Below are 115,343 nucleotides of genomic sequence, written 5' to 3' on the forward strand. Positions count from 1 at the left end.
GGCGCGGCCGGACCGTCGTTGCCGACCGCTGCCACCAGCAGATGTCCGCGCTTGATCATGCCGCTCACCGCCCGCTCAAGCAGCTGATTGGGCGGCCCGACCAGGCTCAGATTGATCACGCCGACCTGCTCGCGCGCCAGCCAGGCCAGCGCGCCGGCGATCAGGGACGCTGCGCCGCCTGTCGGCTGGTCGCAGTAGATGTCGGCTGCGTACAGCCCACCACCCGGCGCCACCCCGCTGAAGCGGTCGGAGCGCCCGACCATCAGCGCCGCAACCGCCGTGCCGTGCGCGGCCGCGACTTCCTTGCCGTCGCACCCCCAGCGCCGGATCGTGGCGTCGGCGAAAACGGCGTGGCCGGACTCCACGCCGCTGTCGACCAGACCGACCCGCACCGGGCCCGCCGGACTGCCCGCGCCGCCGCCGCGGTCCGCGCGCCCGGCATCCGCGCCGGCGCCAGCCGCTCCGCTGCCTGTATATATATGATCGAAGTCATAAACGCCGTCGGGATCGGCTGCCCGCAGTGCCGTCAGCGCATCGGCGGTGGAAACGCTTTCCGGTACATGAAAAGTCACGACCGCCTGATCCAGTTCCGCCAGGCGCTGCTCGGAAACCAGCGTCAGGCCGGCGGCGCGGGCGGCGGCGAGGCCGGCAGGGGAGGGCGACCACGCGATAATGCTGCGCCGCACCGCAGGAAATCCGTGCGGATCGGCTTCCAGCGCCGCCGGGTAGCGGCGCAGCAGTTCGGCTGCCTGCGTCAGGCGCAACTGGTCGAGGCGGATGCGATCGGCCAGTTCGGAGGTATTCAGCAGGCGCTCGCGCAGCTGGCCGGCGTCGGGCAGGCCGATCCGGCCCGGCAGACCCAGGCCGCCGCCGCCCGGCAAACCGGGCAATTGCAACTGCGCGAAGGCCGGAGAAGCCGCCAGCAGCATGCCGAGGCAGCAGGAACGCAACACGATATGAAAGGGACGCAAGCAGAGCATGGGCGAATGATAATATAAGGAATCGAGATCTTATCTGTAACAACGATCGGAACAGGGAAGAAAATCCCTCGCTGCATCGTTATAGAAGCATGGACGACACGACCGCACTGCACGAGGCGATCGCGGCATTGCTGCCGCGCCTGCGGCGCTTTGCCCGCACCGTCACCTGGAACCGCGAGGATGCGGACGACCTGGTCCAACTGGCCGTGGAGCGGGCTATCCTGCACAGCCGCCAGTGGCAGGCGGGCACCCGCCTGGACAGCTGGCTGTTCCGCATCATCAAGAACGCGTGGATCGACGAAGTGCGTGCCCGCTCACGCCGCGAGCAATTGTTCGCGCCGGAGGAGGAGGGCGAGCACGTGGGCGACGATCACGCCGAAGCGCACCAGCAGCGCCTGGCGGTGCAGAAGGCCGTCAGCCTGCTGAGCGACGAGCACCGGCTGGTGGTCGGCCTGGTGCTGGTCGATGGTCTACCCTATAAAGAAGCAGCCGAAGTTCTGGAAATCCCGATCGGCACCCTGACCAGCCGGCTTGCGCGCGCACGGGCGGCTCTGCAGGAGTTATTATCGGATCAAGCGAGGACCGTAACATGAGTTTTTCCGACGAAATCCTGATGGCCTATGCCGACGGCGAGCTGGATGAAGCGACCCGCCGCGCGGTGGAGGAAGCCATGCGCAAGGACGCCAGCCTGGCGCGCCGCGTGGCGCAGCACAAGGCGATGCGCAGCGACGTGTTTGCGGCCTACGCGCCGGTGGCGGAAGAGGCGGTGCCGCCGCGCCTGGTGCGTCCGCTGCGCCAGGCCACGGTGGTCAGCCTCGATTCGGTGCGCGCCAAGCGCGAGGCCGAGGCGCAGGCGGCGCGCAAGGCGCAGCAAAAACGCCGCTGGTCGTGGCCGGAGTGGGGTGCGCTCGCCGCCATGCTGGTGGTTGGCGTGCTGGCAGGTAAATTCGGCCTGTCGGCCTGGCAAATGGAAAATACGCGCGCCGGCGACACCATCGCCAGCCGCGATGGCAGCCTGACTGCGCAGGGCCGCCTGCTCGCCGCGCTGGACCAGCAACTGACCAGCGCCGGCGCCACGGGGCCGGTCAAGATCGGCCTGAGCTTTGTCGCCCAGGACGGCGGCTATTGCCGCAGTTTCATCACGGGGAATGGCGGCCAGGAACTGGCCGGACTGGCCTGCAAGGCCGGAGCCGAGTGGCGCATTCCCATGCTGGTGCAAAACAACCGCGCACCCGCGCAGGGACCTTACCGCCTCGCCGCCGCCGAAATGCCGACGCCGATCCTGGAAGCGATCGACCAGCGCATCAGCGGGCCGGCCCTCGATGGCAAGGGCGAAACGGAAGCCATCCAGAAAGGATGGCAACGGTAATCAATGGGACACGCCGCAGGCCAGCGTTCAGGGCCGCGTGTCCGCATTCGGCGGATCAATGATCCGCCCTACAGCCCCTGCGGGGCCATTCGGTCAGCCAAGGCGCGTAGGGCGGATCATTGATCCGCCGTGTATGATCCCGCCCGAGGCGTATTAAACGCCCAGCAACTCCACATCAAAAATCAGCGTCGCATTCGGCGGAATCACGCCGCCCGCGCCGCGCGCGCCATAGCCCAGGTCAGCCGGAATGATCAGCTGGCGGGTACCGCCAACCTTCATGCCCTGCACGCCTTCGTCCCAGCCGCGGATCACCATGCCCGCGCCCAGCGCGAACTCGAACGGATCGTTGCGGTCCTTGCTCGAATCGAATTTCGCACCCTTGCTGCCGTCATCATTGCGCAGCCAGCCGGTGTAGTGAACGGTCACGTTCTGGCCGGCCTTGGCCTCGGCGCCGTCGCCGACCTTGATGTCGTCGTACTGCAGGCCGGATGGAGTAGTAACAATCGCCATGATTTTTCCTTTTCCTTATCAAATATGGTGAAGCTGGGCGGAGATTGTAGCTTAAATGTCCCTTAAAACTGGTCGGTATTAACTATGGGAACCATGTTTCACCTTAAAATAGGGGCATTTGCTTCTCCTAGCGAGCCTTACATGTTCCGCAGTATCCGTCGCGCCGCCCTTTCCCTCGCCGCTGCAATCCCTTTACTGGCAAGCTTCCAGGCTGCACAAGCCAACGTCGTCGTAGTGCTTAACTCGCGCGATGCAACCGTCCAGCTGCTGGACCAGGCTACCTATAAGAGCCTCCAGACTTTCCCTGTCGGCAAAGAGCCGCACCACCTGATGCCCACGCCGGACAACAAGTCCCTGATCGTCGCCAGTTCGGTCGGCAATGAGCTCGTGTTCCTGGATCCGAAATCGGGCCAGGTACAAAAGCATATCAAGGATATCCTCGATCCCTACCAGATCGGTTTCTCGCCGGATCAGAAATGGTTCGTCGTGACCTCGCTGCGCCTCGACCGCGTCGACATCTACAGCTACGACGGCAAGGACTTCAAGCTGTCCAAGCGCCTGCCGATGCCCAAGCTGCCCAGCCATATCGCTTTTGACGCCAAGAGCACCACCGCTTTCATCACCCGCCAGGGCAGCGACCAGGTCAGCGCCATCGACTTGAAAACCCAGACGGAAAAGTGGACCATCCCGGTCGGCAAGCTGCCGGCCGGCATTACCATGACCCCGGACGACAAATATCTGCTGATCGGCATCATGGGCAGCGACTACGTGGAAGTGGTCGACTGGCGTACCGCCAAGTCGGTCAAGCAGATCAAGGCCGGCGCCGGCACCCACAATTTCCGCGCCCAGGGCGACAACCGCCTGACTTATGTGTCGAACCGCGTATCGAACACGATAAACATCATCGACCAGAAAACGCTGGAAAATGTCGGCACCATCAACGTGCCGGGCGGCCCGGATTGCATGGAAATCACCGACGACGGCAAGACCATGTGGGTGACCCTGCGCTGGATCAAGAAAGTGGCCGTGATCGACCTGCCGAGCCGCAAAGTGATCAAGATGATCCCGGTCGGCCGCTCGCCGCACGGCGTCTTCTTCGCCAACTCTTCGGCGCGCATGTAAAGAAATGAAGCAGCTCGCCTTCTGCCTCGCCGCGTCGGCCGCGCTGGCCGGCGTGGGCACCGCGCCCCTGGCTGCGGCGGCCGGCGGCACGTCCGTCGCGCAGGCCTGCCAGGGCACGATTTACCTCACTTTCGACACCGGCAGCCAGTCCCAGGCGGAGCTGATTGGCGACGTTCTCAAGCGCCAGAACGTCCGCGCCACTTTCTTCCTGGCGAACGAGAAAACCGTACGCGGCGATTATTCGCTGGACCGCTCCTGGTCCGATTTCTGGAAAGCGCGCGTGGCAGAGGGCCACGCCTTCGGTTCCCACACCTTCGACCACGTGTATTACCTACGTGATGCCGCGGCCGGCAAGATCGCCGTCAAGCCGCAGTTCGGCGCCCACGCCGGCAGGACGGAGGAATGGACGACTCAGCAGTATTGCGAGGAAATCCGCCGCAGCGACAAGCGCTTCCAGGAACTGACGGGCCATCATCTCGACCCGATCTGGCGCGCCCCCGGTGGCAAGGTTTCGCCGCGCACGCTGGCCGCCGGCAAGAGCTGTGGCTACGCCCACGTGGCCTGGGCCAAGGCCGGCTTCTCGGGCGACGAGCTGTCCAGCGAAGCGTTCCCGAATGCGGTATTGTTAAAGCGGGCGCTGGACGGTCTGCGCGATGGCGACATCTTCATGGCCCACATGGGCATCTGGTCGCGCAAAGACCCCTGGGCCCCGGCCAACCTGGAGCCGCTGATCATGGGCCTGAAGCAGAAAGGTTTCTGCTTCGCGACGATGCGCGAACATCCTGACTATTTAATCAAGCAATGATTCAACTTTTGGCAGACTGGCTGGGCCAGGCGCAAGGCTGGCTGTTCGAAACGGTGATCCAGCCTTTCATCTACTACGCCGGCATCGGCGACATCACCGAGGAAGCGTTCGAGGGCACGGAATGGCTGCTGATCGGCCTGTGCGAACTGCTGCTGATCTTCCTTGTGCTGCGTCCCCTGGAATCGATGATCCCGGTGCACCAGTTCACCGACAAGCGCGCGCGCTGGAACGATTTCGTCTACACCATCCTGCAGCGCATCGGCGTATTCCCGGTGCTGATCTTCTTCACCCTTGATCCGCTGCTGGACCTGGTGGTGGCCCACCTGCGCATGGATGGGCTACGCCCGTTCAACCTGGAAAACCTGGTGCCGGACATGAACCCGCTCACCAGCTTCGTCATCTACCTGGTCGTCATCGATTTCGTCGATTACTGGTTCCATCGTGCCCAGCATCATTTCAACTGGTGGTGGGGCTTGCACAGCCTGCACCACAGCCAGGAAAACATGAACCTGTGGAGCGACGACCGCAACCACGTGCTGGACGACCTGCTGCGCGACACCGTCATGGGCCTGGTCGCCATCGCGATCGGCGTGCAGCCTGCGCAATATGTGCTGCTGGTTTCGCTGTCGCGCATTCTGCAAAGCCTGCAGCACGCCAATGTGCGCATCCATTTCGGCGCCATCGGCGAGCGCCTGCTCGTTTCGCCGCGCTTCCACCGCATGCACCATGCGATCGGCGTCGGCCATGAATCGCAAGGGCAGGGCACCCTGGGCGGCTGCAATTTCGGCGTGCTGCTGCCGGTCTGGGACATCCTCTTCGGCACCGCCAACTTCACGCCGCGCTTCCAGCGCACCGGCGTGCGCGACCAGTTGCCGCAGACCGCGCCGGACGGCAGCACCATCCCCGGCCGCAATTACGGCCGCGGTTTCTGGGCCCAGCAGTGGCTGGGACTGAAACGCATGGTGGAATTCGCCGGAAGGAAGTCGGTCTGATGGGCGCGGTCCTGAACGCCTACGGGCGCGCGCTGCTGTCGCAGTTCCACGGCAAGATGCTATTGCTGAGTATTGCGCCCTTCCTGCTTTCGACGGCGCTGTGGGCGCTGCTGCTGTATGTAGGCCTGCAGCCGCTGGTGGACTGGCTGCATGCCCAGTTCGTCGACTACGAAATCTTCCGCGTCACCGGCGAATGGTTGCAGGGCCTCGGACTCGATGGCCTGCGCACCGTGGTGGTGCCGCTGTTCGCGCTGCTCCTGCTGCTGCCCCTGATGATCATCACCGCCGTGCTGTTCGTTGGCGTGGCCGCCATGCCTTTCGTGGTGCGCCACGTGGGCGGGCGCCATTTCCCGCAGCTGGAGAAAAAACGCGGCGGCTCGCTGCTCGGCAGCGCCTTCAAGGCGCTGGGCGCCTTTGCCGTCTTCCTGGTGTGCTGGCTGTGCATCCTGCCGCTGTATATCTTCCCGCCGCTCGCCGGCGCCGCCACCGTGGTGCTGTGGGGCTGGCTCACCAGCCGCGTGATCAGCTATGACGCGCTGGCCGATTATGCCAGCGCCGAAGAGCTGGCAACGCTGCAGCACGAACGGCGCTGGTCGCTGCTGGCGATCGGCGTGGTGTCCGGCATGGCCGGTTCGCTGCCCGCGCTGGCCTGGGTTGGCGGTGCGGCGGCGGCCATCGCCTTCTTCCCCTTCATGCTGGCCGCGTCCATCTGGATCTACGTCCTGATATTTATCTTCACCGGCCTGTGGTTTGAGTATTATTGTCTCGAGGCGCTGGCGCAGCTGCGCCATGCAAAATTCGAGGCGAACATACCAACCCAATAAGGTGCAATCATGGCCATCGGACTGATCATCATCGGCGACGAAATCCTGTCCGGCAAGCGTGTAGACCAGCATTTCCCCAAAGTCGTGCAGCTGCTGGCCGCGCGCGGCCTGCAGCTGGGCTGGGCCGAATTCCTCGGTGACGACCGCGAACGCATCACGGCCACGCTGAAACGCACCTTTGCCGGCGGCGATATCGTGTTTTGCTGCGGCGGCATCGGCGCCACGCCGGGACGACCACACGCGCCAGGCCGCTGCTGCCGCGCTGGGACTGCCGCTGATGCTGCATGAAGGCGGCAAGGCCGCCATCCAGCAGCGCATCCGCCAGGTGGCGCAGGAAGCGGGCCACGAGGCCGACCTGGATGCGCCGGAAAACCTGCAGCGCCTGCAGATGGCCGAGTTCCCGCAAGGCGCCGCGCTGATCCCCAACCCCTACAACAATGTGCCCGGCTTCAACGTGGGCAGGCATTACTTCGTGCCCGGCTTCCCGGTAATGGCCTGGCCGATGATCGAATGGGTGCTGGACAAGCACTACGCCGAGTTGTTCAATCGCGAACCGCGCGCCGAACATGCGGTGCTTGCCTACGAAGCTGCCGAAGCCTCGCTGACGCCGCTGATGCTGGCGCTGGAAGCGGCCTGGCCGGGCATCAAGGTCTTCAGCCTGCCCAGCGTTGGCGACGCCAGCACGCGTCGCCATATCGAGCTTGGCGTGAAGGGCGAACCGACACAGTGTGCGTCAGCTTTTTCTGCGATGTGCGCAGAATTGGATAAGCTGAAAGTGGAATACACACGCCTGTAATGACACGATGTGACAATGGTGTTAACAGGCATTGTTAACCTCGCTCACATAAGAGTGGAAGTGACGTTGTTTTTTTGCGAAAAAATTGCGTATAGATCAAAATAAGTGTGCAACGGTCCGTGCAGTTGCTGCCGTTGTGGTGCAATGGTAATCATGCAGGACCAGCAGTTTGATTGACCGGTTTAAACACTATGCAAAGCAATCGACGTTTTCGCCGGCCCCGCGTTGTAGTGCGTACTGTGCGCAAATTGCGTGCAGGCGCCGCAGCGCTCGGATATGGTGGCAAACGTCGCAAGCGCCCCGTACCTATGCCTTCCCACCACGATCAGGAAACCGTCCACCTCGCACACGCCCAGCCGGCGCCACCGCCGCCGTCGGAGCCCAAGAAGCGCTCGCGCTCGCGCGATGCCTTAATCATCCTCATGCTGGTGCTGCTATCGCTGCTAGGCTACTGGACCGTCAACGAGGTGCGCACCTCGAACATGCAGGCGCGCTACTTCACGCAATTGGTGGACAAGATGACCTGGCGTGTCGAACCCGGCCCCAGCCAGGCGATCCGCTACCCGCATGACAGCCCTTACGACGAGCGCCTCGGCTACGCCAATATGCCGGACTACCTGGCCAAGCTGAAGACCCGCGATTACGAGATCACGTCGCAATCGCGCTTCTCGCCCAAGATGGTGCAACTGACCGACATGGGTGTGTTCACCACCTACCGCGAAAAGACCCGCACCGGCCTGACTATCTACGATTGCCGCGCGCGCAGCCGTTGTTTACTGCCAGCTATCCGGAACGCGTCTACGGCGGTTTCGACAAGACCCCGTTGGCGCTGGTGCAAAGCCTGCTGTTCATCGAGAACCGTGAGCTGCTGGACACCACCTATCCGAAGCGTAACCCGGCCGTGGAATGGGACCGCCTGAGCAAGGCCGTCTTCGAGAAATCGCTGAGCGCCGTGGGCGCCGGCGGCCACCGCGCGGCAGGCGGATCCACGCTGGCGACGCAGATCGAGAAATACCGCCACTCGCCGGAAGGCCGAACCAGCTCGATGAAGGACAAGCTGAAGCAGATGGTATCCGCCACGCTGCGCGCCTACCAGGGCGGCGAGGACACCACCAAGGTGCGCCGCCAGATCGTGGTCGATTACCTCAATACCGTGCCGCTGTCGGCCAAGCTGGGTTACGGCGAAGTGAATGGCATCGGCGACGGCATGTGGGTCTGGTATGGCCGCGACTTTGATGAAGTCAACCTGCTGCTGGGCGGGAATATGGACAAGCCGGGCAGCGCGCTGGCTTTCAAGGAAGCACTGAGCCTGCTGATCGCGCAGCGCCGCCCCAGCTACTACCTGGGCGAGGGCGACGAAGACCTGGAAGTGCTGGCCAACAGCCACCTGCGCCTGCTGGCCTCGGCCGGCATCATCACGCCCCAGCTGCGCGACGCGGCGCTGAAGGAAAAGCTGCATCCGGCGCGCGGCAATGGCCTGCAGTCGGCGCCGCCGATGTCCTATGTGACCAAAAAGGCTTCGAACGCGGTGCGCGTGCACCTGGCCAACCTGCTGGGCGATAACCGCATGTACAACCTGGACCGCCTGGACCTGACCGTCAACAGCACCCTGGATGCGGATGCGCAGCGCGCCGTGACCGCCGTGCTGCGCGACCTGCGCGATGCGGAAACCGCGGAGAAGGCTGGCCTGACCGGCAAAGGCATGCTGGGCAATGGCGACCCGGCCAATGTGGTGTACAGCTTCACCCTGCTGGAAAAAGGCAAGGACACCAACTTCCTGCGCGTGCAGACCGATAACTTCGACCAGCCGCTGGACATCAACGAAGGCGCCAAGCTGGACCTGGGCTCGACCGCCAAGCTGCGCACACTGGTGAGCTATCTGGACATCGTGGACCAGATGTACAAGAAATACGGCCAGATGGACAACGCCGAGCTGAAAAAGCAGCAGGTGGACCAGCGCGACCGCCTTACCTCCTGGGCCATCGAATACCTGCTGGCGACGCCGCTCGACAAGCGCAGCCTGAACGCCATGCTGCTGGCAGCCATGGACCGCAAGTATTCGGGCAATCCGGGCGAGGGCTTCTTCACCGGTGGCGGGCTGCATTACTTCGGCAACTTCAGCAAGGAAGACAACTTCCGTATCATGCCGGTGCGCGAAGCGCTGCGCCGCTCCACCAACCTGGTGTTCGTGCGCCTGATGCGCGACGTGGTGAAGTGGTATTCCTTCCAGATGCCGGGCTCCTCGCAGACCCTGCTCACCGATGCCGACGATCCGCGCCGTGCCGCCTACCTGTCGCGCTTTGCAGACAAGGAAGGCAAGGAATTCCTGTACCGCTTCTATTCGAAATATAAAGGCAAGGCGGCCTCCGAACTGGATAAGACGCTGCTGGATTCCGTGCGCCCGACGCCGGTGCGCCTGGCCACCATTCACCGTACGATTCACCCGGAAGCGGACCTGGCCAGGTTTAGTAAATTCGTCAACGACAACCTGGTCGTGCAGAACGACGTGCCGGATGAGCGCCTGGCGAAAATGTACGACCAGTACGCGATCGACAAGTGGAACCTGGCCGACCGCGGCTACCTGGCCGCCGTGCACCCGCTGGAACTGTGGCTGGTGGCTTACCTGCACACTCATCAGGATGCGACGCTGACGCAGATCGTGGCGGCCAGCGAGAAGGAGCGCCAGGAGGTCTACCAGTGGCTGTTCAAGACCCACCGCAAGCATGCTCAGGACAAGCGCATCGCCGGCCTGCTGGAAATGGAATCCTTCATGGGCATCCACCGCCAGTGGAAGAAGATGGGTTATCCCTTCGATTCGCTGGTGCCGTCCTATGCGACCACGCTGGGCGCCTCGGCGGACCGTCCTGCGGCGCTGGCCGAGATGATGGGCATTATCGTCAACGGGGGCGTGCGCAAGACCACGCAGCGCATCGAATCGCTGCACTTCGCGGCCAATACACCTTATGACACGGTGGTCGCGCGCGGCAAGCCGACCACCAATGAGCAGGTGCTGTCGCCTGAGGTGGCGCGTGTGGTGGCCGATGCGATCCGCGAAGTGGTGTCCGACGGCACGGCCAAGCGCGCGAAACAGGCCTTCGTCAGCGCCGACGGCAGCATCATTCCTGTGGGCGGCAAGACCGGTACCGGCGACCAGCGCTTCGATGTCTACGCAGCGGGCGGCCGCCTGATCGAGTCGCGCTATGTGAACCGTTCGGCGACCTTCGTCTTCAATATCGGCGAGCGCTTCTTCGGCAGCATGACGGCTTATGTGCACGGCCCGGATTCGAAGAACTATGACTTCACTTCGGCGTTGCCTGTGCAGCTGCTGACGGTGCTGGCGCCTTCGCTGATGCCGCTGATCGAGCCGGGGGCGCCGCCGAAGACGCCGCCGGTGCAGCCGGTGCTGACCGCTGCTGTTGCTGGCGCTATCCCAGCTGCGGCGCCCGCCGCGCCGTTGCGCGCCTGCGGCGCTCCTTAAACCCACATCAAACCCTGGTGGCAGGCACTAAAGTGCCAGCCACCTGCTTGGGGCCACGGACTTCGAACAGGTGGCTGGCACTTTAGTGCCTGCCACCAGCTTTTAACGGTTTGGGATGGTAGCTACCGTCCCATGAAACCCGTCCGTCAAACCATGTCCCGCATTCTTGCGTTCACGCGCTTCTCGCTGCGCGATCTGTTCGCGACCGCCACGCCAACCGTCATCGGCATTGCCGTCGCCCTGGTCGCCGCCTACCTGATCATCGACCCCTATCCGCCGCGCCATGTCACGCTGGGCACGGGCCAGGAAAACAGCGCCTACGAAAACATCGGCAAGCGCTACCAGGCCGCCCTGGGCAAGGACGGCATTGCCGTCGAGCTGAAACGCTCGCAAGGGTCGGCTGACAACCTGCAGCGCCTGAACCAGGGCGCGATCGACATCGCCTTCGTCCAGAGCGGTTCCACCAACGAAGTGGAAGCGGAACGGCGCGGCCTGATGTCGCTGGGCAGCCTGTTCACCGAGCCGGTCTGGCTGTTCACGCGCGACGTGAAGAAGATCTCCCACCTGACGCAACTGAAAGGCCTGAAGATCAACCTGGGCCCCGAAGGCAGCGGCGTGCCGCGCCTGTTCCGCCAGGTGCTGGACGTGAACGGCATCGCCGTCGGCGACCTGCAGGCCGGCACCCTGGAAAACACGCCCGCCACGGTGGAATTGCTGGAAGGCCGTATCGACGGCCTGGTATTCGCCGCCGCGCCGGACGATCCCCTGATCCAGATGCTGCTGCAAACGCCGGGCATCAGGCTGTTCGACTTCACGCAGGCCGAGGCCTATACGCGCCGCCTGCCATTCCTGACCCACGTCATCCTCCCGCGCGGCATCGTGGACCTGGGCCGCGACCTGCCGTCGCGCGATTACCAACTGATCGCGCCGACTGCGACGCTGGTGGCGCGGGAAGACCTGCATCCGGCCCTGGTCGACCTGTACGTGCAGGCGGCGGCGCAAATCCACGGCGGGGCAGGGTGGTTTCAGCAGCAGGGCATGTTCCCTTCTCCGCGCTATACGGAAATCCCGGTGGCGCGCGAAGCGATGAAGTTCTACAAGGACGGTCCGCCCTTCCTGCAGCGCTATATGAACTTCTGGATGGCGACCTTCTTCGACCGCATGTGGGTGCTGGTATTGACGCTGGGTGCGCTGATCCTGCCGCTGTCGAAAATCGTGCCGCCGCTGTACGTATGGCGCATCCGGTCGCGCGTCTACCGCTGGTACGGCCAGTTGCGCACGGTGGAGCAGGCGCTGGATGATGCGCCGGAAGACCGGCGCAAGGAAGTCAGCGAGGTACAGTTGCAGCGCCTGAACGAGATCGAGGAGCGGGTCAATCATCTGTCCGTGCCGCTGTCGTTTGCGGATGAGTTTTATGGCTTGCGCAGCCACATCAATTTCGTGCGCCAGCGCATCAAGAACGTACGTGAAACTACTTAAAGTGTTGTTTCGAGTGTTGTTTCTAAAGGAAGATTAACCAAACCATACGCAATTTTGTTGACTATGAATATTGTTTAGCCCAATGATATTTGGACGCCTTCAATAGAAAGGCTGCAAGGGATAGAAAACAGCAATCGTCCTTTCAGAACCAAATCATCAAAGGGTTAATCATGAGTATTGCCGCACCAAGAAAAGTTCTTGCAGTAAGCATTGCCTCGCTGTTCGCTACCGGCATGGCCGTAGCGCAAACCCAGCCCGCGCCGGCTGAAGAGAGCGTCGGCACCGTGGTCGTGACCGGTACCCGCGTTTCCAACCGCACCGTGCTGGACACGGCTGCGCCGGTGGACGTGATCAGCGCCGAATCGCTGAAAAATTCCGGCGTGCCGGAAATCACCCAGGCGCTGTCCGTCGCGCTGCCATCGCTGAACTTCCCGCGTCCTGGCCTGGCTGACGGCACGGACACCATCCGTCCGGCGACCCTGCGCGGCCTCGCGCCTGACCAGACCCTGGTGCTGGTGAACTCCAAGCGCCGCCACACTTCTTCGCTGGTCAATCTGAACGGCACCATCGGCCGCGGTTCCGCCGCCGTCGACATGAACACTATCCCCACCGCGATGGTGAAGTCGATTGAAGTGCTGCGCGACGGCGCTTCCGCTCAATACGGCTCGGACGCTATCGCCGGCGTGGTCAACGTGCGCCTGCGCGACGACCGCAAGGGCGGCGAAGGCACCATCAGCTACGGCAAGCGCGATACCGAATACGAATTCTCGCCAGTGCCGGGCCCGGCCGGCGCCACCTGGGATACCTCTCGTCAACTCGCGCAAGCGCACCGACGGCGGCATCTTCACCGCCAGCGTCTGGAAAGGCCTGGAGCTGGGCGAAGACGGCTTCCTGACCTTCGCGCTGGAGCACAAGAACCAGAAGCACACCGAGCGCAGTGGCTGGGACACCCGTGCCCAGTACCCACTGGTGAGCGGCGCGTTCGATCCGCGCGAAAAGACCATCGACCGCTTCAATGCCTGGTATGGCGAGCCTGAGATGAGGCAGAACACCGTGTTTGCCAACGCCGGCTACGGCCTGGGTGGCGGCGCCAAGCTGTATGGCTGGGCGAGCTACCAGGACCGCGACGCGCGTTCGGCCGGCTTCTTCGCCGTGCGGTGCAGGACCAGAACATCATCAGCATCTACCCGAACGGCTACCTGCCGATCATCGCGCCGACCGTCAAGGATTACAGCGCCGCGCTGGGCGTGACCTGGACGCAGGGCGAGTGGGACTTCGACGCGTCCCTGGTGTATGGCAAGAACAAGATGGACTTCAGCATCGAGAACACGCTGAATCGCTCCCTCGGCCCGACCAGCAAGACCGTGTTCAACGCCGGCGGCTTCGCCTATGACCAGGTCACCGCCAACCTGTCGGCCGTGCGCCAGTTCGAAGTGGGCCTGGCTTCGCCGCTGAACCTGGCGGTAGGCGCCGAAGCGCGGAACGAAAGCTATCAGCTGAATGCCGGCGAGCCGGATTCCTACCGCAATGGCGGCGTGCTGCTGGCCAATGGCACGCCGGCGCCGTCCGGCGCGCAGGTGTTCCCGGGCTTCCGTCCAGCGGACGAATCCGATACCAGCCGGCGCGCCTACTCGGTGTATGCCGACCTGGAAGCGAACGTGACCAAGCAGTTCCTGGCTTCCTTCGCCGTGCGCGGCGAGCACTATACGGACTTCGGCAACAACTGGTCCGGCAAGCTGGCAGGCCGCTACAACTTCGCGCCGGAATTCGCGCTGCGCGGCTCGGTGCAGAACGGTTTCCGTGCACCGTCGCCGCAGCAGCAGAACTTCACCTCGACCGCGACCAACTTCATCAACGGCGTACCGTTCGACATCACCACCTTCAAGCCGACCGCAGCGGCTGCGGTGGCGCTGGGCGCGAAGCCGCTGGATGCGGAAAAGTCCACCAACTTCTCGCTGGGCGCAGTGAGCAAGCTGGGCAAGGCGAGCCTGACGATCGACGCCTTCCAGATCAAGATCCGCGACCGCATCGTGCTGTCCGAGAACCTGACCCAGGCCAATGTGCGTAATTACCTGACCAGCCTGGGCTTCATCGGCGTGGGCGGCGGCCGCTTCTTCATCAACGGCGTGAACACCACGACCCGCGGTGTGGACGTTGTCGGCAACTATCCGTGGAATGCAGGCGAGGCGGGCAAGTTCGATCTGACCCTGGCAGGCAACTACACCAAGACGGAAGTGACGAAGACTCCGGTTACCGCCCAGCTGGCGGCACTGAATCCGGCGCCGGTGCTGTTTGACCGCGTCAACGTGCTGACCTTCGAACGCGGCACGCCGAAGACCAAGTTCACCGCCAGCGGCCAATGGTCCCTGGGCCCATGGGGCGCCACCCTGCGCGCCACCCGCTACGGCTCCGTGCTGCAGCCTGGCACCACGGCCAACCTGGACTTCGTGCTGAGCGCGAAAACGCTGGTGGATCTGGAAGGGCGTTACAAGATCACGTCCAACCTGACTGCGGCGGTCGGCGCGGAGAACCTGTTCGATCAGTATCCGGATGCCTATCCGGCTAACCTGAACACGACGGGTAATGCACCGTTCGGTAACTACTCGCCGTTTGGACGTTCGGGGCGCTCTATTTATGCCCGTCTGAGCTACTCGCTGTAAAACCGTGAAGAGCTAGTGTCCGGCACTAAAGTGCCAGACACTTGTCCAACGCCGCGGACGCCGACCAGGTGGCTGGCACATCGTGCCAGCCACCAGCTTCTGCCTTGGGTTTAAGCCCCCACCCAAGGCAACCCCTGCCTGCACCACCCGCCCACCTGCTTGCGGTGCCCCTCCGCATCCTTATCCCCCTCAAACCCCTCCAGGATGTCATAGCACTGCGCATAGCCATTTTCCGTCGCCAGCTTGGCCGAGTGCCTCGACCGCACCCCTGAGCGGCACAGGAACAACAGCACATCATCCTTGTCTGCCTGCGCCGTCAGCTGCGCCACGAAATCCGGATTCGGCGTCCCGCCCGGATACAGGCTCCACTGCACAGCCACATGCTGGTCCTGCGGGATATTCACGCGGCCGACCCAGTCGCGCTCGGCGTTGGTGCGCACATCGACCAGCTTCACGCGCGGGTCGCCCTGGATCAGCGCAAACGCTTCCTGCGGCGTGACCGCGCCCGCATAAGCGCCGGGCGAGCGCTGCTGTGCTCGCTCCAGAATTTCGGAGGTGGAACTCATGGTTGGTTTTCCTTTATCATGGCATGCACCGCAATGATGCATTTTCAGTTAATCGCGCAATTTCGCACCACTCAGGTGCAAAATGAAAGGTATGCACCACGGCGGTGCGCACATCTTTGGCTCAGCCGTAGGGATTTACTTGGCACGATTTCTGCTTAATGTACCACCAGCTTTTGCCGCAGCCTAGCGCGCGGCAGTTTTTTCACTTAGGAGATATGCAATGGCAATGACCGCCGCAGACGTTCTGAAGATGGTAGCAGATCACGAAGTCAAGTTTGTTGACTTCCGTTTCGCCGATACCCGTGGCAAGGAGCAGCACGTAACCGTGCCCGTTTCCCACTTCGACATCGACAAGTTTGAGTCGGGTCACGCTTTCGACGGCTCTTCGATCGCTGGCTGGAAAGGTATTGAAGCTTCGGACATGATCCTGCTGCCGGACCCGAACACTGCGAACATCGATCCGTTCATGGAAGAGACCACTCTGTTCATGCAGTGCGACGTGATCGAACCGTCGGACGGCAAGGGCTACGACCGTGACCCGCGCTCCATCGCCAAGCGCGCTGAAGCCTACCTGAAGTCCTCCGGCCTGGGCGACACCGCCTACTTCGGCCCTGAGCCAGAATTCTTCATCTTCGACTCCGTGAAGTGGAAGATCGACATGTCCGGCGCGATGGTCAAGATCGACTCCGACGAAGCTTCCTGGTCCACCGACAAGGATATCGAAGGCGGCAACAGCGGCCACCGTCCGACCGTCAAGGGCGGCTACTTCCCGGTTCCTCCGGTCGACTCCTTCCAGGACATGCGTTCCGAAATGTGCCTGATCCTGGAATCGATGGGCATCCCGGTTGAAGTGCACCACCACGAAGTGGCCGGCGCAGGCCAGAACGAAATCGGCACCAAGTTCTCCACCCTGGTGGAACGCGCCGACTGGACCCAGAACCTGAAGTACGTGGTATGGAACGTGGCCCACAGCTACGGCAAGACCGCTACCTTCATGCCTAAGCCTATCGTTGGCGACAACGGTTCCGGCATGCACGTGCACCAGTCGATCTGGAAAGACGGCAAGAACCTGTTCGCAGGCGACGGCTATGCCGGCCTGTCCGACTTCGCGCTGTACTACATCGGCGGCATCATCAAGCACGCCAAGGCGCTGAACGCGATCACCAACCCGGGCACCAACTCCTACAAGCGTCTGGTTCCTGGCTTCGAAGCTCCGGTCAAGCTGGCATACTCGGCTCGTAACCGTTCCGCATCGATCCGTATTCCGCACGTGGCAAATCCGAAGGGCCGCCGTATCGAAACCCGCTTCCCGGACCCGCTGGCCAACCCGTACCTGTGCTTCGCCGCCCTGATGATGGCCGGCCTGGACGGCGTGCAGAACAAGATCCACCCGGGTGAAGCAGCGTCGAAAGACCTGTACCACCTGCCGCCGGAAGAAGATGCACTGATCCCGACCGTCTGCGCTTCCCTGGAAGAAGCCCTGGATCACCTGAACAAGGACCGCGAGTTCCTGACCCGCGGCGGCGTCTTCACCGACACCATGATCGATGCTTACATCGAGCTGAAGATGCAGGAAGTGACCCGCATGCGCATGACCACCCATCCGGTGGAATTCGACATGTACTACTCCCTGTAATAGGCGGAACCCGGCGGATCAATGATCCGCGCTACGCTTCCCGGCGTGCGAACGTCGCAGGGCGTATTCCGCGGCGTATCAATGGCCGCAATAATTCCGCGGCGCGTCGAAATGTGGAACCGTCCCGCGGCGCGTCGAAACACGGAATATTCCTGCGGCGCGTAGGGCGGATCATTGATCCGCCGTGCTTGATACGCCAATAACAAAAAACGCGAGGCAGCATTGCTTTCCTCGCGTTTTTTTTCGGATGTTGTATAGTCGGGGCATGAACACTCGCACTCTCGTACTACAGGGCCTGGCCCTGATTGCCCTGAGTGGCGCGGCACAGGCGCAGCAAATTTATCTGTGCGTTGATGCCAGCGGACACAAGGAGCTGACCGACACCCGCAAGGGCGCCAACTGCAAGCCGCTGGACCTGCCGAACCCGTCGATTCCGGCGCCGCCCCGCGAGGGCAATCGCCTGCGTCCGCCGCCGGCAGCGCCATCCGCGTCGTCGGGCAATTTCCCGCGCGTGGACAGCGCCGAGCAGAAAGCGCGCGATGCGGACCGCCGTGCCATCCTGAACGACGAGCTCAACACCGAAACCAAGAAGCTGGCCGAGCTGCGCAAGGAATTCAATAACGGCGAACCGGAACGCCGGGGCGACGAGCGCAACTATGCCAAGTACCTGGACCGCGTGGCCACGCTGAAAGACAGCATCGCCCGCTCCGAACAGAATGTGGAAGCGTTGAAGCGAGAACTCGCCACCATCAAATGAGCATCGTGAGCAATATCGCCGCGCGCGCGGCCGCCGCCATGTCGCGGCCGCCGGCGTTCGCCGGCCTCGACCTGTTGGCCTCGGCTGTCGTCATGGTCGACGGGCAGGGCCATATCAGCTTTGCCAATGCGGCAGCGGAAAACCTGCTGGAAAGTTCGGCGAAGGCGCTGGCGCGCCTGCAGCTGGGCAGCCAGTTCACCAATCCCGCCGAACTCGAACACATCGTGGCCCAGGCGCGCGAGCACAAGTTCTCGGACGTGCGCCAGGAGCTGGTGCTGGAGCGGGCAGGGCGCGAACCCCTGCACGTGCACGTGATCGCCAGCGCGCTCGATGAGCCGGCGGACACCGTGCTGATCGAGTTCCGCGAAATTGTGCAGCAAATGAAGCAGGACCGCGAAGAGCGCCTGCTGGACCAGAGCCAGGTCAACAAGGAGCTGATACGCAACCTGGCCCATGAAATCAAGAACCCGCTGGGCGGCATCCGTGGCGCGGCCCAGCTGCTGGAAATGGAGCTGCCACCGCTGCACCTGACCCAGCTGCGCGAATACACCCAGGTCATCATCAAGGAAGCGGACCGCTTGCAGACCCTGGTCGACCGCCTGCTGGCGCCGCACCGCCGCCCGCATATCGTGGGCGACGTCAACATCCATGAAGTACTGGAGCGCGTGCGCAGCCTGATGCTGGCCGAGTTCCCCAGCGGCCTGGTGATCCACCGCGATTACGACGCGTCCTTGCCCGAGTTCCGCGGCGACAAGGAACAGCTGATCCAGACCGTACTCAACATCGCCCACAATGCGGCCCAGGCCCTGGCCAGCGGCATCGAAAAAGGCGATGCCGAGATTGTTTTCAAGACCCGCGTAGCACGCCAGGTAACAATGGCAAAAGTACGTTACAACCTGGCATTAGATTTGCATATCATCGACAACGGACCGGGCATTCCGCCGGCCATCCGTGACCGCATCTTCTACCCCCTGGTCTCGGGGCGCGATGGCGGCAGCGGACTGGGCCTGACCCTGGCCCAGACTTTCGTACAGCAGCACCTCGGTGTGATCGAGTGCGAAAGCCGGCCCGGAATGACGGACTTCAGGATTTTGTTGCCCCTGCCATAAGCCGGGGCGTGATATGCGGAGAATCACAGCTACATGAAACCAATCTGGATAGTTGACGACGACGAATCGATCCGCTGGGTACTGGAAAAAGCATTGGCGCGGGAGAACCTCGCCACCAGGAGTTTTGCCAATGCGCGCGATGCGATCGCCGCACTCGACAGCGAGACACCGCAAGTGCTGGTGTCCGACATCCGCATGCCGGGCGATTCCGGCCTGGATCTGCTTTCGATCGTCAAGGAACGCCACCCGGGCTTGCCGGTCATTATCATCACCGCCTTTTCCGACCTTGATTCGGCCGTTGCGGCCTTCCAGGGCGGCGCTTTCGAATACCTGGCCAAGCCCTTCGATATCGACAAGGCTGTCGAGCTGATCCGCCGCGCGCTGGATGAAAGCCTGCGCGAAGCCAGCGTGGAATCGGGCCCGGCCGACACGCCGGAAATCCTGGGCCAGGCGCCCGCGATGCAGGAAGTGTTCCGCGCCATCGGCCGCCTGTCGCAATCGAACGTGACCGTGCTGATCACGGGCGAATCCGGCACCGGCAAGGAGCTGGTCGCGCGCGCATTGCACAAGCACAGCCCGCGCGCTTCACAGCCTTTCATCGCGATCAATACGGCGGCGATACCCAAGGATCTGCTGGAATCGGAGCTCTTCGGTCACGAACGGGGCGCATTCACCGGCGCCCAGACCACGCGCCGCGGCCGTTTCGAGCAGGCCGAGGGCGGTACGCTCTTCCTCGATGAAATCGGCGACATGCCCTTCGATCTGCAGACGCGCCTGCTGCGTGTGCTGTCCGACGGCCACTTTTATCGCGTGGGCGGGCACCAGCCGCTGAAGGCGAATGTGCGCGTTATTACCGCCACCCACCAGAACCTGGAACAGCGCGTACGCGACGGCCTGTTCCGCGAAGACTTGTATCACCGCCTGAACGTGATTCGCCTGCGCCTGCCCAGTTTGAGGGAGCGCCGCGAAGACATCCCCATTCTGGTGCGCCACTTTTTGGTGCAGAGCGCCAAGCAGCTGGGTGTGGAAGCCAAGCGCATGAGCGACGCCACACTGGCCTTCCTGCAGGGCCTGGAATTGCCGGGCAATGTGCGCCAGCTGGAAAACCTGTGCAACTGGATCACCGTGATGGCGCCCGGCCAGACGGTGGAAGTGAAGGACTTGCCGCTGGAGCTGACCCAAGGCCAGGAAACACCGTCGCTCGCGAGCACTGCGAGCGTGGCCGTCGCCGCCGCCGAGCACGTGATGCCCCAGCATCACGGCACGGTCGTGCTTGCACCGGAACAGCGCATGCCCGCTTCACCGGACGGTTGGCTCAGCCTGCTCGAACTGCAGGCGGCTGGAATGTTGTCCAGCGGACAGCAGGAAGTCATGGCCGTGCTCGGACGGCAATTTGAGTCTGCCTTGATTCGAACTGCGCTTAAATACACGCATGGGCGCAAGAACGATGCCGCAATTCGCCTCGGCATCGGCCGCAACACCATCACACGCAAGATTGCCGAACTAGGCATCGACGGCGCGAAAGACGACTGAGACTTTCCTTACGTTTCAGGACGAATCGAGAACCGGATCGCATCAAATGCGATCCGTTCGTCATCGTTTTGTCACATTGCGACAACAGCGTGATGGTTTTTCCACTTATTGCCAACTCCTAATATTTCCTTATCTCCACAGTTAAGTTAAGTTACCTCACGTTACAAAAGAAAACAAAAGATACATTTGTAAACAGTTGACTTTTTTTGTTGTTCACACTGGGAGAAGGCAGGAATGATTCAAGAGAAGACTTTGTCACGCGCCGTAAGGCTCGTCGTATCCGGCGGGTTGCTGATGGGCGCGAGTACGCTCGCTTTCGCACAAGAAGGAGAGAAGATCCAGGCGGTACAGGTTACCGGTACCCGCATTACCAGCCCCGGCGCTACTTCGAATAACCCGATTTCGTCCATTTCGGCGGAAGAAATCAAAGCTTCCCAGCCAGTGGCTGTGGAAGAATTCTTCAAGGACCTGCCAGCTTCCGTGCCAGCCGTCGGCCCGGGCACCAACAACGGCACCGCCGGCGCGGCAACCATCGACCTGCGCGGCCTGGGTACCAACCGCACCCTGGTGCTGGTGAATGGCCGCCGCGTTGTTCCGTTTAACCTGGACGGCGTGGTGGACACCAACTCCATCCCTATCGCGCTGCTGAGCCGCGTTGACCTGGTAACGGGCGGCGCCTCCGTGGTGTATGGCGCTGACGCTGTGTCCGGTGTGGCCAACTTCAACCTGAACCGCAAGTTCACCGGCGTTGACCTGACCACTTCCTACGGTGTCTCGGAAGAGGGTGACGCCAAGCGCCGCCGCACCGACCTGACCCTCGGCGCCAAGCTGGACGAAGGCCGCGGCAATGTGGTGATGTCCATCGGCAAGACCAAGGCCGACCCGCTGACCCAGGGCTCCCGTCCTTTCGGTGTGACCAATCTGAACTCCGTGACCGGCGCCGGCACCGGCTCCGCCACCACGATCCCGGCGGCGTTCTCCACCAGCCAGGGCACGGGCGGCACCACCACCCTGTCCGGCGCATGGCAGCTGGATCCGGCCACCGGCAAGCTGGTGCAGCCGGTCGTGCCATACAACACCAATCCGCTGAACTACTACGTCACCGGGCTGGAGCGCACCCAGGCGACGGCGCTGGGCAACTACAAGATCAACGAATACGCCGAAGTGTATTCCGACGTGTTCTACACCACCTCCAAGGTCGCTTCGACCCTGGCGGAATCGGGCACCTTCGGCAACACCTTCCAGGTACCGATCGGCAACCCGTTCATCCCTGATGCGATGCGCCAGCAGCTGTGCGAACGCCGCGGTATTTCGGCTGCCAACTGCGTGCCCGGCAATGCCACCATGGTGCCGCTGCTGGTCAACCGCCGCTTCGTCGAACTGGGCCCGCGCTTCAACAACTTCGACACCAAGACCCTGCAGTACACCGTGGGCGTGAAGGGCGAACTGCCGTACGAATGGAACTACGACGCCTACTGGAGCCGCGGCACGTCCGACCAGTCGCAGACCCGCCAGAACTGGGGCTCGCTGTCCAAGGTGGGCCAGGCGCTGAACGCCCTGTCCAAGACCGCTTGCGTGAACGCGGCTAACGGCTGCGTACCGCTGAACGTGTTCGGCGCCGCCGGCTCGATCACCCCGGAAATGCTGAAGTTCATCAACCTGTCCGCCATCCTGAACCAGTCGGTGCAGCAGGATGTGGGCGCGATCACCTTCTCCGGCGACCTGGGCGAAAAAGTGAAGTCCCCATGGGCCAATAGCCCGGTCGCACTGGCGCTGTCGCTGGAACACCGCAAGGTTTCCGCCAGCACCCAGTCCGACAGCGCTTCCAGATCCAGGGCGAAGTGCTGGGCACCGGCGCGCCGACCCCGGACCGCGCAGGTACCTTCAAGATGAAGGAAGCCGCGATCGAAGGCTCCATCCCTCTGATCGCCGACATGCCGTTCATCAAGGCCCTGAACTTCGAGACCGGCTATCGCCGCACCGAGTTTGAAACCACCAGCAAGCAAAGCTACGGCAGCTGGAAGGGCGGCGGCGAATGGCAGCCGATCCAGACCCTGCGCTTCCGCGGCATGGTGCAGAAAGCGACCCGCGCGCCGAACGTGAACGAACTGTTCGCACCGGTGGTGACCGGCCTGTCCAACCTGGCGGTCGACCCTTGCCAGGGCAACCGCATCAATAAGGCTGACGCCAATACTGCGGGCACCCTGTCGAACCTGTGCCGCCTGACCGGCGTGCCGCTGTCCGAAATCGGCAGCCTGCCGGTTCCGTCCTCGGGCCAGATCAACAACGCCAGCGGCGGCAACACGAACCTGGGCCCTGAAGAAGCCAAGACCAAGACCCTGGGCTTCGTCTGGGAACCGGCGCCGCGCCTGATGGTGTCGCTCGACTACTACAAGATCGACATCGAGAAGGCCGTGTCCTCGCCGTCCACCACCGATATCCTGGATGGCTGCTACAGCGCCGCCCAGAATCCGGGCCTGACGCTGAATGCGGCCTGCGGCATGATCGGCCGTAACACCATCAACGGTACCTTCAATGGTGTTGAATCGAGCGGCGTGCTGACGCCGAAGTCCAACCTGGGCACCCAGAGCACTTCCGGCTGGGACCTGAATGCGGCTTACCGCTTCAACGCCAACCAGGTTGGCCTGGACAGCAAGTGGGGCAGCTTCGACGTCTCCTTCAACTATAACCAGGTGCAGGACTACAAGTTCCGCGCGACCCCGACTTCGATCGAGCGTGACTGCCTGGGCTACTACTCGGTGGCCTGCAACAATGTGGTGAACGCCCCTGTGTTCAAGCGCAAGTTCAACCAGCGCACCAACTGGAGCATCGGCTCCTTCGTGGTGGGCTACAACTGGCGTTACATGAGCGCAGTCAATGAGGAACCAGGCGGCCAGGACTTCCTGCCGGCCTTCGCCCACATCAAGGCGTTCAACTACCTGGACCTGAGCGGCGTGTACAACTTCAACAAGAACGTCCGCATCAACCTGTCCATCAAGAACGCAACCGACAAGAAACCGCCTATCGTCGGCGGCACCATTGGCGGCACCGGTCCGAACAGCGGCAATACCTTCCCGCAGACTTACGACGCGGTGGGCCGTTACTTCACCCTCGGCGCCACCGTGAAGTTCTGATCGCTGCAGGATAAGCCTGTTTTCAGGTAAGCTCCGGGTTGCAAGACCCGGAGCTTTTTTATTTTGTGAGAATCCCATGCTGATCAACTGTGTCGCCTACCAGAACGGCCGCAAGCTGGCCGACATCCCGGTGGAGGACATCAGCGACTATGTCGCCCGCGAAGACTGCTTCGTCTGGGTCGCCCTGCGCGACGCCACCTTCGACGAATTGCAGGTCATGCGCGTCGAATTCGGCCTGCACGAACTGGCGGTGGAAGACGCCCAGCGCGGCCACCAGCGTCCCAAGATCGAGGAATACGGCGATTCGATCTTTGCCGTGCTGAAGATGCTGGAAATGCGCGAGGACGATGAACTGGCCGTAGGCGAGGTCGATATCTTTGCCGGCCCGAATTTTGTGCTCTCCAACCGCCAGGGCAGCACCCAGGACTTCCTCGGCGTGCGCGCCCGCGCCGAGCGTGAGCCGTACCTGCTGAAGCAGGGCGCCGGCTTCGTGCTGTATGCGCTGATGGACGCCGTGGTCGACCGCTACTTCCCCATTGTCGATTCGCTGGAATCGGAACTGGAACAGATCGAGGAACGCATCTTCATCCGCGGTTCCCAGCGCGACAGTATCCAGCGCCTGTATGCCCTGAAGCGCAAGGTCATGGTCATGCGCCATTGCGTGGCGCCCCTGCTCGACGCCATCGGCAAGCTGCACGGCGGGCGCGTGCCGGCCGTATGCGCGAACAGCCAGGAATACTTCCGCGACGTGCACGACCACCTGTACCGCATCAACGGCATCCTCGACACCATCCGCGACACCATCGGCACCGCCATCCAGGTCAACCTGTCGATGGTGGCGCTGGAGGAAGGGGAGGTCAACAAGCGCCTGGCCGCCTGGGCCGCTATCTTCGCCGTACTCACTGCCTTCGCCGGCATCTGGGGCATGAACTTCAAGAACATGCCGGAGCTGGACTGGCGCTGGGGCTATCCCGTTGCGCTGGGCCTGATGTTCTCCGTCAGCTTCTACCTGTACCGCCGATTCCGCCGCGCCGGCTGGTTATAGCTATATAATCAATACCAGAAGCGCAACCCAGGTGTCAGCCACGATGTGGCTGACACCAGCTTTACGCCTTGGGTTTTAACCGGGAGGGGCGGCATGGTCGATGACGAAATGCTGTTCGACGAAGACGGTGCGGCGCCCGCCGCACAGGCCCTCCTGCAGCCCTGGGAAATCCTGGTGGTGGACGACGAGGAAGCGGTGCACCAGGTCACCCGCCTGGTCATGGGCGACTTCACCTTCGACGGGCGTCCCGTGCATTTCACCCACTGCTATTCGGCCGCCGAAGCGCGCAATGTGCTGCAACGCCCCGGCCAGTTCGCCCTGGTCCTGCTGGACGTGGTGATGGAAACCGAGCACGCCGGCCTGGACCTGGTGCGCTATATCCGAGAAGAGCTGGGCGACAGCATGGTGCGCCTGGTGCTGCGCACCGGCCAGCCGGGCCAGGCGCCGCAAGCCGTCGTGCTGCACGGCTATGACATCAACGATTACCGCGAAAAGACCGAGCTGACCCATGCCAAGCTCAGTGCCGTGTTCTACGCCGGCCTGCGTGCATGGCGCGACCTGATGCGCCTGGAACGGGCGCGCGCCGGTCTGCGCCGCTCGATCGACGCCATCACCCAGGTGTGCGACGCGGATAACCTGCGCCAGTTCGGCTCCGCCGTGCTGGAACAGGCGGCGGCCGTGCTGGGCGCGCAAGGGGAGGGGGTGTGCGCCAGCCGCCTGAACGCCTATGCCGCCTCGCAGCAGATGGGACGGCTGCAGGTGTTGGCGGCCACCTCCGCCTATGCCGGCCTGGCGCCGCAGGAAAGCCTGGACCATTTGCCGCCGGCGGTGCGCGAAGCCTTCACGCGCTGCATGATCGAACAGCGCGACCACTATGGCGACACCTGGTACGCCTGCTACTACCGCACGCGCGAAGGCAATGAGTGCTTCCTTTACATGGACTTCGCCGAACCGGTGGCCGAAGAACGGCGCGAGCTGCTGGCGCTGTTTGCCGCCAACGTCGCCATCACCTATGAAAAGCTGCTGCAGCGCGAAGAACTGAGCGCCACGCAATCCGCACTGGTCGCCATCATGGGCGAAGCGATCGAGACGCGCTCGCCGGCTGCCGGAGGCCACGTGGACCGCGTCGGCCGGATTGCCGCCATGCTGGGCGAGGAGCTGGACATGCCGCCGGCCGCGGTGCGCCAACTGCGCCAGGCCGCGCCGCTGCACGATATCGGCCACGCCGGCGTCCCTGACGCCATCCTGCACCATCCCGGTGCGCTCGATGCGGCGCAATGGGAGCGCATGCGCATGCACTGCGATATCGGCGCGGACATGCTGTCGCGCTCCAACCAGCCCGTGCTGCAGCTGGCCGCGCGCATCGCGCGCGAGCACCATGAACGCTGGGACGGCAAGGGTTATCCGCGCCGCCTGGGCGGCGCCCAGATTTGCCTGCCCGCGCGCATCACGGCGCTGGCCGACTTTGTCGACGCGATGGCCAGTCCGCGCCCGTGGCGCGGTCCGCACACGCTGGACGAAGCCCTGCAGGCCGTGGCCGAAGATCATGGCCAGCGCTTCGATCCGGCGCTGGCCAGCCTGCTGCTGTCGCGCAGCGACTGGCTGCACGCCCTGTACCGCATGCAGCCGGCCCGCGCAGGAGGTCCATGATGAGCACTCCGCTGTACTCGCAAGGCGATGCGCGCATCCTCGCCGAAGCGGCGCTGCGTTCCATCACGGCCGCCACGGCGCGCGCTCGCGGCGAGGAATTCTTCCGCGTGCTGGTGCACGACCTGGCCCAGGCGCTGGACGTGATGTACGTGATCTGCGGCCGGGTCATCACCATGCCCGATGGCCAGGAAGGCATACGCACGCTGGCTGTCTGGGCCGGCCAGGATTTTCAGCCGAATATCGAATACAGCCTGCAGCACACGCCCTGCAGCAATGTGAAAGACCAGACCATGTGCTTCCACGGCAGCGGCATCCAGCAGGATTACCCGCTCGATACGCTGCTGGTGCAAATGTGCGCGGAAAGCTATGTCGGCATGCCGATGGTCGATACCGAGGGCAAGTCGCTGGGCATCCTGTCGGCCATCGACGTCAAGCCTATCGACGAGAACAAGCGGCTGCTGGCGCTGTCCCTGCTGTCCATCTTTGCCGCGCGCGCGGCGGCCGAGCTGCAGCACCAGGAGCGCGAGGCCCTGCTGGAGGAGCGGGTCGAGCGGCGCACGGAAGCGCTGCGCGCCGCCCAGGCCAGCCTGGTGGAGCAGGAAAAGCTTGCCGCGCTGGGCGCCCTGGTGGCGGGCGTGGCGCATGAAGTGAATACGCCGGTGGGCGTGGCGCTGACGGCGGCGTCCGCAATGAGCAGCTATACCGGGCAACTGGTGGAAACCCTGAACGCACCCAAGGTGAGCCGCTCGGACCTGGTCAACCTGGCCGGGCGCCTGAACGATGCGGCGGCCCTGATCGAATCGAACCTGCACCGCGCGGCGGAATTGATCGGCAATTTCAAGCAGCTGGCGGTGGACCAGGGCACCGAGCATGTGAGCACCCTGGTGCTGCATGATTATGTGCATGGCGTGGTGTCGGCGCACAGCCCGGAACTGCGCAAGGCGGGTATCAAGGTGGTGCTGGATATTGACAGCATGCTCCGTCCGCGCCTGCCGCCGGGGAAATTTTCCCAGGTGCTGTCCAACCTGCTGATGAATGCGGCCCGCCACGCCTATCCGAAAGGGCAGGGCGGCGAGGTGCGCGTGAGTGCGCGGCGCGATGGCGACTGGTTGCTGATGGAATTTGCCGACGACGGCGCCGGCATGGAGGATGGTGTGCGCGAGCGCATTTTCGAGCCCTTCTTCACCACCAAGCGCGGGCAGGGCGGCTCAGGCCTGGGCATGCACATCGTCTACACCATCATGCACCAGATGGGTGGGCAGGTGGAGGTGCGCAGCGGCGCAGGCGCGGGCAGCACCTTCAGCCTGCGCATGCCGATGGAAGTTAAGGCTTGCCAGCCGCTCCAAACCGACTGATTCCAATACTCCGGAATTTATCGCACCACTGGAAGGTGGTGTTGAACATTGCTTTGTTGAAAATAAATCAATGCTGGCGTAGCATGGGAGTTGCTGTTCGGTATTTCTATTAAATGAATAGGAGGTGGGGATGAAAAAGACTGGTCTGCTTGCTTGCCTGGGATTGATGTTAGGAACCGCGTGCGCGGACGAACTGGGCGATGCGCAAATGCTATGGGAAAAAAAGAATTTCGCAGCGGCTTTTCAAGCGTTCAACAGACTCGCTCAGGCCGGTAACTCCGCGGCGCAGCAGCAGCTGGGTGAAATGTACGGTTTTGGCGAGGGCACGAACGAGGACCTCGGTCTGGCCACACAGTGGCTGGAGAGAGCAGTGCGGGGAGGAAGCAAGGAAGCGCCCGCATCACTGGAACTGGTGCGCCGGCGTGCTGCACACAAGGCGGATATCCAGTGGTATACGGACAAATTCGATGGTGGCGATGCGCGCTATGAAAAGTTCGCTTGCTTAGCACCGAGTGTGCCGGCCCTGTCCAAGACCGTTCCAGAAATCAAGGCAGTCGACGCCGCAGTCGGGGCGTGGCGGGAGTGCTATGGCCGCTTCGCCGCCAATCTGAACGCCAAGGCTGCGCCGACGAATACTATTCCGGCGAACGTGCTCGAACTGATGAACCAGGAAGAATTCGAACGCGCGAGCACTCATATAGGTAGGGTGTACACCGGCATTGCAAAGCAGGCGCAAGCTAGTGCGGACGAGATCACCAAGAAGATGGCGTCCTGGCGCAAGGCGACAGAAGACTACGTGACAACCTACGACAAGCAGAACAAAGCCGAAATGACACGCCTGCAATTGCAGAATGATATCGATGCAAAGGCGTTCCAGAACATGCAGCAGACCAGCGTGCTGCCAAAGAAGTAGCTGCCAGGGCACCTTGCTGTTGTAAAGTTACGTCATAATTCGATCATATTTCGCGTCAGCACAGTTTGCTGAACTGTTCAGCTACGAACTATGGCATTATTGCCGTTGCAGTTTTTTGGACAGCTGAAGATGGATCACTAACGGCCAGATAATGGCCGGGTTTCTTGTGCTGTCGGATTTAAATATACGGCATGCACAGATAATCATTTATTGCGGCGCAATAAATGATTATCTGTGCATGCCGTATTTTTTTTCGGGGGGGATGAAATCGCTGGCTCCTTCTAATCGAGTCCTCCGCCTCCTCACTTTGCCATTATTAAGGCCAAATTGATGCCTTTGGGAAATTATTTCTATGGAATAATATTCTGTAAAAATCGCATAAGCTAAATTTAAAATTGAATATCAGAATATTTTTAAATAAAAATTTGACACGATACAGATAAATTTAAATTTTACATTGCACCAAAATGGTGCGATGAGCGCAGATTTTGTGCAACTCCGTTGTTTCTTTGCATAAAATTAGTTGCGCTGTTGACAGCTTTGGCGTCGATATGATTTTATAGAATGATAAGCTTCCTGAATGAAGGTTTATTTCAGGCTTGTTTATTGATTTTGCTTTATGAAGTCCTTAGGTTGAAGGCTAACTGTGCGATATAAAATCTGCTCGCACAGCTTTTTTGGTTTATTAGATTGGGACAAACACATGATTAGAAAGAAAATCCTGGTTCGCGCATTGCAAGTTGCCTTCGGTGCGGCGGCCATGTCGGCAGCGATGGTTCCGCCAGCAATGGCGCAATCGAACGCGGCCGGTAACATCTTTGGCCGTGTTGACGGCGGCGCGGCTACCGTCGTGTTGCACAACATCGACACGGGTGCTAAGCGTACGGTAACGACCGATGGAAGTGGCCGCTACAATGCGACCGCAATGACGCCAGGCCACTACAAAGTCGAACTGGTGCGCAACGGCCAAACCGAGAAAACTGTTGAAGTCGACGTGATTGTGGGCCAGGGTGTCGAAGCATCGTTTGCAGCAGTGCAGTCCGTGCAAGTGACTGGCCGCCGCAGCCGTATCGACGTGTCGAACACCAACAATGGTGCAACCTTCACTGCCAAGGAACTGACCAAACTGCCAATCCAGCAGTCTGTTGACGCAATCATCCAGCTGGCACCGAACACCACGCGCGCCGACTCCCGTTACGCCGGCGGTGCTTCCTTCGGTGGCGGTGGCGCTTCCGAAAACGCTTATTACATCAATGGCTTCCCTGTCACCAACCCGCTGACCCAGCTGGGCGCCTCCGAACTGCCGTTCGGCGCGATCTCGCAGGCACAGATCCTGACCGGTGGCTTCGGTGCTGAATTCGGCCGTTCGGTAGGTGGCGTGGTCAACGTCACCACCAAGGCCGGTACCAATAACTGGGAAGTGGGTGGCAGCGTAAGCTGGGAGCCAAGCTCGCTGCGCGCAAAGTACAAGAATTCTTACTATGAGAAGACTGGTGGCTCGTTGAACGGTGCAACCGACGGCACCCTGTATATCCGTAACGACCAGCGCGAACGTACCGAGAAGATGTTTGGCGCTTACGTTGGCGGCCCTATCATCCAGGATAAGCTGTTTATGTTCGTGGCCGCTGAGGGCCGCAAGTATGATCAGGAACGCGTGAACCCGCTGGGCTCCGCCGGTATTCGTACTTCGGCCAATGTAGGCCGTTCGGGCTGGGAGGAAACCAACGACAAGATCGAACGCTATACCGCCAAGTTCGATTGGAACATCACCGACAACCATCGCCTGGAAGCGACCCTGATCGGCGACAATTCGAAGACCGATCGTAAGCTGTACGGCTATGATTACACCACCGGCACTCATGGCTCGACCGTGAATGCTTCCCAGCACTACAAGAATAGCGCTGACTTCACTCCAAACGTCGGTGGTGACGTGCAGATCTTCCGCTACGTGGGCAATATTACCGATGACTTCACGATTTCCGCGCTGACCGGTAAGAGCAAGCAGAAGAGCTACAACAAGTACGACTCCGTCAACGGTGTGGACGTGTCCACCCTGTTCCAGGTGTCGGCTGCAAGTAACGCTCGTGTGCCTGGCCTGAACTACTCGAGCCCGCAGCTGCTGGTCAATGCAGTGGACAACGCCAACTCGGAAAGCGAAGTGCGTGCTTCCCGTCTGGACCTGGAATACAAACTCCAGAACCACACCCTGCGCGGCGGCTTTGACAACGTGAAACTGGATTCCTCGCAAGTCGGGCAGAACTACGGCGGCGGCGGTATCTGGGTATACACCCGTGTTGCCAACCCGAACGCACTGCAAACCTTCGGCCCGACCAAGGCAACCACAGCCAGCGGCGGTGGCTACGGCACCCAGGGTTACATCGTGTCCAAGCGCCTGTTCGCCAGTGTGACTGACGCGGGCTCCCACCAGGATGCACGCTACCTGGAAGACCGCTGGCAGATCAATAAGGACATTCTGCTGACCGTGGGCGTACGTGATGAAGGCTTCAAGAACATCAACGGCGACGGCGAAACCTTCCTGGAAGTTAAGCACAAAGTCCAGCCGCGCGTAGCCGCAGCCTGGGACGTGAACGGTGATGCTTCCTTCAAGGTGTTCGGTAGCGCAGGCCGTTATGCTCTGCAGATCCCGACCCACCTGGCAGTGCGCGGCGCTTCCCGTTCGACCCTGACCCGCCAGGCATTCACCTACACCGGTACCGACGCAAACGGCCTGCCGCTGGGCCTGAATCCGATCTCGGGCGTGTACTCGGTCAACAACGAACTCGGCCAGTCCAAGGACGCGAAGACTGTCTCGGCACAGGACATCGAAGCAACCTTCCAGGATGAATTGACCCTGGGCTTCGAAAAAGCTGTTTCCGCAGACCTGAACGTGGGCGCGAAAGCCACCTATCGTAAGCTGAAAGCCACGATCGACGACTACTGCGATACTCGTCTGATCGACAAGTACGCCGAAGATCACAATATCAAAGTGACCAATCCGGCTTACTTCAGCTGCGCATCGTTCAATCCGGGCCAGGACACCACCTTCCTGGTGGACTACACCGGCAACAAGACCTACTCGACGGTTCACCTGACCGCCGCCGAAATGGGCTTCGAGAAGGCCAAGCGTACTTACGCCGCACTGGATTTGTTCGCTGAACATCCGCTGCGCAATGGCTGGTACGGCCGCGTGAACTACACTTGGTCCCGCAGCAAGGGCAACACCGAAGGCCAGACTCGTTCGGACAATGCACAGACCGACGTCGCAGCAACCTCCACCTGGGATAACCCAGAACTGATGGTTGGCGCTAACGGCTTGCTGCCTAACGATCGTAAGCACCAGGTTAAGGCATTCGGCTTCTACGAAGTGACCCCTGAATGGAACGTTGGCGGTAACTTCCTGGCTGCCGCCGGCCGCCCACGCAGCTGCTTTGGCTGGAATCCTGCTACCCCGGGTGAAGTGGACTACGGTTCGGTGTACTTCTACTGCGACAAGCCAGTTCAGCGTGGCACCGTGGGCAACCTGCCATGGGATATCCGTCTGGACCTGAATGTGGCCTACCGTCCGAACTTCATCAAGGGCCTGGCGTTCAAGATGGACGTGTTCAACGTGGCTAACAAGCAGACCGCGCAGACCATCGACGAGACCTACAATGTGGGCAGCTCGACCGATATCAGCCCGACCTATGGTCGTGTGATCAGCTACACCGCGCCGCGCGCTGTGAAATTCACCGTGGAATACAACCACCGCTTCTGATTCTTGAAGTAGGCGTTGCAAATGAAAACCGCTGGCCTCGGCCAGCGGTTTTTTTATAAGCTGCAGCAATGTGCCGGCAGTGCCGGTCACGCCATTGCGATCGCTCAGTCCCTGCCCGCCATCGAGAGTGCCACCGCCTCGGCCACCTTGATGCCGTCTACACCGGCCGACAGGATGCCTCCGGCATAGCCTGCGCCTTCGCCGGCGGGGAACAGGCCTCGCGTATTCAGGCTTTGGAAATCCTCGTCGCGGCGCTTGATGCGGATGGGGGAGGAGGTGCGCGTTTCGAGGCCAGTGAGCACGGCGTCTTCCTTGAAGTAGCCGCGGATCTGCTTGTCGAATGCCGGGAAGGCCTCGCGCAGGGCGGTGACTGCATATTCTGGCAGGATGGTAGCCAGGTCGGTCAGGTGTACTTGCGGTTTATAAGATGGAACCACGGTGCCGAAGTCCGTTGAAGGGCGGCCTGCCACAAAATCCCCCATCAATTGTCCTGGCGCGCTGTAATTGCTGCCACCCAGTACAAACGCTTTCTCTTCCAGGCGCCGCTGGAATTCGATGCCGGCCAGTGGGTGGCCCGGATAGTCTTCCGGCGAAATGCTGACCACGATGGCGCTATTGGCGTTGCGCTCGGCGCGCGAATACTGGCTCATGCCATTGGTCACCACGCGGCCAGGTTCGGAGGCGGCCGCCACGACGGTGCCGCCAGGACACATGCAGAAGCTGTACACAGCCCGGCCATTGGACGCATGGTGCACCAACTTGTAATCGGCCGCGCCCAGGATCGGGTGGCCTGCGTTGGGGCCGAAGCGGCACTTGTCGATCAGCGATTGCGGGTGCTCGACGCGGAAGCCGATCGAGAATGGCTTGGCCTCGATGAAGACGCCGCGGTCGTACAGCATCTGAAAGGTATCGCGCGCGCTGTGGCCGACTGCCAGCACCACGTGGTCGGCGGCCAGCCGTTCGCCATTGTTCAGGATCAGGCCGCGTACCTGGCGTTGTCCCTCGCGCTCTTCAATCTCGATGTCGCTGACCTTGGCTTCGAAGCGGATTTCACCACCCAGTGCCGTGATTTCCTCGCGCATCGCTTCCACCATCTTTACCAGGCGGAAGGTGCCGATGTGCGGCTTGCTGACATAGATGATTTCCTCCGGCGCGCCGGCTTTGACGAACTCCGTCAGCACCTTGCGGCCGTAATGCTTCGGGTCCTTGATCTGGCTGTACAGCTTGCCGTCGGAGAAGGTGCCTGCGCCGCCTTCTCCGAACTGCACGTTCGACTCTGGATTGAGTTCGCGTTTGCGCCAGAAGCCAAAGGTGTCCTTGGTTCGCTCGCGCACTGTCTTACCGCGTTCAAGAATAATGGGTTTCAGTCCCATCTGCGCCAGGATCAATCCAGCAAACAGCCCACAAGGTCCCATGCCGATTACCACGGGCCGCAACTGGCTGCCAGTTGCGTTGACATTCTCCGCCACGAACTTGTAGCTGGTGTCAGGTGAAGACATCAGGTGACGGTCGTGCGTAAGGCGCTGGAGAATGCCTTTATCATCGGTGGTCGAGACATCCAGCGAATAAATCAGCACGATGGCGGACTTCTTGCGTGCATCATAGCTGCGCTTATAAATCGTGTAGCCGGTCATCTGCGCAGGCTCAATCTGCAAGCGCGCGACAATGGCGGCGGTCAGTTCTTCTTCGCTGTGGTCGAGCGGGAGTCTAACTTCGTTCAGTCTTAGCATAGGTGTAATCTGGTAGAGCGACCGTGGCAGTGATGGCCTGTCAAAAGCGCTATTTTACCCGGCGACGCTGAGGCTGTTGGGACGTTCAGCGGGCTGCCCGCGCTGCGCACTGCATAGGGTGGACTGACAACGACGCCCCCGGCGCGGATTTCACCCCGGTCGACGAAGCTGATGTGAATGGGTAAAAAAAGCGCCCGAAGGCGCTTTGTAAGAAGGAGGGGAACTACTGACGTATCGCTTTCAAAGCATCGTCAATGGCCTCTGGCCGAAATCCGGTAATTAGGCGATCGCCGATCAGGATAACAGGAACTGACTTGACATTCAGCGACGCATATTGCTTATGCGCAGTATCGGATTCATCGACATTAAAGTCCGAATAGACCACCTTCTTTTCGGAGAGGTATTTACGCGCCTTGGCACAGAAGGGACAGGTTGTCGTGCCATACAGTACTATCTTGTTGTTCGCATTAGCGAAATGGTTGGCGTAATTTCCCTCTTGATATGGGCGCTCAAGCAGTTTTGGCAGTTTTGCGGCAGCTAAGCCCACCGCCAGTCCTGCCACAAGGACTAGGGTATATACCCCAATGACTTTTAATTTTTTAGCGACCATATCTCGCATGTCCACCTGACGCTCAAGGCACCATGCAATCGTGCATGCAGATGTCGTAAGCCCGCGAACAGGCGCCCGGACCTTGAACCTTCAGGCATTCAATATTCTCAGCTTGGCAGAACGCCTGGCATTCGCCAAGATCTGCCGCATAGGCAAACGACATCGCTGCACCAAATGCAAAAATAAAAGTCATCAGCTTCTTCATCCGATTCTCCTCAAAGTTCATATGGGGTGGAACGGCAAACACATAACGTTATTCGTTTTGTGAAGCAAGGCGACTATATTTCCAATCTAAAATATTGTCAATTAATTAAAGTTACTTCTGAGTTAATAGTGACTGAGAACACTGGCCGGCGGCCCCAAACTTGGGAACATAGACTTGTTACATGCCGCCCCAGGCGGCATTCAGCACCGCAACGGCCGCGAGAGCGGCCGTTTCCGTTCGCAGCACGCGCGGGCCGATGGAGAGGGGCAGGGCGCCCTGGCGCAGGGCTTCGGCTTCCTCCTCGTCGGAGAAGCCGCCTTCGGGGCCGACCATGATGGTGAGCGCCTGCGGTGGCTGGTGGCGGGCCCAGTCGGCCAGCGATTCGGTGGCGCGCGGCGACAGCAGTACGCGCTTGTGCAGGTCGTGCTGGCCGATCCAGTCGCGGAATTCCATCGGTTCGGCCAGCTGGGCCAGGCGGTTGCGTCCGCTCTGTTCGGAGGCGGAGACGATCACGCCTTGCCAGTGCGCCAGCTTTTTCCCGGCGCGCTCGGCGGACAGGCGCACCACGCAGCGCCGTGCGGCCAGCGGCTGCACGGTCGCCACGCCCAGCTCCACGGCCTTCTCGATGATCCAGTCCATTTTGCTGGCTTCGGGCAGGGCCTGGGCCAGGGTGATGGCGTAGGGCAGTTCGGCCTCGCGCGGGGTGAAGACCTTGATTTCTGCGCTGGCGCGCTTCTTCTGCACATCGGTCAGCACCGCCGTGTACTCGCCGCCTTCGCCGTTGAACAGGGTCAGCGTGTCTCCGGGCCCCATGCGCACCACGTGGATATGGTGGGCGACTTCCTGCGGCAGATCGAGGATCAGGCCGATGGCGAGGGGCTGGGCGACATGAAAACGGGGCATCTGGATGGGTTAAATTCTTGAAAATGCACTAATTTTAAGCGTTCGTGTCACGCTCTGGTAAAATATTGGGCTCAGTGGCGGGCCGCCGCCGCAGCGCAACAGAATTCCAACCTTCTTCGAATCACCACGATGAAACCTACGCTCCCCTTCACCAAAATGGCCAATGCGATCCGCGCGCTGGCAATGGACGCTGTTCAGAAGGCCAATTCCGGCCACCCCGGCATGCCAATGGGCATGGCTGAAATCGCTGTGGCCCTGTGGAGCGGCCACCACCGCCACAACCCGGCCAACCCGGCCTGGCCTAACCGCGACCGCTTCCTGCTGTCCAACGGCCACGGCTCGATGCTGCACTATGCGCTGCTGCACCTGAGCGGCTACGAGCTGTCGATGGAAGACATCAAGAACTTCCGCCAGCTGCACTCCAAGACCCCGGGTCACCCGGAAGTCGACATCACCCCGGGTGTGGAAACCACCACCGGCCCACTGGGCCAGGGCATCGCCAACGCGGTCGGCATGGCGCTGGCTGAATGGCTGCTGGCAAACGAATTCAACAAGCCTGGCTTCGACGTGGTCGACCACTACACCTACGCCTTCATCGGCGACGGCTGCCTGATGGAAGGCATCTCGCACGAGGTGTGCTCGCTGGCCGGCACCCTGGGCCTGAAGAAGCTGATCGCCCTGTACGACGACAACGGCATTTCGATCGACGGCAAGGTGGAAGGCTGGTTCACCGACGATACGCCGAAGCGTTTCGAATCCTACGGCTGGAACGTAATCCGCAATGTGGACGGCCACGACGTGGCTGCCGTGTCCGCAGCGATCGAAGCGGCCAAGAAGTCCGACAAGCCGACCCTGGTCTGCTGCAAGACCATCATCGGCAAGGGCTCGCCGAACCTGCAAGGCGGCGACAAGGTGCACGGCGCCGCGCTGGGCGAGAAGGAAGTCGCAGCGGTGCGCGAGCACATCAGCTGGGGCGCCGAGCCGTTCGACATTCCGCACGACGTGGCGGAAGCCTGGAGCTTCAAGGAGCAGGGCGCCCAGTTCGAAAACACCTGGCTGGAAATGTTCAACAAGTACGCCGCCCAGTACCCGACCGAGGCCGCTGAACTGAAGCGCCGCATGGCAGGCGACCTGCCGGCCAACTTCGACGCCACCCTGCAGGCCGCCATCGCCGCCTGCGTGGAAAAGAAGGAAACCATCGCCACCCGCAAGGCATCGCAGAACGCGATCCAGGCGCTGGCTCCGATCCTGCCGGAATTCCTGGGCGGTTCGGCCGACCTGACCGGTTCCAACCTGACCAACTGGAAGGAAATCGTTCCTGTCCGTTCCGGCAAGCCGGGCAACCACATCAACTACGGCGTGCGCGAGTTCGGCATGTCCGCCATCATGAACGGCGTGGCCCTGCACGGCGGCTACATCCCGTTCGGCGCGACTTTCCTGACCTTCTCCGATTACAGCCGCAACGCCCTGCGCATGGCTGCGCTGATGAAGCAGCGTTCGATCTTCGTGTTCACCCACGACTCGATCGGCCTGGGCGAAGACGGTCCGACCCACCAGTCCGTTGAGCACATCTCCGCGCTGCGCCTGATCCCGAACCTGGACAACTGGCGTCCGGCCGACACCGTCGAATCGATGGTGGCATGGGGTGCGGCAGTGAAGCGCACCGACGGTCCTGCAACCCTGATCTTCTCGCGCCAGAACCTGCCGTTCATCGAACGCTCCGAGCAGGCGATTGCCGACATCGCGCGCGGCGGCTATGTGCTGTCCGACGAAGCGGGCGCAAAAGCCATCATCATCGCCACCGGTTCGGAAGTCGAGCTGGCCATGAAGGCCGCCGCTGAACTGAAGGCAGCCGGCACGCCGGTGCGCGTGGTGTCCATGCCGTCGACCGACGTGTTCGACCGCCAGGATGCTGCTTACAAGGCTTCCGTGCTGACCAAGGGCCTGCCGCGCGTCGCCATCGAGGCGGGCGTGACCGATTTCTGGTACAAGTATGTTGGCCTGGAAGGCGCCGTCGTAGGCATCGACAGCTTCGGCGAATCCGCCCAGCCGGTGTGCTGTTCAAGCACTTCGGCTTCACTGTCGAAAATGTGGTTGCTAAAGTTAAGTCTGTTCTGGCCTAAGCCGCACCGGCGCACAACGGCCCCAACGGGGCTGTAGGGCGGATCATTGATCCGCCGTGTGTGCGGTCCGACGGCCTACGAGGAAACAATTTCTTTTAAACAGGAGCACATGTAATGACGATCAAGGTAGCAATCAACGGCTACGGCCGCATCGGCCGCAACGTACTGCGCGCTTTCTACGAAGGCGGCAAGAAGCAGGACATCCAGATTGTGGCCATCAACGACCTGGGTAACGCCGAGTCCAACGCCCACCTGACCCGCTACGACACCGCCCACGGCAAGTTCCCAGGCACCGTGACCGTGGAAGGCGACAACATGATCGTGAACGGCGACAAGATCCGCGTGTTCGCGCAGCGCAACCCGGCCGAAATCCCGTGGGGCGAGCTGGGCGTGGACGTGGTGCTCGAGTGCACCGGCTTCTTCACCACCAAGGAAAAGGCTTCGGCCCACCTGAAGGGCGGCGCGAAGAAGGTTGTGATCTCCGCTCCGGGCGGCAAGGACGTTGACGCTACCATCGTGTACGGCGTGAACCACCAGACCCTGAAAGCGTCGGACACCGTGATTTCGAACGCTTCCTGCACCACCAACTGCCTGGCCCCGCTGGTCAAGCCCCTGCATGACGCCATCGGCCTGGAAACCGGCCTGATGACCACCGTGCACGCCTACACCAACGACCAGGTGCTGACCGACGTGATGCACGAAGACCTGCGCCGCGCCCGTTCCGCCACCCAGTCCATGATCCCGACCAAGACCGGCGCTGCCGCCGCGGTTGGCCTGGTGCTGCCTGAGCTGAACGGCAAGCTGGACGGCTACGCGATCCGCGTGCCGACGATCAACGTGTCGATCGTCGACCTGTCCTTCATCGCCAAGCGCGACACCACTGTGGAAGAGATCAACAAGATCATGAAGGAAGCTTCCGAAGGCGCGCTGAAAGGCATCCTGACCTACAACACCGAGCCGCTGGTGTCCGTGGACTTCAACCACAACCCGGCTTCGTCGAACTTCGACGCGACCCTGACCAAAGTGTCCGGCAAGCTGGTGAAGGTTTCGTCCTGGTACGACAACGAGTGGGGCTTCAGCAACCGCATGCTGGATACCACCGTGGCGCTGATGGCTGCCAAGTAATCCCTCGCTATCGCGAACAAAAAAAGCGCCCTCCGGGGCGCTTTTTTTTTGCTTAAAACCCGAGGCGTGAACCTGGTGTCTGCCACATCGTGGCAGACACCTGCTTTATGCCGTGGGTTTTAAGAAGGACAGCGGCGCGCCAAGGAAAGGCGTCAGGCCAGCCCGGCAATGCGGGCGAGGCGCTGGGATTCGGCGCGGACGGCGTCGCGCAGCTCGTCGGGGCCCTGGATGGTGAAGTCGAAGGTGAGGGAGGCGAGCATGCGGGCGAACCAGGTGTGGCTGGTGGTGGTCGTGTGCAGCTGGATGCCGGCGGGCGTGGGCACCAGGGGCCCGACGTAGCGGCCGAGCTCGCGGGTGGCGCTGTCGAGGTCGGTGTGCAGCAGGACGTGGGCTGGCAGGCCGCGCGGCAGGGTGGCGAGGGCGTGCTGCAGGTGGGCGGCGGTGTCGAAGTTGTCCGGCTTTTCAAAGGCTTCGCCGGTTTCGCGCACGTCGGCCACGCGGTCGAGGCGGAAGGAGCGGATCGCCAGGCGCAGGCGGCACAGGCCGACCGCGTACCAGCGCGTGTGCGAAAACACCAGGCCGTAGGGATCGAACTCGCGGCGCATCGGCACGCCTTCCGGCGGACGGTATTCGAAGCTGACGCGATGCTGGGTCTGGGCCGCCATGGCCAGCGCGGTCAGCTCGCTGGTCAGGGCAGGGCGGGGCGGCTGGGTGAGCGTCCAGCGCGTGTCGGGCACATCCAGCACGGCGGTTTCGCGCAGCGCCTGCACGCTGCCTTGCAGCGCAGGCGGCATCACGCGCTCCAGCTTGGACTGGGCGCTGGCGACGGCCGGCGCGGTGTCGGCCAGCCGCAACGAGCGCACCGCCATCAGGCCCAGCGCAACGGCGCTGGCTTCCTCATTGGTGAACATCAGCGGCGGCAGCTTGAAGCCGGGCACCAGCATGTAACCACCGTAGCGTCCCCGTTCCGACGTGATCGGAATCCCGAGCTCTTCCAGCATCGCGATGTAGCGGCGCAGGCTGCGGCGGTCGATGCCGAGGCGCTCGGCCATGTCGGCGCCGGAAATCTGGCGCTGGCTTTGCAGCATCTCGAGGATGGTCAGTGCTTTGATGGCTGGTTTGGACATATTGCAATCATCGCATGCAATGAGGGGCAATTTTGCCCTATTTCACCCGCACAATGCATGGCATTCCCTCCCAATAAATAAGAAGAGGCAATACCATGGAACCCATCCTGTACTATGGCGCACCGCACGGTTGCGCCTTCGGCACCATCGTCGCGCTCGAATGGCTGTGCCGTCCCTACCGCCTGCTGCGCCTGGAACTGCCGGGCCAGCCCAATCCCATGTTGCAAACAGAGGGACGCGTGATGCGCGACTGCCGCGAAATCCTGCGCCACCTGGCGTCGCGCCGCCGCTACCTGCTGGGCTACCGTTCCGGCACGGTGGACCACGCCCGCCTGGAACGCCTGATCGATACCATGCATGAGGAATTCCAGGGCGGCGAGGCGCGCCTGGCGGCCATATGCGCCCACCTGGACGCACAACTGGCGGACCGCGAATGGCTGGACGGAAACAAGCGCACCGTCGCCGACGCCTGCCTGGTTGCCGCCGTGCGCTGGGCAGAGCGCGATGCGGGCCTGGAACTGGGCCGCTATCCGCGCCTGCAGCAATACGTGGCCGAGCTGCATGGCGACCCGGCCGTGTTCTTTGCTGACGCGATCGAAACCCGCCGCCCGGCCGTCACCAGCGGCCGCTTCCGTGGCCACCTGAGCCTGGACGAAGTGGATTTGCCGCTGGCTGCCTAATACAGCGTGATCTCGTAGCCGAAGCGGGCCGCGGCCGCGACGATGTGCTCGCCCATCAGGCGGCGGGCCAGGGGCGCATCGCGCTCGGCCAGCGCGCGCACGACGGCTTCGTGCTCGGCGCGCGCATCGTGCGGGATGTGGCCGAACATCGGGCCGTGGCGCGCAAAGTTGGACGCAATCAGCGGACGCATGGGCTCCAGCACAGTGCGGATCAGCGCCACCAGGTAATCGTTGCCCGAAGCGGCAGCCACAGCGCGGTGAAATTCCAGGTCGGCGTTGACGGTCGCGGCCGTGGGCGCGCCTTCGAAGCGCATGCGCTCCACCGCTTCCTGGATGGGCTTCAGCTTACGCGGCGTCATATGCAGGGCGGCCAGCGCGGCGGCCTGGCCCTCCAGCGCCGCGCGTACTTCGAACATATTGCGGATCGTATCGTCGCCCTCGAGCAGCTGGGCGCTGATGGGCTGCAGTGGTTCAGCCGACGGCTGGGCGGCGGCGACGAAGGCCCCCAAGCCCTGGCGTGATGTAACCAGCCCGCGGGCGCGCAGGGTGGCGATCGCTTCGCGCACCACATTGCGGCTGACGCCGAAATTCTCGGACAGGAACAGCTCGGTCGGCAGGCGGTCGCCGGGCCGCAGTCGGCCAGCCTCGATCTCGTCGCTGAGCGCGTGCACGATGTGCTCAGCCAGATGCGGCCGGCGCTCAACCGGCAGGACGTTCAGTTTGGCCATGTAGCTTGCCTCCTTGTCAGCTTATTCTACATCCAGGCATTTGTTCCTGGCGTGAACAACGCTTGTTCCATGATGTTCACTTGTAGGACAAGAGGATGTTCCCTAAGCTGGATTTACCACCCCCAGCCAGGAGACTTCCATGAAAATCGCACATATCGAAACCATCCATCTGCGTATTCCCTTCACCACAGGCGGCCCGTCCGCTGGAGGCGTGTGGGGCGGCAAGGACTTGCAGATGGTCGATTCCCTTGTCGTCAAAGTCACCGCGGACGACGGCACCGTCGGCTGGGGCGAAACTTTCGGCTTCACCGCCATCCCGTCCGTTAAAGCGGTGATCGACACTATCCTCGGTCCGGAAATAATCGGACGGAATATTCACCAGCGTGAAAAGCTGATGGTGGAGCTGCAGAAGAAGTTCCACATCTTCGGCCGCAGCGGCGCCTTTATCTACGGGCTGTCCGCCATCGATATCGCGCTGTGGGACATCGCCGGCAAGGCCGCCGGCCAGCCCGTGCACGCCCTGCTGGGCGGCGCCGAAGCGACGTCGCTGGCCACCTACGCCAGCCTGATTCGCTATGCCGACCCGGAACTGGTGCGCGTGAATGTGCAGCGCGCCGTGAAGGACGGCTACAAGTACCTGAAGCTGCATGAAATCGATCCCGCCACCGTGGCCGCCGCGCGCGAGGCGGCCGGTCCGGACATCGAAATCACGCTGGACGTGAACGCCCCCTGGACCGTTCGCGAAGCGCTGGACATGGCCGACAGGCTGCGCCCCTACAACCTGCGCTGGATCGAGGAACCCGTTTGGCCGCCGGAAGATTATGACGGCCTGGCCACGGTGCGCAAACAGGGCGGCATCCCTGTCGCGGCAGGCGAAAACGCTTCGACGCTGATGGACTTCCAGCACATGCTGAAGGCGGGCGCGGTCGACTTCATCCAGCCCAGCCCTTCGAAAATGGGCGGCATCACCGAATTGCGCAAGGTGTATGCGCTGGCGAATGCGCACAGCACCGAAGTGCGCGTGCACACCTTCTACGACGGTCCCGGCCTGCTGGCCAGCGTTCACGCCAGCGCGGCGCTGGGCGGGCCGAAGTCCATCGTCGAATGGCGCTACTTCGACCTCGAAGCGCAGCTCTATGGCGACGCGATCATCCCGAAAGAGGGCCGGATCGTCGTGCCGCAAGGCCCGGGCCTTGGCCTGGAACCGAATCCGGATGTGATCCGCGACTACCGCATCTGACAACAAAGAGAGGAGTGGAGACATCATGTTTGAACGGATCATTGGGCCCATCCTGCCCGTCGCCTTCATCATCTTCCTGGGCTACTTCGCGGGCAAGCGCAAGCGGCTGGACAAGGGCGACAGCCTGGTCATCAGCCGAGTGGTACTCGGCTACATCTTCCCGGCCCTGCTGCTGGTCGGCATGGCGAGCACGCCGCGCGAACAGCTGCTGGACTTCAGGCTGGTGCTGGCAACCTTCATCGGCATCATGGGCATGTACTTGATCGCTCTCGCCATCGGCTGGTGGAAGTACCGCGAGCTGAAGGCGGCCACGCTGAAGGGCTTCGTCAACGGCTATCCGGACGCCGCCTTCATGGGCATCCCCATCCTGGGCACCATGTTCGGCGCGGGCAGCATTTATTCGGTGCTGGTGCTGAACATCATCGCCAGCCTGCTGATGATTCCCTTGACGACGATGCTGCTGACGATCGCGTCCGGCGAAGGCAGCGGCGCGCAGGCGTTCAAAACCAGCATGGCGGCGGCGGTGAAGCGCCCGCTGATGTGGGCGCCGGCGCTGGGCATCCTGTGCTCGCTGCTGCAGCTGAAGTTCCCGCCGCTGGTGGCGGAAACGTTCACCATGCTCGGCAAGGCAACGCCTGGCGTGTCGCTGCTGTGCCTCGGGTTGATCATGTCGTCCGAAGCGCTGAAGATGTCCGGCGAGATCTGGACCAATATCGGACTGAAGCTGCTGGTGCATCCAGCCCTGATGATTGCCGCCATCGTGGGACTGGGCGTGCATGGACAGTATGCGCAGCAAATGATCCTGCTGGCGGCGCTGCCTTCGGCTACGATTCCGGCCATGTTTGCGAACGAGGCGGGGGCTTATCAGAGCGAGGCGGCGACTACTATCCTCGTTACCACCGTGCTTTCCATTTTCACTTTTCCGGTGGCGATCTGGCTTGTTGACGGCGGACTGGCCGCTGCATGATTTAAAACCCAAGGCGTAAAACAGGTGTCTGCCACGATGTGGCAGACACCAGCTTTTGGCCGTTGGTTCTAATAAGGCTAACGGCGCAAGGAGGATTACAGCGTTGCGCGCAGGCCCAGGTACCAGCGGCGGCCAATGGCGTCGTAGGTGCCTGCATCGGTTTCGGCGCCGGTGGTGTTGAATGGCAGGCCGGTGATGATTGGAGGCGGTTTCACGTCAAACGCATTGTCCACGCCCAGGTAGATCTCGTACTTCTTCTTCAGGGTGTACGAGAACTGGAAGTCCTGGTAGGTCTTCTGGTTCACCTTGACGGAATTGCGCGGCATGTCGTACTGGGCCAGGAACTGGTCATCCAGGGCGGACTTGCCATAGTAGGTCGTGGTGCCGGTGACCGACCATGGACCCCAGCGATAGGCCAGGTTCAGCGTAGCGCGGTTCTTGGCCGAACCGACTTCGCCGGCCCAGTAGTCCTTGTCGGCGCCAGGCAACGGAACATCGTAGCCCTCCTTCAGCCAGGTCCAGGCCAGGCGTGCGCTCAGGCGGCCCGGACCAACGCGGTCAGCCCAGGATGCGGTCACGTCGACACCTTCGGTGGCCTTGCCGCCGCTGTTGTTGACGGCCGAATCGATGTACTGCAGCGAACCGGCGCTGTTGGCGCCAACGGCAGTCGGACGGCGGGTAATCGTGTTGCAGAAGGTACCGTCGCCGCCGTAGCAGTTCTGCAGCGCGAACTGGCGTGGGATCGGCACGATGGCGTCCGAGATCTTGATGTCGAAGTAGTCCAGCGTGAAGGTGAACTTGCTCAGCGTCGGAATCGACAGCGGAGTCCACACCACGCCCACCGTAGTGGAACGGCCTTTTTCTTCATGCAGGTTCGGATTGCCGCGGTCAAAGCCGCTGATGCCCTGCTGGTCCGCCTGGTTCAGCGTGAAGGCGCCGTTGGCGTTGATGTTGGCCATCACGCCCGGTGCAGCGCGGCAGGCGGTATCGCGCGCGCCCTGCGAGGTGGCGGTCACGCCTTCGCAAGGATCGACGATATCGGCCGGGAAGGTCTGCTGCGGCGCCTGGAACAGCTCATTGATGTTTGGCGCGCGGGTGGACAGTGCACGGGTGCCGCGGAATTTCACATCACGCACGGGCGCCCACTCGAAGCCGGCGTTCCAGCTCGTCGTATAGCCGACGGTCGAATAATCGCCGCGGCGGAAGGCGCCCAGGAAGTTCAGTTCCTTGGCGAAGGCCTGGTCCTTCAGCAGCGGCACGCGGGCCTCGGCGAACAGTTCCTTCACATTGAATTTACCGTAGGTCGCAGGCAGCGCATTGCCGGCATTCAGGCCGGCCTGGGTCAGCGCATCCGGCTCGGCACGCGAATCTTCCGAACGGTATTCGAAGCCCGCCGCGATCGCGATCGGACCGGCCGGCAGATCCCACACTTCACCGTTGACGGAAGCGCCCGCGATCTTCTGGATGATGGCAGTGTTCAGGCTGCCCGGCGCCGTCACGTATTTCAGCGCATCCGGCGAAATGCTGTTGAAGCCGAATACATTGATCGGCACGCAGCCCTGGGCGCGCGCATTGGCGTCGCGGCAGATGGCGTCCGTGCGGCTGCCGTTGTTGTTGATGTCATCCGCGTCCGGGATCGCTTCCAGCGCGTTGCGGAAGTTCAGCACGTTGACCTGGCCGTTGGAGGTCTGCGATTCCTTGGTCTGGCCATAGCCGATGTAGGCGTCGTAGTTCCATTCGCGGCCGATGTCGAAGCTGCCTTTCAGGCCGGTGACGAGGCGGAAGGTGTCGCGGTCGGCCTTGCTGGTGCGCGAGCCCACTTCGCTCAGGCGGCGGGTGAAGTAGTAGTCGCGGGCGCCGTCGCCATCGGTGTCGGAGATGCGGTCCCACAGGTATTGCGGGATGATCGGGTTACGCGTCATCACGCCGTTGACCATGAACTCGGCCGGCACCTGGCCGCCGGTGGCCGGATAGATGTTTTCGGCGCCGAGCGGGAAGGGCTCGATGGCGGTGCTGACCTTGGTTGCCGCATACGTGCCTTCGAAGTAGGCGCTGTGCTTTTCGCTCAGCTGAAGATTGCCGTTGAGGGCGAACAGGTAGCGGTCGGTCGGCACGGCAATGGTGCGGAAGTCGGAGCGGTTGAAGCCCGTTGCGCCGACGCCATTGTTGCCGTTGGTGCTCCACGGGATCGGGTTGCCGGAGCGGTCGTAGGTGTAGCTGCCGGTGTCGGTGAAGAAGCGGCCCTGCGGCGCGAAGCTGGAGTAGAAGGGACGGCGGATTTCGAAGAAGTCGTCGGTGTTGCCGCTCCAGGTCTGGTCGACGGCCGAACGCTCGCGGTCGCGCGAATACACGGCGCCCTGCTTGGTGTAGCCGAAGTGGCCCATGATATTGCTGTTGCCGTCGGCGCTGGTGGTGCCGAAGGTCAGGGAGAATTTCTTCTTCAGGTCATCGCCCTGTTCGCTCTTGCCGCCGGTCACGTCCACCAGCAGGCCGTTGAAGTTCTTCTTCAGGATGATGTTGACCACACCGGCCACAGCGTCCGAACCGTAGGTTGCGGAAGCGCCGCCGGTCAGCAGCTCGACGCGCTCGATGAAGTCGGTCGGGATCGTGTTCAGGTCGACTGCGGTTTCGCCTGGAATACCGGCCACGTAGCGGCGGCCGTTGACCAGCACCAGGGTGCGCGAGGTGCCGAGGTTGCGCAGGTCGACAGTGGACACGCCCGCGCTGGATGTCTGGAAGTTCGAGTTGGTACGGCTCACCGTGGGCGTACCCATCGTCGGGTTCTTCAGCAGCAGTTCCTGCACGTTGGTCACGCCAGATGCTGCAATGTCGGCCGCCGTCAGCACTTGCAGCGGTGATGGCGATTCGGCGTTGGGTGAGGCGATACGGGAGCCGGTAACCGTAACTTGCTGCATGGGTTGCTCGGCGGGTGGGTTAGCTTGGGCAAATGCCTGATGCGTGGTGATCGCGAGAGTGCTGAGGCAGATGAGGCGGACAGATCGTGCAATGGTTGTTTCTCGAATCATTCCTTATCTCCTGTTGTGTCGTTATCGGACAGCTGGAATGCAACCCAGTTGCTTCAGACACTTTAGGCGAAGAAATGATACGTACGCTAATATTGCCAGTTAAACTGTCATAAAAAAACAACAACTTGTTGGCCGATACCGGGTTTTGTAACTCAATGTAGCGGCCACCCGCTCAAAACGCCGAATTTTGTATCGCTATGCAGCAAATATGGCGTTCCATAGACGTTTGACGTTTGCTGCATGCAACGTCACTTTCGCTGGATCAATGCGCGACTGCTCCTGGCCCTGCAGGCGCAACTGGTGCTGCCATTTGCGCATGTCGCGGTAGGCGTCCGCCACGGCCGCGCCCAGTTCGGGCTCGATCAGGCCGAGCGAGCCGGCCAGCTTGAGCAGGGCGATATTGCCGATATTGCCGGTCAGTTCGCGGTATTTGGGCGCAAATTGCAGCACGATGTACTGCACGATAAATTCAATGTCGATCATGCCGCCTTCGTCCTGCTTCAGGTCGAACAGCTCGCTGCGGTTGGGGCGCGCGTCGCGCATGCGCTGGCGCATCGCCAAAACTTCCTGCTTCAGCGCGGCCGCATCGGGGCGTTCCTTGCGCAGCACCTGGCAACGGATCTTTTCGAAGCGCTCGCCGATGTCGGCATCGCCGGCGCAGAAGCGGGCGCGGGTCAGGGCCTGGTGTTCCCAGATCCAGGCCGAGGATTGCTGGTATTTCTCGAAGGATTGCACGCTGGACACCAGCATGCCGCTGGCGCCATCCGGCCGCAGCGCGGTATCGATGTCGAACAAGATGCCGGCGGAAGTGTGCGAGGTCATCCAGGTAATGAAGCGCTGGGCCAGCTTGGCGTAAAGGCCCGGCGCATCCTGGTCGTCGTCATCAAACAGGAAGATCACGTCCAGGTCGGACACATAGCCCAGCTCCTTGCCGCCCAGCTTGCCATACGCGATGACGGCAAACTTCGGCACTTCGCGATGGCGCTTGGGGATGTTCTGCCAGGCGGCCTGGATCACGGCAGCCACGATTACGTCCGCCAGGGCGGACAGGTAGTCGGCCAGCTTCTCGACGGTCAGGTCGCCCGCCAGGTCCTGCGCCAGCAGGTGGAACAGCTGCACGTGGTGCACTTCGCGCAGGATGTCCAGCTGGCGCTCGGTATCGTCCGGCGCCGTGGCCAGCTGGCGCTGCAGGTCGGCCGCCACGGCGACCGGATCGAACACGCTGTTCAGCAGGCGGTCGTCCAGCAGCTCGTCGAGCAGGATCGGGTGCTGGTTGAGGAAGGTCGCGGCCCAGCCGCTGGTGTGCATCATATTGATGACGCGTTGCAGCGAGTGCGGGTATTCCGTCAGCAGCGACAGGTAGGCCGAGCGGCGCGCAATCGCTTCCAGGAAATCGAGCAGGCGGCCCAGCGTGGCCAGCGGCGTGCCGGCGCTGTTTTTCTCGGCCGCGCGGGCGATCTGGGGCAGGGCGGCGTTGACCAGGGAGACCAGCTTGTTGCGGCTGGCTTCCGGCATGGCGGACAGGCGCGGCGATTGCCAGGTGGCGATCAGGCGCTGGGCGGCGGCGGCCGGGTCGTCGTAGCCGAGGCTGGCGAAACGCGCTTCGATGGCTTCGCGGTTGTCCGGATCGGCGCACTCATTGCTCGTTTCGGGATCGACATCGTCGCTGTTGCCACCCTTATCGGCGAAGATCGCGTCAAATTGCTCGGCGACGAACTGGCGGTGCGCTTCCAGCTCGGCCAGCAGGGCGCCCGCATCCGGCAGGCCCATCATGTGGGCGATGGTGCTGCGGTCCGCCTCGCTGGCGGGAATGGTGTGGGTCTGGGCATCGTCCAGGTATTGCAGGCGGTGCTCCAGGTTGCGCAGGAAGGTGTAGGAAGCCAGCAGGCGCTCGACGACATCGGCCGCCAGCAAGCCCTTGTCCGGCAGCTGGCGCAGGGTATCGCGCGTGGAGCGGCCGCGCAGGCTCGGGTCGCGCCCGCCGCGGATCAGCTGGAACACCTGGGCCAGGAATTCGATTTCGCGAATGCCGCCGCGGCCCAGTTTGACGTTATTGCTGCGGTCCGGGTGCAGGCGCTCCTGGCGGTTGACCTCGGCGCGGATCTGGGCGTGCATGCTGCGGATGGCGTCGATTACGCCAAAGTCCAGGTAGCGGCGGAAGCAGAAGGGGCGCACGATGGCGTCCAGCGCCGCGATGTCTTCCGGGCGGCCGGTCACGGCGCGCGCCTTGACCCAGGCGTAGCGCTCCCACTCGCGGCCCTGCACGATCAGGTAGTTTTCCACCATGCCGAGGCTGGCGGCCAGCGGACCGGAAGCGCCGTTGGGGCGCAAGGCCATGTCGACGCGGAAGGTAAAGCCGTCTTCGGTGATTTCGGCAATGGCCGCGATCAGCTTCTTGCCGAGGCGGACGAAGTATTCATGGTTGGAGAGCGAGCGCTGGCCCGGCCCGGCCGCCGTGTCGCCGTCTTCCGGGTAGACGAAGATCAGGTCGATGTCCGAGGACACGTTCAGTTCGCCGCCCCCGCCCTTGCCCATGGAGAGCACCATCAGCTGCTGCTCGGCGCCGGAATCGGCGCCGATGGGCGCGCCGTGGGCTGCGCGCATTTCCGCGTCGATCTCCGCCAGGTGTTCGCGGATGGCGAAATCGGCCAGCCGGGTCATCGTGGTGACCACCTCGTTCAGGTCCGCCTTGCCGTCCAGGTCGCGCCGGATCAGGCCGGCGATGACCAGGTTGCGCAGCCGCCGCATGCCGCGCGCCAGGGGCAGGGGCTGACCCTCGCCGGTGTTGCGTTCTTTTGCCAAAAATTCAGCAAAATCCAGCGAGGCAAGCGATAATTGCGCTAGGGCATCAACTTTCACGTGGCGGTCCGGTGCGGCAGCCAGCCAGCGCTGGTAGAAACGGGAGGCGGAAACGAGGGTTGGGGCGGTCATCAGGAAATTGTGAAGTAATGTAAAAGCCTGTCTATTGAAGCATAGTATGACAGGTCCATGCGGTAGAATTGTCTGAATGAACAAAGGCTTGGCTTGAGCGTATTAAAGGAAAATTCGGCGGGGGAGGTGGTGACGGAAGAAGGGCCGCTGGTCGCTCGCTGGCACCGGCTGCAGGCCGCCTACCGCTTCTGGAACCTGGCCACCCATCATGTACTCGGCTTCACCGTGAAGCTGGTGCTGCTGCTGTACTTTGCCTTCGCCATCATGTTCCTGGCGTTGCGCTACGTGATCCTGCCCAATATCGACCACTACAAGGGCGATATCGAAGAACTGGCCACCCGCGCGGTGGGCAATCCCGTCACCATCGACCGTGTCTACGCTTCCTGGAAGGGCTTGCGTCCCAGCCTGTTCCTGGGCGACGTGATCCTGCGCGATGCCCAGGGCAAGCAGGCCTTGCACCTGCCCAGCGTATCGGCCACCCTGTCGTGGTGGAGCGTGCCGGCCGGCGGCCTGCGCTTTGAATCCCTCGAATTCATCCGCCCGACGCTGGAAGTGCGCCGCGATGCGGACGGCAAGCTGTATGCGGCCGGCATCCTGATCGACCTGCAGAAGAAGAGCGACGGCCGTAGCGCGGACTGGCTGCTGTCCCAGCGCGAAGTGGTGATCCGCGAAGGCCGCATGGACTGGACCGATGCCCAGCGCGGCACGCCGCCGCTGGCGCTGTCCGGCATGAATTTCCTGATGATGAACAAGTGGCGCCGCCACCAGTTCGCGCTGCAGGCCACGCCGCCGGCCGAGATGGGCCGCGCCATCGACCTGCGCGCCGACCTGCAGCACCCCACCTTCGGCCGCATTTCGGACGTCGCGCAATGGAAGGGCGAGCTGTACGCCTATGTGCATTACATGGACCTGGCGGCATGGAAGCCGTATGTGCCGACCAATATCGATATCCAGTCCGGCAGCGGCGCCGTGCGCGCATGGCTCAGCGTGGACAAGCTGCGCGCCACCGGCATCACCGCCGACCTGGCGCTGGACAATGTGGTCGCCAAGCTGGATGCCGAATTGCCCGAGCTGGACGTGGCTTCCCTGCACGGCCGCATCGCCGCCAGGGAAGACATGCCCGCCACGCTGGTTGCGGCCAAGGCGCCGGCCGGCTCGCTGGGCCGCAGCCTGAGCCTGACCGATTTCTCGGTGCGCACGCGCGATGGCGTGGAGCTTGCGCCGACCACGGTGTCCGCCCGCCGCCTGCCGCCGATCGGCACCCAGCCCGAATGGACTGAAGTGAAGGCCAAGTCGCTGGACCTGGGCATCCTGTCCGAACTGGCCACCCGCTTGCCGCTGCCGGACCGCGAGCGCACGCTGTTGGCCGAACTGGCGCCGCGCGGCCGCGTGCAAAACCTCGCGGCGGAGTGGCGCGGCGCGCTGCCTGCGCCCGTCAGCTACAAGGTCAAGGCCGACGTGTCGGATCTCGGCATGAATCCGCTGGAATCGCATCCCGCCGTGCCCAAGGCCGGCAAGAATCCCGGTTCGCCCGCCATTCCGGCGCTGCCGGGCTTCGACCACCTGAGCGGCCAGGTGGAAGCGAACGAGAAGGGCGGCAATGTGAAGCTCGACGCACCAGGCCTGGAGTTGAACATGCCGGAGTGGTTCGATGTGCCGGTGATGTCCTTCGACAAGCTGAAACTCGATGCCGGCTGGTCGCTGGCCGATGAAAAGAACCTGGCCCTGCACGTGGAAAAGCTGGACCTGGAGCACGCCGGCATCACCGCCAGCATCTCCGGCAACCATATCCTGCCGCGCGGCGGCAAGGGCGCCGGCGTGGCCGACTTCACCGGCACACTGGACGGCTTCACCATCAACACCATCGGCCGCTACCTGCCGATCAAGACGCCCGAGCACACCAAGACCTGGCTGAGCGGCGCGCTGGAAGACGGCATGGCGCGCGACGTGACCCTGCGCCTGAAGGGCGAACTCGATCACTTCCCGTTCAAGGATGGCTCGCCGGACAAGGCCAAGGGCGAATTCCGCATCGCCGGCCGCATCGACAACGGCAGGCTGAATTACGATCCGGGCTACTACGCCAAGGATGGCAAGTCGCCCCGTGTGGCCGCTGGCCGAGAAGATCAAGGGCACATTCGCCTTCGACCGCGGGCGCATGGAAATCAGGGCGGAGAGCGCGCGCACCCTGGGCGTGAACCTGCTCAATGTGAAGGCGGTGATCCCCGACCTGACCATCCACGAAAGCTCGCTGGAAATCGATGGCAGCGCTGCCGGCCCGCTGAATGACTTCCTCAAGTATGTGTCGGCCAGTCCCGTGCTGGAATACATCGGCCACTTCACCGAAGAGAGCACGGGCACCGGCCCGGCCAAGCTGGCGCTGAAGCTGGACATGCCGCTGAACCACATGATCGATTCCAAGGTGCTCGGCACGCTGACCCTGCAGGGCAATGACGTGACCCTGTGGCACGACATGCCGACCGTGCAGCTCACCACCGGCAAGATCGAATTCAATGAACATGGCGTGAACCTAAATGGCCTGAACGGCACGCTGCTGGGCGGCGGCCTGCAGATTTCGGGCGGCAGCCAGAAGGATGGCTCGATCCAGGTCAAGCTGGGCGGCACCGTCACGGTGGACGGGCTGCGCAAGGCCTATCCATCGCCGACCATGGCGCGCCTGGCCAACCACCTGAGCGGCAGCACGCGCTTTGCCGGCCTGGTGGTCGCGCGCGAACACCAGTGGCAGGTCAATGTCGATTCCACGATGGCCGGTGCGGGCCTGGATTTCCCGGCCCCGCTGAAGAAGGCCGCGAACGACACGCTGCCGCTGCGCTTCCAGCTGAACGGCGCCATACCCAACGAAGCGGGCGTGAGCCGCGAGGACATGCGCATCACCCTCGGCAACTCGATCGCCGCGCGCTACCACCGCGAGAAGAAGGCGCCGGGCGGCTGGCGCCTGGCCAGCGGCGGCATCGGCGTCAATGTGCCGGCGCCGGAACCGGACAGCGGCATGATGATCCACGCCAGCCTGAAATCGCTGAACGTGGACGACTGGGTCGATCTCGGCAGCGCCATCGCCGGCAACGAGCCGCGCAGCACCACGCCGGCCGAGGGCTTCGACATCTCGCAGCTGGTGGTGGCGGACGCGCTGGCCGCGCGCGCCAGTGAACTGATCGTCGGCGGGCGCAAGCTGGATAATGTGGTCATCGGCGCCACGCATCAGAAAGGCGTATGGCAGGCCAGCCTCGATTCGAAGCAGGCGGTCGGCTATGTAACGTGGAACGAATCCCCGACCGGCCATGGCGTGGGGAAGGTCACGGCGCGCCTTTCCTCGCTGGTGATTCCTGAATCGCAGGCCGGCGAAGTCAAGGACCTGCTGGAAGCCGGCTCCACCTCGCCCACCATCCCCGCGCTGGACATCGTGGCCGACCGCTTCGAACTGTTCAACAAGCCGCTGGGCCACCTGGAGCTGCAGGCCTATAACGCGCTGATCACCTCCGCCCGCGAATGGCGCGTCAGCAAGCTGGCGCTGGTGAACCCGGATGGCGAACTGCATGGCACGGGGCGCTGGGTCAGCAAGGATGGCCAGCACAATACGATGCTGAACTTCGACCTGAATATCAATGATGCGGGCAAGCTGCTGGAACGCTTCGGCTTTGCGGATACGGTCCGCAACGGCAAGGGAAAGCTGAGTGGCGATATCAGCTGGAAGGGCCTGCCGTATTCCTTCGACGCGCCCAGCCTGGGCGGCAACCTCACGCTGAACGTGGAGAAGGGCCAGTTCCTGAAGCAGGACCCGGGCGCCGCCAAGCTGCTGGGCGTCCTCAGCCTGCAAGCCTTGCCGCGCCTGCTGAAGCTGGACTTCCATGATGTGTTCTCGGAAGGCCTGGCCTTCGACGGCATCACCGCCAGCGCCGTCATCAACAAGGGCGTGGTGAAGACGGAAAACCTGAAGATGCACGGCGTGCAGGCCACGGTGCTGATGGACGGCACGGCTGATATCGCCAACGAATCGACCAACCTGCACGTGGTCGTGATCCCCGAGGTGAACCTGGGCACGGGGCCGCTGGTGTATGCGCTGGCCGTCAATCCGGTGATTGGCCTGGGCAGCTTCCTGGCCCAGCTCTTCCTCAGTGCGCCGGTCATGAAAGCCTTGACTTACCATATGCAGATCACCGGTCCGTGGAAGGCGCCGGTGGTCGCCAAGCTCGATTCCACGAAACTGGAGCCGCCGGGTGTGGCGGCCCCGCGCAGCCAATAAGGAGAGGCCATGCCTATCGTCGCCGCTGTCCAAATGGTTTCCACGCCTGTCGTGGAAGAAAACATCGCCACCGCGCGCCGCCTGATCGGGGAAGCTGTGGACGCCGGCGCCAGGCTGGTGCTGCTGCCCGAGTACTGGGCCATCATGGGCATGAGCGACAGCGACAAGGTGGCGAAGGCGGAGCCGCTGGGCTCAGGCCCGATCCAGGCCTTCATGTCCGAAATGGCGCGCGAGCACGGCATCTGGCTGCTGGGCGGCACGCTGCCGCTGGCGTCCGACGATCCGCAGCGCGTGATCAACACCACCCTGGTCTATGACCCGAAGGGCGAGCATGTGGGCCGTTACGACAAGATCCACCTGTTCGGCTTCACCAAGGGCACGGAAACCTATGACGAAGCGCGCACCATCGTGCCGGGCAAATCGGTCGGCACCATCGATACGCCGCTGGGCAAAGTGGGCATGTCGGTCTGCTACGACCTGCGCTTCCCCGAGCTGTACCGCGCCATGGGGCCGGTGTCCCTGATCGTGGTGCCGGCCGCCTTCACCTATACCACCGGCAAGGCGCACTGGGAAATCCTGCTGCGCGCCCGCGCCATCGAGAACCAGTGCTATGTGTTGGCGGCGGCGCAAGGGGGGATGCACGTCAACGGACGCCGCACCTGGGGTCACTCGATGCTGGTCGATCCCTGGGGGGAGGTGAAGGCCGTGAAGGCCGAAGGCGAGGGCGTCGTTGCGGGCGAAGTGGATGAGATTTTCATCCATGGCGTACGCGAAAGCCTGCCTGCGCTCAAACACCGCACGATGTAAAATCGCCCGTTGCCGTATAAGAGAAAGAATATTGCCATGAAACCATTCGAACCGAACATGAAGGCCCTCGCGGCCGCGCGCGACATCCTGCTGACGCCTTTCGGCCTCGATGAGGGCAAGCTGCTGAAGGCACTGGGCAGCATGTTCACCCACAAGGTCGATTACGCGGACCTGTATTTCCAGTTCACGAAGAACGAAGGCTGGAGCCTGGAAGAGGGCATCGTCAAGACGGGCTCCTTCTCGATCGACCAGGGCGTGGGCGTGCGCGCCGTGTCCGGCGAAAAGACGGCCTTCTCCTATTCCGATGAGATTTCCGAAGCGGCCCTGCTGGATGCTGCGGCGGCTACGCGCACGATTGCGCGCGCCGGCGCCGGCAAGGTGAAGGTGGCGGGCAAGATGCTGCCGACCGGCGGCCGTTCCCTGTATCTGCCGCACGACCCGCTGGAATCGCTGGATGCGACGGCCAAGGTCAAGCTGCTGGAAAAGGTCGAGAAGATGGCGCGCGCCAAGGACCCGCGCGTGGTGCAGGTGATGGCCGGCCTGGCCGGTGAATACGATGTGGTGCTGGTGGTGCGCAGCGATGGCGTGCTCGGCGGCCGATATCCGTCCGCTGGTGCGCGTGTCGCTGACCGTGATCGTCGAGCAGGATGGCCGCCGCGAGGTGGGTTCGTCCGGCGGCGGCGGCCGTTACGACTACGGCTACTTCAGCGACGAACTGCTGGAGGAGTATGCGGACGATGCCGTGAAGTCGGCGCTGGTGAACCTCGATTCGCGTCCTGCACCGGCCGGTCCAATGACCGTGGTGCTGGGCCCTGGCTGGCCTGGCATCCTGCTGCACGAAGCGATCGGCCACGGCCTGGAGGGCGATTTCAACCGCAAGGGCTCGTCCACCTTCTCCGGCCGTATCGGCGAACGTGTGGCTGCCAAGGGCGTGACCGTGGTCGACGATGGCACGCTGAAGGACCGCCGTGGTTCGCTCAACATCGACGATGAAGGCAACCCGACCCAGTGCACGACGCTGATCGAGGACGGCATCCTGAAGGGCTATATCCAGGACACGATGAATGCGCGCCTGATGAAGATGCCCGTCACCGGCAACGCGCGCCGCGAATCCTTCGCCCACCTGCCGATGCCGCGCATGACCAATACCTATATGCTGGCCGGCGACAAGGACCGGAAGAAATCCTGGCGTCCGTGAAGAACGGCCTGTACGCCGTGAACTTCGGCGGCGGCCAGGTGGACATCACTAACGGCAAGTTCGTGTTCTCGGCCAGCGAGGCTTATATGATCGAGAACGGCAAGGTGACCTACCCGGTTAAAGGTGCAACCCTGATCGGTAATGGACCGGATGTGCTGAACCGCGTATCCATGATCGGCAACGACATGAAGCTCGATCCGGGCGTCGGCGTTTGCGGCAAGGAAGGGCAGAGTGTGCCGGTGGGCGTTGGGCAGCCTACGCTGCGCCTTGATGGCGTGACCGTTGGCGGCACGGCGTAATTCCGCCTCGGTGTGATTTGACGTGCAGCGTAGGGCGGATCATTGATCCGCCGTGCTCGCATACCGCAGACGCCTGAGGCGGACCACAGACGGCGGATCGATGATCCGCCCTACGCGGCGCATGGGCGCAACGTAGGACGAAGCCATTCGAGCCGCGCCGCGCCGCGCACGCGCACACACAAGATGCGGGCCGGTGGACCCGCCATACTCTTAGAACGCCACGCGCACGCCCACGTTCACGCGCCGTCCGACATCCTCCAGCGTCAGGAACTGGCTCTCATTGCTTGCATATTCATGCATGCGCGAGTTGGCCAGGTTGATGCCGTCCGCATACAACGCAATGGTTGGCGTCACGTTGAAGCGCAGGCTGGCGTCGGTCTGTCCGTAGGCGGCGCGGGTGCGGGGCAGGGTGCTGCCGCCGCCGCAGTCCACCGCGAAGTGGTTGCGCCAGTTGTAGCTCACGCGCGCCTGGAAGCGGTCGTTCTCATAGAACAGCGAACCGTTATACGACTGCTTGGACAAGCCCGGGTAGCCGCAGGAAGACGTGCCATTGTCATCGTCGCGGTTCGCCTTGGCATCGACAAAGGTGTAGTTGGCGGCGACGCCGAAGCCGCGCAGCCAAGGGATGCCGTTGTCGAAGGCGTACTGGCCGGCGATCTCCACGCCCTTGATCTTGCCCTTCTGGCCGTTGCGGATACGGGTATCGTGCACCACCTCGTTGTACTGAGGGATTTTGATATCCACCAGCTTCTGCTCCAGGAAGTCGGAAACGCTCTTGTGGAACACGGCCGCGCTGACATAGTTGGTCTTCGACAGATACCATTCGTACGACAGGTCCAGGTTCCTGGACTTCATCGGCTTCAGGTAAGGATTGCCGCCGCCCGTCTGCACGTCGCCGAAGCGGCCGCCGTACCAGTTGTCCACGCCCATCTGGTTCAGCGTCGGGCGGGTTTCCGTCTTGGACGCGCCCAGGCGCAGCAGCATGTCGCTGGTCAGGTCGAACTTGATGTTACCCGACGGCAGAACGCTGTTGTAGCTGTTCTCCACCGTGGTCGTGGAGGACGGGCCCCAGTTCAGGATATAAGTTGTATCGTTCGGGCTTTTGGTCGCGGACAGCAAGGTGCGGCTGATGCCGATCGAAGACGAGTTCACGTGCACGAAGCGCACGCCCGCATTGGCGGACCAGCCTTCACCCTCCCACTTGGAGTCCACGAAGAAGTTCGAAACCTTTTCCTTCACCTGCCAGAACGAAGGCTTGGTGTAGTCGATCGCCATTGGTCCGTTCGGGAACCTGGTCTTGTCCAGGTAGTACGCCGGGTCGTTCGACTTGGCCAGCACCGAAGGCTGGTTCAGGTAATTCATATAGGCCTGAGGATCGAAGCTCAGGTAGGCCGCCGGCACCTGCACGCCGCTGCCGAAGGGATTGCCCAGCGGCGTTACCGTGAACAGATTGGATGGCAGGGCAACGTGATAGCCGCTGAAGGCGTTCCAGGAATCGCTGCTCCAGCTGGTGCGGCCCACCTTGCGTTGCTGGTAGCCCAGGCCGGAATCGATGCCTTTAAAGTAGCCCATCTCGTGCTTCCACGACACATTGGCACGACCTTCCTGCAGCGAGTCGGCGAAGCGCACATCGTTGTTGGACACGGCGTGCGCGCGCACCTGGGTCGGATCGGCCACGCCGTCGCCGAAGACCAGCGATGGGGTGGAGCTGAAGGTCAGCACGTCGCTGTTCTTCGGCACCATGCCCGCCACCACCCACATATCCGGCTGGGTGGACGTGGTGCGCGATGCGTTCACATCGGCTTCCACCTTCAGGTCCGGAGACACCGCCCATTTTGAATTCAGGCCACCGGCCTTTGTGATCGAGAGTCGGTCGCCGCCCTTGACGATCATATCGTTCGAGTTGGCGTCGGTCAGCACGCTGCCCACCAGCGCCGGATTGTTGGCGAAGAAGGTGGCGCCGGGGCGAATGAAGCTGGTGACCTGGCCGCTGGCATCGGTCTTGATTCCGACTTGGGCCGGATTATTCCAGTCGCTGATCGCGATCACACTATTTTTCTGGTTCAGGCGCGAATACAGGGCGTCCGCCGTCAGCTTCCAGGTGTCGGACGGGTTGTACTGCATCGTCAGGTTGGCGACCAGGCGCTTGCGAGTTTCGTTTTCCTGCTGGAAGCCGTAACTCTGCGGCATGTAGAGCTTTTTGGTCGTCACGTCGGCCGCGGTCAGGCCTTTGGAATTCGCATCGCCGTTGATCATGGCGACATCGCGGTAATTCCATGCGTCGGTAATCGCCTTGTTCTGCTTCGAGGCGCGGTCGGTATAGGAAACCGAGCCGGTAACGCCAAAGGTCTTGGCCTCGTTGGCAAAGGAATACATGCCGCTGGCATTTGGCGTGTTTTTCCGCGAATTCGAATCCCAGGAATCGAAGACATTAATGACCGAGCTGTGGCCGGCTTTTCCGGACAAGGGCCTTGCAGTCTGAATGTCGACCGTGGAGCCAATACCGCCTTCAGGCAGGAAGGGCTGCGAGGTTTTATAGACGAGGGCCTTGGAAATAAGGTCGGAAGACAGCAGGTCGAAAGAAAACTCCCTGCCGCCAGTATCGCTGGTCAGCGTGCGGCCATTAACCAGGACATTATTGAATTCCGGGCCCAGGCCGCGCACCGAAATATAGCGGCCTTCGCCGTTATTACGCTGGATCTGCACGCCGGTCACGCGCTGCAGGGATTCGGCGATATTCGTGTCGGGGAATTTGCCGGCATCTTCCGCCGATACGGCATCAACCACGCCGTCCTGGATCCGTTTGGTGGTCAGGGAATTGGCGAGCGATGCGCGAATGCCGCTGACCACGACCTTGGCCCCGGCGTCGACGTTAATCGGTTCGTTTGCAGTTTGTGCCGAAACGCCCAGCGGCAACAGGATTTCAGCGATCAGGGCGGCTAAAACAGTCTTCCTCATGTTGAGTTTTTGCATACTTCTTGGTCTCCGTTATGTAAGCTTTCTCCGTAAATGGCAGCCGTTTTTTATGGTAACGTTGTCTGCTCTTTGACCATCGTACTAACCGTTGGCATTCCGTTCTTATTGTTTCTTTAGTATTTAATATTCCGAAAACATATAAGTTAAACGCATAGGGATGCGCCCGCAGAGCGAATCTGCGGGCGCGCACGGAGGAAAAACCGCGTCAGGGAGTGAAGGTGACGAGCACGCGTTTGTAGCGTGTCAGCGACGGCGCACCTTTGTCGGTGACCTTGAGGATGAAGTGGGCGGTCTGCGGCGAAGAGACTTCCGGCGCCTTGTACCAGACGGCGTACAGGTTGTCGGCGCCCTGCGTCTTGAGCGGCGTTTTGTAGCTGCCCGCCTCGGGATAGTGGAACCACAGGTAGCTCAGGCTGTCGCCGTCCGGATCGGTGGTGCCGGCGGCACTGAGCGTGAAGATTTCGCCGGACTTCACGGTGAGGCGGTCGGCATGCGCGAGCGCCGGCACGGGCGGATGGTTGGCGGCGGAGTAGGGCTTGATGGTCCAGTCCATGCGCGCGGCGAAGTCGTTCTGGAAGTCCTTGCGCCAGCGCCAGATCGTGGTCTTGAAGCCGGTCGATACAGTGTCGGCAGGGCGCACGCTGCGGCCGTATTCGTTGGCGAGCCAGGGCGTGAATGCGTCGGTGGCATTGGTCCAGATCGGGCGCGGTTCGGGCAGAATGGGCACGCCGCCGGTGAAGCCTTTCGGATCCATGTTTTCCAGCGCGGGCGTGTAGAGCTCATAGCGCCCGCCCCAGCCGCCCCAGTCGGGATGCTCGGGCGCGTTCAGGCCGTTCGGGATCAGGGACAGGAAGGCGGGCGTGTCGCCTTCCATGCCGTAGGCGACGTCCGGGTACATCGCGCCCAGCGGGCCGTGTGCCTGCTGGATGTTCTGCGCGATCCACGCATTGCTCACTTCCGAATTGTCGAATCCGGGCTCGGTCACGTTCATGCCGCCCCAGGTCCCGGCGCCGTAGCCGCCGGGGCTGACCACGTAGAACAGGTCAGGGAAATTGGTGCGGAGCCAGATGCCGGTGTCGTCCTGGTCGGAGATCGCGTAGACGCGCAATTTCGCTACCAGCTTTGCGGTCTGTGCGGACGTGTGCGTCTGTTTGATGCGATAGAGCGCCTGCGCCAGCGTGTTGGCGCCGCCCCATACCGATACCCATAGCGGGCGCCGGTCCGGCCGTTCCAGCGCCTTGATGATCATGTTGGAGCCGGGCGAATCCTTGCCTTCGCCCACGCCGGCCATGCCGTAGACGGGCAAACCCCTGCTCACCAGCGCGGAAAGTGTGGCGCCAGCAGGGAAGCCTTTCTCATGCTTCAGCAGGTTGGGTTGCACGCGTCCATACGCCGCGATGATCGCGCGCATCGATTGGGCGCGACGCGTGCTTTCTGGTGCACGGACGTGGTGGCGACCAGGCCTTCGATGTCGATCTGGTTTGCGTACAGCAGCAGGCGGACCAGGGACTGGCTGTCGTCCGCATCGGCTTCGATGTCGCTCAGGACCAGCAGGCGCGCTTTCGCTCCCGCACCCGGAGCAGCGGCGCCCGACGCAGCGGCCGGGGCGGCGTCCGCGCTTGCGGCGCAGGCGAGTGCGAAGACGCCGGCTGCTGCCGTGGTGGCGAGCGCGGGAGGCAGCTTCATGACTTGAACAGCTTGAAGCTGTGCGGCGCGATCGTCACTTCGCTCGGCTGGGCGCCTTTCTTCAGCACGCGCACTTTCGCCGGCACGTCGTTGAAGGACTGGATGATGTAGGCGCCGTTATCGTAGGTGAACAGGCTCACGCCGGCCGGTGCTTCGATGCGCAGCGGCATATCGGCCAGCAGGTATTGCTTGATGCTGTTCACCACGCCGACCGGCATGCTGTAAAGGTCGCCGATATTGCTGGGGATATTAACCACGTACAGGATGCCCTTGGAGTAGCGGTTCATCACGAGGATGGGGAAGCCGCGCGCGCCGGACACGCCGCGGATGATCGGCCAGGCATCGTTGGTGAAGTAGTGCAGCTCGGGGAAGATCACGTCGCGGGGCGCTACTTTCGGATCGTCGCGCAGCGATTCGCCATTACCTGCTCCGTAGCCGTTGAAGTAATCGTTCAACGCAACCTGCTCGCCCGTGGCGCGCACTTCGAGCAGGTCGTTGAAGCCGCGGTCCTGCGTGGCGCGCACGAAGCCCGAAGTCACGAACACATTCTTGCCTGCCTCCAGCTGCTTGCGGACCTTGCTGATGATGTCTTTGTCGGTCGCGGCGGCCTGCGTCAGCAGCACGGTATTCGCTTCGGTGGGGAAGCGCGCACTCATTTCGACCGGGATGCCGACGTTGCCCAGGTAGTTGTGCAGGAAGTCTTCGCCAGATGCGTGCGGCGGGCGATAGCTGGCCAGGCCGACCGGCTTACCCAGATGGCCCAGCGCTTCGTCCGCCTGTTTCAGCGCAGCGTGGGCGGCGAGGCCCCAGCCCGGCGGTGCGGCGACATTGGGGTTCGCAGCGCGCCAGTCGGCGGAAATTTTCTTCCAGTTGAAGCTCGTGTCCTGGTCGGCCCAGGGACGTTCGCCTTCCACGGCCGGCTTGTCCTCGGCCATCGGGTGCCAGTTGAATAGGGTGATCTCGGGCGGCTTGGCGAAGGCCGTGTCCCACAGCTGTTCGGCGAAGCGGTCCAGATAGCGCGTGGAATAAGTATCGATCCATCCGCCGCCGTTCTGGCCGTCGCGACGTAGCGAGTTGTAGTAGCGGATCACGGAATACGATTCGTACTGCTGCAGCAGCTGGTCGGTGATGACGGGATCGCGCGTTTCGGTGCCGGTGTAGATGCCGTCGAACATTTCCGGCTGCTTTTCCAGGTCGAAGCCCAGGCCGTGGAAGTGCTCGTACCAGTTCGGGTACTTGATCGTCACCTTCACCTTCGGGTTCACGGCCTTGGCCGGCTTCAGTACCAGGTCCTGCGACACCTTGCGCATGGTATCGAGGCGGTATTGCGTCCAGCTGCGCTTACCCTTGGCCGCGATATCCGCATCGGACTTGGAAGTGTAGAAGAAGAAATCGTCGAGGATGATGGTGTCGAAGTGGCGCGCGGCCTGTTCGATGGCTTTCTTTGCCGTCGCGCGGTCTTGCGGCTTCTCGTAGTCGAAAGTCATGAACTGGCCATTGAAACCGCCGGCCGCCATCGTCACACCGCCGCCGACCTCGATGCCCTTGGCGACAAAGGCATTCTTGACCTTCTCGATTTCCTCGTCGGTGGCGAAGTGGTTGTCGCGGTAGGTTTCGATGTAGACCTTGTCGAACGGGACCTGGTTCATTGCGCGCGCGAACTGGTGCTCGAACAGGGCCGTGTCGGCCAGGCTCTTCGTCACATTGACCGGGATATAGATCGCGGTCTTGAAGTGCTGGTAATGGGCGGCGCCGGCCGTGCCGGCAGCCAGCGCGAGGACTGCGGATGCAATCAGTGTGCGCATATTATTTGCCCTGTACCTTGACCAAGCCTGGCGCGGACTTTGCGAAAGCGCTGTCGCCGCCGGTGGCGCTCAGCGCACCCTTGCTGTTGTCCCAGCGCAGGCGGGTCAGGCTGCCTTTGCCTTTCTCGTAGTCGTAGGAGATGCCGTCATCGTCATACAGCGCGAACTCGCCGTCGCGGCCCGGGTAGACGCGGATCTCGCTGATGGCCTGCTTCGTTGCCGTGGACTGGATCTCCGCACCGATCGGCACGATGGAACCGGCGCGCACGAAGACCGGGATGCGCTCGATCGGTGCTGCCACCTTCACCCACTGGCCGCCGGCCAGCTTCTCGTTGGTCCAGAAGTTGTACCAGTCGCTGCCCGCAGGCAGGTAGACATCCTTCTCCGTCTGGCCCTGTGCGGTCACTGGCGCAACGAGGAAAGCGGGGCCGAACATGTATTGCGTGCCGATGTCGGCCACCTTCGGGTCCTGCGGGAAGTCCATCCACAGCGGACGCATGAAAGGCGCGCCCGTGTCGTGCGTGAACTTGGCCTGGCTGTAGATGTAAGGGATCAGGCGGTAGCGCAGGCGGTTGTACTCGGCCAGGATGGTTTCGGCCTGCTTGCCGAAGGACCAGAGCTCGGTTTCCTTGCGGTCGCCGTGCACGCGCAGCGTCGGCAGGAAGGTGCCGTACTGGAACCAGCGCGTGAACAGCTCGGGATAGTCGCGGTACTCGCCGATCACGGCGCTCGCTTCGGAGCCGTCGATCAGTGGCGTGCGCGGCGAGGCTGCGTGGCCGCCCAGCTTCTGCCAGCCGCCAATGTCGTTGCCCCAGTAGGCGATGCCGGACGCGGTCATGTTCAGGCCCGTCGGCACCTGGCGCGCCAGCGCTTCCCAGGTCGGCTGGATGTCGGAAGACCAGAACAGGGCGCCGGTGCGCTGCGAGCCGAGATAGGCGGCGCGCGACAGGATCAGCCCGCGCTTGTTCGGCTTCCACGCGCGCAGACCCTGCGCCGCGCCTTCCACGTGCAGCAGCGGGAACAGGTTGTGATAGCGGTCGCCCGAGCCGATGGAATAGAAGAAGCCATCGGGCACCAGGTCCGGTTCCGTTTCATCGAGCCATGGGTAGTCGAAGCCGTGCGACAGGACATTGTCGCGCGCCTTCTCCCAGAACCACTTGCGCGCTTCCGGATTGGTGGCGTCGATCAGCGCGCCCGTGCGATCGGAGCGGAAGGGCAGGCCATCGACGGTCTTGCCATCCTTGTCCTTCAGGAAGTAGCCCTTGGCATCGAGTTCGTTGAAGTAGCGGCCCGAGGTTTCATATCGCGGCCAGATCGAGATGATGGACTGCATGCCCATGTCGTGCAGCTGCTTGTTCATGCCATCCGGGTCGGGGAATTGCGCGGGGTCGATATCCATCTGGCCCATGCGGGTCCAGTAGAACCAGTCCACCACCATCACGTCCAGCGGATATTTCTTCTCGCGGTAGGTCTTCGCCACGCGCAGCACTTCCTGCTGGCTGTCGTAGCGCGCCTTGGACTGGATCAGGCCAAAGGCGGCTTTCGGTGGAATCGGGGTCTTGCCGGTCAGGCGCGCATAGCCCGAGTAGATCTCTTCCGGCGTCTTGCCCGTGATGACAAAGAAGCTCACGCGCTCGCCCACCTTGGACTGGAAGCCCATGCGGCCGTTCACGCCGGCCACGAAGCGCGTGGCGGATGCGTTGTCCCACACGATGCCATAGCCCTTGGAAGACACCATGAAGGGCACGCACACCGTTTCGCCGGCGGGCGCGTCATACCAGTGCTGGCAGTCGAGCACCTTGCCACGCAGGTCCAGCGGGCCGAGGGATTCCTGGTTCTGGCCCATGCCGTAGTAATGCTCGTCGGCCGGCGCGGCAAAGGAAGCGCCGACCTGGTAAGTCTTTTCGCCCGCCACGGTCTGTGGCGACATTTCCCAGCCATTCATCTTCAGCACGGTCTCGCCGGCCGCATTGCGCACCTGCAGGCCGACCGGCGCCAGTGCGGGCGCAAAGTATTTTTCGCCCATGCTGGGCACGTGCGGCGGCGGCGCGGCATTGATGTGCAGGCTGAGGGCAGGGGAGCTGAAGGTGTCGCCGTCTTTGCTGCCGCTGTGGCTGAAAGGCTTGTTGTCGCCGTTGGCAGGCAGGATGCCGAAGCCGGGGCCTTTCAGCACTTCCGCCTTGTCCTGCGCGATGGTGACGTGGATGACGTTGGGGCCATAGGCTTCCACCGACACCCAGGCGCCCTCGCGGTCGAGGGTCTTGATCGGCGCGGCCTGCGTTACGGCGGCCGCCATGAACGAAATCGCGGCTGCAACGGCCGCGCGCATGCATTGCTGTCTCACTCTCACCTCCAGTGTTGTTTGCGGACATTGTGCGTTGGGCAATTTCGCCCTGCAATTACGAAATTCACCAAAACTGAGAACGTTTTCAAAACCATTGTAAATGCGAATGATTTGCATTAGCATTCATATTTTTGCCGAGGACCCGGCCATGAGCCCTCAAACCATCCGCCGCTGGGCGTGGATCCACAAGTGGACCAGTCTGGTCTGCACTGTATTCATGCTGCTGCTGTGCCTGACGGGCCTGCCGCTGATCTACCACCATGAAATCGGCCACCTGCTGGGCAATGAAGTCGAGGCGCCCGAGCTGCCGGCCAATACGCCGAAGGCGAACCTGGACAAGGTGATCGCTGCGGCGAAGGCGCAGTATCCGGACAAGAAAATGCTCTACATGTCCCAGGAGCCGGACGAACCAAATATCTGGAACATGACCCTGGGCGCCCATGGCACCGATCCCGATTTCAAGTCCGTGGCGGTCGATGCGCGCACGGCCCAGGCCCTGCCGACGCCGCAGTTCGAGGGCAGCTTCATTGCCGTGATGTTCCACCTGCATGTGGACCTGTATGCAGGCCTGTGGGGCAAGCTGTTCCTCGGTTTCATGGGCTTGCTGCTACTGGTGGCCATCGTCTCCGGCGTAGTGCTGTATGCGCCCTTTATGCGCAAGCTCGATTTCGGCACCGTGCGGCGCGACCGCGCGCCGCGCCTGAAATGGCTGGACCTGCACAACCTGCTGGGCATCGTCACCCTGGTATGGGCTTTCGTGGTCGGCGCCACCGGCATGATCAATACCTGGGCCGACCTGATGCTCAAATACTGGCAAGCCACCGAGATGGCGGACATGGTCGCGCCCTACAGGAACGCACCGCCGCTGCAGCAGTTCGGCTCTATCCAGCAATCGATCGGCAATGCGCTGGCGCGCGAGCCGGGCATGAAGCTGGGCTTTGTCGCCTTCCCCGGCACGCCTTACACCAGTGAACACCATTTCGGCATCTTCCTGCGCGGCGACACGGCGCTCACTTCGCGCCTGTACAAGCCGGTGCTGGTCGATGCGCAGACGGCGCAGATCACGGACAGCCGCGAGCTGCCCTGGTACCTGACAGCGATGCTGGTGTCGCAGCCGCTGCACTTCGGCGACTATGGCGGGGGCTGGATGCAGTTCCTGTGGGCGATGCTGGACCTGGCCACCATCATCGTGCTGGGCAGCGGGCTGTATCTGTGGCTGAAGAGGGGAGTTGCCGTGCCCGCGGCTGCAGGCACGGCGGCGGTTGCGGCCGAAGCCGCGTAAGCCTTAGAAGGTGAAGCTGCCGCGCAGGTAGAGCGCGCGGCCGATCGGGTCGGTGAAGCGCGGATCGTAGCCCTGCTGGAAGGTCGTACCCTGGTTGGTGAACGGCGGATCCTTGTCGAACAGGTTCTTGATGCCGGCGGTCAGGGTCAGGCCCTTGAAGCCGGTATAAGTACCCGACAGGTTCCACAGCTGGTAGGACGAAACGCGGTTGAAGAACTCCGGATCGACCTGGTTCTGGTCCACGTACGAGGTGCGGAAGTTCTGCGACAGCGTGGCGCTCCACGGGCCGGTCTTCCAGGTCAGCGACAGGTTGTGCTTCCAGCGGAACACGGGAACGATGTCCGCATAGCGGCCCACGTTCTGGATGTATTCGCCATCGCGCTCGTTCTGGTACTCATACTTGTGGACCCAGGTGCCGTCCAGGTTCAGCGAGAAGTTGCCGTAGTCGGTGCGGCCGGTGGTCGCGGTCAGGCTCACGTCCACGCCGTCGGTGCGCACCTTGCCCAGGTTTTCGTTCAAGTCCTGGATCGCGAACGGCGAACCGTCCGGATTGCGCAGGAAGCGCGCCTTGTACTTCTCGTAGTTGCCGTAGATGGTCTGCTCCGGCAGCGCGCCGATCTTGTCCTTCAGGCGGATGTTCCAGTAGTCGAGGGCCACGGTCACATTGCGCACCGGCTCGACCACTGCGCCAAACGAGAAGGTCTTGGACTTTTCCGGCGTCAGGTTGGCATTGCCGCCCTGAAGCTTGAACTGCTGCAGGTCGCAGTCGCGCAGCGGATTGGCGCCCGGCTGCGGCACGCCGTTCGGGCACAGGATCGGGTCGTTGTACGAGTTGTTGGTATCGTTCTTCGACTGCGGCGCGTTCTTTTCGAACAGCGTGGGGGCGCGGAAGCCGGTGCTAGCCGAGCCGCGCAGCACCACCTGTGGCGTCGGCTGCCAGCGCACGCCCACTTTCGGGTTGGTGGTGCTGCCTACGTCGTTGTAATCGTCATAGCGCACGGCAGCCTGGATATCGAGGTCCTTGATGATCGGCACGCTCAATTCGCCGAACACTGCCTTGATATTGCGCGAGCCGTTCTTGGACAGCGAGCCGGAAAGGCCTGAGCTGGCGGCCTGGCCCGCGATATCGCGGTTGACGTTGAAGTCGGCCTTCTCGTGGCGGATTTCGGTGCCCAGCGCCATCGCCAGCGGACCGCCTGCCAGCTGCATCAGCTCGCGGCTGGCCTTCAGGTCAAAGGCGGTGGTGGTGTTCTTCGCATCCTGCACCTTGCCGCGCAGGGCGACGCTGTCCAGGTAAGCCTTGCCGGCGGAATTCTGCAGGCCGAAGGGGTTCAGGATGCCGTTCAGCACGCCGGCGGCGAAGCCGGAGTCCTGCACATAGCCGCCGGTGAATACTTCTTCGGATTTGCTGATGGAGTGACTGATGCCTCCCTTGTAATCCCAGCCTGCCACCAGGCCTTCCAGCGCGGCCACGAAGCGGTCGCCTTCGCCCTTCGAGTTGATCTGGCGCTGGCCTGCTTCCAGCGGACGCCAGTTGACGGACAGCGGCTCGCCGGAGAGGCCCGGCTGGGCCGGCACGCCGCCCGAATTACCCGGATAGTAGGGGCTGGACTTCGGCAGGATCAGGCCCGTCTGCGGCGGCGGCGCGGTGCGCGACTGCACCTTGTTCCGCGAGTGCAGGTATTCGACGCTGGCGGTGTGCTCGCCGAACTTCATGGCGGCGCGGCCGAAGAAGGCCAGTTGGTCCTGTTCGGGCAAGTCGTCGATCAGGCGCGTGAAGTCCTGGCGGCAGGTGCCGCCGCCGCCAATCGGCAGCGAGAAGGGCGGGTTACAGCCGCTGGCGCGGCCGGGATTGCCCGTCGCTCCGCTGACCGGGTCGAAGTAGTTGCCGGGGAAGGTGGTGCCCGAGGTCAGGTTCAGGCCGCGGTCCGGACGCACGCCGGTGTTCGAGAATTCGCGCTGCTGCGAAGTCAGCACGTCCTGCTTGTGGTAATCGAGCACGCCGAACACGTTCCAGCCGTCGGCATCGAGGTCGCCGGCGCCGCTGATGATGTTGGCGCGCTTTTCCCTGCCACCGGTTTCCTTTGGAATCACGGCTTCAGCGGTCAGCGTCGTGCCCTTGACGGAGCGGCGCGTGATGAAGTTGATCACGCCGCCGATGGCGTCCGTACCGTAGATGGCGGACGCGCCGTCGCGCAGCACTTCCACGCGTTCCAGCGCGGCCACGGGAATCACGTTCAGGTCGACGCTGGCGCCGTCATACGGGTGGTTGGCGATGCGGCGGCCGTTCAGCAGCACCAGGGTCTTGTCGCCGCCCAGACCGCGCAGATCGGCCACCGCCTGGCCGCCCGTCGGCAGGCCGCTGGTGTTGCCGCCGACGGTATTGCCGGCGCCCATGCTGGTCTGGTTGGAAGGAATGCGGTCCAGGACTTCCTGCGCGGTGGTCAGGCCCTGCTTGGTGAATTCTTCGGCTTTGAAGACGGTGAGCGGCTGGGAAGTTTCCGAGACCAGCCTTTTGATGGAGGAACCGGTGATTTCAACCCGGATCATTCTTTCTTCTGGAGCAGCTTCCTGTGCCAGGGCGGGGAGGGTGGCCAGCAGGCCCCAGGCGGATAGTACACACACGCGTAGATTCATTAATTGAACTCCTGTCAAAGTGTGATTCGGCGCCATCAGAGCACCAGACCTTCGTCTGTGCAATGGGTTGCATAGAGTTTATTTGATGGGAGGCAATTGACAAGAAAATAATGTGGATTGTGTTGTAACTTTGCCTCACAAAAAAACGGGGCGTTTGCCCCGTTTTGTATCAAGTCGCGTGTCAGTCGCGGCGGATCAATGATCCGCCCTACGCGTTTCGATCGGTTCGCGTGAGCAGCTCCGGGTGTGTCGTTCACGGCGGATCAATGATCCGCGATACGCGTCACGAATCCATTTGCGAGAGTAGCTCCGGTGCGTAGATACCGTCTCCGCCGTCAAGCTGGATGCATTAATTTTGCGTCATAAGGCTTGCCGGTGTGGACGACTCCAAAACATAAGTGGGCTAGTTTGCGCATGGCTGCGCCGATGGCAGCCATCTTGGGCTTGCCACGGATCAGCAGTCGTTCATAAAGCGCCTTGATGTGGGGATTTGCGCGGATCGCTACTACTGCTGGCATATAAAGCAGCTTGCGCAAATGAGAAGGGCCGGCTTTGGACATGCGTGGCCGAGCACTGACTGAAGTGCCGGACTCCCACTGAACCGGCACCAGGCCCAGATAGGCGGCCAGTTGTTCGGCGCGCTCAAAATGGCGCGCAGCCAGCAACGCCGTCATATTGAGCGCAACACGCGGACCGACGCCAGGAATGGTCTCCAAGAGGTCTTTCTTCCCTCTCAGATCTGGGTCATCGTCTATATGGCTCTGAATTTGTTGATCCAGCCGTGCCAGTTCGCCAGTAAGAAATTCGATAGAGGCAGCGATGGACTGCTGAACGGGCGCAGGCACTTCGCTGAACTGAATCATTTCCCTGCGATTATGTTCACGCTGCAGGTGTTCGGCGAGCACATCGCGCCTTGCCAGCAGGGCTTTCAAAGTGCGTGCGGCGATGGAAGGCGGTTGCCAGAGTTCGGGATTTTGCGTGGCCCCAAAGCGTGCCAGGACACTGCTATCTGCTTTGTCGGTCTTCGTCTTAACCCCAAGCCCCTTGGCAAAATTGCGCAGTTGGGCCGGATTAACCAGCGATAACCTAATGCCCGCATCGGTCAGTGCCAAGGCGGCTGGCTCATGATAAACGCCAGTCGGCTCCATGATGACATGCACCGCCTCTACCTTTTGCTTGGCCAGCCAGTCCAGCAACTTAGCGAAGCCATCCGGGTCATTACTCACGACTTTACATTTCTGCTTGCTAGTTGAACTATCGAACAAGGCGCAGTCGAGCTTGGCCTTGGATACATCTATGCCCAAATAGAACATGATCTTCCCCTTTGCCTCAGCGAATCATCCCACCCACTCACCTTGTACATGCAGGGTCCAAGCCCTAGGCTACCGTCCAGTGTCGAAATGGTGTGGAGGCGAAGTGATGGGCTTCATCTACGCAGCAGGGTCTAAGCCCTCAGGGCGGATGCAAGTTCCCCATCACTTCCGTTGGTAGTAGCTAACCACCAACAAGGTAAAGATACAAGGGCGGATCGTTTGATCCGCCGTGCGTGCGCGGCCCGCGGCTTAGAACTGATAGCGGAGACCAACGTTAAAGTAGCGCCCCATCGCCCCGCTGTAATCCAGCGGATTGAAGCCGGCGGCGCCGTAGGTCAGCGGATCGAGCGGCGGTTCCTTGTCGAACAGGTTCTGGATCGTGCCGAAGATCTCCAGTTTCGGGCTGAAGCGGTAGCGGGCCGTCAAGTCCAGCGTGGTAAAGGAACTCAGTTTGCAACCGTTCGGCGCATCCTGGCCGTTGGCGAAGTGGCTCGCGCAGCCATCCGGATCGTTCTTGAACAGGGTGTTATCCATCTTGCCGCGGAAGTTCACCGTGCCGGTCACGCGCCACTGGTCGCGGTCCCAGGTTGCGGACAGGTTGACGCGATCGTCCGGCGTACCGATACAGTTGGTTACGTCGCAGTTGCCGTGCGTGCCGGCGAAGTCGCGCGAAGTGCCATCCTTCTCGGTGCGCAGCCACTTGAAGAGGTGGGTCCACTTCACATCCGTGGTCAGGTTGCCGTAGCCGCCCAGAGGCCAGACGCGGCGCATGTCGAGGTCGACGCCGCGCACCTTGGTGGAAGCCGAGTTCACGTAGTTGGCCAGCACCGCCGTGATGGCGCCCGGATCGCCCGGGATATTGGTCGCGGTGGACGGATCGCGCGCCACATTGCCGGCGGCGATGGCCGCATCAACCTGTTCCTGGTTGATCTCGTTCTTGCGCTTGATCTCCCACACGTCCAGCGAGATGCTGGTGCGCGGCAGCGGGTCCCAAACCGCGCCCAGCGAGTAGCTCTTCGAGCGTTCCGGCGACAGGTTCGGGTTCGGCGAAGTAATGACAGCAATCGACGCCGGATCGCAGGCCGCCTGCACGCCCAGGCCGCAGCGCAGCGGGTCGGAAGCGGTGGAGAATGCCGCCAGGCCGCCGCGTCCGTTCTCGGCGGCGCTCGGGGCGCGGAAGCCGCGCTCGAAGTTGCCGCGCAGGGCGAAGGTGCGGGTTGGCGTCCACTTGATGCCCAGCTTCGGCGTATAGGAATCGCCGACGTCGGTGAAGTGGTCGAAGCGGATCGCGGTGGACACTTCCACGGTGCTCAGCACCGGCGCCAGCAGCTCGGCGTAGATTGCACCCACATTGCGCGCGCCCTCGTAGGCCGAGTAGCCCAGGCCGATGATGTTGCCGCGGTCCGTGCCCGTGGTCGGACGCAGGAAGGTTTCCTCGCGGCGGAATTCACCGCCCACCGCCAGGCCCATCGCGCCACCCGGCAGCTTGCCGAATTCGCGCGACGCCTTCACGTCGATCTGGGCGATGCGGCTGCGCGCATCGTTCGAGATCGTCGGCGACAGTGCCGCATACATGGCGGCCGAATTCAGGCCGGCGTTTTCGCCGATGCGCCAGAAGGTGCCGGCTGGCAGGGCGGCGTAAGCGGGATTGTTCCTGGCCGCCGCCACGTTGGCCGCGCTCGGATTCAGCAGGGCGAAGGCGACATCGCGCTGCAGATAGCCGGTGCGGTCATTGTTCACGCGGCTCTGCGAGAAGAGCAGGGCGGAATCGATGTCCCAGCCGGCCGCCGAGCCCTTGGCGCCCAGCACGGCGCGGGTGAAGGTCGATTCGATCTCGCTGGTGCGCGGACCCACGTCGGCCGCCAGGTAGCGCAGGCGGGCGGTGCTGCCGAAGTAGGGATTGTCCGGATGCGCTGCGCCGAGGGACACGGACGCATTGCTGACCGGGCCGCCCGGATAACCCACGCTGGAGCTGACGGCGGAAGGCGTGGTCGAGGATTTCGTCTTGCTGGTGTAGACGTTGAACTCGGCGTAGGTCTGCCAGTCCGGATTCACCTGCCAGGTGCCGCGGCCGAACAGGTTGATGGTGCTCTGGTCCGGCTGCATCTGGCTATATTGCTGTGTGGCGTCGATCAGGCAGCCGCCGCCGGGGTCGCCCTGCGGATGGCTGGTGAAGTTGGAGCAGGCCGCGCCGGGGAAGGTGCGGGTGAAGCCCACGCCGTTCGGATTGCCGCGGTTGTAGTAGTCGAGCGTGACCGGATTGCGCACGTTGCCGTTGATGGCGTTGCCGGCGGCATTGTTGGTCGTGATGGCGCCGGTGCCGCCCAGCGCTTCCTGGGCGCTGAAGCCGAAGGGGCGCAAGTCGGACAGGCCGACCGGGCCGCGGCCGGCGCGGTCGCGGTTCCACACCTCGTTCTTCTTGCCGAACTCCAGGCTGAACAGGGCGTTGTACTTGTCGTTCTCCAGGTCGCCGAAGCCGTGGGTGATGGCGAGGCGGGTATCGCTGCCGTCCTTCTCCTGCGAGATGCCGCTGCTGGCGCGGATGGCGGTGCCTTTGTAATCCTTGCGCAGGATCACGTTGACCACGCCGGCAATCGCGTCGGAACCGTAAATCGCGGAAGCGCCGCCTTTCAGCACTTCAACGCGCTCCACCGCTTCGGTGGGGATGATGTTGAGGTCGGCGAACACTTTCTGCCCGTCGTCGGCCAAGCCATAGGGCGCGATGCGGCGGCCATTCAGCAGCACCAGGGTGGAAGCGGCGCCAAGGCCGCGCAGCGAGATGCCGGAGGCGCCGGCCGCAAAGCCGGAACCGAAAGTGGTGGGCACGGAGCCCTGGTTGTCGACCGCCAGGGTTTGCAGCAGTTCGGCGACGGTGGTCTTGCCCGACTTCTCGATGTCGGCGCGGCTCACGGTCTGCACGGGATTGGACGTCTCAGCTTGCGCGCGGCGGATATTGGTGCCGGTGATTTCAACGCGCTGGATGGGCTGGTTCTGGTCGGGCCCGGTGGTCTGGGCTTGTGCGGCGAAGGAGGACAGCAGAAGGGGCGTGATTGCGAGAGGAAAAGCTCGTCGCAACACGCCCGGCAAGGGGCGCATTCGATGCATGGCAAATCTCCAGAAATTAAAGTGGTTTTCGTGAGAGAACTGCCGTTATATGCTTTTTTGCCAAGATGAGTTCGGTTTTGGTGGTTTGTGCGCAACACAATTCCTGCCGACAATGGGGTTGCCAAACCCGGCTATCTGTTGTTATAGTGGTTTAACGTTAATGGATTTTTTCGTCATGCAGCGCTTCGTCTTCTTTACCAGCCACTTTTACTTTAGCCATTCCAGCCCCAAGGCGGTGGAGTAGCGGCCGGTTCACGTAGCAGCAAAACGAGGATCCCAGCAAAACCAAGAGACCGCCAGAGATGGCGGTTTTTTTTTACCCAAACTCCCAGGAGAAATCATCATGCAACGCACCGACGACCTGCGCATCCGTGAAATGAAGGAACTGACCCCGCCTTCGCACCTGATCCGCGAGTTCCCCTGCACCGACGCCGCATCCAACACCGCGTCCAACGCGCGCGTCGCCCTGCATCGCATCCTGCACGGCCAGGATGACCGCCTGATGGTGGTGATCGGCCCGTGCTCGATCCACGATCCGAAAGCGGCGATGGAATATGCGCGCCGCCTGGTGCAGATACGCGAACGCCTGAAGGATGACCTGGAAATCGTGATGCGCGTCTATTTCGAAAAGCCGCGCACCACCGTGGGCTGGAAGGGCCTGATCAACGATCCGTACATGGACAACAGCTTCCGCATCAACGATGGCCTGCGCATGGCGCGCGAGCTGCTGCGCGACATCAACGAGCTGGGCCTGCCGGCCGGCACCGAGTTCCTGGACGTGATCAGCCCGCAGTACATCGCCGACCTGATTTCCTGGGGCGCGATCGGCGCGCGCACCACGGAATCGCAGGTGCACCGCGAGCTGGCTTCCGGCCTGTCCTGCCCGGTGGGCTTCAAGAACGGCACGGACGGCAATACCAAGATCGCAGTGGAAGCGATCAAGGCGGCATCGCAGCCGCACCACTTCCTGTCCGTCACCAAGGGCGGCCACTCCGCCATCGTGTCCACCAACGGCAATGAGGATTGCCACATCATCCTGCGCGGCGGCAAGACCCCGAACTATGATGCGGCCAGCGTGGAAGAGGCGTCCAAGGCCATCGCTGGCTATGGCCTGGCAGCGCGCCTGATGATCGACGCGTCGCACGCCAACAGCTCGAAAAAGCCGGAAAACCAGGTGCCGGTGTGCGCCGATATCGCGAAACAGGTGGCGGGCGGCGATACCCGCATCGTCGGCGTGATGGTCGAGTCTCACCTGGTGTTCGGCCGCCAGGACCTGGTGCCTGGCAAGGAACTGACCTACGGCCAGTCGGTCACCGATGGCTGCATCGACTGGGATTCCAGCGTGCAGGTGCTGGAAGGCCTGGCGGAAGCCGTTCGCCAGCGCCGCCTGAAAGGGGAGTAAAATCCTGTTCCATTGTGTGAAACTTGAGGAAGACTGATGCAAGACAGTGAAGCGAGCGAAGGCCCGGAGCCGGCGCACAATCCCGAAGACCGCTATTTCATTACTGCGCTGGCCCGCGGACTGGAGGTGCTGTCCTGCTTCCGCTCAGCGGACAAGGGATTGACCAACCAGCAGATCGCCGAGCGCTGCGGCTTGCCGAAGTCCACCGTCACGCGCTTCACCTATACACTGACCAAGCTCGGCTACCTGGTGCAGGATGAAACGGGCCGCTTTGGCCTGGGCACGGCGACGCTGGGCCTGGGCAGCGCCATGCTGTCGCGCCTGGACATCCGGCAAATGGCGCGCCCGATGATGCAGGAGCTGGCCGATTTTTCCGGCACGACGGTGTCGATCGCGGTGCGCGACCGGCTGTCGATGATCTGCGTGGAGGTATGCCGCAGCTCGGCGGCGCTGTCGATGTCGCTGCAGGTCGGCTCGCGCATGCAGCTGGCCGCTTCATCGATCGGACGCGCCTACCTGGTGCGGGCGACGGAGCAGGAGCGCAAGGATATCCTGAGCCGCGCCAATGAGCTGGATGAGGACGCGTACCAGAAGATGCGCCAGAGCCTGGATAAGGCGCTGCGCGACCATGAGGAGTTCGGCTGCACTACGTCCTTCGGCGACTGGCAGAAGGATGTCAACGGCATCGCGGTCGGCTTCCTGCCGATCGGCGGCAATCAAATCATGTCTATCAACTGCGGCGGGCCTGCCTCCAGCGTTTCGCCGCAATTCCTTCTTGACGAAGTTCGTCCCCGCCTGATCGAGATCGCGTCGCGGCTCGAATCCTGATTCAAAACCCAATGCAAACCCTGGTGGCAGCCACAACGTGGCAGCCACCTGTTCCGCGGCGCATGCCAAGGTGGCTGCCACGATGTGGCTGCCACCAGCTTTTGCCGTGGGTTCTCCGCTGTGCTACACTGAATAAATCGTGAAACCAAGTTTCGCTGTGCAAAACAAGGAGAGCGCACGCAATGTCGGACCGTCATTTCGCTTTCTGGCCGAAAGGCCTGCCGCGGCAACTGACCCTGCCGCAGACTAATCTGTTCTACAACCTCGAGGTCTCGGCCACGCGCTACCCTGACAAGCCCTGCCTCATCTTCTACGACAGCCCCCTCAGCTACGCCGAATTCAAGGACGAAGTCGAGCGCCTTGCCGGCTACCTGCAGCAGCACTGCGGCGTCGGCCACGGCGACTGCGTGCTGCTGTATATGCAGAACAGCCCGCAATTCATGCTGGCTTACTACGCCATCCTGCGCGCCAACGCCGTCGTGGTGCCGGTCAATCCGATGAACCTGGCCAATGAACTGCGCCACTACGTCAGCGATACCGGGGCGACCACCATCTTTGCGCCGCAGGACCTGTATGCGCAGGTCGAGCCTCTTCTCGGCGATGGCCTGCGCCATGCCGTCATTGCGACTTATTCGGATTATCTGAAACGCCCCACCGACCTCAAGGTGCCGGAATTCGTGTCCGCCCCGCGCCGCGTGGTCAGCGGCGAGGGCGTCGTGGCGTGGAACGATGCGCTGGCGCTGCAATGCAAGCCAGGCCCCGTCACTGCCGGACCGGACGACCTGTGCGTGATGCCCTATACATCCGGCACCACCGGCCACCCGAAAGGCTGCATGCACACCCACCGCAGCACGATGTTCAACGCCGTCGCCAGCAAGCACTGGTTCGGCTCACAGCAGGATGCGGTGGCGTTGTCCGTACTGCCTTTCTTCCACGTGACCGGCATGCAGGGCAGCATGAATTCACCGCTGTACAGCGGCGCCACCATCGTGCTGATGGCGCGCTGGGACCGCGAAACGGCGGCCGAGTGCATCCGCCGTTACCGGGTTACTGCGGCCCAGCTGATCTCGACCATGGTGGTGGACCTGCTTTCGAGCCCACGCGTGGCGGAATATGACCTGTCCAGCATTACCCGCATGAGCGGGGGCGGCGCAGCCATGCCCGATGCGATCGCGAAGAAGATGCATATGCTGCTCGGCGTCACCTATATCGAGGGCTATGGCATGTCCGAAACCATGGCCGCGACCCACATCAATCCGGACCAGCATCCCAAGCGCCAGTGCCTCGGCATCCCCATCTTCGGCGTCGATGCGCGCGTGATCGACCCGGCGACAATGCGTGAGCTGCCGGCCGGCGAGGTTGGCGAGATCGTCGTGCATGGCGCCCAAGTGATGCAGGGCTACTGGAACAATCCCGCAGCCAATGCCGAGGCCTTCGTCGAGATCGACGGCAAGCGCTTCCTGCGCACTGGCGACCTGGCCCAGGTCGACGAGGAAGGCTATTTCTTCATGGTCGACCGGCTGAAGCGGATGATCAATGCGTCCGGCTTCAAGATCTGGCCGGCCGAAGTGGAAGCCATGATGTACCAGCACCCGGCGATCCGCGAGGTCTGCGTGATCGGCGCCAGCGACGAGCACCGCGGCGAGACCGTCAAGGCAATCGTGGTGCTGAAGGATGGCTTCAGCGGCAGCGTGGCGGAAAAGGACATCGTCGACTGGGCGCACCAGAACATGGCGGCCTACAAGAGCCCGCGCATAGTCGAATTCCGCGACGCGCTGCCGAAGTCCGCTACCGGCAAGGTGCAGTGGCGCGCGCTGCAGGAAGAGCAGACCGCGCGGGCGTGAATCCCGATGTTTGACCCCTTGCGGCGCCGGTGGGAGATCCCGGCGCCGGTTTTTTTGGGTCCTTCACGGATTTCCGGTGAGACCGCTCGTCACAATACGCTTGCGGCGGCCATTTCGCCCGGTGCCACTCTTGCGCTGAATGCCGTTGCCGTTCATCGCGCCCGGCGCTGCTGGCGCGCTTGGGCGTGAGCCGCCTAAATATAAGGCGCTCTTGCGCGCGGCGGGCTGACGCAGGTCACGGCTGCGTTTTCCGCTATCCGCGCCGCGGCTTGTGCGACGTTCCGCAACGCGCCGCTCGCGCCGTCGCTCTTGCGACGCGCGCTCGGTCCGGGCGCTGTCTCCAATCAGGCGCGCTATCGCCGCATTCCGCGCTGCCCGGCAGACATCGGCCAGCAGCCATTCCTCACTGCCGGGAAGGCAGAGCCAGACGGCCTTCCACGCATTGCGGTTGCCGCTTCCCTGCAGGTTGGCAAAGCGCGATGGCGACATCGCATGTTCGCCGTATTTGATCTCGCCTCCCTCCACCTGGGCGAAATAGTTGTTGCCGCCAAAACTGGCGCGCAGCTTTGTTCCATCGGGAAGGAAGACCTGCTTCCATTGGTAGCCTGTCCCGGAGGCTGCCGCGGGCTGCGCCTGGGCCGCCGGCGCAGGCCGCAGATAGTTACGGATCGCCTCGCAGATGAAGGGCTCCAGTGCTAAAGAATCCGACCAGCATTGGCCGGTGAATTCGCCCAGTGCTTCCAGCACCTCGCTGGGCACGCGGATCGGGTAATGCAGCTTAGACATGATGTGTCTCCAAAAGTCGGTTTTTACTAAGCGCTACTACTTCCTTCTAAGGCCTGCTGGAACGCACTGGCTGTTACTAAAATTTCCCTTCAGAACGCGAATCGGCACTAAATGCTTGTGACCTGTGTTCGTTGGAGTGGGATAACGCGAATTAGTTCCCTGATAGTGCGAGCCCGGACGAAATAGCGACGACCAGCGCGGAGTAGTAAGGGATATCGCGTTTTAGTAAAAACCGAAAAATCAAGTACCCCTCCCTATACCGGTGCCGCGTTTGCGAGGGACACCGCCGTGTCCGCAGCCTTGATTTCGAAATCGAATACTGCACAGTGAAACAAAAAACAGCATGCGGCTGTTTGCAGCGCTCAGGAAATTGGAGTATCGTTAGTCTCATGCGCGAAATATGAAACTTAGTTTCGCAGAGTGAGTCAAATCAAGGAGCGATAATGAATTCCGGCACACCCATTGCCGTCGTCAGGAGTGAACTGCGTGACGGCATTCTTCTGGTAACCATCGACAACGCGCCCGTCAATGCGCTGGGTGTCGATGTACGTAGCGGCCTGCTGGCGGCCATCGAGGCGGCGGACGCGAATCCGGCCGTGGCAGCGGTGCTGCTGGCGGGCGCGGGCCGCAATTTCATCGGCGGCGCCGATATTCGCGAATTCGGCAAGCCGCCGCTGTCCCCGGCGCTGCCCGAGGTGTGCAACCGCATCGAGGCGTGCAGCAAGCCCGTGATCGCGGCGATCCACGGCCCCGCGCTGGGCGGCGGTCTGGAAATTGCGCTGGCCGCGCACTACCGCGTCGCCCTGCCTGGCGCGAAACTGGGCCTGCCGGACGTGCTGCTTGGCCTCTTGCCGGGCGCAGGCGGCACGCAGCGCACGCCGCGCCTGATCGGCGCACGGGCCGCTCTGGACCTGATGCTGAGCGGCCGCCATGTGAGCGCGGGCGAAGCGCACCGGATTGGGCTGGTCGATTGCCTGTCCGGCGGCGACAACCCGCTGGAGGCAGGCCTGGTCTACACGCGCCAGTTGCTGGCCGCCGGCGGCTCGGTGCGCCGTACGCGCGACGCTTGCGCGCTGGATAACCGCGTAGAGCAGCAGGCGGCAATTGAGCAGGCGCGCGCGGACACGGCCAAAACGTCGCGCGGCCTGTTCTCGCCGATGAAAATCATCGAAGCAGTGCAGGGCGCCCTCGACCTGCCGTTCGATGAAGGCATCGTCCAGGAACGCAAGCTGTTCCGCGAATGCCTGGAGAGCCCGCAGCGGGCCGGCCTGGTGCACGTGTTCTTTGCCGAGCGCGAAGCGGCCAAGGCGCCTGAGACGCAGGTTGCGTACCCGCGTCCGATCACGCGCATCGGCGTGGTGGGCGGCGGCACGATGGGCGCCGGCATCGCCGTGTCGGCCCTGGACGCGGGCCTGCCAGTGACCATGATCGAGCGCGATGAAGCGGCGCTGGCGCGCGGCCGCGCCAATGTGGAAAAAGTATACGACGGCCTGGTCGCCAAGGGCCGCATGACGCCCGAGGCGAAAGCGGCAGTCATGGCGCGCTGGTGCGGCAGCACCACCTACGACGCCCTGGGCCAGGCCGATCTCGTGATCGAAGCCGTGTTCGAAGACATGGAAGTGAAGAAGGCCGTGTTCGCGGAACTCGACCGCGTGTGCAAGCCGGGCGCCGTACTGGCGACCAACACCTCCTACCTCGATATCGACCAGCTGGCGGCATCGATCCTGCGCCCGCAGGACGTGATCGGCCTGCACTTCTTCTCGCCGGCCAACCTGATGAAACTGCTGGAGATCGTGGTGCCGTCCAGGGTCGCGCCGGACGTGGTGGCCACTGCCTTCGAGCTGGCGAAGAAGCTGCGCAAGACGCCGGTGCGCGCCGGAGTATGCGATGGTTTCATCGGCAACCGCGTGCTCGCCGTGTACCGCCAGGTGGCGGACTACATGATGGAAGACGGCGCGTCGCCGTACGAGATCGACAAGGCCGTGCGCGAATTCGGCTATCCGATGGGGCCTTATCAGATGTCCGACCTGGCCGGCGGCGACATCGGCTGGGCCACACGCAAGCGCCGCGCCGCCACGCGCGACCCGCGTTCGCGCTATGTGCACATCGCCGACCGCCTGTGCGAGCGCGGCTGGTTCGGCCAGAAGACGGGCCGCGGTTATTACCAGTATGCCGACGGCGCGCGCAGCGGCAACCCCGATCCGGAAGTCGTGGCCATCATCGACGCCGAACGCGAAATCGCCAGGGTAAAGCCGCGCAGCTTCAGCGGCGAGGAAATCATGCGCCGCTATATGGCCGCGATGATCAACGAGGGCGCCAACGTGCTGCACGAAAAGATCGCGCTGCGTCCCCTCGATGTGGACGTGACCTTTGTCTACGGCTACGGCTTCCCGCGCTACCGCGGCGGCCCGATGAAGTATGCCGACATGGTCGGCCTGCCGAAGATCCTGGCCGACATCCGCGAATTCGCGAAAGAAGATCCGCTGTTCTGGAAACCCTCGCCACTGCTGGTGGAGCTGGTTGAGCGCGGCGCCGATTTCGCAAGCCTCAATCAATAAACTTAAGGAGTCACGCAATGCGCGAAGCCGTTATCGTTTCAACCGCCCGCACCCCGCTGACCAAGGGCCACCGCGGCGAATTCAATATCACCCCCGGCCCGACGCTGGCTGCCTTTGCCGTGCGCGCCGCAGTCGAGCGTTCGGGCGTGGACCCGGAAATGTTCGAGGACGCCATCCTCGGCTGCGGCTATCCGGAGGGCACAACCGGCCGCAATATCGCGCGCCAGACCGTGATCCGCGCCGGTCTGCCCATCAGCACGACCGGCGTTACGGTCAGCCGCTTCTGCGCTTCCGGCCTGGAAGCGATTGCCGTGGCCGCGGGACGCATCATCGTCGATGGCGCGCCGGCCGTGATCGCCGGCGGCGTGGAGAGCATTTCCCAGATCCGCACCCGCGATGACGGCAGCTCTGGCATCGATCCGTGGATGAAAGAGCACAAGCCCGACCTCTACATGCCGATGATCGACACGGCGGACATCGTGGCCGCCCGCTACGGCATCAGCCGCGAAGCCCAGGACCGCTTCTCCGTCGAGAGCCAGCGCAAGACGGCCGAAGCGCAGCAGGCCGGCCGCTACCGCGACGAGATCATCGCCTGCAGCACTACCATGGCGCTCAAGGACAAGGAAACCGGCGAAGTCAGCAGGTGCGAAGTAACGGTGGACCGTGATACCTGCAACCGTCCCGGCACCACCTATGAAGCGCTGGCCAGTCTCCAGCCTGTGATGGGCGCGGACAAGTTCATCACCGCCGGCAACTCCTCGCAGTTTGCGGATGGCGCCTCGGCCTGCGTGATGATGGAAGCGAAGGAAGCCGCGCGCCTTGGCCTCACGCCGCTGGGCGCCTTCCGCGGCATGGCCGTAGCTGGCGTGGAGCCGGACGAGATGGGCATCGGCCCTGTATTCGCCGTGCCCAAGCTGCTCAAGCGCCACGGCCTGCGCGTCAGCGATATCGACCTGTGGGAGCTGAATGAAGCCTTCGCCTCCCAGGCCATCTACTGCCAGCAGCAGCTCGGCATCCCGGACGAGTGCCTGAATGTGAACGGCGGCGCGATCTCGATCGGCCATCCCTTCGGCATGACCGGCGCCCGCCTGGCTGGCCATGTGCTGCTGGAAGGCCGCCGCCGCAAGGCGAAATATGCCGTGGTCACGATGTGCATCGCCGGCGGCATGGGCGCGGCCGCGCTGTTTGAAATCTACTGAATCGAGGAATCTCATGGACCTGAATTTCACCCCTGAAGAAGAAAGCTTCCGTAGCGAAGTGCGCGCCTTCCTGGCCGAAAAGCTGCCGAAACACTTGTCCGACAACGTCGCCAACGGCAAGCACCTGAGCAAGGCCGATATGGAGGAATGGCACGCCATCCTGAATGAACGCGGCTGGCTGGCCAACCACTGGCCGCGCGAGTATGGCGGCACCGGCTGGAATGCCGCCGAGAAGTTCATTTTCGAGAACGAGTGCTCGCTGGCGAATGCGCCGCGCATCCTGCCGTTCGGCGTGAGCATGCTGGGCCCCGTGCTGATCAAATACGGCAACGAAGCGCAGAAGCGCTACTGGCTGCCGCGCATCCTGAACGGAGACGACTGGTGGTGCCAGGGCTATTCGGAACCGGGCGCCGGTTCCGACCTGGCGGCCGTGAAGACCAGCGCCGTGCGCGGCGTCGATGCGCAGGGCGAGCACTACATCGTCAACGGCCAGAAGACCTGGACCACGCTGGGCCAGCACGCCAATATGATCTTCTGCCTGGTGCGCACCGACCGCGACGCCAAGCAGCAGGAAGGTATCAGCTTCCTGCTGATCGACATGAATACGCCCGGCGTTGAAGTGCGTCCCATCCTCACGCTGGATGGCGAGCATGAAGTGAATGAAGTGTTCTTCACCGATGTGCGCGTGCCGGCCGGGAACCTGGTGGGCGAGGAAAATCGAGGCTGGACCTGCGCCAAATACCTGCTGACCTATGAGCGCACCAATATCGCCGGTGTCGGCTTCTCGGTGGCCGGCCTGCGCCGCCTGAAAGCCATCGCCGCGCGCCAGACGCGCCACGGCAAGCCGCTGCTGGAAGATCCGGGCTTCGCAGCACGCCTGGCCCTGGTCGAAATCGACCTGGAAAACATGAAGACGACCAACCTGCGCATGATTGCCGCGGCAGCCGGCGGCGGCGTGCCCGGAGCGGAAAGCTCGATGCTGAAGATCCGCGGCACCGAAATCCGGCAGGAGATCCTGGCGCTGACGCGGCGTGCCATGGGCGTCTACGCACGCCACTTCACGCAGGACATGCTCGATGCCGGCTACGACGGCCCGCAATTCGGCCACGCATTTGCCGCTGCCGCGTCGGCGCAGTACTTCAACAACCGCAAGCTGTCGATCTTCGGCGGCTCCAACGAAATTCAGAGGAACATCATCACCAAGATGATCCTCGGCCTGTAAGGACAAGATCATGAACTTCGAACACACTGAAGAACGGCGCATGTTGGCGGACAGCCTGAACCGCTTTATCGCCGAGCAGTACCACATCGAGAAGCGCCATCACATCGCAGCATCGAGCCAGGGTTATTCGACGGAATTCTGGCAACAGTTCGCAGAACTCGGCGTGATCGCCGCGCTGCTGCGCGATGAGGATGGCGGCTTTGGCGGCGCCGGTTTCGATATCGCGGTGGTCTTCGAGGCGCTGGGCCGCGGCCTGGTCATCGAACCCTTCCTCGGCAGCGCCGTCATGGCGGCCGAGGCCCTGGTTGCCGCCGGCCGGTCGCTGGACGGCATCGCCGACGGCAGCACCATCGCCAGTTTCGCCCACGATGAACCGGACAGCCATTATGAGCTGGCACGCGTGCAAACGCGCGCCGAACGCAGCGGCGACGGCTGGCTGCTGAACGGCGCCAAGGCGGCGGTGCTGCAGGGCGAAGCGGCGGAGCTGTTCGTCGTCTCCGCGCGCACCTCCGGCGACATCGAGAGCGAAGCCGGCATTTCGCTGTTCGTGGTGCCGAAGGAAGCGGCCGGCGTGAGCGTGCTGGGCACCCCGACCATCGACGGCGGCCGCGTGGCCGAACTGACGCTGGATAACGTCAGGCTTGAAGCGGGCGCGCTGTTGTGCGAGGAAGGGCAGGGCTATGCGCTGCTGGAGCGCGTGATTGGGCGCGGCGTGCTGGCGCTGTGCGCGGAAAGCCTGGGCGCGATGGAGGCGGCCAAGGCGGCGACGCTGGAATACCTGCGCACGCGCAAGCAGTTCGGTGCGCCGATCGGCAAATTCCAGGCGCTGCAGCACCGCATGGCCGACCTGCTGCTGGAAATCGAGCAGGCCCGTTCGGCCGTGATCAATGCCGCCGCCGCGTTGGATGCCGATCGCATCACGCGCGAACGCGCATTGTCCGCGGCGAAGGCCACCATCGGCCGCATCGGCACGCTGGTGGCCGAGGAATGCATCCAGCTGCATGGAGGCATCGGCATGACCTGGGAACTGCCGCTGGCCCACTACGCCAAGCGCCTGGTGATGATCGACCACCAGCTGGGCGACGAAGACCATCACCTGGAACGCTACATCGCCCTTGGACGCGAGGCTGCCGCATGAGCGGTACGCTGAAGGTGAGCACCGAGGGCGCGGTGCGCATCCTGGTCAACTGCAATCCGCAGGCGCGCAATGCGCTCTCGCCCGAGCTGTACGAAGCGCTGCCGCGCGCGCTGCAGGAGGCGGCCGCGGACCCGACGATCGGCGCCATCGTGCTGACCGGCGAGGGCGGCTTTTTCTCCGCCGGCGGCGACCTGCGCCGGCTGGCCAGGGCGCATGAACTGGCGCCCGAGGCGCGGCGCGCCAATATCGAAAAGCTGCATGGACTGATCCGCGCCATCCGCAATTGCCCGAAGCCGGTGATCGCCGCCGTGGAGGGCGGCGCTGCCGGCGCCGGCGCCTCGCTGGCGCTGGCCTGCGACATGCTGGTGGCCTCGCGTGACGCCTTCTTCTCGGTCGCTTACGTGAAGGTGGGCCTGACGCCGGATGGCGGCGTGACCGCCTTCCTCGCACAATCCATGCCGCGCCAGCTGATGACGGAGTTGTGCCTGAGCGGCGACCGCCTCCCGGCCGAGCGCCTGCACGCACTGGGCGTCGTCAACCGCCTCACCGAGCCGTGGCGTGCGCTGGATGAAGCGCTGATCCTGGTCGGCGGCATCGCGCGCGGCCCGGCCCGCGCCATGGCGCGCATCAAGCAGCTGTGCGCCAACGCCTACGGCGCCAGCGTGGCCGAGCAGCTCGACCTGGAAGCGGACCTGATGGTGGTGTCGCAGGGGGATGAGGAAGCCATTGAAGGGATTGCGGCGTTCTTCCGCAAATAAAAAAGGGCGGTGATTGCTCACCGCCCCTTTCAGGCACTTCTGGCCAGGCTAGCCTGGATTAGAAGTTGTACTGCGCGCCCAGCTTGAAGTAGCGGCCGATAGCGCCGGAAGCGTCCATCGGGTTGTAGCTCAAGCCACCGTAGGTCAGCGGATCCAGCGGAGCGACCTTGTCGAACAGGTTGTTCACCGATGCGAACAGGGTCAGCTGCTTGCTCCACTTGTAACGGGCCGACAGGTCGGTCGTCAGGAAGGAAGCGATCTTGCAGTCGCCAGGCGCCGGGTTGCCGTTCGCCAGCGTCGATGCGCACAGGCCACCCTGGAAGTAGGTGTTCTGCATCGAATCGCGCCAGTTCACGTTGGCTGCCAGGTTGAAGTTTTGGGTGTAATCCCACGAAGCGTTCAGATTGATCTTGTTCTTCGGGGTGCCCGCGCAGTTCGAAGTGTCGCAGTTGCCGTGGGTGCCGTTGTACTGGTACACCACGGTCTCGCTTTCGTGACGCTTCCACGATGCGGTGTGGGTCCAGGTCAGGCCCACAGTGGCCCGGCCGTATTCACCCAGACGCAGGCGCTGCTTGATGTCCAGGTCCACGCCGCTCACTTCGGTGAACGAAGAATTGCGGTATGGGGCCTGGGTCAGCACCAGGGTGCCGGTGTTCGGGATCGCCACGCCGTTCACGACCAGGTTGTTGTCGTTACGGACAGCGGTCGGCAGAGCGGCAGCTTCGTTGTACGGCAGCGGGTTGATCTCGTTGGAGCGCTTGATCTTGAATGCGTCCAGCGCCATGCTGGTGCCTTCGAACGGATCCCACACGATACCGGCGGTGAAGCCCTTGGAGGTTTCAGGCTGCAGGTTCGGGTTGCCGACCTTCACCGCTGCGACAGGAATGCCGCAGTCGGTCGCGGTCGCGCCGCCGGCTGCCGGCTTGCCGCCTGGGCAGCGGATCGGATCGATCACGGTGGAGGTGCCGGTGGACTGGGACAGCGCGCTGCCTTCAGCCGGGCCAGGAGCACGGAAACCTTCGGTGTACGTACCGCGGACAGCGAACGACTTCACTGGGGTCCACTTGATGCCGGCTTTCGGCGTGGTGGAGTTGAAGTTGTCGTATTTGTCGTAACGGAAGGCAGCGCTCACTTCCACGTTCTTGATCACCGGCGCCAGGATCTCGGCGTAGATAGCCGAAACCTTGGTGTCGCCGAAGGCAGCAACGTAGGACGAGTTGATGGAGCCGTCTTGCGAGCCGCTCAGGGACGGGTTGGACAGCTTCTCGCGGCGGTGTTCGGCGCCGATTGCCAGGCCCATGTTACCGCCAGGCAGGGCGAACAGTTCACGCGAGGCCTTGAAGTCGATCACGTCCAGCTTGGTGGTCGAATCGGAGGTCGCGTTGGTAACCATGGCGGCGTACAGCGAAGCCGGGTTCTTGTAGGCGTCCGCGCCGATATAGTACGGGAAGAACTTGGAGGTCGGGTCGCCCAGGGCGGCGCGCACGACCTTCATGTTCAGCATATTGCTGTAATCCAGGTGCAGCTTGGACTCGGAGTGGGTCAGGCCGGTGTCGAAGTCCCAACCTGCGTAGTTGCCCTTCACGCCCACCACGAAGCGGGTGAACTCGTTGTTGGCGACACGGGTGCTTGGGCCCACGTCAAACGCAACGTAACGGATGCGGGTCGCAACGCCGTACGGGTTTTGCGGGTGCGAAGCAGCCATCAACGGCAGGGTGCTGAAGTTGATGAAGCCCAGCGGGTTGGCAGCGTTCGGCGGGAAGGCCACGGTCGGGGTGACCGAAGGCGGTACCAGGGTGAAGGCGGTGTCGCGCTTCGAGTAACCGGCTTCCGCGTAAGCTTGCAGGTTGTCGTTGACTTGCCAGGTGCCGCGCGCGTACAGATTCTTCGACTCGATTTCCGGCTGCATGTCGCGGAACTGGTCGTGGTGCCACAGGCAGCCGCCGTTGGCGCCGGTCTGGTCCTTGGTGGCGCTCAGGGTAGCGCAGCCAGGCAGCGACACATAGTCGTTGGTGGCCGGGTTGCGGATCGAGCCGGCCGGGCTTGGGGAGGCGTTGTTGTTGCCGGCGATATAGCCGCCCGCGAACTGGGTGCCGACCGGGTAGCCGTAAGGACGCAGGTCGCCGTGGCCGATATAGCCGCGGTCCTTGCGGTCGGAGTTCTTCAGCTTGTCGGACTGGAAGTACTCGGCGTTCAGCACGACGTTGTACTTGTCTTCGTCCAGGTTGCCTTTGCCCCAGGTGATGGAAGCTTTGTTCTGCTTGCCGTCGTCGTAGCGGGACCAGCCGGTATCGCCTTTCAGCTGCAGGCCTTCGAAGTCCTTGCGCAGGATGATGTTGACCACGCCGGCGATCGCGTCCGCACCGTAGGTGGAGGAAGCGCCATCCTTCAGGATTTCGATGCGTTCAACGATTTGCATCGGAACGGTGGACAGGTCGGTAAAGCTCTTCTGGCCGTCGTCAGCACGGGCGAAAGGCGCCATGCGGCGGCCGTTCAGCAGGACCAGGGTCGAGGTGGCGCCCAGGCCGCGCAGCGAGATCGCGGTGGAACCGGCAGCAAAACCGTTACCGAAGCCGGTCGGCAGGGAGCCGGCGCCGTCCACGGTCAGGGTTTGCAGGTATTCGGCCACAGTGCCCTTGCCCGACTTCATCAGGTCGTCGCGGTTGATCACGGTAACCGGGGATGCGGTCTCAGCGGTTGCGCGCTTGATGCTCGAACCGGTGATTTCCACGCGTTGAATCGAGGCGTTGGCGTCTTGTTGAGCCATTGCCGGTGCAGCCAGAGCCAGGCCTGCCGCGCCGAAAACAGCCAGGCGAACGGAACGGGCCATGATCTTTTCCATCATGTTTAAAGCCTCCAAATTGGACGATAACGAGCTACCTACAGCTATTTCTTGCCGTTTCGATGCTCCCAATTGAAGGAACTCTCTTTGGAGTTCCTGCAAGCAAAGGATAAGAACATTCGGCTGTATAAGGTGTCAACGAATAAATAGGAAGGCAAATGTATAAATTTGTATAACGATCAGCAATCTATGCGCTAATTTCGCCGAATTTTCCAACTAAAAGCCGGTTTCTGCCGATAACTTACGCAGACACTAAAACTACAAGTAATTGTGTGAGCGGCAGGAAAATGTATCGTTTTCGACACATTGCCGATGTCTGCCGGAATATGCGCTATCGTTACGGCTTTTCGGAGCCGAGATGAAGTCACACTGGCTTGTGTGCGTGCGCCTGAGCCTGGCCATGCTGCTGGCTTTGCCGCTTGCCCACGCCGAGCCGGTCAAGACCTTGCGCTACATCCTGCCGGCCGCCGAAACCAGCTTCGATCCCGCCGTCTCGCGCGACTTGTATACCGGGCATGTGCTGCAGGCCGTCTTCGACACCCTCTACAGCTACGATTACCTGGCCCGTCCCGCGCAACTGATGCCGGCTGCCGCCGCCGCGCTGCCGGAAGTGTCGGCAGATGGCAAGACCTACACGATCCGCCTGAAAAAAGGCCAGATGTTCACGCCCGACCCGGCCTTCGGCGGCAAGCCGCGCGAGCTGACGGTGGCCGACTTTGTCTATTCCTGGAAGCGCCTGTTCGATCCGAAACTGGCTTCGCCCCACAGCTGGCTGTTCGAAGGCAAGATCGTCGGTCTGGATGCGCTGGCGGCGGAAGCGGCGCGCACCGGCCGTTTCGACTACGACAAGCCGATTCCCGGCTTTGAAGTCGTCGATCCTTTCACCCTGCGCATTCACCTGGTGGCCACCGACTGGAACCTGGGCATGATCCTGGCGCACGAACCCACGGCCGCCGTGGCGCGCGAAATCGTGAAGGCGTACGGCGACGAGAAGGGCGAAGTGCATTCGAACCCGGTCGGCACCGGCTACTACAAACTCTCGCAATGGACGCGCGGCAGCAAGATCGTTTTGGAAGAGAACACGGGCCACCTGCCGGAAACCTGGGACTTCAAGGCCGGCAGCGACCCGGAAGACCAGCGCATCGTGCGCCAGATGCAGGGCAAGAAGATCCCCCAGATCGGCCGCATCGAAATCTCGATCATGGTGGAAGACCAGTCGCGCTGGCTGTCCTTCACCAGCGGCGAGACGGACCTTTTCTGGCTGGACGGCCCGCTGGCGCCGAAGGCCCTGCTGGATGGCGAACTGCGTCCCGAACTGAAGGCGCAGGGCGTGCAGCTCTCGCGCCAGCTTGATCCTGAAATTACTTTTTATTACTGGAATATGCAGGACCCGGTGCTGGGCGGCCGCAGCAAGGAGCGCATCGCTTTGCGCCGCGCCATCGCCATGGCGCACGATGTGGACGAGGAAATCGCCCTGGTATGGAACGGCCAGGCCCAGCGCGTCGACTTCCCGGTGCCGCCGGGCGTGGTGGGCTACGACCCGAACTATCGGAGCATGCTGCAATACGATCCCGCGCTGGCCAACAAGTTGCTGGACAAGTTCGGCTACCGGAAGGGCGCCGACGGCTGGCGCACCCAGCCCGACGGTAAGCCGCTGCTCGTCAAATACACTTCACGCAATGAAGCCAACGGTGTGCTGCAGGCCGAAGTCTGGCGCAAGACTTATAACCGGCTCGGCATCCGCATGGAAAACGAGCGCACCATCCTGCCCGACATCCTGAAGGCGGAAAAGGAGTGCAAGGTCCAGACCCGCAACTTCCAGTGGATCGCCGATTATCCGGATGGCGACAACTTCATGCAGCTGTTCTACGGCCCGAACATCCACCAGAACAATAACGGCTGCTTCCAGGACCCCGAATACGACAAGCTTTATGTGCAGAGCCAGAAAATGCCGGCCGGCCCGGAGCGCGATGCGCTGTACCGCAAGATGGCGCGCATCATCGAAGTGCAGGGCGGCGGCCGCATGGGCTATGCCCGTTACAGAAATATGCTGGCGCAAGCGGCCGTACTCGGATATAAGAAGCACCCCATCCTGCATCAGGAGTGGGCCTACATTGATATAAAAAGGTAAATGATGTTCGCATATGTGTTGCGCCGCCTGTGGCAGATGCTGCCGACGATGCTCGGCGTCGTGCTGCTGGTGTTCGTGCTGTTCAACTGGGTGGGCGGCGATCCGGCCTATATCCTGGCGGGGAAGATGTCCAACGCCGAGAGCATCGCCAACATCCGCAGGCAGCTGGGCGTGGACCAGCCCTACTATGTGCAGCTGGGGATCTTCCTCAAGCAAATCGCGACCTTCGACTTCGGCCAGAGCTGGGCCACCGGCGAGACGGTGTCCAGCATCATCACCACCCGCCTCGGCCCTTCGCTGACGGTGCTGGTACCGCTAACCATCCTGGAAACCTTCTTCGGCATCGCGCTGGCGCTGGCGATTGCCTTTGTGCGCGGTTCGCTGACCGACCGCGCCGTGATGATCGCCTGCACGATCGGCATGTCCATCTCCATCCTGGTCTACATCATCGTGTTCCAGTATGGCCTGGCCTACAAGGCGGGCCTGTTCCCCGTGCAGGGCTGGGGCGAGAACTTCTGGGAAAACCTGCTGCGCTATTCCACGCTGCCCATCCTGATCGGGCTGGCCGTGTCCATCGCGCCCACGCTGCGCCTGTACCGCACCTTTGTGCTCGATGAAGCGAACCAGGACTATGTGCGCACGGCGCGCGCCAAGGGCTCTCGGAGCGGCGCGTGATGTGGGTGCACGTGCTGCGCAATGCGTCCATTCCCATCATCACCCACGTGATGGCCAACCTGCCGGCACTCCTGATCGGCGCCTTCCTGCTGGAGCGCTTTTTCGGCATCCCCGGCATCGGGCGCGAGGTGATCCTGGCGGTGGAGCGCTCCGATTTCCCGGTGATCAAGGCCATCACCGTCTACGTCGCGATTGCGACCATGGTATTCAACCTGCTGACCGACCTGCTGTACCAGGCAGTCGATCCGCGCGTACAACTGAAGTAAGGATTCCCGATGCACGATATTCACGCTTCGCCCGGCCTGTGGGCGCTCGCCTGGCGCCGCCTGCGCGCCGACCGGGTGGCCATGGCGGCCATGGCGATCGTAGGCGCCTTCCTGCTGATGCTGGTGTTGTCCGCCTCCGGCCTGATCGTGGCCGACTGGGAGGATGAAGTGGCGGTCAACTATGCGCCGCCGGCATTCCTCGGCATCGCCGCCGAGCCGCTGGCCGGCGCTGTGCCGGCGGCAAGCCAGCCTTCTGCCGTGCCGGAGAACGAATTCGATCCGTTGGCTGCCGATATCCGCGAACTGAAATCGGAAATGACGTCCCGGCCGACGCAGGACGTCGATATGTATGGCGTGAAGGACCCGCTGGCGCCCGAGATGAAGGAGCTGCGCGCCGGCATGGCGAAAGCCGAACGCCAGGCTCACATCGAGCGCAAGCCTTCGCTGCTGTTCGGCGCCGACAAATGGGGCCATGACGTGATCAAGAAAACCATCAAGGGCGCTGAAACTTCGATTATCGTCGGCCTGGTGGCGGCGCTGGTGGCGGTGGGCCTGGGCACGCTGTTCGGCGCCTTCTCCGGCTATTACGGCGGCCTGGTGGACGACTTCTTCAACTGGTTCTACAGCATTTTCACGTCCATCCCATCCATCCTGATGATCCTGACCGTGGCGGCGGTGCTGCAGCAGAAGGGCATCGCGACCATCGTGCTGATCCTGGGCCTGACCGGCTGGACCGGCCCTTACCGCCTGATCCGCGCCGAGTACATCAAGCACAAGGCGCGCGAGTACGTGATGGCGGCGGATGCCATCGGCGCCTCCGCCTGGCGCAAGATGTTCTCGCATATTTTCCCGAACGTGAGCCATGTGGCGCTGGTGCAGATGTCCATCCTGGTCGTGGGCTTCATCAAGGCGGAAGTGATCCTGTCCTTCCTCGGCTTTGGCGTGCCGGTGGGGGTGGTGTCCTGGGGGTCCATGCTGAACGAGGCGCAGAACGAACTGATTCTCGGCAAATGGTGGCAGCTGACGTCGGCCGCCGTGGCGATGGCCATCCTGGTCACGGCCTTCTCGCTGTTTACCGATGCCCTGCGCGATGCGCTCGACCCGAAGGTGAAGTGATATGGACAAGCTACTGGAAGTACAGAACCTGCGCGTCAGCTTCAAGGTCGACAAGAAGAACACTTTCGAAGCCGTGAAGGGCATTTCCTTCGCCATCCCGCGCAATGCGACGGTGGCGCTGGTGGGCGAATCGGGCAGCGGCAAGTCGGTCAGCTCGCTGGCCATCATGGGGCTGCTGCCGGCCCTGACCACCATCATCGACCCGGCCAGCCGCGTGCTGTTCGACGGCCGCGAAGTGCTGCACCTCTCGACCGCGGAGCGGCGCGCCATGTGCGGCAAGGATATCTCGATGATCTTCCAGGAGCCGATGTCTTCGCTGAACCCCGTGTTCACGGTCGGCTACCAGATCGCCGAAGTGCTGCGCCAGCACATGGGCATGAACAGGCAGCAGGCGAGGGCGCGCACGCTGGAACTGCTGGCGGAAGTGGGCATCCCTGATCCGGACAAGAAGATCGACGCTTATCCGAGCCAGATGTCCGGCGGCCAGCAGCAGCGCGTGATGATTGCGATGGCGATCGCCTGCGAACCCAAGCTGCTGATCGCCGACGAGCCGACTACCGCCCTCGATGTGACGATCCAGAAGCAGATCATGGAGCTGATCGCCAGCCTGCAGAAGAAGCACCAGATGTCCGTGCTGTTCATCACCCACGACCTGGGCCTGGTGGGCGAGATTGCCGACGAGGTGATCGTGATGCGTCACGGCGAGGTGCGCGAAACGGGCGCCGCCCAGGATGTGTTCAGCGCGCCGAAGGACAATTACACGCGCGCCTTGCTGCATTGCCGTCCCTCGCTGGATGCGCGCCCGATCCGCCTGCCGGTGATCGCGGACTACATGGATGGCAAGGTAAATGTCGACCTGCCGCAGCGCGAGCGCGGCTACAAGCCCGACGACGAGATTGTGCTCGATGTGCGCAACCTGAAGAAAAGCTTCTGGCTGCGTGAAGGTTTGTTCGGCAAGCGCGAGTTCCAGGCGGTGAAGGATGTGTCGTTCAAGCTGCCGCGCGGGAAAACGCTGGGCGTGGTGGGGGAGTCTGGGTCCGGCAAGTCCACCATGGGACTGACCCTGTTGCGGCTGCACCAGGCTACAGGCGGCACGGCACTCTTCGAGGGCAAGGATCTGCTGTCCATGCCGGCGAAGGAGTACATGGCCTACAAGCGCCGTATACAGATTATTTTCCAGAACCCGTATGCCTCGCTGAATCCGCGCTTTACGGTCGGCCAGATCCTGCTGGAGCCGATGCGGCTGCACTCGATCGGCGCCAATGACCGCGAACGGACGGACATGGCGATGGCGCTGCTGGAGCGGGTGGGACTGCCGCCGCACGCTTACCACCGCTACCCGCACGAGTTTTCGGGCGGCCAGCGTCAGCGCATTGCGATTGCGCGCTGCCTGACCATGAAGCCGGAAATCCTGGTGTGCGACGAATCCGTGTCGGCACTTGACGTGTCCGTACAAGCTCAGGTGCTCAACCTGCTGCAGGATCTGCAGGATGAATTTGGCCTTTCCTACATCTTTATCTCGCACGACCTCTCGGTGGTGAAGTATATTTCCGATCAGGTGATGGTGATGAATAAGGGGGAGGTTGTGGAAATGGCGAATTCGGATGATTTGTACCGGAATCCCACCCATCCTTATACTCGGACGCTGCTTGGGGCTATCCCGCGCGGCGCCGGATGAATTGCGCTAACATACGAATATTATGGCTAACCTGATCTACCTTCTGCAGCAGTACGGCGTCCTCATTGTGTTCGCTGTGGTGCTTGTCGAGCAGATGGGATTGCCGATTCCCGCCTATCCGATCCTGATCGTCGCCGGTGCGCTGGCGATGGATGGCGGCACGCCTTTCCTGGGCGTGCTGGTGGTGGCGATGTCGGCCTGCCTGCTGGCGGACCTGTTCTGGTTCCGCGCCGGCCGCCGCTACGGCAAGCGCATTCTCAAGCTGCTGTGCAAGATTTCCCTGTCCCCGGACTACTGCGTGAGCCAGACCGAGGACAATTTCAAGAAGTGGGGCCCCAAGTCCATGATGGTGGCCAAGTTCATTCCCGGCTTTAATACCATTGCGCCGCCGCTGGCGGGCGCCATGGGCACCAGGCTTTCCGTGTTCCTCGGCTTTGCGCTGACCGGCGGTCTGCTGTGGAGCGCCACCGGCATCGCCATCGGCGCTTACTTCCATTCGGATGTGGACGCGGTGCTGGAGTTGCTGTCAACCATGGGCAGCACCGCGCTGATGGTGCTGGGCGTGCTGCTGGCGCTGTTTGTGCTGGCCAAATTCATCGAGCGCCGCCGCTTCCAGAAGGCGATGCAGACCGAACGCATTTCCATCGACGAGCTGCGCGAGCTGCTCGATTCGGGCCACGATCCGGTCATGATCGATGCCCGCAGCGCCACGGCCCAGATGCTCGATCCGCCCGTGCCGGGTGCTTTGCTGGTCAATGGCGATCCGGCCAAGCTGATTTCCCAGCTGCCCAAGGACCGGCATATCATCGTCTATTGCAGCTGCCCGAATGATGTGACGGCCGCCAAGGTGGCCAAGCAGTTGCACGCACACGGCTATAAACGCGCCAAGCCGCTGCACGGCGGGCTGGACGCGTGGAATAGCGCGTTCCGGCCGGAAGCGGTTGTCGCCGCCGAGCTGACGCCCGAGCCGTTGGCGCCGGCGGACGCCCGACAGTAATTTTCCCGTTATTTCCCCCCGCCGCCCGTGTCCCCCGCAGGCGGCGCCGCCCAGCACGCACGGCGGATCAATGATCCGCCCTACGCCATATCGATGACATTCCGTTTCAAGGTGCACGTCGCCGGGGGGGGCATCGATGACATGGCGCTTAGAAGTCCGCGACGGGTGGTCATCGTGGCATTCCGGTCGAACGCCCTCGACGCGTAGGGCGGATCATTGATCCGCCGTGCGTGCGCCGTCGGCGGCTTGTCCGGTAGTCATACTACGCCGCAATTTTGCCAAATTGTCGCGTTTTCCGCGCCTCTTGTACCCAAACTACAAAGAATTCTTGCGCAACCGCCAAGATATCCCGTAGCATTAAGGCTCGACCGAATTTGCTGATTGCCATGACTGCTCACACCACTTCCGCGCCGGCTCGCCTGCTGGCGGACATCGGCGGCACCAATGCCCGTTTCGCGCTGGAACTGGGCGCTGGCCAGATCAGCAATATCCACGTATTGTCCGGCGCATCCTACGACACGCTGGCCGATGCACTGAAAGCCTACCTGGCCTTGCCGGACGTGCAGCAGGCCGCCGGCCAACCGATTCGTCACGGCGCCATCGCGATCGCGAACCCGGTGAATGGCGACTTCGTGCGCATGACCAACCACCACTGGGAATTCTCGATCGAGGCCCTGCGCCAGGAAGTGGACTTCGAAGTGCTGGTCGTGGTGAACGACTTCACTGCGCTGGCCCGCTCGCTGCCCCACCTGTCCGACGCGCAAAAGCACAAGGTCGGCGGCGGCTCGCCGCAGCCGGGCGCGCTGGGACTGGTGGGCGCCGGCACGGGCCTGGGCGTGTCGGGGCTGATCCCGTCGCCATCGGGCTGGACGGCGCTGCTGAGCGAAGGCGGCCACGTCAGCTTTGCGCCGATGAGCGCGGACGAGGTGGCAATCCTGCAATACGCCTGGACCGAGTTCGAGCATGTGTCGGCTGAGCGCCTGCTGTCCGGCCAGGGCATCGAGCTGCTGTACCGCGCCATTGCGCATCTCCGCGGCGAGAAAGCGGAGACGCTGGCGGCGTCTGAGATCGCGCGCCGTGCGCTCGCCGGCGACTGCCCGCTGTGTGACGAGGCCATCGAGCACTTCTGCACCATGCTGGGCACCATCGCGGGCAACCTGGGCGTGACCCTGGGCGCCGTCGGCGGTATCTATATTGGCGGCGGCATCGTGCCGCGCCTCGGCGAGCGGTTTGATCGCTCCGGGTTCCGCGCGCGGTTTGAGGAGAAGGGACGGTTCCGTTCTTACCTCGCCGCGATTCCTACTTATGTGATTACGGCGGAGTATCCGGCTTTTGTTGGTGTTTCGGCAATTCTGGCCGAGCGGCTGGCCTAAGGCGGCTTTGCCTCGGCTCACGCACGGCGGATCAATGATCCGCCCTACACCCCTTTGGGCCTCACGCTGTTGATTTCTCGCGCCGCGTAGGGCGGATCATTGATCCGCCGTGCAAGCTCAGTCGTGCCGATTGATGAATCCGACGGGGCAGATCAACGATCCACCCCGCGAATTGCACCGTTCGCGGTTTTATCAGGTACAATTGGCACAGTTGGATGAAACGGCGCCAATCGTTCCTGGGTTTGCCGTCCTGTTTTCGCCCTGAAAACAATACTCTCCACCTGAGACTCTCGCCCCGGCGCGCAGCGGCCCGGCGCCTTCTCTTGCATCGCTTTGCAAACAACAAGACGATATGAATACAGTTGAGGCGAAAAAAGTCCTCGAAACCGCGTTGCTATGCGCAACTGAGCCTTTGTCGATCCACAGCCTGAAAAAGCTGTATGTCGATGTCGATGACCAGGGCAGGCCGCTGGGCCAGGGCGTCGGCGCCGATACGATCAAGGAATTATTGGAAGAATTGCGCCTGGACTGGCAGGGGCGCGGCATTGAAGTAGTCAGCCTGGCGAGCGGATGGCGCTTCCAGAGCCGGCCTGAGATGAAGATGTACCTGGACCGCTTGAGTCCGGAAAAAGTGCCCAAATATTCGCGGGCCACACTGGAAACGCTGGCGATCATCGCCTACCGCCAGCCTGTGACGCGCGGCGATATCGAGGAAATCCGCGGGGTTGCGGTGAACTCGCAGACGATCAAGATGCTGGAAGACCGCGGCTGGGTTGATGTGGTCGGCTATCGCGATGTGCTGGGCCGTCCGGCCCTGCTGGGGACCACGAAGCAGTTCCTGGACGACCTGGGGTTGGATTCGCTGTCCCAACTGCCGCCGCTGCAGCAATTGGGCGGCGAGCAGGAGTCCAACCCGCTGGAAGTGCTGGAAGCGGCGCTGGAAGAGAATTTCGAGAAGGCGGCGCATGCCGCCGAACACACTGAACATACTGTTGATGCGGCTCCCACAGAGGAGCCGGTAGTAGAAACGGCGCCGGATGCAACGCCAGACGCTGAGCCACCACAAGATACGAATAATGACGAACTCCGAGAACACCCCTGAGACCGGCTCCCCGGCTGTCGACGCAACCGCTGCCAAGCCTAAGCGCCGTACCAAGGCACAGATTGAGGCTGACAAGGCTGCCGCTGCTGCCGCTGCGTCCACCGAGGCCGCACCGGCTCCGGCCGCCAAAAAGCCGCGCACCACCAAGGCCAAGGCCGAAGTGGCCGCCGCTGATGCTGCTGTGACCCCGGTTGCCGCCGCGTCTTCCGCGGATGCCGCCCCGGCGCCGGCCAAAAAGCGTGCGACCAAGGCCAAGTCCGCGGTCTCCGCCGAGGCGGGCGACGCGTCCGCTCCGGCCGCTGCCGAGGCGCCGCGCGCCGCCGCCCGCAAGTCCGCCGCCGCCAAGCCTGCCGCCGAAGCCGCGCCTGCCGCTGCCCAGGGCGATGCCGAACCGGTCGCCGCTGTGGCCAAGCCGGCCCGCAAGACCGCGTCCTCCGGCCGCCGCAAGACGGCTGACGACGCCGCTGGCGCCGCGCTGGAAGCTGCACCGGTCAGCGTGTCCGACGCCGTACCGGCCGCCGCGAGCGCTGACGCATCCGCCGCAGATGGCGGCAACAAAGCCCGCACGCCGCGCGGTCCGCGCCAGATGCGCGAGCAGCGCGCCCTGCGTGAGGCTGAGCGCGCCGCATCCGAAGCCGTGCACGCCGGCGCTGCCGAGCAGGGCGCTGCTGCAGAAGAGGGCGCAGGTGCTGAAGCAGGCGCCGCCGCACCAGCCGCTGACGGCGTGTGGCCGACCAGCGTGCCGGGCGACCGCCAGGGCAAGAAGCATGGCAAGCACAAGAACAAGAAGGGCAGGCACGGCCAGCAGCAAGGCGAAGGCCAGCCAGGCCAGCACGCCCAGGGCGGCCAGCCAGGCCAGGGCCAGGGTGGCCAGGGCCAGCATGGTCAGAAGCAGCGTGTTGCGGGCGCCTTCGGCAACAAGATGAAGCACAAGGACAAGGCATCCGAAGCCGATGCCGTGTTCTCCTTCGTCACCTCGGAAGACTTTGACCGTGAAGATGGCGCCAAGGGTAAGCAGCAGCCGAAGCCGGTGCGCCGCGACCTGACGGCGGAAGACGACGCACCGAAGCTGCACAAGGTCCTGGCCGAAGCCGGCCTTGGCTCGCGCCGCGATATGGAAGAGCTGATCATTGCCGGCCGCGTGTCGGTGAACGGCGAGCCGGCCCACATCGGCCAGCGCATCCTGCCGACCGACGCCGTGCGCATCAACGGCAAGCTGATCCAGCGCAAGGTGAGCAAGAAGCCGCCGCGCGTGCTGGTCTACCACAAGCCGGCCGGCGAAATCGTGTCGCACGATGACCCGGATGGCCGTCCATCCGTGTTCGACCGCCTGCCGACGATGAAAGCAGGCAAGTGGCTGGCCGTCGGCCGCCTCGACTTCAATACCGAAGGCTTGCTGCTGTTCACTACCAGCGGCGACCTGGCGAACCGTCTGATGCATCCGCGCTACAACATCGACCGCGAGTACGCCGTGCGTACCCTGGGCGAGCTGGAAGAGGGCATGCGCCAGAAGCTGCTGTCCGGCGTTGAGCTGGAAGACGGCATGGCCCAGTTCTCCAAGATCGCGGACGGCGGCGGCGAAGGCGTCAACAAGTGGTACCGCGTGGTGATCGGCGAAGGCCGCAACCGCGAGGTGCGCCGCATGTTCGAAGCCATCGGCCTGACCGTTTCCCGCCTGATCCGTACCCGCTACGGCGCGCTGACCCTGCCGAGCAACCTGAAGCGCGGCCGCTGGGAAGAGATGGAAGAGAATACCGTACGCGACCTGCTGGCTGCGGTTGGTTTCAGAAGGAAGCCTCCGGTGGCGGCGAGCAGAAGAAGCCGCAGCAGCAGGGCGGCGGCGGCAACAAGCGCGAACGTGAGCCGAACGGCAACCGCATGGACGTGAGCAATAAGAATGCCGATCCGTTCCCGACGGCGCCGCGCGGCGGCCGCAACCAGGGCCAGGGCGCATTCTATGGCGCGGGCCGCGGCGGTTTCGGTGGCGGTCATGGCGGTGGCCAGGGCGGTCACGGTGGCCAGGGCGGTCACAGTGGTCAGGGCGGTCACGGCGGACATGCGGGCTTTGGCGACCAGCGCCAGGGCGCCGGCGGCGGCAACAAAGGCAAGGGCAAAGGTCCGCGCCAGCCCGATCCGTTGCAGACGACCTTCGGCTTCGCCGGACACGGCCAGCAGCAGCGCCGCGGCGGACAGCAGCGCGGCGGCGCCATGGATCATGGCATGCCGCGCCGCCGCAAGGGCTGAGAACCCAACCCAAAGGCTGGTGTCTGCCACGATGTGGCAGACACCTTGGCACGCGGCAACGAATTGGTGTCAGGCACTTTGTGCCTGACACCAGGTTTTGCCTGGGTTTTAAGCTGAATTGATATTGTTGTATGCCCCGCCATGTGGTATGCGGCATTGCAGCGAAGTCAATAAGGCGCTATAATAAGCAGCCTAGTAAAAGTTCTTCGCAAGATGTTTTTGCTGAAGGGTGCTTTCATCTGGCTGTAGTGAAAAAAGATGGGCAGTTGCCCATTTTTTTTTGGTTGAACCGTTTTGAGTATTCGGAGATTTTTCCTTGCAATTGCCTGAATTGATTGAAAAAACCGTATCGGGCCTGGGCTACGAAATGGTTGATTACGAGCGGGCCGAGCGCGGATTGCTGCGCGTGTTCATCGATTTCAGCGCAGAAGACGCCGAGGAAAAAGGTCCGATCACGGTGGAAGACTGCGCCACGGTGAGCCACCAGCTGTCGCACGTGCTGACGGTCGAGAATGTGCCGTATGAGCGCCTCGAGATTTCGTCGCCCGGCCTGGACCGGCCGCTGCGCAAGTTCAGCGACTTCGTGCGATTTGCCGGCAGTGAAGCCATCGTCAAGCTGCGCATGGCGATCCCCGGCACGGCGAACCGCAAGTCCTACCAGGGCATCCTGACGGAGCCGGAGGGCGAGCAACTGGGTATTGAATTTGAAGGTAAAGATGGTCCTGCGGTGCTGAATTTCACGCTCGCGGACATTGATAAGGCACGTTTGGTGCCACAGGTGGATTTTAGGAGCCGCAAAGCATGAGTCGCGAAGTTTTGTTATTGGTTGATGCGCTGGCGCGCGAAAAGAATGTCGATAAGGACGTGGTTTTTGGCGCCCTCGAATTCGCGCTGGCGCAAGCCACGAAGAAGCGCTATGAAGGCGAAGTCGATATTCGCGTTTCGATCGACCGCGAATCCGGTGAGTTCGAATCCTTCCGCCGCTGGCACGTGGTGCCCGACGAGGCCGGCCTGCAGCTGCCTGACCAGGAAGTGCTGCTGTTCGAAGCCCGCGAGCAGATTCCGGACATCGAAGTGGACGAGTACATCGAAGAGCCGATCGAATCCGTGGAATTCGGCCGCCGTTTCGCGCAGGACACCAAGCAGGTCGTCCTGCAGCGGGTGCGCGACGCAGAGCGCGAACAGATCCTGCAGGACTTCCTGGAGCGCGGCGACGCGCTGGTAACCGGCACCATCAAGCGCATGGAGCGCGGTGACGCCATCGTTGAATCGGGCAAGATCGAAGCGCGCCTGCCGCGCGACCAGATGATCCCGAAAGAGAACCTGCGTATCGGCGACCGCGTGCGCGCCTACATCCTGCGCGTGGACCGCAATATGCGCGGCCCGCAGGTGATCCTGTCGCGCACCGCGCCAGAGTTCATCATGAAGCTGTTCGAGCTGGAAGTGCCTGAAATCGAGCAGGGCATGCTGGAGATCAAATCCGCCGCCCGCGACGCCGGCGTGCGCGCCAAGATCGCCGTGCACACCAACGACAAGCGTATCGATCCTATCGGTACCTGCGTCGGCATGCGCGGTTCGCGCGTGCAGGCCGTGACCGCGGAACTGGGCGGCGAGCGTGTGGACATCGTGCTGTGGTCGGAAGATCCGGCGCAGTTCGTGATCGGCGCACTGGCTCCGGCCAACGTGAGCTCGATCATGGTGGACGAAGACAAGCACGCGATGGACGTGGTGGTCGATGAGGAAAACCTGGCAATCGCGATCGGCCGCTCCGGCCAGAACGTGCGCCTGGCTTCCGAGCTGACCGGCTGGAAGATCAACATCATGACCGCTGAGGAATCAGCCGACAAGGTGGCTGCCGAAACCGCAGCCACCCGCGCTCTGTTCATGGAAAAACTGGATGTGGACCAGGAAGTGGCCGACATCCTGGTGGAAGAGGGCTTCAGCAGCCTGGAAGAAATCGCTTACGTGCCGATCTCCGAGATGCTGGAAATCGAAGCCTTCGACGAGGATACCGTCAACGAGCTGCGTACCCGCGCCCGTGACGCCCTCGTGACCGAGGCTATTGCTTCGGAAGAAGGCCTGGAAGGCATGGAAGAGTCGCTGGTCGGCCTGGAAGGCATGGACCGCATCACGGCGGGCAAACTGGGCCTGGCGGGCATCAAGACGCTGGAGCAATTTGCCGGTCTCGCGTACGACGAATTCGGCGCCATCCTGGCCCTGTCGAGCGAGCGTGCACGTGAACTGATTTCGAATGAATTTGAAAATGTGTCCGACGATGAAATGAAGCTGGTCGATTCCAAGTACGACGACCGCGCCAAGGCCCTGCAGGCCAAGGCATGGAACGCAACCGAAGCGGCCAAGGCTTAAGTAGCAATCTTTATCATCCGAGACACAAGAAAAGAGGACTGAATGGCGAGTAACAACGTAGCCCAATTTGCCACCGAACTGAAGATGCCTGCAGACCTGCTGCTGTCGCAGCTGCGTTCTGCTGGCGTCGAAAAGAGTTCGGCGTCAGATCCATTGTCGAAAGATGATAAGGACAAGCTGCTGGAACACCTGCGCCGCACCCACGGCGCGGGCGCGGAGCAGGGCGAGAAGAAGAAAATCACCCTGACCCGCAAGGAAACGTCCGAGATCAAACAGGCCGACGCCACCGGCAAGGCGCGCACCATCCAGGTTGAAGTGCGCAAGAAGCGCACCTTCGTCCAGCGCGACGACGTGGTGGCCGGCGGCCAGTCCGCGCCGGTGATCGACGCTGCCGAACGCGCACGCCGCGAAGAGGAAGCGCGCCGCCAGGCGGAGCTGATCGCACGCCAGGAAGCGGAACTGAAGGAAAAGCAGGAACGCCTGGCCAAGCTGGACGCGGAAAAGGAAGCACAAGCCAAGGCCGCCGAGGAAGAAGCGAAGCGCGCCGCCGAGGAAGAGGCCAAGAAGGCCGCTGCCGACAAGGCTGCCGCCGAGAAGGCAGCTGCTGCCGCCGCTGCAGGCGCGGCGCAGAAGGCTGTTGCGGAAGAAGAAGAGAAGAAGCGCCAGGCCGATGCCGAAGAAGCCAAGCGCAAGCACGAAGTGGCTGTGAAGGAAGCCGCCGAGCGCGCGGAAGCGACCGAGCGCGCACGCAAGGCCGTGGCTGATGAAGTGGCCCAGATCAAGGCCATGATGAGCCAGCCGCGCCGCGTGATGAAGGCGCCGGAACCGGCGCCTGCTGCCGCTGCCGCACCGGCCAAGCCGAAGGTGGCGGAAGGCACGCTGCACAAGCCGGCGGACAAGAAGCCGGCGGCTGCCGGCGCAGCCGCACCGGCCGGCGAGAAGAAAGACGACAAGAAGGGCGGCGACAAGAAGTCGATCAAGTCGGCCAATGTGTCTTCGTCCTGGCAGGATGAAAAGCGCCGCGGCGCACCAGCCGGCGGCACCAAGGGCCGCAGTGGCGGCCCCGGCGCAGGCGGCGGTCGTGACGGCTGGCGTGCGGGCGGCAAGGGTCGCCGTGGCGGCCACCAGGACGATCGCGAGTCGAACTTCCAGGCGCCGACCGAAGCCATCATCAAGGAAGTGCATGTGCCGGAAACCATCACCGTGGCTGAACTGGCGCACAAGATGTCCGTCAAGGCTTCCGAGGTGATCAAGCAGCTGATGAAGCTGGGCCAGATGTGCACCATCAACCAGGTGTTGGACCAGGAAACCGCGATGATCGTGGTGGAAGAGATGGGCCACAAGGCCTTCCCGGCCGCCGTCGACGATCCTGAAGCGATCCTGGCCGACCAGGGCGAACACGCGCACTTCGAAGCCGTGTCGCGCGCTCCGGTGGTGACGGTGATGGGCCACGTCGACCACGGCAAGACCTCGCTGCTGGACTACATCCGCCGCGCCAAAGTGGCGTCCGGCGAAGCGGGCGGCATTACCCAGCACATCGGCGCGTACCACGTGGATACCCCGCGCGGCACGATCACCTTCCTGGATACGCCGGGTCACGAAGCGTTTACCGCAATGCGTGCCCGCGGTGCGAAAGCGACCGACATCGTCATCCTGGTGGTGGCGGCCGACGACGGCGTGATGCCGCAGACGAAGGAAGCAATTGCCCACGCCAAGGCTGCAGGCGTGCCGCTGGTAGTCGCGGTCAACAAGATCGACAAACCGGGCGGCAACCTGGAGCGCGTGACGCAGGAACTGATCGCCGAGCAGGTGGTGCCGGAAGAATACGGCGGCGATTCGCCGTTCGTGCCGGTGTCCGCGAAGACCGGCCAGGGTATCGACTCCCTGCTGGAAAACGTGCTGCTGCAGGCTGAAGTCCTGGAACTGAAAGCACCGGTGGAAGCGCCTGCGCGCGGCCTGGTGGTGGAAGCCCGCCTGGACAAGGGCCGCGGCCCGGTGGCCACCATCCTGGTGCAATCCGGTACGCTGAAGCGCGGCGACGTGGTGCTGGCAGGTTCGTCCTTCGGCCGCGTGCGTGCCATGCTGGACGAGAACGGCAAGTCGATCAACGAAGCCGGTCCTTCCATCCCGGTCGAGATCCAGGGCCTGACCGAAGTGCCGGCCGCTGGTGAAGAAGCGATGGTGATGGCGGACGAGCGCAAGGCGCGCGAGATCGGCCTGTTCCGTCAAGGTAAGTTCCGCGACGTGAAGCTGGCCAAGCAGCAGGCCGCGAAGCTGGAGAACATGTTCGACCAGATGGCCGAAGGCGAGGTGAAGAACCTGCCGCTGATCATCAAGACCGACGTGCAGGGTTCGCAGGAAGCGCTGGTTGGCTCGCTGCAGAAGCTCTCGACCTCCGAAGTGCGCGTGCAGATCGTGCACGCCGCGGTGGGCGGCATCTCGGAATCGGACGTCAACCTGGCGACCGCTTCCAAGGCTGTCATCATCGGCTTCAACGCCCGTGCCGATGCACAGGCCCGCAAGCTGGCCGAGGCGAACGGCGTCGACATCCGCTACTACAACATCATTTACGATGCAATCGAAGAGGTCAAAGCGGCGATGTCGGGCATGCTGGCGCCGGAGAAGCGCGAGCACGTTATCGGCCAGGTGGAAATCCGCCAGGTCATCCACGTGTCCAAGGTCGGTGCGATTGCGGGCTGCCTGGTTACCGACGGTGTGGTCAAGCGCACCTCGTCCGTCCGCCTGCTGCGCAACAACATCGTGGTGTGGACCGGCGAGATCGACTCGCTCAAGCGTTTCAAGGACGACGCGAAAGAAGTGCGCGCCGGCCTGGAGTGCGGTCTGAACCTCAAGGGCTACAACGAGATCGAAGTGGGCGACCAGCTCGAGGTCTTCGAAGTACAGGAGATCGCCCGTACCCTGTAACAGCGGTTTGCGGCGATACACGGCGGGTGCCTCCCGCCTCGCTTCGGCGAGGCGCGGCGCCCGTCTTTATTTTTAGGCACCATCATGGCAAAACATAGCAAATCCATCCCACAGCGCGGCCTGCGCGTGGCCGACCAGATCCAGAAAGACCTGTCCGAGCTGATCGCCTTCGAACTGAAGGACCCGCGCGTGGGCATGGTCACGCTGTCCGAAGTGCAGCTCACGCCGGACTATGCGCATGCCAAGATCTACTTCACGATGCTGAAGGACGATGAGGAATCGGTAAAGAACACGCTGGCCGGTTTGTCGGCGGCTGCCGGCTACCTGCGCAACCAGCTGGGCAAGCGCCTGCACATCCACACGCTGCCGCAGCTGCACTTCTTGCACGACATATCGGCCGCGCGCGGCATGGCGATGTCCGCACTGATCGACAAGGCCAACGCCACCCGCGCCGCCGACGCAGACGAAGATAGCGGCGAAGAATGAAGCGTGTGCGTGACCTCGTCGACGGCGTGCTGCTGCTCGACAAGCCTGTTGGCCTGTCCAGCAACGATGCGCTGATCAAGGCCAAGCGTTTCATGAACGCGAAGAAGGCCGGCCACACCGGCACGCTCGACCCCTTCGCCACCGGCCTGCTGCCGCTGTGCTTTGGCGAAGCCACCAAGTTCTCGCAGGACTTGCTGGAGGCCGACAAGACCTATCTGACCACCGTTCATCTGGGCGTGCGCACGGACACGGGCGACACCGAAGGCGCCGTGCTCGAGACTTTGCCGGTCACCGCCACGGTGGCCGACATCGAAGCCGTGCTGGAACGCTTCCGCGGCCCGATCAAGCAGGTGCCGCCGATGTATTCCGCGCTCAAGCGCGACGGCAAGCCTCTGTACGAATACGCCCGCGAAGGCATCACGCTTGAGCGCGAAGCGCGCGACGTGGTGATCCACAAGCTGGAACTGGTCGGCTATGAAGCGCCATTCCTGAAGCTGGCCGTCACCTGCAGCAAAGGCACCTACATCCGCGTCCTCGGTGAAGACATCGGCGCGGCCCTGGGCTGCGGCGCCCACCTGAATGCCCTGCGCCGCACACAGGTCGGCGCGCTGACAACCGACCACATGGTCACGCTGGAAGCGCTGGCAGCGCACGGCGCGCCGCGCGAGCTGCTGGCGCCCGTTGACGCATTGCTGTCATCTTTCCCGAGTATCATCCTGAACGACGATCTCGCCAGGCGTTTCCTGCACGGCCAGCGCCTGCCTCTGGGCAAGGAGCCATCGGTAGCCGTGCCGGCGCAGTATGAAGGCCGCGTCCGGGTCTATGCCGCCGACGGCCGCCTGCTCGGCACAGGCCTGTTCGGCGAATACGCCATCCTCGCCCCCGAGCGCCTGATCGCCACAGCCGCCTGAGCTCTGCACCGAATCGCGAATCGTGGTTGGGCGCAACGCAGCATGCTATACTAGTGGGTTCAGTGCATCCGCACTCGCAGTTTTTCTGTAAATACAAACATCATGTCTAATACTAAACGCGCAATTCGCAATATCGCAATCATCGCCCACGTTGACCATGGCAAGACCACCCTGGTTGACCAACTGCTGCGCCAGTCCGGTACCTTCCGTGAAAACCAGCAGGTCGACACCCGCGTCATGGACTCCAACGACCTCGAAAAGGAACGCGGCATCACGATTCTGTCGAAGAACTGCGCCGTTGAGTACGAAGGCACCCACATCAACATCGTCGACACCCCGGGCCACGCCGACTTCGGCGGCGAAGTGGAACGCGTGCTGTCCATGGTGGACTCCGTTCTGCTGCTGGTCGATGCGCAGGAAGGCCCGATGCCGCAGACCCGCTTCGTGACCCGCAAGGCGCTGGCCCTGGGCCTGAAGCCTATCGTGGTCGTGAACAAGATCGACCGTCCGGGCGCGCGCGCCGACTGGGCGATCAACCAGACCTTCGAACTGTTCGACAAGCTGGGCGCCACCGATGAGCAGCTGGACTTCCCGATCGTGTACGCATCGGGCCTGAACGGCTACGCCGGCATGGACGAATCCGTGCGCGGCGGCGACATGAAGCCGCTGTTCGACGCGATCCTGAAATACGTGCCGGTGCGTGACGACAATCCGGACGGTCCGCTGCAGATGCAAATCACCTCGCTGGACTACTCGTCCTACGTGGGCAAGATCGGTATCGGCCGTGTGAATCGTGGCCGCGTGAAGACCGGCCAGGACGTGGTCATCGTTGACGGTCCGGGCGCAACCCCGATCAAGGGCCGCATCAACCAGGTGCTGAACTTCAAGGGCCTGGAGCGCGTGCTGGTCGATGAAGCCGTCGCCGGCGACATCATCCTGATCAACGGTATCGAAGAAATCGGCATCGGCTCCACCGTGTGCGCCGCCGACACGCCTGATCCGCTGCCGATGCTGACCGTGGACGAGCCGACCCTGACCATGAACTTCATGGTCAACACCTCGCCGCTGGCCGGCCGCGAAGGCAAGTTCGTGACCTCGCGCCAGCTGCGCGATCGCCTGGACAAGGAACTGAAATCCAACGTGGCGCTGCGCGTTGCCCCGACCGATGACGACACGATCTTCGAAGTCTCCGGCCGCGGTGAACTGCACCTGACCATCCTGATCGAAAACATGCGCCGCGAAGGCTTCGAGATGGCCGTGTCCCGTCCGCGCGTTGTGTTCAAGATGGTCGATGGCGTGCGCGAAGAGCCGTACGAAATGCTGTCGGTGGACGTGGAAGAAGCCAACCAGGGCGGCGTGATGGAAGAACTGGGCCGCCGCCGTGGCGACCTGCAGAACATGGAATCGGACGGCAAGGGCCGTGTGCGCCTGGAGTACCGCATTCCTGCGCGCGGCCTGATCGGCTTCCAGGGCGAGTTCATGACCCTGACCCGTGGTACCGGCCTGATGTCGCACGTGTTCGATGCCTACGCACCGGTGGACACCTCCAAGGGTGAACTGGCCGGCCGTCGCAACGGCGTGCTGATCTCGCAGGACGACGGCCAGGCCGTTGCCTACGCACTGTGGAAGCTGCAGGACCGCGGCCGCATGTTCGTTGAGCACAACACCCCTGTGTACGAAGGCATGATCATCGGTATCCACTCGCGCGACAACGACCTGGTTGTGAACCCGATCAAGGGCAAGCAGCTGACCAACGTGCGCGCATCCGGCACCGACGAAGCCGTACGCCTGGTGCCGCCGATCCAGATGTCGCTGGAATACGCGGTTGAATTCATCGAGGACGATGAACTGGTCGAGATCACGCCGAAATCCATCCGCCTGCGCAAGCGCTTCCTGAAGGAACACGAGCGCAAGCGCGCACAACGCGAAGGCGTATAAACCGTATTGCGCACTGCGCCAAAAGCCCGCCGCCTCGGAAGAGCCGGCGGGCTTTTTTTTCAACCCACGGCCAAAAGCAGGTGTCTGCCACGATGTGGCAGACACCTGGGTTACGCCTCTGGTTTTATTCAGATCAATCAGCGAATTGAGCGTTTGCGCACTGCAGCACGCATATGCTTATTCCCAGAGTGCCTTTATCTGCGGGGTTTATTCAACACATTGCTCATCATTCTGATTCTTTCAACGTTGGCTGATTTTTCTTTTGAGTGCGCGCATAGAATGGCCTGACTAACTAGAACAACGCCCGATCAAAAACTTGATCAGCATTCGGAGGAGAACATTGTGAGTCAGCAGCACACCAAAGCCCGCACGATCAATCGAACCATCTTTGCCCTGATTTCCTATCTCGTCGCTACCGGCGCCTTTGCCCAGGAAAGCGATGCCCAGGCAGCCGGCGCCAACCGCCACGACGCAGCACCAAAAGAAAACGTCGTGACCGTGACCGGCACCCGCCAGTCCGTGGCCTCCGCAATTGAGCGCAAGATCCGCAACGACACCGTGTCCGACTCCCTGGTCGCGGAAGACATCAACCAGTTCCCTGACAAGAACGTAGGCGAGGCGCTGTCGCGCATCACCGGCGTCCAGCTGACGCGCGACTTCGGCGAAGGCACGCAGGTCTCGATCCGCGGCGTGGAGCCGAACCTGAACCGCGTGGAAATCAACGGCATGTCCGTGCTGTCCTCCAACGGTACCGCGGGCCGCGGCGCCGAACTGCGCGAGCTGGCTTCCGAACTGATTCAATCGATCGACGTGTACAAGGGCACCACCGCCGACCTGACCGAAGGCGGCGTGGGCGGCACCGTGACCATCACCACGCGCAAGCCGCTGGACTTCAAGAAGAAGACCATTGCGGTAACCGTGTCCGGCGAACAGTCCACCAGCCGTGGCGGTGTGCAGCCGCGCGCCAGCCTGCTGCTGGCCGACAAATTCCTGGACGGCAAACTCGGCCTGATGGCCAATCTTGTTTACGACAAGGTCTACACGCAGAACGACTACGCCCGCAACACTTCCTGGCGCTTCCTGCGCGACTGGGACTTCTCGGCAGATAAGACCGTCACCAGCCTCGATCCGGCTGTCGCCGCCGTCAACACGCCAGGCGGCTGCGCTACCACCGCGGGCCTGACCGCTGCGCAGCGCACCGCCTGCAGCAGCCAGTGGTTCGACTACTCGCCGGGCATCGCGCGTTACGGCATCTGGACCCGCGACCACGAGCGTTCGTCCGCCGAGCTGACCGCGCAGTACCAGTTCAGCAAGAACCTGCGCGCCTACATCAGCTACCAGGACAACAGCCAGGACCAGCGCCTGAACGACCGCAACTTCGGTACCGACTTCGGCAACGTGAATCGCCTGTTCAACCAGGGCAACGCTCCGGTCTACAACACCAGCACCGGCGTGCCGACAACCGCCGGCACCTGCCTGCCTGTGACCACCACGGGCACCCCGGCCGGCATGACCGTCAACAATCACTATGTGACGCAGTACACCGTGGGTAACTGCATGAACGTGGCAGGCCAGGGCGGCCAGGGCGCCTTCGGTACTTCGGCGCGCGACTTCCAGCTGAAGGTGCATTCGCAGTATCTGTCCAGCGGCTTTAACTGGAAGGCCAATGGCTGGGAAGTGGATGGCCTGTTCGGCAGCTCCAAGTCCAAGTACAGCTCGCAGAGCAACAACATTTCGCTGACCCAGAATGCACCGGGCCTGAAGGTCACGCTGGATTCGCAAGGCCTGCCGCACTTCGACTTCCCGTCCGCCTATTCGCCGGATGCCAACAGCTCCTATGTGCAGGTGCAGCTGCAGTACCGTCCGTCCGAAACGAAGAACACCGAAGACCAGGGCAAGCTGGACTTCAAGTACAAGCTCGATACGCCCTTCTTCAAGAAGGTATGGTTCGGCGTGCAGGGCCGCCGCGCCACGTCCGAGCAGTTTGCCGCCGGCGGCTACCTGGCCAGCAACGGCAAGGACCTGGTCTCCACCGCCGACGACATCAACGTGGTCAGCGCCAACGTAAACCAGACCCTGATCTACGATCCGCTGAACAAGACCGGCGCCCAGCGTGCACCGGATACGCAGTCCTTCATCAACAACAGCTTCTCCACCAAGTACATCAACGCTGCGCAGATGGAGCAGCTTATTGCGGCTGTGCGCGGCACCTCTCCAGGCACCTTCTTCAAGGGCTACGACAAGGTCAGCGGCCTGCCGAGCGGCTGGATGAGCCCTATCTACAGCAACGCGCTGCCGTACTTCGACACCTCGAAGTTCAACTACGTGAACCTGTATAACGCGCCGGGCAGCGACGGCAAGACCTATCCGCAGATCCCGGCCTTCTCCGCCGAAGAACGCATCTGGGCCGGCTACAGCCGCGTGGACTTCAGCACCGAAGCGTGGGAGCGCCAGATCTTCGGCAATATCGGCGTCCGCTACACCCGCACCGACGAGAAGTCGACCGGCCTGCAGCGCTACCAGGTTGCAGTCGAAAATGCGCCGGGCAGCTCCACCTTCACCAATCGCGTGGTCTCCAATGGCATCGCCACCGTGCAGAACACCTATCACGACTGGATGCCGAGCGTGAATGCCGCCATGTGGCTGGTGCCGGATACCTTCCTGGCCCGCCTGGGCTGGGGCAAGGTGATGGCGCGTCCTTCGATCGACCTGCTGGTGCCGAACGCCACCTGTACCGTCAACAGCGGCAATCCGCAGTTCGGCGGCGACGGCGTGGACGATTGCACGGCCGGTAACCCGAACCTGAAACCCTACCGTGCCACCAACTATGACCTGAGCCTGGAGTTCTACCCAAGCGCGGACACCCAGGTGAGCGCAGGCTTCTTCCGCAAGAAGATCACCAGCTACATCATCAACCGCGCGCTGGTGCGCAACGTGGACCTGTTCAAGGATGGCACCCTGTTCGACGTGAACCAGCCGATCAACGGCCAGGGCGCAACCACGAACGGTATCGAGCTGACCGCACGTACCGCGTTCACCATGCTGCCAGGCTGGCTGGGTGGTTTCGGTATCGACACCAACTACACCCGCATGAACTTCAAGTACGCGCCGGGTACTGCGCTGACCAACGTCCTCGATGGTACCGAACTGCCGTATCCGGGCCTTTCGAAGAACAGCTACAACGTGGCGCTGTGGTACGATCGCGACAAGTACAACGCGCGTATCGCCTACAACTATCGTGACCGCTTCTACACCGGCGCCAACGATGTGTCGGGCAACCCGAATTTCCAGGAGAAGACCGGCTTCCTGGATGCGAAGTTCCAGTACCGTATCAACCAGCACTGGACCTTCTCGGTGGAAGGCAAGAACCTGACCGACCAGGCGCAGATCACCGACGCGGGTGACCTGTTCCGTGTCAACGAACTTGCCTTCTCGGGACGCCGTTACTTTGTGAGCCTGTCGTACAAAAATTGAGGAACTGAATGCTTGCACGCTCCCCCGTGCTGCTGCGCAGTCTGGCAGCAGCTTCGCTGGCGATGCTGGCGGCGGGGAGGGCATGCGCCCTCGACGCCGATCCGGCTTTCAACAATCCCCTGGTGCTCCAGCGCGCCGATCCCCAGGTCGTCCTGCAGGACGACGGCCAGTACTACTTCACTGCCACCGTTCCCGAATACGATCGCATCGAACTGCGCCGTGCGCGCACGCTCGATGGGCTGGGCGCTGCGCAGCCCAAGGTCGTGTGGCGCAAGCACGCCAGCGGCGTGATGGGCGCACATATCTGGGCGCCGGAACTGCACCGCATCAACGGCAAGTGGTATATCTACTTCACCGCAGGCCGCTCGGATGCGATCTGGGATATCCGGCTTTACGTGCTGGAGAACAGCTCCGCCGATCCTTTCGAGGGTGAATGGAAAGAGCTTGGCCAGTTGAAGACGGGCTGGGAATCCTTCGCGCTGGATGCCACCACCTTTGCGCTGCGCGGCCAGCGCTACCTGGTCTGGACCCAGCGCGGCACCACTGAGCAGACCAAGGGCACCAATATCTACATCGCGAAGATGGATACGCCCTGGTCCATCACCGGCCCTACCGCCATGCTGACCAAGCCGGAATATCCGTGGGAGCGCGTGCGCTTCGACGTGAATGAGGCGCCGGCCGTCCTGGTGCGCAACGGCCGCGTGTTCCTGACCTATTCGGCCAGCGCCACGGACGCCAACTATGTGCTGGGCATGCTGACGGCGCGCGACGACGCCAACCTGCTCGATCCCGCTGCGTGGACCAAGTCCGCCGAGCCGGTGCTGCGCACCAGCGCAGCCAACGGCCAGTACGGCCCTGGCCACAATTCCTTCACCACCACGCCGGACGGCAAGACCGACGTTATCGTCTACCACGCGCGCAATTACCGCGACATCAAGGGCGATTCGCTGTATGACCCGAACCGCCACACGCGCGCGCAAGCCATCCATTACCGCGCGGACGGCACACCGGACTTCGGCGCGCCGGTGGCGGACGCACCCGGCGCGGTGGCCGCCAAACCGCTGTTCCGCGATCCCGTGTACGACGGTGCGGCCGATCCGGTCGTGGTCTGGAATCCCGCCGTCGGCCGCTGGTGGATGTTCTACACGAATCGCCGCGCCAATGCTGCCGGCCTGGCCGATATCGCCTGGGTGCACGGCACTCGCATCGGCATCGCCGAATCGGCGGACAACGGCACTTCCTGGCGCTATGTGGGTACCGCTAACATCGAGCTTCCGCCCGATATGGGCGGCGCCGACGTCACGCATTGGGCGCCCGACATCGTGCGCGCACCGGACGGCACCTGGCATATGTTCCTCACCGTGGTGCCAGGCGTGTTCACCGACTGGAAGCATCCGCGCTACATCTACCGCCTGACCAGCAAGGACCTGCTGAACTGGAGCGGCGCGCAGCAGCTGCCGCTGGCCGTGCCAAAGGTGATCGACGCCAGCGTGGTGCGGTTGCCGGAAGGCGGCTGGCGCATGTGGTACAACAATGAGGCGGACAAGAAGTCCATCTACTATGCGGACAGTCCCGACCTCGTGACGTGGACGGACCGCGGCCGCACGGTTGGCGACCAGGCTGGCGAAGGCCCGAAAGTGTTCCAGTGGAAGGGCAGCTGGTGGATGATCACCGATGTGTGGCAGGGCCTGGGCGTGTACCGCTCAAGCGATGCGCTGTCGTGGAAGCGTCAGTCGGACAACCTGTTGCAGAAGCCCGGCAAGGGCGAGGATGACCGTGTGATCGGCGGCCATCCCGATGTGGTGGTCAGCGGCGACCGCGCCTTCCTGTTTTACTTCACGCACCCGGAAGGGAAGGGCACGCGCCGTTCCAGCATCCAGGTCGTGGAGCTGACGACCGACGGCCAGACTTTGCGGGCCGACCGCGACGCGGCCACCCGCATCAATCTCATCCCGCAGTAAGTTCCAGCCAGCGCTGGCGGTAGCCTTCCAGGCCCGCCAGCTGCAGGGGCTGCGCAACATGGCCCTGCAGCTGCGGATTGCCGTCGCGGCGATGCAGCAGCCAGCCGCCGCAAGTCGTCCCGCTCGTGTCATCCGTTGCCATCACCGCCCCGCGTCCGACGCCGCCAACACTGCCGCCGGGCGCGCGCAGCGCCGCCAGCAGCCGCGCAAAGTGCGGATTCCCCGTGAACGCCCCCTCGACCACGACCGCGCCATCCACGCCCAGCGCCGACAGGCAGTAATCGCACATCAGCGCCTCATACAGCGTCGCCAGTGCATACCGCTCTGCCGCGTCCGCCGGCTCCGGCCCAACGAGCCCGCCCGCGTGCCGCGCAAACGGTCCCGCCGCAGCAAACGCCGGCACCGCAAACGTCCCCTGCAAAACGATTTTCGCCAGATCCGCCTCGCTGCAGGCGACAGACGCATCGCCGGCAATGGCACCAAACTCCCGCCCGCCCATAAACCGCATGCAAGCCACCGGTTCCCCGAACGCGCTGCAATTGGCCAGCATATCCGCCTCCTCGCGCAGCGAATCGAGCGGCTTGCCCGGCGCTGCCGCGATCACCCAGGTGCCGGTGGAAAGCACCGCCGGCGCCTCTGTGCCGCCAAGATGGCGCAGCAGGGACGCATTACTGTCATGGATGCCGCACAAAACCTGGCAATCCGCTGGCAGCCCGGTCTGCGCAGCCAGCGCACCTTTCAGCGTGCCCAGCGGCTGCCAGGCAGGCTGCAACGCGGGGAACAGCTTATACCAGCCCATGCGCTCTACCAGCGCCGAATAACGCTGCCGCGCCGGCTGCCACAAGTCCGTATGGCAGCCCAGCGAAGTCACTTCGCTTGCCGCCACGCCGCAAAGACGCCAGGCCCAGTACTGCGGATACATCAGGATGTGGCGCGCCTTCGCAAATTCGGCAGGGAAAGCCATCGCCTGCCACACCAGTTGCGAACCCAGGTTCAGGCCTGCCGGCAGACGTGGCGAATGGCTGTTCACATAGGCCGGGCGCAGGCGCCCATAGCGCTCTACATGATCGGCCGGCAGTTCGAATTCATAATCCAGCACCGGCAGCACCAGCCCATCGTCATCGATCAGCGCCGCAGTGGCGCCGTGAGTGACGGGGACGATGGCGCCGATCGGCGCCTGCGCCGCATAAGCGCGCAGGGTATCCAGCATCCAGCTCCAGATGCCCTCCGTATCGTGGTGCGGGTAGGGGGCATCGTGCAGGATGATGTTTGGCCTGCGCTGTTCAGCAAGCGTGACTCCGTCCGGCGAGATCAGGGTCAGCTTGGCATTAGTCTTGCCGATATCGAGAACGACGGTGGCGCGGCGGTCCTGGATCATTTGGCCACCTTGCGGCCGCGCAGCAGTCGGGGCAGGGCGATCGTCACCAGCAGCAGCACGCCGACGGAGATCGTCATGTAGATGCCCGGGATATTCGCCAGGGAGAGGCCGAAAGTCACGGCGCCGAGCGTCAGCACGGCCAGCATCACGCCGCCAATGGTGCCCACGCCGC

General features: G+C 62.9%; 71 protein-coding genes and 9 pseudogenes (2 of these 80 cut by a window edge). 57 read left to right on the forward strand and 23 right to left on the reverse strand.

What is annotated here, in order from left to right:
- On the reverse strand, window positions 1–929 hold the 5' portion of the coding sequence (locus ACHMW6_RS05445) for a S8 family serine peptidase (RefSeq protein ID WP_395406132.1). The gene continues 736 nt to the left of window position 1, outside the view; only the first 929 of its 1,665 coding nucleotides appear in the window; its start codon is at window positions 927–929; its stop codon lies beyond the left edge, outside the window.
- A gap of 140 nt (window positions 930–1,069) precedes the next feature.
- Here ACHMW6_RS05445 and ACHMW6_RS05450 point away from each other — a divergent pair, with 140 nt between their 5' ends.
- Together ACHMW6_RS05450 and ACHMW6_RS05455 are read left to right on the forward strand one after the other, a co-directional pair.
- Window positions 1,070–1,573: an RNA polymerase sigma factor gene (locus ACHMW6_RS05450; protein WP_395406133.1), complete on the forward strand. Its 504-nt coding sequence runs from the start codon at window positions 1,070–1,072 to the stop codon at window positions 1,571–1,573.
- Window positions 1,570–2,349: an anti-sigma factor family protein gene (locus ACHMW6_RS05455; RefSeq protein ID WP_395406134.1), complete on the forward strand. Its 780-nt coding sequence runs from the start codon at window positions 1,570–1,572 to the stop codon at window positions 2,347–2,349. The genes ACHMW6_RS05450 and ACHMW6_RS05455 overlap by 4 nt, the downstream gene beginning before the upstream one ends.
- A gap of 153 nt (window positions 2,350–2,502) precedes the next feature.
- On the opposite strand, the gene ACHMW6_RS05460 is transcribed toward ACHMW6_RS05455, so the two are convergent.
- Window positions 2,503–2,859 carry an FKBP-type peptidyl-prolyl cis-trans isomerase gene (locus tag ACHMW6_RS05460; RefSeq protein WP_395406135.1) on the reverse strand — a complete coding sequence of 119 codons (357 nt, stop codon included), beginning with the start codon at window positions 2,857–2,859 and terminating at the stop codon, window positions 2,503–2,505.
- Window positions 2,860–3,000: 141 nt separating this feature from the next.
- Here ACHMW6_RS05460 and ACHMW6_RS05465 point away from each other — a divergent pair, with 141 nt between their 5' ends.
- The 9 genes and pseudogenes from ACHMW6_RS05465 to ACHMW6_RS05505 all read left to right on the forward strand — a co-directional run bounded on the left by ACHMW6_RS05465 (window position 3,001) and on the right by ACHMW6_RS05505 (window position 15,015).
- Window positions 3,001–3,981, forward strand: a complete 981-nt coding sequence (locus tag ACHMW6_RS05465) for a cytochrome D1 domain-containing protein (RefSeq protein ID WP_395406136.1) — start codon at window positions 3,001–3,003, stop codon at window positions 3,979–3,981.
- Between the two features lie 4 nt (window positions 3,982–3,985).
- Complete coding sequence (locus tag ACHMW6_RS05470; RefSeq protein WP_395406137.1) at window positions 3,986–4,786, forward strand: polysaccharide deacetylase family protein; 801 nt, start codon at window positions 3,986–3,988, stop codon at window positions 4,784–4,786.
- Window positions 4,783–5,778, forward strand: a complete 996-nt coding sequence (locus ACHMW6_RS05475) for a sterol desaturase family protein (protein ID WP_395406138.1) — start codon at window positions 4,783–4,785, stop codon at window positions 5,776–5,778. The genes ACHMW6_RS05470 and ACHMW6_RS05475 overlap by 4 nt, the downstream gene beginning before the upstream one ends.
- Window positions 5,778–6,602 carry an EI24 domain-containing protein gene (locus tag ACHMW6_RS05480; RefSeq protein WP_395406139.1) on the forward strand — a complete coding sequence of 275 codons (825 nt, stop codon included), beginning with the start codon at window positions 5,778–5,780 and terminating at the stop codon, window positions 6,600–6,602. Before ACHMW6_RS05475 ends, ACHMW6_RS05480 begins: the two co-directional genes overlap by 1 nt.
- Window positions 6,603–6,611: 9 nt before the next feature.
- Window positions 6,612–7,398: pseudogene (locus tag ACHMW6_RS05485) on the forward strand (competence/damage-inducible protein A).
- Window positions 7,399–7,706: 308 nt separating this feature from the next.
- Window positions 7,707–10,876 (forward strand): annotated as a pseudogene (locus tag ACHMW6_RS05490) (transglycosylase domain-containing protein).
- A gap of 153 nt (window positions 10,877–11,029) precedes the next feature.
- Entirely contained in the window at window positions 11,030–12,355 is a 1,326-nt protein-coding gene (locus ACHMW6_RS05495) for a TAXI family TRAP transporter solute-binding subunit (protein WP_395408539.1), read from the forward strand.
- Between the two features lie 170 nt (window positions 12,356–12,525).
- Window positions 12,526–13,392 carry a TonB-dependent receptor plug domain-containing protein gene (locus ACHMW6_RS05500; RefSeq protein WP_395406140.1) on the forward strand — a complete coding sequence of 289 codons (867 nt, stop codon included), beginning with the start codon at window positions 12,526–12,528 and terminating at the stop codon, window positions 13,390–13,392.
- Between the two features lie 120 nt (window positions 13,393–13,512).
- The gene (locus tag ACHMW6_RS05505; RefSeq protein WP_395406141.1) at window positions 13,513–15,015 is read left to right on the forward strand and encodes a TonB-dependent receptor domain-containing protein; all 1,503 of its coding nucleotides are present in this window, start codon (window positions 13,513–13,515) and stop codon (window positions 15,013–15,015) included.
- 110 nt (window positions 15,016–15,125) lie between these two features.
- On the opposite strand, the gene ACHMW6_RS05510 is transcribed toward ACHMW6_RS05505, so the two are convergent.
- Window positions 15,126–15,581 (reverse strand): rhodanese-like domain-containing protein, encoded by a 456-nt coding sequence (locus ACHMW6_RS05510; RefSeq protein WP_395406142.1) that lies wholly within the window; start codon window positions 15,579–15,581, stop codon window positions 15,126–15,128.
- Window positions 15,582–15,801: 220 nt separating this feature from the next.
- On the opposite strand from ACHMW6_RS05510, the gene glnA reads away from it, so the two are divergent.
- The 11 genes from glnA to ACHMW6_RS05565 all read left to right on the forward strand — a co-directional run bounded on the left by glnA (window position 15,802) and on the right by ACHMW6_RS05565 (window position 32,467).
- Window positions 15,802–17,217, forward strand: a complete 1,416-nt coding sequence (gene glnA / locus ACHMW6_RS05515) for a type I glutamate--ammonia ligase (protein ID WP_395406143.1) — start codon at window positions 15,802–15,804, stop codon at window positions 17,215–17,217.
- Between the two features lie 265 nt (window positions 17,218–17,482).
- On the forward strand, window positions 17,483–17,974 hold the full coding sequence (locus tag ACHMW6_RS05520) for a DUF4124 domain-containing protein (protein WP_395406144.1): 492 nt from the start codon (window positions 17,483–17,485) through the stop codon (window positions 17,972–17,974).
- Window positions 17,971–19,083, forward strand: a complete 1,113-nt coding sequence (gene glnL, locus ACHMW6_RS05525; RefSeq protein WP_395406145.1) for a nitrogen regulation protein NR(II) — start codon at window positions 17,971–17,973, stop codon at window positions 19,081–19,083. The genes ACHMW6_RS05520 and glnL overlap by 4 nt, the downstream gene beginning before the upstream one ends.
- A gap of 33 nt (window positions 19,084–19,116) precedes the next feature.
- A complete protein-coding gene (ntrC, locus tag ACHMW6_RS05530) occupies window positions 19,117–20,616 on the forward strand; it encodes a nitrogen regulation protein NR(I) (protein WP_395406146.1) in 1,500 nt (499 codons plus the stop codon).
- 234 nt (window positions 20,617–20,850) lie between these two features.
- Entirely contained in the window at window positions 20,851–22,509 is a 1,659-nt protein-coding gene (locus ACHMW6_RS05535; protein WP_395406147.1) for a TonB-dependent receptor plug domain-containing protein, read from the forward strand.
- Window positions 22,458–23,750, forward strand: coding sequence for a TonB-dependent receptor domain-containing protein (locus ACHMW6_RS05540; RefSeq protein WP_395406148.1), 1,293 nt, complete (start codon window positions 22,458–22,460; stop codon window positions 23,748–23,750). Before ACHMW6_RS05535 ends, ACHMW6_RS05540 begins: the two co-directional genes overlap by 52 nt.
- A 76-nt stretch (window positions 23,751–23,826) precedes the next feature.
- Entirely contained in the window at window positions 23,827–24,795 is a 969-nt protein-coding gene (gene corA, locus ACHMW6_RS05545; RefSeq protein WP_395406149.1) for a magnesium/cobalt transporter CorA, read from the forward strand.
- 93 nt (window positions 24,796–24,888) lie between these two features.
- On the forward strand, window positions 24,889–26,445 hold the full coding sequence (locus ACHMW6_RS05550; RefSeq protein WP_395406150.1) for a DUF3369 domain-containing protein: 1,557 nt from the start codon (window positions 24,889–24,891) through the stop codon (window positions 26,443–26,445).
- Window positions 26,442–27,800 (forward strand): sensor histidine kinase, encoded by a 1,359-nt coding sequence (locus ACHMW6_RS05555; protein WP_395406151.1) that lies wholly within the window; start codon window positions 26,442–26,444, stop codon window positions 27,798–27,800. The genes ACHMW6_RS05550 and ACHMW6_RS05555 overlap by 4 nt, the downstream gene beginning before the upstream one ends.
- Window positions 27,801–27,930: 130 nt before the next feature.
- Window positions 27,931–28,713 carry a sel1 repeat family protein gene (locus ACHMW6_RS05560; RefSeq protein ID WP_395406152.1) on the forward strand — a complete coding sequence of 261 codons (783 nt, stop codon included), beginning with the start codon at window positions 27,931–27,933 and terminating at the stop codon, window positions 28,711–28,713.
- 703 nt (window positions 28,714–29,416) lie between these two features.
- A complete protein-coding gene (locus ACHMW6_RS05565) occupies window positions 29,417–32,467 on the forward strand; it encodes a carboxypeptidase regulatory-like domain-containing protein (protein WP_395406153.1) in 3,051 nt (1,016 codons plus the stop codon).
- Between the two features lie 104 nt (window positions 32,468–32,571).
- Here ACHMW6_RS05565 and ACHMW6_RS05570 read toward each other — a convergent pair whose 3' ends face one another.
- From ACHMW6_RS05570 to ACHMW6_RS05585, 4 genes are all read right to left on the reverse strand, one after another.
- Window positions 32,572–34,197, reverse strand: a complete 1,626-nt coding sequence (locus ACHMW6_RS05570) for an NAD(P)/FAD-dependent oxidoreductase (RefSeq protein ID WP_395406154.1) — start codon at window positions 34,195–34,197, stop codon at window positions 32,572–32,574.
- A 223-nt stretch (window positions 34,198–34,420) separates the two neighbouring features.
- Window positions 34,421–34,807, reverse strand: coding sequence for a glutaredoxin family protein (locus tag ACHMW6_RS05575; RefSeq protein WP_395406155.1), 387 nt, complete (start codon window positions 34,805–34,807; stop codon window positions 34,421–34,423).
- Window positions 34,808–34,829: 22 nt separating this feature from the next.
- A complete protein-coding gene (locus ACHMW6_RS05580; protein WP_395406156.1) occupies window positions 34,830–35,012 on the reverse strand; it encodes a hypothetical protein in 183 nt (60 codons plus the stop codon).
- A 177-nt stretch (window positions 35,013–35,189) separates the two neighbouring features.
- A complete protein-coding gene (locus ACHMW6_RS05585; protein ID WP_395406157.1) occupies window positions 35,190–35,915 on the reverse strand; it encodes a 16S rRNA (uracil(1498)-N(3))-methyltransferase in 726 nt (241 codons plus the stop codon).
- A gap of 129 nt (window positions 35,916–36,044) precedes the next feature.
- Here ACHMW6_RS05585 and tkt point away from each other — a divergent pair.
- Window positions 36,045–38,038, forward strand: a pseudogene (tkt, locus tag ACHMW6_RS05590) (transketolase).
- 114 nt (window positions 38,039–38,152) lie between these two features.
- Window positions 38,153–39,163 carry a type I glyceraldehyde-3-phosphate dehydrogenase gene (gene gap / locus ACHMW6_RS05595; protein WP_395406158.1) on the forward strand — a complete coding sequence of 337 codons (1,011 nt, stop codon included), beginning with the start codon at window positions 38,153–38,155 and terminating at the stop codon, window positions 39,161–39,163.
- 152 nt (window positions 39,164–39,315) lie between these two features.
- Here gap and ACHMW6_RS05600 read toward each other — a convergent pair whose 3' ends face one another.
- Window positions 39,316–40,290 carry a helix-turn-helix transcriptional regulator gene (locus ACHMW6_RS05600; RefSeq protein ID WP_395406159.1) on the reverse strand — a complete coding sequence of 325 codons (975 nt, stop codon included), beginning with the start codon at window positions 40,288–40,290 and terminating at the stop codon, window positions 39,316–39,318.
- A gap of 95 nt (window positions 40,291–40,385) precedes the next feature.
- Here ACHMW6_RS05600 and ACHMW6_RS05605 point away from each other — a divergent pair, with 95 nt between their 5' ends.
- Window positions 40,386–40,970 carry a glutathione S-transferase family protein gene (locus ACHMW6_RS05605; protein ID WP_395406160.1) on the forward strand — a complete coding sequence of 195 codons (585 nt, stop codon included), beginning with the start codon at window positions 40,386–40,388 and terminating at the stop codon, window positions 40,968–40,970.
- Here ACHMW6_RS05605 and ACHMW6_RS05610 read toward each other — a convergent pair.
- Window positions 40,967–41,698: a FadR/GntR family transcriptional regulator gene (locus ACHMW6_RS05610; protein ID WP_395406161.1), complete on the reverse strand. Its 732-nt coding sequence runs from the start codon at window positions 41,696–41,698 to the stop codon at window positions 40,967–40,969. The genes ACHMW6_RS05605 and ACHMW6_RS05610 overlap by 4 nt on opposite strands.
- Window positions 41,699–41,837: 139 nt before the next feature.
- On the opposite strand from ACHMW6_RS05610, the gene ACHMW6_RS05615 reads away from it, so the two are divergent.
- Both ACHMW6_RS05615 and ACHMW6_RS05620 read left to right on the forward strand, forming a co-directional pair.
- The gene (locus tag ACHMW6_RS05615) at window positions 41,838–42,938 is read left to right on the forward strand and encodes a mandelate racemase/muconate lactonizing enzyme family protein (RefSeq protein WP_395406162.1); all 1,101 of its coding nucleotides are present in this window, start codon (window positions 41,838–41,840) and stop codon (window positions 42,936–42,938) included.
- A gap of 25 nt (window positions 42,939–42,963) precedes the next feature.
- Window positions 42,964–43,905, forward strand: coding sequence for an AEC family transporter (locus tag ACHMW6_RS05620; protein ID WP_395406163.1), 942 nt, complete (start codon window positions 42,964–42,966; stop codon window positions 43,903–43,905).
- Window positions 43,906–44,000: 95 nt separating this feature from the next.
- Here ACHMW6_RS05620 and ACHMW6_RS05625 read toward each other — a convergent pair whose 3' ends face one another.
- Both ACHMW6_RS05625 and glnE read right to left on the reverse strand, forming a co-directional pair.
- Complete coding sequence (locus ACHMW6_RS05625; protein ID WP_395406164.1) at window positions 44,001–46,820, reverse strand: TonB-dependent receptor plug domain-containing protein; 2,820 nt, start codon at window positions 46,818–46,820, stop codon at window positions 44,001–44,003.
- A 306-nt stretch (window positions 46,821–47,126) separates the two neighbouring features.
- Entirely contained in the window at window positions 47,127–49,862 is a 2,736-nt protein-coding gene (gene glnE, locus ACHMW6_RS05630) for a bifunctional [glutamate--ammonia ligase]-adenylyl-L-tyrosine phosphorylase/[glutamate--ammonia-ligase] adenylyltransferase (protein ID WP_395406165.1), read from the reverse strand.
- A 1,662-nt stretch (window positions 49,863–51,524) separates the two neighbouring features.
- Between glnE and ACHMW6_RS05635 the strand changes: the two are divergent.
- The 5 genes and pseudogenes from ACHMW6_RS05635 to ACHMW6_RS05655 form a co-directional block, all read left to right on the forward strand.
- Window positions 51,525–51,869: pseudogene (locus tag ACHMW6_RS05635) on the forward strand (DUF3971 domain-containing protein); the annotation flags it as partial.
- Window positions 51,870–52,017: 148 nt separating this feature from the next.
- Window positions 52,018–54,120 (forward strand): YhdP family protein, encoded by a 2,103-nt coding sequence (locus ACHMW6_RS05640; protein WP_395406166.1) that lies wholly within the window; start codon window positions 52,018–52,020, stop codon window positions 54,118–54,120.
- A 9-nt stretch (window positions 54,121–54,129) separates the two neighbouring features.
- The gene (locus tag ACHMW6_RS05645) at window positions 54,130–54,927 is read left to right on the forward strand and encodes a carbon-nitrogen hydrolase family protein (protein ID WP_395406167.1); all 798 of its coding nucleotides are present in this window, start codon (window positions 54,130–54,132) and stop codon (window positions 54,925–54,927) included.
- Window positions 54,928–55,068: 141 nt separating this feature from the next.
- Window positions 55,069–55,458 (forward strand): annotated as a pseudogene (locus tag ACHMW6_RS05650) (PmbA/TldA family metallopeptidase); the annotation flags it as partial.
- Between the two features lie 49 nt (window positions 55,459–55,507).
- Window positions 55,508–56,424 (forward strand): annotated as a pseudogene (locus tag ACHMW6_RS05655) (metallopeptidase TldD-related protein).
- A 210-nt stretch (window positions 56,425–56,634) separates the two neighbouring features.
- Here ACHMW6_RS05655 and ACHMW6_RS05660 read toward each other — a convergent pair.
- The 5 genes and pseudogenes from ACHMW6_RS05660 to ACHMW6_RS05680 all read right to left on the reverse strand — a co-directional run bounded on the left by ACHMW6_RS05660 (window position 56,635) and on the right by ACHMW6_RS05680 (window position 65,235).
- Window positions 56,635–59,397 carry a TonB-dependent receptor gene (locus tag ACHMW6_RS05660; protein ID WP_395406168.1) on the reverse strand — a complete coding sequence of 921 codons (2,763 nt, stop codon included), beginning with the start codon at window positions 59,395–59,397 and terminating at the stop codon, window positions 56,635–56,637.
- A 208-nt stretch (window positions 59,398–59,605) separates the two neighbouring features.
- Complete coding sequence (locus ACHMW6_RS05665; RefSeq protein WP_395408540.1) at window positions 59,606–60,154, reverse strand: hypothetical protein; 549 nt, start codon at window positions 60,152–60,154, stop codon at window positions 59,606–59,608.
- A gap of 87 nt (window positions 60,155–60,241) precedes the next feature.
- Window positions 60,242–61,086: pseudogene (locus ACHMW6_RS05670) on the reverse strand (DUF1593 domain-containing protein); the annotation flags it as partial.
- On the reverse strand, window positions 61,083–62,891 hold the full coding sequence (locus ACHMW6_RS05675) for a hypothetical protein (protein ID WP_395406169.1): 1,809 nt from the start codon (window positions 62,889–62,891) through the stop codon (window positions 61,083–61,085). The pseudogene ACHMW6_RS05670 and the gene ACHMW6_RS05675, both read right to left, overlap by 4 nt.
- 1 nt (window position 62,892) lies before the next feature.
- Window positions 62,893–65,235, reverse strand: coding sequence for a TIM-barrel domain-containing protein (locus ACHMW6_RS05680; RefSeq protein WP_395406170.1), 2,343 nt, complete (start codon window positions 65,233–65,235; stop codon window positions 62,893–62,895).
- Between the two features lie 148 nt (window positions 65,236–65,383).
- Here ACHMW6_RS05680 and ACHMW6_RS05685 point away from each other — a divergent pair, with 148 nt between their 5' ends.
- Window positions 65,384–66,517: a PepSY-associated TM helix domain-containing protein gene (locus tag ACHMW6_RS05685; RefSeq protein ID WP_395406171.1), complete on the forward strand. Its 1,134-nt coding sequence runs from the start codon at window positions 65,384–65,386 to the stop codon at window positions 66,515–66,517.
- 3 nt (window positions 66,518–66,520) lie between these two features.
- Here ACHMW6_RS05685 and ACHMW6_RS05690 read toward each other — a convergent pair whose 3' ends face one another.
- The 3 genes from ACHMW6_RS05690 to ACHMW6_RS05700 all read right to left on the reverse strand — a co-directional run bounded on the left by ACHMW6_RS05690 (window position 66,521) and on the right by ACHMW6_RS05700 (window position 73,572).
- Window positions 66,521–69,067, reverse strand: coding sequence for a TonB-dependent receptor (locus tag ACHMW6_RS05690; protein ID WP_395406172.1), 2,547 nt, complete (start codon window positions 69,065–69,067; stop codon window positions 66,521–66,523).
- Window positions 69,068–69,489: 422 nt separating this feature from the next.
- Window positions 69,490–70,467: an IS110 family transposase gene (locus tag ACHMW6_RS05695; RefSeq protein WP_395403447.1), complete on the reverse strand. Its 978-nt coding sequence runs from the start codon at window positions 70,465–70,467 to the stop codon at window positions 69,490–69,492.
- Between the two features lie 249 nt (window positions 70,468–70,716).
- A complete protein-coding gene (locus ACHMW6_RS05700; protein WP_395406173.1) occupies window positions 70,717–73,572 on the reverse strand; it encodes a TonB-dependent receptor in 2,856 nt (951 codons plus the stop codon).
- A gap of 343 nt (window positions 73,573–73,915) precedes the next feature.
- On the opposite strand from ACHMW6_RS05700, the gene aroG reads away from it, so the two are divergent.
- The 3 genes from aroG to ACHMW6_RS05715 all read left to right on the forward strand — a co-directional run bounded on the left by aroG (window position 73,916) and on the right by ACHMW6_RS05715 (window position 77,646).
- Complete coding sequence (gene aroG, locus ACHMW6_RS05705; RefSeq protein WP_395406174.1) at window positions 73,916–74,974, forward strand: 3-deoxy-7-phosphoheptulonate synthase AroG; 1,059 nt, start codon at window positions 73,916–73,918, stop codon at window positions 74,972–74,974.
- Between the two features lie 36 nt (window positions 74,975–75,010).
- The gene (locus ACHMW6_RS05710) at window positions 75,011–75,802 is read left to right on the forward strand and encodes an IclR family transcriptional regulator (protein ID WP_395406175.1); all 792 of its coding nucleotides are present in this window, start codon (window positions 75,011–75,013) and stop codon (window positions 75,800–75,802) included.
- A gap of 182 nt (window positions 75,803–75,984) precedes the next feature.
- Window positions 75,985–77,646 (forward strand): long-chain fatty acid--CoA ligase, encoded by a 1,662-nt coding sequence (locus ACHMW6_RS05715; protein WP_395406176.1) that lies wholly within the window; start codon window positions 75,985–75,987, stop codon window positions 77,644–77,646.
- A 63-nt stretch (window positions 77,647–77,709) separates the two neighbouring features.
- Here ACHMW6_RS05715 and ACHMW6_RS05720 read toward each other — a convergent pair whose 3' ends face one another.
- Complete coding sequence (locus ACHMW6_RS05720) at window positions 77,710–78,432, reverse strand: hypothetical protein (protein WP_395406177.1); 723 nt, start codon at window positions 78,430–78,432, stop codon at window positions 77,710–77,712.
- A gap of 443 nt (window positions 78,433–78,875) precedes the next feature.
- Here ACHMW6_RS05720 and ACHMW6_RS05725 point away from each other — a divergent pair, with 443 nt between their 5' ends.
- The 5 genes from ACHMW6_RS05725 to ACHMW6_RS05745 are packed head-to-tail and all read left to right on the forward strand — an operon-like array spanning window position 78,876 to window position 85,307.
- Complete coding sequence (locus ACHMW6_RS05725) at window positions 78,876–80,990, forward strand: 3-hydroxyacyl-CoA dehydrogenase NAD-binding domain-containing protein (RefSeq protein WP_395406178.1); 2,115 nt, start codon at window positions 78,876–78,878, stop codon at window positions 80,988–80,990.
- 17 nt (window positions 80,991–81,007) lie between these two features.
- Window positions 81,008–82,189, forward strand: coding sequence for an acetyl-CoA C-acyltransferase (locus ACHMW6_RS05730; protein WP_395406179.1), 1,182 nt, complete (start codon window positions 81,008–81,010; stop codon window positions 82,187–82,189).
- A 13-nt stretch (window positions 82,190–82,202) separates the two neighbouring features.
- Entirely contained in the window at window positions 82,203–83,411 is a 1,209-nt protein-coding gene (locus tag ACHMW6_RS05735; protein ID WP_395406180.1) for an acyl-CoA dehydrogenase family protein, read from the forward strand.
- Between the two features lie 10 nt (window positions 83,412–83,421).
- Window positions 83,422–84,549: an acyl-CoA dehydrogenase family protein gene (locus tag ACHMW6_RS05740; protein WP_395406181.1), complete on the forward strand. Its 1,128-nt coding sequence runs from the start codon at window positions 83,422–83,424 to the stop codon at window positions 84,547–84,549.
- On the forward strand, window positions 84,546–85,307 hold the full coding sequence (locus ACHMW6_RS05745; RefSeq protein ID WP_395406182.1) for an oxepin-CoA hydrolase, alternative type: 762 nt from the start codon (window positions 84,546–84,548) through the stop codon (window positions 85,305–85,307). The genes ACHMW6_RS05740 and ACHMW6_RS05745 overlap by 4 nt, the downstream gene beginning before the upstream one ends.
- Window positions 85,308–85,365: 58 nt before the next feature.
- Here ACHMW6_RS05745 and ACHMW6_RS05750 read toward each other — a convergent pair whose 3' ends face one another.
- Window positions 85,366–88,137 carry a TonB-dependent receptor gene (locus ACHMW6_RS05750; protein ID WP_395406183.1) on the reverse strand — a complete coding sequence of 924 codons (2,772 nt, stop codon included), beginning with the start codon at window positions 88,135–88,137 and terminating at the stop codon, window positions 85,366–85,368.
- Between the two features lie 412 nt (window positions 88,138–88,549).
- Between ACHMW6_RS05750 and ACHMW6_RS05755 the strand changes: the two genes are divergently transcribed.
- From ACHMW6_RS05755 to ACHMW6_RS05830, 16 genes and pseudogenes are all read left to right on the forward strand, one after another.
- The gene (locus ACHMW6_RS05755; protein WP_395408541.1) at window positions 88,550–90,280 is read left to right on the forward strand and encodes an ABC transporter substrate-binding protein; all 1,731 of its coding nucleotides are present in this window, start codon (window positions 88,550–88,552) and stop codon (window positions 90,278–90,280) included.
- 3 nt (window positions 90,281–90,283) lie between these two features.
- Window positions 90,284–91,221: pseudogene (locus ACHMW6_RS05760) on the forward strand (ABC transporter permease).
- Window positions 91,222–91,230: 9 nt separating this feature from the next.
- Entirely contained in the window at window positions 91,231–92,337 is a 1,107-nt protein-coding gene (locus tag ACHMW6_RS05765; protein WP_395406184.1) for an ABC transporter permease, read from the forward strand.
- 1 nt (window position 92,338) lies between these two features.
- Complete coding sequence (locus tag ACHMW6_RS05770; protein ID WP_395406185.1) at window positions 92,339–94,015, forward strand: ABC transporter ATP-binding protein; 1,677 nt, start codon at window positions 92,339–92,341, stop codon at window positions 94,013–94,015.
- Window positions 94,016–94,037: 22 nt separating this feature from the next.
- Complete coding sequence (locus ACHMW6_RS05775; protein WP_395406186.1) at window positions 94,038–95,012, forward strand: VTT domain-containing protein; 975 nt, start codon at window positions 94,038–94,040, stop codon at window positions 95,010–95,012.
- 386 nt (window positions 95,013–95,398) lie between these two features.
- Window positions 95,399–96,385, forward strand: a complete 987-nt coding sequence (locus ACHMW6_RS05780) for a glucokinase (RefSeq protein WP_395406187.1) — start codon at window positions 95,399–95,401, stop codon at window positions 96,383–96,385.
- Between the two features lie 352 nt (window positions 96,386–96,737).
- A complete protein-coding gene (scpB, locus tag ACHMW6_RS05785; RefSeq protein ID WP_395406188.1) occupies window positions 96,738–97,487 on the forward strand; it encodes an SMC-Scp complex subunit ScpB in 750 nt (249 codons plus the stop codon).
- Window positions 97,462–99,731: pseudogene (rluB, locus tag ACHMW6_RS05790) on the forward strand (23S rRNA pseudouridine(2605) synthase RluB). Before scpB ends, rluB begins: the two are co-directional and overlap by 26 nt.
- Before the next feature lie 316 nt (window positions 99,732–100,047).
- The gene (gene rimP, locus ACHMW6_RS05795; RefSeq protein ID WP_395406189.1) at window positions 100,048–100,536 is read left to right on the forward strand and encodes a ribosome maturation factor RimP; all 489 of its coding nucleotides are present in this window, start codon (window positions 100,048–100,050) and stop codon (window positions 100,534–100,536) included.
- Window positions 100,533–102,098: a transcription termination factor NusA gene (nusA, locus tag ACHMW6_RS05800; RefSeq protein ID WP_395406190.1), complete on the forward strand. Its 1,566-nt coding sequence runs from the start codon at window positions 100,533–100,535 to the stop codon at window positions 102,096–102,098. Before rimP ends, nusA begins: the two co-directional genes overlap by 4 nt.
- Before the next feature lie 42 nt (window positions 102,099–102,140).
- Entirely contained in the window at window positions 102,141–105,023 is a 2,883-nt protein-coding gene (infB, locus tag ACHMW6_RS05805; RefSeq protein WP_395406191.1) for a translation initiation factor IF-2, read from the forward strand.
- Window positions 105,024–105,107: 84 nt separating this feature from the next.
- Window positions 105,108–105,509 carry a 30S ribosome-binding factor RbfA gene (gene rbfA, locus ACHMW6_RS05810; protein ID WP_395406192.1) on the forward strand — a complete coding sequence of 134 codons (402 nt, stop codon included), beginning with the start codon at window positions 105,108–105,110 and terminating at the stop codon, window positions 105,507–105,509.
- Window positions 105,506–106,420 carry a tRNA pseudouridine(55) synthase TruB gene (gene truB, locus ACHMW6_RS05815; RefSeq protein ID WP_395406193.1) on the forward strand — a complete coding sequence of 305 codons (915 nt, stop codon included), beginning with the start codon at window positions 105,506–105,508 and terminating at the stop codon, window positions 106,418–106,420. Before rbfA ends, truB begins: the two co-directional genes overlap by 4 nt.
- Before the next feature lie 102 nt (window positions 106,421–106,522).
- On the forward strand, window positions 106,523–108,358 hold the full coding sequence (gene typA / locus ACHMW6_RS05820) for a translational GTPase TypA (RefSeq protein ID WP_395406194.1): 1,836 nt from the start codon (window positions 106,523–106,525) through the stop codon (window positions 108,356–108,358).
- A gap of 342 nt (window positions 108,359–108,700) precedes the next feature.
- Window positions 108,701–111,832 carry a TonB-dependent receptor gene (locus tag ACHMW6_RS05825; protein WP_395406195.1) on the forward strand — a complete coding sequence of 1,044 codons (3,132 nt, stop codon included), beginning with the start codon at window positions 108,701–108,703 and terminating at the stop codon, window positions 111,830–111,832.
- A gap of 8 nt (window positions 111,833–111,840) precedes the next feature.
- On the forward strand, window positions 111,841–113,793 hold the full coding sequence (locus ACHMW6_RS05830) for a family 43 glycosylhydrolase (protein ID WP_395406196.1): 1,953 nt from the start codon (window positions 111,841–111,843) through the stop codon (window positions 113,791–113,793).
- Here the strand turns inward: ACHMW6_RS05830 and ACHMW6_RS05835 are convergent.
- Both ACHMW6_RS05835 and ACHMW6_RS05840 read right to left on the reverse strand, forming a co-directional pair.
- Window positions 113,780–115,171: an FGGY-family carbohydrate kinase gene (locus ACHMW6_RS05835; RefSeq protein WP_395406197.1), complete on the reverse strand. Its 1,392-nt coding sequence runs from the start codon at window positions 115,169–115,171 to the stop codon at window positions 113,780–113,782. The genes ACHMW6_RS05830 and ACHMW6_RS05835 overlap by 14 nt on opposite strands.
- Window positions 115,168–115,343 carry the 3' portion of an ABC transporter permease gene (locus ACHMW6_RS05840; protein ID WP_395406198.1) on the reverse strand. 841 nt of this gene lie beyond the right edge of the window, so the window shows 176 of its 1,017 coding nt (coding positions 842–1,017); the start codon falls outside the window, past its right edge; its stop codon occupies window positions 115,168–115,170. The genes ACHMW6_RS05835 and ACHMW6_RS05840 overlap by 4 nt, the downstream gene beginning before the upstream one ends.

The sequence above is a fragment of the Pseudoduganella sp. UC29_106 genome, assembly GCF_044055365.1.
Classification (GTDB): Bacteria; Pseudomonadota; Gammaproteobacteria; order Burkholderiales; family Burkholderiaceae_D; genus Rugamonas.

What these genes read in the sequence shown, in the direction of transcription:
- ACHMW6_RS05575 (WP_395406155.1), bottom strand. Translation starts at nt 34,807, where the DNA reads ATGGTCGCTAAAAAATTAAAAGTCATTGGGGTATATACCCTAGTCCTT.
- glnE (WP_395406165.1), bottom strand. Translation starts at nt 49,862, where the DNA reads ATGACCGCCCCAACCCTCGTTTCCGCCTCCCGTTTCTACCAGCGCTGG.
- ACHMW6_RS05830 (WP_395406196.1), top strand. Translation starts at nt 111,841, where the DNA reads ATGCTTGCACGCTCCCCCGTGCTGCTGCGCAGTCTGGCAGCAGCTTCG.
- ACHMW6_RS05535 (WP_395406147.1), top strand. Translation starts at nt 20,851, where the DNA reads ATGATTCAAGAGAAGACTTTGTCACGCGCCGTAAGGCTCGTCGTATCC.
- corA (WP_395406149.1), top strand. Translation starts at nt 23,827, where the DNA reads ATGCTGATCAACTGTGTCGCCTACCAGAACGGCCGCAAGCTGGCCGAC.
- ACHMW6_RS05520 (WP_395406144.1), top strand. Translation starts at nt 17,483, where the DNA reads ATGAACACTCGCACTCTCGTACTACAGGGCCTGGCCCTGATTGCCCTG.
- ACHMW6_RS05500 (WP_395406140.1), top strand. Translation starts at nt 12,526, where the DNA reads ATGAGTATTGCCGCACCAAGAAAAGTTCTTGCAGTAAGCATTGCCTCG.
- ACHMW6_RS05700 (WP_395406173.1), bottom strand. Translation starts at nt 73,572, where the DNA reads ATGCATCGAATGCGCCCCTTGCCGGGCGTGTTGCGACGAGCTTTTCCT.
- ACHMW6_RS05605 (WP_395406160.1), top strand. Translation starts at nt 40,386, where the DNA reads ATGGAACCCATCCTGTACTATGGCGCACCGCACGGTTGCGCCTTCGGC.
- truB (WP_395406193.1), top strand. Translation starts at nt 105,506, where the DNA reads ATGAAGCGTGTGCGTGACCTCGTCGACGGCGTGCTGCTGCTCGACAAG.
- ACHMW6_RS05725 (WP_395406178.1), top strand. Translation starts at nt 78,876, where the DNA reads ATGAATTCCGGCACACCCATTGCCGTCGTCAGGAGTGAACTGCGTGAC.
- aroG (WP_395406174.1), top strand. Translation starts at nt 73,916, where the DNA reads ATGCAACGCACCGACGACCTGCGCATCCGTGAAATGAAGGAACTGACC.
- ACHMW6_RS05475 (WP_395406138.1), top strand. Translation starts at nt 4,783, where the DNA reads ATGATTCAACTTTTGGCAGACTGGCTGGGCCAGGCGCAAGGCTGGCTG.
- ACHMW6_RS05645 (WP_395406167.1), top strand. Translation starts at nt 54,130, where the DNA reads ATGCCTATCGTCGCCGCTGTCCAAATGGTTTCCACGCCTGTCGTGGAA.
- ACHMW6_RS05710 (WP_395406175.1), top strand. Translation starts at nt 75,011, where the DNA reads ATGCAAGACAGTGAAGCGAGCGAAGGCCCGGAGCCGGCGCACAATCCC.
- ACHMW6_RS05480 (WP_395406139.1), top strand. Translation starts at nt 5,778, where the DNA reads ATGGGCGCGGTCCTGAACGCCTACGGGCGCGCGCTGCTGTCGCAGTTC.
- ACHMW6_RS05675 (WP_395406169.1), bottom strand. Translation starts at nt 62,891, where the DNA reads ATGCGCACACTGATTGCATCCGCAGTCCTCGCGCTGGCTGCCGGCACG.
- ACHMW6_RS05745 (WP_395406182.1), top strand. Translation starts at nt 84,546, where the DNA reads ATGAGCGGTACGCTGAAGGTGAGCACCGAGGGCGCGGTGCGCATCCTG.
- ACHMW6_RS05750 (WP_395406183.1), bottom strand. Translation starts at nt 88,137, where the DNA reads ATGGCCCGTTCCGTTCGCCTGGCTGTTTTCGGCGCGGCAGGCCTGGCT.
- ACHMW6_RS05465 (WP_395406136.1), top strand. Translation starts at nt 3,001, where the DNA reads ATGTTCCGCAGTATCCGTCGCGCCGCCCTTTCCCTCGCCGCTGCAATC.
- ACHMW6_RS05610 (WP_395406161.1), bottom strand. Translation starts at nt 41,698, where the DNA reads ATGGCCAAACTGAACGTCCTGCCGGTTGAGCGCCGGCCGCATCTGGCT.
- ACHMW6_RS05715 (WP_395406176.1), top strand. Translation starts at nt 75,985, where the DNA reads ATGTCGGACCGTCATTTCGCTTTCTGGCCGAAAGGCCTGCCGCGGCAA.
- ACHMW6_RS05835 (WP_395406197.1), bottom strand. Translation starts at nt 115,171, where the DNA reads ATGATCCAGGACCGCCGCGCCACCGTCGTTCTCGATATCGGCAAGACT.
- ACHMW6_RS05690 (WP_395406172.1), bottom strand. Translation starts at nt 69,067, where the DNA reads ATGATCCGGGTTGAAATCACCGGTTCCTCCATCAAAAGGCTGGTCTCG.
- ACHMW6_RS05695 (WP_395403447.1), bottom strand. Translation starts at nt 70,467, where the DNA reads ATGTTCTATTTGGGCATAGATGTATCCAAGGCCAAGCTCGACTGCGCC.
- ACHMW6_RS05455 (WP_395406134.1), top strand. Translation starts at nt 1,570, where the DNA reads ATGAGTTTTTCCGACGAAATCCTGATGGCCTATGCCGACGGCGAGCTG.
- rbfA (WP_395406192.1), top strand. Translation starts at nt 105,108, where the DNA reads ATGGCAAAACATAGCAAATCCATCCCACAGCGCGGCCTGCGCGTGGCC.
- ACHMW6_RS05600 (WP_395406159.1), bottom strand. Translation starts at nt 40,290, where the DNA reads ATGTCCAAACCAGCCATCAAAGCACTGACCATCCTCGAGATGCTGCAA.
- glnL (WP_395406145.1), top strand. Translation starts at nt 17,971, where the DNA reads ATGAGCATCGTGAGCAATATCGCCGCGCGCGCGGCCGCCGCCATGTCG.
- ACHMW6_RS05510 (WP_395406142.1), bottom strand. Translation starts at nt 15,581, where the DNA reads ATGAGTTCCACCTCCGAAATTCTGGAGCGAGCACAGCAGCGCTCGCCC.
- ACHMW6_RS05780 (WP_395406187.1), top strand. Translation starts at nt 95,399, where the DNA reads ATGACTGCTCACACCACTTCCGCGCCGGCTCGCCTGCTGGCGGACATC.
- ACHMW6_RS05570 (WP_395406154.1), bottom strand. Translation starts at nt 34,197, where the DNA reads ATGCTAAGACTGAACGAAGTTAGACTCCCGCTCGACCACAGCGAAGAA.
- typA (WP_395406194.1), top strand. Translation starts at nt 106,523, where the DNA reads ATGTCTAATACTAAACGCGCAATTCGCAATATCGCAATCATCGCCCAC.
- ACHMW6_RS05660 (WP_395406168.1), bottom strand. Translation starts at nt 59,397, where the DNA reads ATGCAAAAACTCAACATGAGGAAGACTGTTTTAGCCGCCCTGATCGCT.
- ACHMW6_RS05585 (WP_395406157.1), bottom strand. Translation starts at nt 35,915, where the DNA reads ATGCCCCGTTTTCATGTCGCCCAGCCCCTCGCCATCGGCCTGATCCTC.
- ACHMW6_RS05555 (WP_395406151.1), top strand. Translation starts at nt 26,442, where the DNA reads ATGATGAGCACTCCGCTGTACTCGCAAGGCGATGCGCGCATCCTCGCC.
- ACHMW6_RS05765 (WP_395406184.1), top strand. Translation starts at nt 91,231, where the DNA reads ATGCACGATATTCACGCTTCGCCCGGCCTGTGGGCGCTCGCCTGGCGC.
- ACHMW6_RS05550 (WP_395406150.1), top strand. Translation starts at nt 24,889, where the DNA reads ATGGTCGATGACGAAATGCTGTTCGACGAAGACGGTGCGGCGCCCGCC.
- ACHMW6_RS05620 (WP_395406163.1), top strand. Translation starts at nt 42,964, where the DNA reads ATGTTTGAACGGATCATTGGGCCCATCCTGCCCGTCGCCTTCATCATC.
- ACHMW6_RS05770 (WP_395406185.1), top strand. Translation starts at nt 92,339, where the DNA reads ATGGACAAGCTACTGGAAGTACAGAACCTGCGCGTCAGCTTCAAGGTC.
- ACHMW6_RS05640 (WP_395406166.1), top strand. Translation starts at nt 52,018, where the DNA reads ATGGAAATCAGGGCGGAGAGCGCGCGCACCCTGGGCGTGAACCTGCTC.
- ACHMW6_RS05740 (WP_395406181.1), top strand. Translation starts at nt 83,422, where the DNA reads ATGAACTTCGAACACACTGAAGAACGGCGCATGTTGGCGGACAGCCTG.
- glnA (WP_395406143.1), top strand. Translation starts at nt 15,802, where the DNA reads ATGGCAATGACCGCCGCAGACGTTCTGAAGATGGTAGCAGATCACGAA.
- ACHMW6_RS05615 (WP_395406162.1), top strand. Translation starts at nt 41,838, where the DNA reads ATGAAAATCGCACATATCGAAACCATCCATCTGCGTATTCCCTTCACC.
- ACHMW6_RS05560 (WP_395406152.1), top strand. Translation starts at nt 27,931, where the DNA reads ATGAAAAAGACTGGTCTGCTTGCTTGCCTGGGATTGATGTTAGGAACC.
- ACHMW6_RS05665 (WP_395408540.1), bottom strand. Translation starts at nt 60,154, where the DNA reads ATGGATCCGAAAGGCTTCACCGGCGGCGTGCCCATTCTGCCCGAACCG.
- ACHMW6_RS05565 (WP_395406153.1), top strand. Translation starts at nt 29,417, where the DNA reads ATGATTAGAAAGAAAATCCTGGTTCGCGCATTGCAAGTTGCCTTCGGT.
- ACHMW6_RS05470 (WP_395406137.1), top strand. Translation starts at nt 3,986, where the DNA reads ATGAAGCAGCTCGCCTTCTGCCTCGCCGCGTCGGCCGCGCTGGCCGGC.
- ACHMW6_RS05775 (WP_395406186.1), top strand. Translation starts at nt 94,038, where the DNA reads ATGGCTAACCTGATCTACCTTCTGCAGCAGTACGGCGTCCTCATTGTG.
- scpB (WP_395406188.1), top strand. Translation starts at nt 96,738, where the DNA reads ATGAATACAGTTGAGGCGAAAAAAGTCCTCGAAACCGCGTTGCTATGC.
- gap (WP_395406158.1), top strand. Translation starts at nt 38,153, where the DNA reads ATGACGATCAAGGTAGCAATCAACGGCTACGGCCGCATCGGCCGCAAC.
- ACHMW6_RS05685 (WP_395406171.1), top strand. Translation starts at nt 65,384, where the DNA reads ATGAGCCCTCAAACCATCCGCCGCTGGGCGTGGATCCACAAGTGGACC.
- ACHMW6_RS05460 (WP_395406135.1), bottom strand. Translation starts at nt 2,859, where the DNA reads ATGGCGATTGTTACTACTCCATCCGGCCTGCAGTACGACGACATCAAG.
- ACHMW6_RS05450 (WP_395406133.1), top strand. Translation starts at nt 1,070, where the DNA reads ATGGACGACACGACCGCACTGCACGAGGCGATCGCGGCATTGCTGCCG.
- nusA (WP_395406190.1), top strand. Translation starts at nt 100,533, where the DNA reads ATGAGTCGCGAAGTTTTGTTATTGGTTGATGCGCTGGCGCGCGAAAAG.
- ACHMW6_RS05625 (WP_395406164.1), bottom strand. Translation starts at nt 46,820, where the DNA reads ATGCAGCAAGTTACGGTTACCGGCTCCCGTATCGCCTCACCCAACGCC.
- ACHMW6_RS05495 (WP_395408539.1), top strand. Translation starts at nt 11,030, where the DNA reads ATGTCCCGCATTCTTGCGTTCACGCGCTTCTCGCTGCGCGATCTGTTC.
- ACHMW6_RS05580 (WP_395406156.1), bottom strand. Translation starts at nt 35,012, where the DNA reads ATGAAGAAGCTGATGACTTTTATTTTTGCATTTGGTGCAGCGATGTCG.
- ACHMW6_RS05735 (WP_395406180.1), top strand. Translation starts at nt 82,203, where the DNA reads ATGGACCTGAATTTCACCCCTGAAGAAGAAAGCTTCCGTAGCGAAGTG.
- ACHMW6_RS05720 (WP_395406177.1), bottom strand. Translation starts at nt 78,432, where the DNA reads ATGTCTAAGCTGCATTACCCGATCCGCGTGCCCAGCGAGGTGCTGGAA.
- infB (WP_395406191.1), top strand. Translation starts at nt 102,141, where the DNA reads ATGGCGAGTAACAACGTAGCCCAATTTGCCACCGAACTGAAGATGCCT.
- ACHMW6_RS05755 (WP_395408541.1), top strand. Translation starts at nt 88,550, where the DNA reads ATGCTGCTGGCTTTGCCGCTTGCCCACGCCGAGCCGGTCAAGACCTTG.
- ACHMW6_RS05730 (WP_395406179.1), top strand. Translation starts at nt 81,008, where the DNA reads ATGCGCGAAGCCGTTATCGTTTCAACCGCCCGCACCCCGCTGACCAAG.
- ntrC (WP_395406146.1), top strand. Translation starts at nt 19,117, where the DNA reads ATGAAACCAATCTGGATAGTTGACGACGACGAATCGATCCGCTGGGTA.